Here is a 110,889-nt window from a genome sequence, read left to right on the forward strand (position 1 = left end):
TCAGTACGGCATCGGCGCGGTCGCCGCGCGGTTGACGGAGGCCGTCCTGCGGGACGAGCGCGCGGTCCTGCCGGTCGCGGCTCGCCACCCCGACCACGGCGTCACCCTCTCGCTGATCAGCATCCTCGGCGCCTCCGGGGTGGTGAGCATGCGCGCACCGACGATGTCCCCTGACGAGGAGCAGGGGTTGCACCGCAGCATCGAGGCCCTCCGCAACGCCGGGCGCCGGTGCCGCCGCGCCGGTTGACGGCGCGGTACCGGGCACCGGGGTACGGCATGGGCGACGCGACCCGTGGGTGGTGCCACGCTCCTGACGCGGGGGCCGAGAGCTCGACCCCGATGTGAGAGGAGCGGTTGCAGGGGGAGGGCTGGCTGATCATCGGGCACGATCGCTGGGCACCGTCCTGGAGGCCCGCACCGGCAGCGGGTTCGCTCTCGACAAACGGCCACCCCGTGGCCGCGGCGAGCGCCCGGGCGACCGTCGACTTCGCTACGCCGGAGACCCTCATGACGATCAGGCTGACGGTGTCCCCGCCCGCCCGGCCCGCCCCCGGCTTCAGGACGCGATGCCGGCACTCCGTTGGGCGCCCGCGCTGGCCCTCGGTGGGCTGGCCGTCGCCCTGGTGGCCGGCTTCTTCCCGCTCGTCCTCGGCCAGCCGCCCTTCAGCCACCGACCGAGCGCCACGACGAGGGCGGCCCCGGCGACGGCGCCCGGGCGAGCCCGTCGCGACGATCGGCGCGGTCGAGCTGTTCACCTCCGGTCGCGGCCCCCGAGACGATCCCGGCCAGGACGTTCCGCCGACGTCGCCGCGGCGCTGGTCGATCCGACGGCCCCCTCAGCAGGCCGCCCCGCGTCGTCCGCGACCTCTGTAGTGCGGTTAGTGGCCGATCTCCAGCTGCGGCAGGGGCACGCTCAGCGCGGTCCCGACGCCACCCCACCGGCCGACCTCAGCGGTCAAGTCGAGTTTGTCTACCGGGGCGGCGTTCTCGCCCCACGCCTCACGCGGAACCATCCACATGACCTCGAACTCGTTGCCGTCCGGGTCGACGCCGTAGACGCTCTTCGTCGCGCCGTGGCTGGACTGACCGGTGTACGCGTCCAGCCGGACCAGGGTGTCGCGTGCCTGTTCCAGTTCGTCGACGGTGTCGACCTGCCACGCCAGGTGGTACAGACCGACGGTGCCCCGCGCCCGCGGGGGAGCGCCGGCGCCGATCCCGAACAGACCGAGGTCGTGGTGGTTGCCCGAGCGGGACAGCCGCAGGAAGGCGGCGTTCGCCCGTGGCTCTCGGGTCACCACTTCCATCCCGAAGGCGTCGGTCCAGAAGCGCAGTGCGCGCTCCAGGTCGGACACGAACAGGACGGCGTGGTTGAGCCGTACCGCGGCGATGCTCATGGCGTGCTTCTCTCGTGCTGTGACGTGGCGTGCGGTCAGGCGGTGGGGCCGACGAGCTGCCAGGCGCTCTGCCAGGCCCAGCCGTTGGTGGCGTTGAGGGTGATGTTGAGGAAGGCCATCTCCTCCAGCGCGCGAGCCAGCCGTAGGCCGCCGGCGTCTACGGGTGCGAAGCCCAGCGAGGTCGCGACGTCTGCGACCCGTGCCTTGGCGTCGGCGTCGTCGCCAGCCATCAGCACCTGCAGGGGCTCTCCGTTCTCGGTGGAGGCCGCGTAGCGGCTCGCGAAGACGGTGTTGAACGCCTTGACCACGGGGACGCTTCCCGCGGCCTGCTGGACGTCCTCCGCGCCGGAGATGCCGGTGACGTCCAGACCGCTGAACGACGCGTTCAGCGGGTTGGTGGCGTCGACCACGACGGCGTCCTGGAGGGCCGGAGCCAGTTCGGCCACGACGGCGGGCGCCACGGTGCCGGGGACGGCGAGGACCACGACCTGGGCCCCCTCGACGGCGGACAGGTTGGACGCGGCGGCACGGGCGCCGCTCTCCGCGGCGACGCCTTCGGCCTTGTCGGCGTGGGCCGCGGTGACCACGACTTCGTGGCCGGCGGCAACAGCGGCCCGGGCGAAGCCGCCGCCCACGTTGCCGGCCCCGATGACGGCGATGCGCATGATGTCCTCCAGGCAGTTGCTGAATCAGAATTTGACTGTGCAACTAACTCTAACAGTTCTACTTGCATAGTCAACTGTTGAGCGGGTAACCTTCAGTGTGGCTACGATCTCCGCCCGCGACGACGCGCTCGTCACGACCTTCGGTCGGCTCCTGGAGGCCCAGAGCACCCTGGAGCGCCGTCTGGGCGCCGAGCTCGAGGCCCGCTGCGGGCTGCCACTCGCGTGGTTCGAGGTCCTCGTGCGGCTGGCGCGCTCCGAGCACGAGCAGCTGACCATGAGCAGCGTCGCCGAGCAGGTCAGCTTGACGACCAGCGGCATCACTCGCCTGGTCGACCGCATGGCCGCCGCGGATCTCGTCGAGCGGGTGCCGTCTCCGACCGATCGGCGCGTCTCCTACGTCCGGCTGACCGCGTCGGGCCGAACCGGGCTCGACAAGGCCCTCCCGGTCCACGCCGCCGGACTCCGCGAGATCTTCACCTCCTTCAGTGAGGCCGATCGCTACACGTTCGACGCCCTGCTCGACCGCCTCCGCCTCGGGTCTACCGGGGGCACGTGAGCAGGCGTGCATGGGCCCGCCCGGCCTCGACCTGTGTTTTCGGTGCCTCACCAGGGCCGGGATCGGCCCCGCCACCAACGCGGCAGCAGGGTGGCCGGCGGATCGGCGACGGGCAACGACGCGGTGTCGCCGCTCGCCGCTCGCGTCGCGTGGTCGGGCTCGACCCCCGCGAAGATCATGATGTCGACGGCGACGATGCGGGTGATCTCCAGCGTCGTGGGGGGCAACGCCTGACCTAGACCGTATGGAGACCGGCGCCTCCGCTCGTAAGTTGGCGCGGGTCACCGTCGCTGGTGGCGGTGCCGCATTTACGGGGAGGCGCCGGTGCCTGGTGAGGGTAGTTGGATCGGGTTGGACGTTCACGCCCGTTCGGTCGTGGGCTGCGTGATCGACGAGACCACAGCTGAGATCCGCAGCCAGCGGATCGGGGCGCGGACTGAACAGATCGTCGAGTGGGTCAGGGCTCAGCCGGGTCCGGTGGTGGCCTGTTATGAGGCCGGACCGACCGGGTTCGGGCTGGCCAGAGCGCTGAGCGCCGTCGGGGTCCACTGCGAGGTGGTGGCGCCTTCGAAGCTGGAGCGACCGGCCGGGGACAAGGTCAAGACCGATCGTCGCGACGCCGAACGCCTCGCGCGGCTGCTGCGCATCGGGGAACTGCCCGGGGTGCGGGTGCCCACCGAAGCCGAGGAAGCCGCCCGAGACCTCGTGCGAGCGCGGGAGGACTGCCGCGGAGATCTGATGCGTGCGCGGCATCGGCTCTCCAAGCTGCTGCTGCGCCAGGGCCTGGTCTGGGAGCACAGCGCGTGGACCGGGGCGCACGAGGACTGGCTGCGCGGGCAGCGCTTCGACCGGCGCGGGGTGCAGCTGGCCTTCGACGAGGCTCTGGACACGGTGTTCACGGTCCACGCGCGCCGGGACCGTCTCGACGCCGCGATCACCGAGATGGCCGCGACCGACCCGGCGTTGGTCGGGCCGGTGGGGCGGCTGCGCTGCCTGCGGGGGGTCTCGACGTTGACCGCGACCGGGTTGTGTGTCGAGGTCGTCGACTGGCATCGGTTCACCGGCTCCACGATCGGGTCGTATCTGGGTCTGGTGCCCTCGGAGTTCTCCTCCGGGGCCCGGCGGGTCCAGGGCGGAATCACCAAGACCGGCAACAGTCATGCCCGCCGGCTGCTCGTCGAGGCCGCCTGGCATCACCGCCGCCCGCTGCGCGCCAGCCGGGACCGCGCCCGGCGCGCCGACGGGCAGCCCGCCGCGGTTCGCGACCGCGCCGAGGCCGGCAACCGGCGCCTGCACCAGCGCTGGTGCCGGCTCGAGCAGCGCAAGAAGCGGCCAACGGTGTCGGTGGTCGCGGTCGCCCGCGAGCTCGCCGGCTGGTGCTGGAGCCTCGCGGTGCTCGAGGACAACCAGCCCGCAGCGGCGTGACCGGCTGACCGCGGCGGCCGCCCACAGACCCCGGCGGGCGCCGGGTGGGAGACAGGCAGCGCGAGGAGCGACCCGCGATACAGCTATGAGCAGCTCGCTGCGGCCACCGCCGCGGCTGGGTGACGCTCGCCCCTAGATTCGCGGAACGCTCCCGACGAACATCCGGTCATGCGGTCACCAACCCGCGCATATCAGTCTGACCGCGCGTCGAGCCGACACGCCTCCAGCCCACCCGGCCTCGCCGGACCCATAGCCCTGACCAGCCACGATGCGCCACATCGAGGGCCCAACACCCCTGCCCACTTGACAGAAGTGCCCTCCATATCAGCTGTACTGACCGGACACGTTGGTTGAGTGCGTGTGACGACACGGTCTGAATGATCTTGGGGGGAGGACCTCTCGGGAGTGGTGTGGAGCTGTCTGACGGCATCCACTCACCACCGGGAGGTCCTCCGTGGCCCACGCTAACGCTGCGCTGACTCCGCGAGCCCGATTGAAGCTGGCGCGTCTGATCGTCGAGGGCGGCTGGCCGATCGCCCGAGCTGCCGAGCGGTTCCAGGTGTCCTGGCCGACCGCGAAGCGCTGGCGGGATCGCTACCTCGAGCTCGGCGAGGCCGGAATGGTCGACCGCTCCAGCCGCCCCCACCGCATGCCGCGGCTGACTCCCCGGCCGGTGGTGCGCAAGATCGTGCACCTGCGGTGGAAGCAGCGCCTCGGGCAGCTCGAGATCGCCGCGAGGCTCGGGCTCGCGGCCTCGACGGTGCACCTGGTGCTGCGCCGCTGCGGGATCAGCCGGCTCTCGCACGTGGACCGTGCGACCGGGGAACCGGTGCGCCGCTACGAGCATCCCCACCCCGGCTCGTTGATCCACGTGGACGTCAAGAAGCTGGGCAACATCCCCGACGACGGCGGCTGGCGCTACGTCGGGCGCGTCCAGGGCAAGAAGAACCGGGCCGCCACGCCCGACAAGCCCCGCAACCGCCACCACAACCCGAACATGGGCACCGCGTTCGTGCATACCGTGCTCGATGACCACTCCCGGGTCGCCTACGCCGAGATCCACGACGACGAGACCGCCGCCACCGCCATCACCGTGCTGCGCCGCGCAGTGGCCTGGTACGCCGCCCGCGGCGTCGTCGTCGAGCGCGTCCTGTCCGACAACGGTTCGGCCTACCGCTCCCATGCCTGGCGCGACACCTGCGCCGAACTCGGCATCACCCCGAAGCGAACCCGGCCCTACCGGCCACAGACGAACGGGAAGATCGAACTGAGGTTCCCCCGGTAGCCCGGAGACCGACGATCATGGCCGTAGGCCGTGAAGGGAGTCTCCGATGGCAGCACCGAAGAAGTACCCCGATGAGCTGCGCGAGCGGGCGGTGCGGCTCTACCGGTCGTCCACCCCGCGACCGACCTTCCGCCAGCTCGGTGAGCAGCTGGGGGTGCATCATGAGGCGCTGCGCAACTGGGTGCGCCAGGCCGAGGCCGACCACGGCGAGCGCGACGACCGTCCCACGACCGCCGAGGCCGAGGAGCTGCGCCGGCTGCGCAAGGAAGTCGCCGAGCTGCGCCGAGCGAACGAAATCCTGAAGGCGGCGAGCGCTTTTTTCGCCCAGGAGATCGACCCGACAAGGAAACGGTCATAGCGTTCGTCGCCGCCCGGAAAGATGACTTCGGCGTCGAGCCGATTCTGTCTCAGCTCGGGGTGGCGCCCTCGACCTTCTATGGCTGGCTCGAGCAGGACCGTGACCCTTCACCGCGCCGTCGCGAAGATGTCGAGGTCCTCGCCGAGATCCGCGAGGTGCACGACCGGTCGGGCCAGACCTACGGCGCCCCACGCGTGCACGCCACCCTGCGCCGCCGCGGCCGACACGTCTCCCGCAAGCGCGTCGAGCGGCTCATGCGCGCCGCCGGTCTGCAGGGCGCCTACCTGCGCAAGCGCTGGCGCACACCCTCAACCCGCCAGGACCCGCGCGCCTCATCGGCCCCGGACCTGGTCGAACGCGACTTCACCGCCCAGGCCCCGGACCGGCTCTGGGTCGCCGACGCCACCCGCATCCCCTGCGCCCAGGGCGCCTTGTGGCTCGCTGCGGTCCGCGACGTGTTCTCCAACCGCATCGTCGGGTGGAAGACCTCCGACCGGTGCGACACCGAACTCGTCCTCGGCGCCCTCGAATACGCGGTCTGGTCCCGCGACGTGCGCAACGGCCAGCTTCGGCACCATTCCGACCGCGGCTCGAACTACACGTCGTTCCGTTTCGGCGCCCGACTCGAGGACCACGGCATTCTCGCCTCGATGGGGTCGGTCGGCGATTCCTACGACAACGCGCTGATGGAGAACTTCTTCTCCACCCTCAAGACCGAGCTCGTCTACCGCCGAACCTGGAGGACCCGGGAAGAGGCCGAGAACGCCCTGTTCGCCTACATCGACGGCTGGTACAACCGCGAACGCATCCAGGCCCGCCTGGGCTGGCTGTCCCCCGACGAGTACGAGCACACCTGGCACACCAGCCGAGCTCACCCCGAGCCCGTCCCGGCCAGGTAGGAAGCACTCCGGGCTACCGGGGGAACCTCACTATGGGTCCGGCGAGGCCGGGTGGGCTGGAGGCGTGTCGGCTCGACGCGCGGTCAGACTGATATGCGCGGGTTGGTGACCGCATGACCGGATGTTCGTCGGGAGCGTTCCGCGAATCTAGGGGCGAGCGTCACCCAGCCGCGGCGGTGGCCGCAGCGAGCTGCTCATAGCTGTATCGCGGGTCGCTCCTCGCGCTGCCTGTCTCCCACCCGGCGCCCGCCGGGGTCTGTGGGCGGCCGCCGCGGTCAGCCGGTCACGCCGCTGCGGGCTGGTTGTCCTCGAGCACCGCGAGGCTCCAGCACCAGCCGGCGAGCTCGCGGGCGACCGCGACCACCGACACCGTTGGCCGCTTCTTGCGCTGCTCGAGCCGGCACCAGCGCTGGTGCAGGCGCCGGTTGCCGGCCTCGGCGCGGTCGCGAACCGCGGCGGGCTGCCCGTCGGCGCGCCGGGCGCGGTCCCGGCTGGCGCGCAGCGGGCGGCGGTGATGCCAGGCGGCCTCGACGAGCAGCCGGCGGGCATGACTGTTGCCGGTCTTGGTGATTCCGCCCTGGACCCGCCGGGCCCCGGAGGAGAACTCCGAGGGCACCAGACCCAGATACGACCCGATCGTGGAGCCGGTGAACCGATGCCAGTCGACGACCTCGACACACAACCCGGTCGCGGTCAACGTCGAGACCCCCCGCAGGCAGCGCAGCCGCCCCACCGGCCCGACCAACGCCGGGTCGGTCGCGGCCATCTCGGTGATCGCGGCGTCGAGACGGTCCCGGCGCGCGTGGACCGTGAACACCGTGTCCAGAGCCTCGTCGAAGGCCAGCTGCACCCCGCGCCGGTCGAAGCGCTGCCCGCGCAGCCAGTCCTCGTGCGCCCCGGTCCACGCGCTGTGCTCCCAGACCAGGCCCTGGCGCAGCAGCAGCTTGGAGAGCCGATGCCGCGCACGCATCAGATCTCCGCGGCAGTCCTCCCGCGCTCGCACGAGGTCTCGGGCGGCTTCCTCGGCTTCGGTGGGCACCCGCACCCCGGGCAGTTCCCCGATGCGCAGCAGCCGCGCGAGGCGTTCGGCGTCGCGACGATCGGTCTTGACCTTGTCCCCGGCCGGTCGCTCCAGCTTCGAAGGCGCCACCACCTCGCAGTGGACCCCGACGGCGCTCAGCGCTCTGGCCAGCCCGAACCCGGTCGGTCCGGCCTCATAACAGGCCACCACCGGACCCGGCTGAGCCCTGACCCACTCGACGATCTGTTCAGTCCGCGCCCCGATCCGCTGGCTGCGGATCTCAGCTGTGGTCTCGTCGATCACGCAGCCCACGACCGAACGGGCGTGAACGTCCAACCCGATCCAACTACCCTCACCAGGCACCGGCGCCTCCCCGTAAATGCGGCACCGCCACCAGCGACGGTGACCCGCGCCAACTTACGAGCGGAGGCGCCGGTCTCCATACGGTCTAGCTCCCCGGCGAGACTCCGGAGGTGGTCCTGATCTTCGCTCTCGGACGTCTGGAGTTCGTCCCGGTCCGGCGCGGCGAGAGAGCCCTCGATCAGCCTGGCGTGGAGGTGGAAGCGCACGGCCCTAGGATGCACTATCGATAGTGCATAGGCGATCCGGCGTCATGCATTATGTAGTGTGCACGTCACGTTCCTGTGGTGGGCCAGCGGGACGCACGGGCGCGGCTTGACGCTGCCCTCCGGGAGCGGGAGGCGGTACGCCGAGCGGTCGCAGCCGTCGACGCCCAGCTACGGGACGCCATGCGCGACGCCCTCGAGGCCGGGGTGACGGTCGCCGAGGTCGCGGAGCTGACCGGCTACCACCGCAACAGCGTGCGCCGGATCGTGGACGCTGACGGCTCCGAGTGACGGACACCGTCCCGGCCCAGCCCGGCCGGTCTCGCTCCCGTCCAGCGTCGTGACGGCTCGACAGGGCCCTGCGGTCCAACGGTCCGGCATGCCCGCTGCCGCCATTGCGGATCACTGAGTCGGCATCCCGGAATTGAGTTCTCGCCTTTGACATAGAGTAAGAGCGATGCGGTAGAGCATTTCGTAATACTCTACGTTAAATGGTCGTCCCGACGATTCCCGTAGACGCCAGGAGACGGCGTCGGTGCAGGTCAGAGGCTTGGTTAGCGTATCCCGCGGAATTGCTGTAGACCTGGAGGGGCGAACTCCGCCTGCCCCCGGAAGGAATGGACATGCAGACCCCCCTTGCCCTACTCAGCCTCGCTCTCCTCGCTCTCCTCGCTCTCCTCGCTCTCCTCGCTCTCCTCGCTCTCCTCGCGCTCCTCGCCGGAGTGTGCACGCCGATGGCTGCCCCGCTGGCGCTCGTCGGAGCCACCCTGATCGCCGCCCTGGCCCTATGGGCGGGCGTGTGTCTCCTCGGCGGGAGCCCGGACGAGGGCCGGAGGGCTGCCCTGCGCTGGCTGGGTGGGGGCTAGGAGCCGGGCGCGCTCCCCTAGGGTGTACTGAAACTCCTTCGCGTCCGCGACGCAGACGATCCGCTCGGTGGGCCCACCTCGCCCGGCAGCGCCGTCATCTGTGTTCGACCCGCGCCGGCTCAGACGACGGTGGTTCGACGACCTGGCGCTGTCCTGACAAGTCCTTCGCTGCCAAGCGTTGCAACGGCTCGTTGAGCAGTTCCGACGGATACGGCGGAGGCCTGGGCGAGATCTGCCACGGGCGGCAACTCGCTTCCGCTGGAGAGTTCGCCAGTGCGTATCCGATCCCGTAGTGCTGCCGCCACCTCTTCGTAGGGCGCTCGACGTCCTCGATCTGAGGCCCGCGGCTGCGGGACGATCGACCCCATGGTGGCGGCGGCTCGCTTGTCCGCTTCAGCCACCCACGCCGCGTACACCTTCAGCGTCGTCGCGCCGCCGTCCCCGTGTCCGAGGCGGCCAGCGACGGTACGGATGTCGACGCCGGCGGCGAGTAGCTCGGTGGCGGAGTAGTGGCGCAGGGAGTGCAGGCGCGTGCTGCGGAGGCGGAGCCGCTCGGCAAGACGCCGGTAGCGCTGGGTCGTTGTTGCCGGCCGCAGCGGTCGCGAGCCGTCTGGTGTCAGCGAGAAGACGAAGCCGTCGTCGAGGAGTTCCACGCCGAGCTTCGCGCAGAGCTCGACCCGCTGCTTCCGGTGTGCGCGAAGCATCTCGACGGCCTTCTCGTCGATTGCGAGCCGCCGGCCCTGGTGTGTCTTGGTGTCCTTCTCCTGTCGACCGTTGGTAGCCCTTGTGATGGAGAGGACCATTCGCGCCAGATCGAGGTCGGACCACCGCAGCGCGCACATCTCGCCGCGGCGCGTGCCGGTAACCATCGTCAACCAGAGGAACAGGCACCACTCGGGATCGGGCGCCGCCTCGTTCAGCAGCGCAGCAGCTTCCTCGGCCGACGGGGGATCCGGCTCGTGTCGCTCGAAGGCTGGGGGACGGGCGATCTCGGCCTCGTTGACGCCGAGGTGCCGCCAGCGGACTCCGAGACCGAGTGCGGCGCGCACGACGAAGTGGAGCTTGCGGACGGTGTTCGCCGCGAGCGGTCGGCAGACGTGGCCGGCTCTCGCCCTGCCCGAGCATAGCTCGCGGCAGCGGCGGAGCCTGGCATAGAAGAGCTCGAGGACCTCGGCATCGATCTTGCCCGCTGGCGTCCCGCCGAAGGTCGGCCGGAGGTAGATGCGGATCAGGTCCGCGTACCGGTGCGCGGTGCTCTCGTCGTGATCGGAGACCTCCATCCACTGGTCGAGGAGCGCGCCCATGGTGGTGCTCGTGCGGGGGTGGCGCTTCTCGTCGACCTTGGTCTGGAGCCGGGCGAGAGCGGCTTGCGCCTCCTTGCGGGTGGGAGCGGACTCCCGCAGGTAGCGCTCCTTGCCTGTCAGCGGGTCGATGCCGGCGTAGATCACCGCGCGGTACGAGCCGCTCGACCGCTGCTCGACGTACCCACGGCTTCGGCTCTTGGTCGCGCCCACGGGGAGGAGGTTAGGCCGATTTCATCCCCCGAGTCCCTCCCATTACGAGGTGAGCGCGTGGGGTCGAACGGTGAACGTGCTGGTCAGGCCCGGCGCCCCCGGCAGGATTCGAACCTGCGACACCCGCTTTAGGAGAGCGGTGCTCTATCCCCTGAGCTACGGGGGCCCGGGTGCACTGTAGCGCCCACCATCGTCGTCACCCGTCGTCGTCCTCACCCGCCGGGAGATCGCGAGCAAGCGCTTGCTGCCTCAGACGGGCCGCGACACTCCCCGGTAGTGAGGTGGATCCCGGGGCGGGACACGTGCACCCTGGTCTCTCGTGGCCGACTCACCGAACGGCGCCCAGCCTCCGGGCGAGCAGGACGACAGCGGCGCCCGCACCCAGGTGCACCTCGACGACACCTACGACAGCGTCGCGCTGGCGGTCTTCCGGACCGCCGAGTGGATCCCGCCGGCGTACCGGCAGGCCTACCTCGACGGCGCCGCGAGCGTGCTCGGCTACGACGCACTCGTGGAGAACTGACCGCGCCGCGCCCCCGCCCGTTCCGCACCGATCCCCGCGAGGACGACGGCCGCGACGCCGGCCGCCGCGGCCGGTGAGGGTGTCTGGCTCAGGAACAGCACGCCGACCCCGAGGGCGATGGCGGGCTCGAGGCACATCAGCGTGCCGAAGGCGGCGGTGGTCAGCCTGCGCAGCGCCAGGAGCTCGAGGCTGAAGGGCACGACGGGGAGCAGCAGGGCGATCCCGAGGCCCGCGAGCAGGACGGACACGTCCAGCGCCCCGGTCTCGAGCGAACCGAGCAGGCTCGGCCCGGCGACGACGGTGGCGACGAGCCCGGCCACCGGCATCGACACCCCGAGCCCCGTCAGGCCGGTGACCTGGTCGCCCACGCGTTGGGTCAGCAGGATGTAGCCGGCCCAGCAGGCCGCGGCGGCGAGGGCGAAGGCGACACCGGCCGGGTCGAGGTCGCTCTGCCAGGGGTTGGTCAGCAGGACGACGCCGACCGCGGCGAGCAGGGCCCAGCCGCGCGCCCGCCCCCGGCCGCGCAGCAGGGCGACCCCGAGCGGGCCGAGGAACTCCAGTGCCGCCGCCGTCCCCAGCGGGATGCGGGCGAGCGCCTCGGTGAACAGGATCGTCAGCCCGGCGGTCACGGTGCCGAGCGCGACGGCGGCCGCGAACGCCGACCGGGTGAACGCCGACGGCCGCGGACGCGCGATGACGACGAGCAGGAGCCCGGCCCAGAGCAGCCGCAGCGCGGCGGTGCCCGTCGACCCGATGTGCTCGAAGAGGCCGACGGAGACGGCGAGCCCGATCTGGACGCACAGCATCGAGCCCGTCGCCATGAGGGCGCCGGTACGGGGCGAGGACGGGAGGACGAGCGGGGAGGTCGGAGCGGCCACGGCTCCAGTGAAGGCGAGACGATCGTTCGCGTCCACGTGAGAATCGTGGACAGAACGTCCGCTTATCACGGACGATAGCGAGTGTGGACACCCGCCGCCTGCCCTATCTCGTGGAGTTCGCGCGCCACGGCTCGATGCGGGTGGTGGCGGAGGTGCTGGGCACCAGCACGTCCGTGGTCTCGCAGCAGATCGCCGCGCTGGCGCGGGAGGTCGGCGCGGCCCTGGTGGAGCCGGCCGGACGCCGGTCCCGGCTCACCCCGGAAGGCCGCCGCCTGGCCGAGCACGCCCGTACGATCCTCGCCGCGGTCGAGACCGCCGAGCTCGACCTCGACCCGGACGCCGAGCCCCACGGGGTCGTCCGGCTGGCCGGGTTCGCGACGGCCGTCCGGCGAGCGGTGGTCCCGACCGTCACCGAGCTCGCCGCCACCCACCCGCAGGTGGCGCTGACGATCCGCGAGTACGAGCCCGCCGAGGCGCACGCGATGCTCGCCGCCGACGAGATCGACCTCGCCCTGACCTACGACTACGACCTGGCTCCTGCCGCGCTCGACCCCGACCTCACCGGGATCCCGCTGTGGTCGGCGGACTGGGGGCTCGCGGTCCCGACCGCCGAGGTTCCGCCCGCCGCGGACACCCTCGACGCCCTCGGGGTCGTCGCGGCGTTCGCCCACCGCGACTGGATCGGCAACTCCCGCAACCGTGCCGACGAACAGGTGCTGCGCACCCTCGCCTCGATGGCCGGCGTGACGCCGCGCCTGACCCACGAGGCGGACAGCCTCGAGCTCGTCGAGGACCTCATCCTCGCCGGGCTCGGCGTCGGTCTCCTGCCGCGCGACCGCCGTCCCCGTCCCGGTGTCGAGGTCCTCGCGCTCACCGCGCCCGGCGTCCGGCTCCGCGCCTACGCGGTGACCCGGCGCGGCCGTGCGGGCTGGCCCGCGCTGGCCCTCGTCCTCGACCGGATCGTGCGCCGGGCCGAACACCGGTGAGGCGCGTTCACATCGGCGGCCGTTCGTCCTATCGTGGAGGAGTCCTGCGGTCACGGCGAGTGGTCGCAGGATGGACGCCGCCGTCCCGGACCCCGACGACGTGTCAGACCGTCTGCGACACGCTCGGGGGAGTCATGAGTCGCGCTGCGCGCATCGTCACCATGTGGGTCGACGAGTCCAAGGTCCACGTCAGTCTCCGCGGCGACGCCGAGGGCGACGACGACCTGCTCGTCCGTCTCGACGTCGTCCTGGCCCGGGTCCTGCACGCGGGCGCCACCCATCTCGTCGTCCACCTCGATCGGCTGACGGGCGACCCGACCGCCGTCGTCGATCATCTCGCCGATGCCTGCCAGCAGTTGTGGGCTCGCCACGGGGTGATGGAGACCGTCGGCCTCCGCGGGCGGCTCGCCGCGGTGCCCGCCCCGCGCGAGGCCCCCGACACCGTTCCGGAGAACCCGCACGATCACGTGGGGCGGCACCGGGCGACCACGAGCCCTGGCTCGGGGCCCCGATGACGCGCCGCTGGTCCGCACGGTCCCCGGCGATCGTCCGGTCCACACTCGCGGACGCTGGACCAAACGACGGCGCTGCGCGAGGCTGGAGGCGCACGTCCTCGGCTCAGACCCCGCCGAACGCACGGCACGCGCGCCCGGAGCGCGGTGCGCGCTCGTCGAGGGGGTCCGGGTCGTCCGTGTACGCACACACTCCGCGCACGCTCGTCCTCGCCGGACCGCTCGACGCGTCCGAGACGAAGAGCCTCCTGGACTACTGCCGGCTGTTGTACGGGAGCGGGCAGACCAGGCTCCACATCGACATGACCGGTGTGACCGAGTGCCACCGGGCCGCCCTCGACGGCCTCCAGGCCCTGACCACGGGGGCCACCGGCCTCGCGGTCTCGCTGGGCGGGGCGCACCGCGGGCAGTTCACGGCCCTGCTGAGCGCCGCCGAGCCGTCCGACGCCGAGGGCCTCGGTGACTCCGTGCACGCACTCTGCTGTGCACCGGCCGACCCGGAGCCCGTGGCCGGCACCTCCCCCGGAAGTGAGCGATGAGCACCTCCCACGACTCCGAGCCCGCCGTCCACGCCGAGATCGACCCGGTGGACATCGACCGCCTCCGGGTCGCGGCCCACCACGTCCTGCGCTGGACCGACGAGGGGGGCGCGGACGACCCGGACATCGCGCGCGTGGACCTGATCAGGCAGCACGCCGGGACCCTGGTGGACCTGGGCACCGGGGCGGCCGACCCGTTCGCGGCGGCGCGCTCCCACGCGCTGACCGTGCGGAACGAGCTCGTCGAGATCGGCACCGAGCGGTCGCTGACCCTCGCCGTCTGGTTCGACGACGCCCTCGGGCTCGGCAGGCGCGGGGGAGAGGCGATCACGAGCGATCCCGCCGAGCGCGGCACCGACTGAGGGGCGCCCGATCCCGTTTCGACACCGGGACGGATCGGGCAATGCCCGGCCATCGCCGGCCGACGGCCGGCGGTCGGGGCGGCCCCGCCGAGGGTTGAGCAGACAGCACCGGCGGGGTCGTCACCGCTCACGCGACGTGGCGCCCCGGTGTCGTCACGACGGGGTACAACGGATCAGAACAGCTCGCGCGAGTAGGAGCCGACGGACTCCGCGTCCGAGGGCACGCGCGACGACGGGACGGCCGACGGGGCCACGTCGGCGACGCGGCGCGAGCGCTCGGCGGCCTCGAGGACGGCGCCGTGGAAGCGGGCCACCTCCGGGCCCCCGTCCGACGGCACGTGTCGGGAGCTGCGCTCCGTCGAGCCGACGGGCGTGCTGAGCAGGCTCAGGCCCGGCTCCGGGACGTCGACGGCGGTGACCTCGAGCTGGTGCACCCGGTGGAAGGCCACCTGCGCGTCGGGGTCCGGGCCCTCCCGGTCGGGGTCGCGGTCGGTCACCACGAGGACGTCCGGGGTGAGCAGCAGCTCGACGGTGCGCCGACGCGTCCGGCTGCGGCCGAACCAGCGGCCGGACTCGACGACCTCGTCGGTGCGCACCGCGTGCGTGACCTCCGGCAGCGGGTCGCGGACGAGCCCGCGGACCTCGGCCTGCTCCTGGACCAGCGAGATGACGGCCGTCGGGAGGCTGTGCACACCGATGACTCGAGACGACGTGTTGCGGTGGGTCCCCACGACACCCCTCCACTCCGCGGCGGGAGCCGGGGGTTCCATCACCCGGAGGTGCTCGCGACGCCGCATGGGTGAGGTCGGGGTGAATCATGCGCGCGTTACACACGCCACCCGATCCAGTGAACATGCGACCGTGTGCGCATGCCTGACGACGCTCCGGACCGGGAGGTGGGGCACGCGGCGGAGCTCGTCGCCCGTGCCCGGCGGCTGACCGTGCTCAGCGGCGCGGGGGTGTCCACGGACTCCGGCATCCCCGACTTCCGCGGGCCGCAGGGCGTGTGGACGCGCAACCCCGCGGCCGAGCGCCTCTCGTCGCTCCAGGCCTACGTCTCCGACCCCGAGGTGCGGCGCGAGGCGTGGCGGCAGCGCGCCACCCATCCGGTCTGGACCGCGCGGCCCGGCCCCGCGCACGCGGCGCTGGTCGACCTCGAGCGCTCGGGGCGGCTGCTCGCGCTGCTGACCCAGAACATCGACGAGCTGCACCAGGCGGCCGGGTCGTCGCCCGAGCTCGTCGTCGAGCTGCACGGGACGATGCACCACACCGAGTGCCTCTCCTGCGGGGCCCGCGCGCCGATGGCCGAGACGCTGGCGCGCGTCGCCGCGGGCGAGGAGGACCCGCCGTGCCCGCACTGCGGCGGCATCCTCAAATCGGCCACCATCTCGTTCGGCCAGGAGCTCGACGCCGGGGTGCTGATGCGGGCCCGGTGGGCCGCGGTCGACACCGACGTCCTGCTCGCGGTCGGGACCTCGCTGGGCGTGCACCCGGCGGCCGGGGTCGTCGACCTCGCCGCGGCCGCGGGCGCGGCGGTGGTCATCGTCAACGCCGAGCCGACCCCCTACGACGACGTCGCCACGGTGGTGCTGCGCGGCGGGGTCGGCGAGATCCTCCCGCGGCTGGTGCCCGGCCCGTCCGACTGACCGACGCTCAGCGCGAGAAGTCGGACAGCACGCGTTCCAGGGGCGCGGGTCGGACTGCCACGTCGCCGAGGAACGGCTGGTCGATCGCGATCGCCACGAAGAGCAGCACGCCAATCGTCGCCGCGAGGCTGCCCGTCATGAACAGGTGCAGCGACGTGCTGCGGAGCCCGAAGATCATCCCGAAGCCGATCGTGACCACGCCGCCGAGGACCAGCGCGACCCACAGGACGCCGGGGAGCCCCTGGCCGACGAAGTCGAGGCGCTGCGAGCGGAACGAGAGGACGTCGGCGAACCGGTCGGCCTCGACGGTGACGTACGCCTGCTGGATGGCCGTGTCGGCCGGCAGGGTCGCGAGGTGCTCCGCGGTGCGGTCGAGCACCGCCGCGACCGCCGGCGAGCCGGGCTCGCCGCGGCCCATCGCCGGCCACTCGTCGGTGACCACGGCCGCGGCGTAGTCGCGCACGTCGCTCTGGACGCGCTCGCGGACCTCCGGGGGGAACGCGACGGTCTCGCGGTAGAGCCCGCGCAGGGCGCTCGCCTCCTGCCCGACGACGTTCGACGCCTGGCTGAACTGCTGCCACGTGACGACGACGACGAACGCCAGGAGCACGGCGTAGATGACGCCGACGATCGCGATGAGGTAGCCCGCGACGTCGTTGTGCCCGCCCTCGGCGAGGTGGGGCCACTGCCGGCGCACGAGCACCTGGAGCCCGGTGACCAGCAGCGGGACCACGACCACGAACAGGACGAACAGCAACCAGATGGGGAGCATGGTCATCGGGAGCCCGGGTCCGCGGCGGACACGTGCAGGAGCCTAGTGGGAGCGACCCCCATGGTGGCGCGCGAGGAGCCACGGGCGGACGATCGCACCATGACCTCTGTCGACCTCGCCCAGGTGCCGCAGCGTCTCGCCACCGGTGCCTTCATCCTCAACTCCGGCCTCCAGAAGTGGTCCGGCGACGAGGAGACCGCGGCCGGGCTGCACGGCTTCGCGTCCGGCACCTACCCGTTCCTCAAGGACATGGACCCGCCCACGTTCCTCAAGGCCCTCGCCGTGGGCGAGATGGCCGTCGGCGCCACGCTGCTCGCGCCGTTCGTCCCCGGCCGCCTCGCCGGCGCCGCGCTGACCGGCTTCTCCGCAGGGATGCTCGGGCTCTACCTGCGGACGCCGGGGATGCACGACGGGAACTTCCGCCCGACCCAGCAGGGCACGCCCATCGCCAAGGACATCTGGATGATGGGCATCGGCGCCGCACTCCTGCTGGGCAACGGGCAGCGGCGCGCGGAGAAGAAGGCGACCAAGAACGCCGAGAAGGCGGTGCGCAAGGCCGAGAAGCGCGCGGCGCAGGCGGAGGCGAAGGTGGAGAAGAAGGCGGCGCAGCTCGCGCGGGACTGATCCGCAGGACGCGGCGTCGAACGCGCCACGAACGGGGTTGGACCCACCCGGATCGGTGACCCCACCGACATGGCGGTGGATGTCGGGAGCACGGGGACGGGCGAGATCGACCACGGGCTGTTCGGACCGTCGTCGGTGACGTGGCGGGTCCAGCTGGAGCCCGTGCTGTGGGTCGCGGGGATGCGGGCGCTGCTGCTGCAGTCGCTGCACCCCCGGGTGATGCGCGGGACGTTCCAGAACTCCGCGCTGTTCGACCCGAAGAAGGCCTGGCCGCGTTTCCAGCGCACGGTCGGTTTCGTCGGCACCCGCACCTTCGGCACCCATGACGACGTCGAGGCCGCCGGGGCGCGGGTCCGGCGGATGCACGCGACCCTGAAGGGCCGGGCGCCGGACGGCACGTCGTTCGCCCTCGACGACCCCGAGAACCTGCTCTGGGTGCACAACGCCGAGATCGACTCCTATGTCGACGTGGCCCGCCGGGCCGGGGTGGTCGACGACGCCGAGGCCGACACCTACGTCGCGGAGAGCGTGCGCGCGGCCGAGGTGGTGGGCCTCGACCCCGCGATCGTGCCGGCGTCGCGGGCCGAGCTCGCCGCCTACTTCGACCGCGTGCGCCCCGAGCTGGCGCTCACCGACGAGGCTCGGCGCGGTGTGGGCGGCCTGCTCACCCCGCAGCCGAGCGCGCCGACGGGGGTCGCGCTCGCGCTCTCGTCCATCGCCGCGATCTCGTTCACGACCCTGCCCCGGTGGGCCCGCCGGATGTACGGGCTGCCGGGCCTGCCGACGACCGACCTCGGCGTCACCCTCGCCCTCAAGGCGCTGCGGACCGCGTCGGACCTGCTCCCCGACATCCCCGCCCCGCCCGAGATCGCCCGGGCGCGACGCCTCGTGCGCGAGGCCCGCGCGACGGGGTGACGTGCGACCTCTGGTGTCAGCCTGGGGGCCACGCTGACACTGGGCGTCAGGAAATCCCCCACGATCACCGGAGGCACCGTGGCCGCGACCGAGGCCTACATCGTCGACGCCGTCCGCACGCCGGTCGGGACGCGCAAGGGCGCGCTCGCCGACGTGCACCCCGCCGACCTCGGCGCGCACGCGCTGACGGCCCTCGTGGAACGCACGGGCATCGACCCCGGCGCCGTCGACGACGTCCTCATGGGCTGCGTGAGCCAGCTGGGCCCGCAGGCGGGGGTCATCGGGCGCACCGCGTGGCTCTCGGCGGGCTTCCCCGAGCACGTGCCCGGGACGACGATCAACCGCGCCTGTGGGTCGTCCCAGCAGGCGCTGCACTTCGCCGCACAGGCCGTGCTCTCGGGCACGCAGGACATGGTGATCGCGGCCGGCGTCGAGAACATGGCGATCGTCCCGATCGACGCCAACGCCTCCGTGCTCGAGCGCATGGGCACGCGGCGCGAGGGCACGGGCTGGATCGAGCGCTACGGCGAGCAGGAGATCAGCCAGTTCCGCGGCGCGCAGCTGATCGCCGAGAAGTGGGACATCAGCCGGGAGCGCATGGAGGAGTTCGCGGTCGAGAGCCACCGCCGCGCCGCCCGCGCCACCGACGAGGGCCGCTTCACCTCGCAGATCGCGCCGCTCGAGGGGCTCGACCGCGACGAGGGCATCCGCCCCGACGCGAACGTCGAGAAGATGTCGACGCTGCCGCCGCTGCGCGAGGGCTACGCCCTGACCGCCGCCGTCTCGAGCCAGGTCTCGGTCGGCGCGGCGGCGCTGCTGGTCGCGTCCGAGGACGCCGTGCGCGCCCACGGGCTGACGCCGGTGGCGAAGGTGACGACGCTGTCGGTGGTGGGCGAGGACCCGGTGCTCATGCTGACCGGCCCCATCCCGGCGACGCGGGACGCGCTGCGTCGTGCCGGGCTGACGATCGACGACATCGACCTGTTCGAGTGCAACGAGGCGTTCGCTCCCGTCGTGCTCGCCTGGGCGCGCGAGACCGGCGCGGACCTCGACCGCACCAACGTCAACGGCGGCGCCATCGCCATGGGCCACCCGCTCGGCGCGACGGGCGCGATCCTCGCGACCAAGCTGATCCACGAGTTGCGGCGTACCGGCGGCACGCGTGGGCTGCAGACGATGTGCGAGGGCGGCGGCCAGTCCAACGCGACGATCATCGAGACGGTCTAGTGGAGCTGCGTGATCGCACGGCCGTCGTCACCGGGGCCGGCGGGGGGATCGGGCGGGCGCTCGTCGGCGCGCTCGCCGAGGCCGGCGCCCGTGTGGTGGCCACCGACCGCGACGCCCCGGAGGTCGACGGTGCCGCGGTGGCGCGCGCTCTCGACGTCACCGACGCCGACGCGACCGCCGCGTTGCTGGACGAGGTGGGCCCGGTCGACGTCTACCTCGCCAACGCGGGCGTCGGTGCCGGCACGGACCCCGTCGAGACCCCCGACGCCGTGTGGGACACGGTGCTCGACGTGAACCTGCGCGCCCACATCACCGCCGCGAAGCTGCTGCTGCCGGGGTGGCTGGAGCGCGGCGAGGGCTACTTCGTCTCGACGGCGTCGGCGGCGGGGCTGCTCACCCAGATCGGCTCGGCGCCCTACGCGGTGAGCAAGCACGCGGCGGTGGCCTTCGCCGAGTGGCTGTCGGTCACCTACGGCGCGCGTGGTGTCCGCGTCAGCACCGTCTGCCCGATGGGCGTGGCGACGCCGATGCTCGAGAGCGACCCGGACGGCATGGGCGCGCTCGCGACGGGGACGGTGAAGGCGGCGGGGGAGGTGCTCACGCCCGAAGCCGTCGCCGCCGCCGTCGTCGAGGGGATCGGGCGCGAGGAGTTCCTCGTCCTGCCCCACCCCGAGGTGCTCACCTACTTCCGGCGCAAGGGCGAGGACTACGAGCGCTGGCTCGCCGGGATGCGCCGGCTGCAGTCGGCGGTCGAGCGGGGCGGTTAGCCGGGGAGCCCCTCGACGATCCGGATCTCCCGCTCCGCGCCGTCGCCCAGGGCGCGCAGGGCCTCCTGATAGGCGGGGGAGTGGTACGCGGCCACCGCGGCGTCGGCGTCCGGGAACGCGATGAGCGTGGTGCGCTGCACCGTCCCGGCGCCCTCGAAGACGGCGGCCGCGGGCCCGCGCGCCAGGAAGCGCCCGCCGGCCTGCGTGATCGCGGGCCCGGCGAGGGCGGCGTAGGCCGCGACCTTCTCCTGGTCGTGCACGGCGGTGAAGTAGTTGATCCAGTAGGCGACGGCCATCCGGGGGCTCCTCTTCTGGGTGACAGGAGGGGACGATCCCAGGGCATGACCGACACCCGCGCCCTGGCCCGCGAGGAGAGGGCGGAGTTCGCCGCGTTCCTCGCGACCCTCACGCCCGAGCAGTGGGACGCCCCGACGCTGTGCACCGCGTGGCGGGTCCGCGACGTCGTCGCCCACGTCATCGGCTACGACGTCGCGGGCATGACCGGGTTCGCGCGGACCCTCGTGCGCTCCGGCTTCTCCCCGGACGGCGCGAACCAGCGCGTGGTCGAGGACCTGCGCGACCTCGATCCCCGGGGGCTGCTCGACCTCGTGCGCCGGTACGAGACACCGGCGGGGCTGCCTGCGCGGTTCGGGAGCCGGATCGCCCTCACCGACGGGGCGATCCACCACCAGGACATCCGCCGCCCGCTCGGCATGCCGAGGGAGATCCCGCCGGAGCGGCTGCGGGCGGTCCTCGACTTCGCGATGGTCGCCGTGCCGATCCGCGCGTTCGTGCGGACCCGCGGCCTGCGTCTCGTCGCCACCGACCTGGACTGGTCCTCCGGGCGCGGCGCCGAGGTGCACGGGCCCGCCGAGGCGCTGCTCATGGCGGCCTCGGGGCGTCCCGATGCGCTCGACGAGCTGGAGGGGCCGGGTCTGGGCGTCCTCGCGGGTCGGTGTCGTCCCGGGCGAGGCTGACCGACCCCTCGTGCGAGGCTCGCACCATGGACGTCCGCCTCTGGTTCGACCCGGTCTGCCCGTTCTGCTGGATGACCAGCAAGTGGTTGCGTCTGGCCGCCACCCAGCGCGACCTGGCGATCGAGTGGCGCTTCATCTCGCTGCGGCTGCTCAACGCCGGCGTCGACTACGACGCGCAGTTCCCGCCCGAGTACGAGGCCGGGCACACCGCGGGTCTGCGGATGCTCCGTGTCGCGGCGCGGGTGCGCAAGGAGTACGGCGCGGAGGCTCTCGATCGGCTGCAGGAGGCGTTCGGGCAGCACATCTTCGAGCAGGAGCCGGTGCCCGACACCGCGGACGCCCGCGAACGTCAGGGCTCCGAGGCGTTCGTGGCGGCGGTGCTGGCGACCGCCGGCCTGCCGGCCACGCTCACCGAGGCCCTCGAGGACACCGCGTGGGACGAGATCGTGCAGGCCGAGACCGACGAGGCCCTTGCGCTGACCGGGCGCGACGTCGGCACGCCCATCATTCAGGTCGACCCGCCCGACGGGCTCGCGTTCTTCGGGCCCGTGATCAGCCGGATGCCCACCGAGGAGCAGGCCGGCGAGCTGTGGGACCACGCCGTCGGGCTGGCCCGGTTCCCCGGGTTCGCCGAGCTCAAGCGCAGTCTGCGCGAGCAGCCGCAGCTGCCGTCGTTCGGCGTCTCGACCGACCAGGTCGGCGTCACCGAGGACTGGCACGGCGGGAGCCGACGCCAGCACCGGTGAGGGCCGGAGGCCATCGCCTCAGTACACCGACAGCTCGTAGTCGCCGCGCCCCTCGTCCCACTCCATCGTCACCAGGTCGCGGGCGCGGGCGGCGCGGGCGAAGGACAGGAAGCCGTTGAACCCGTAGCGCTTCTCGGAGAAGCCGGGGTCGCGCTTGCGCATCTGGTCCTTGAGACCGGAGAGCTGGGGCGGCGCGCCGGCGGAGGCCTCCAGGTCGCGCACCGTCGTGGCGAACAGCGCGAACGCCTCGTCCTCGGCCGAGGTGTCCTCGGGGAACGAGACCTCGGGGTCGCCGGCGGCGGTGCCCGGCGCGAGCGCCAGCACGCCGCGGCCCTCGAGGTGGCGCAGGAGCTCGCCGAAGCCCCGGAAGCCCTGGTCGCCCTCGTCGAACGTGGGGTCCTTGCGGAGGATCGCGCGCTTGAGGGTCGACGCGCGGACGGGCCCGTCGGTGGCCCGCGCGAGGCCGGCCAGCGTGCTGGTCACCACCGCGGTGACGTCGGTGTCGGACCCGCCGGCCGTGGTCTCCTCGGCTGCCGGGGTCGCGACGGGCTCCGGCTCGGCGACCGGGGCGACCGTCGCCGCGGCCGGCCGTCGCCGCGAGATCTTCGGAGGGACCGGACGGCCCTCGACCCCGGGCAGGCGGTCGTAGAACAGGAACTCGTCGCACGCGGCGGGGAGCAGCTTCGAGGTCGACGACTGCACCCCGATGCCGATGACGCGCTTGTCCATCTCGCGCAGCTTGTGCATCAGCGGCGTGAAGTCGGAGTCGCCGGTGCCGATGGCGAACGTCGTGACGAACTCGCGCTCGTAGGCGAGCTCGATGGCGTCGACGGCCATCTTGATGTCGGCGGCGTTCTTGCGGGAGCCGCCGATGCGCTGCGGGATCTCGATGAGCTCGACCTGCGCGCGGGCCAGCAGCCGGCGGTCCTCGTCGAACGACGACCAGTCCGCGTACGCCCGCCGCGTCACCACGCGACCGCGCTCGGCCAGCGCGTCGGCGACCGGCCCGAAGTCGAACGGGCTCACCCCGAGCCCGTCGCGGGCGCCGATGGCCAGGTTCTCGTAGTCGAGGAACAGGGCGATGCGTTCGTCCTCCGGGGCCATCGGGGCAGCCTAGGCGGCGGTCCCGGGACGGACGCGTGGGCTCCGCCGTGCGGCCCCACCTCGATGACGATCCCGTTGCAAACCTTGCGTGCTCGGATAGTACGTGCTCGGATTGAGGTGGAGGTGGTCGACCGATGGACCAGAACCTGTTCAACGACATCTGCCTGCAGCAGCTCAAGCTCTCCGGGGTGCACGAGGGCGAGACCGTCGCCGTGCTGACCCGGGGCGCGGAGCGCGGGGAGTACGCCGATGCGTTCCTGTGGGCGGCGCAGCAGCTCGGGGCGGCGACCTTCCATCTGCGGCTGCCCCCGCCGGCGAGCGCGTCGGGCGCGTGGGCGGTCGGCGACTCCGGGCTGGGGGACATCCCGCTGGCGGTGGAGGCGCTGAAGTCGGTCGACATGCTCGTCGACTGCACCTTCCTGCTCTTCAGCCCCGAGCAGTTCGCGATCCAGGACGCGGGCACCCGCATCCTGACCGCGGTCGAGCCGCCCGAGCTGCTGGCCCGGCTCATGCCGACCACCGAGCTGCGCGAGCGCGTCGAGTACGGCGCGGACCTGCTGGCCAAGGCCTCGACGATGCGGATCACGAGCCCGGCCGGCACCGACGTCACCTACCGGCTCGGCGTGTACCCGACGATGAGCGAGTACGGCTACACCGACACCCCCGGCCGGTGGGACCACTGGCCGGCGGCGTTCGTGTTCACCGGCGGCGCCGACGACGGTGTCGACGGGCAGATCGTGCTCTCGCCCGGCGACGTGCTGCTGCCGTTCAACACCTACGTGCAGACGCCGGTGACGCTGACGATCGAGCAGGGTTTCATCCGGGACATCCGTGGCGGCCTGGACGCGGACCTGTTGAGCTCCTACATCCAGAGCTTCGAGGATCCGCGGGGCTACGGCATGTCGCACGTCGGCTGGGGTCTCGACGAGCGCGCCCACTGGCACGGGCTCACCCAGTTCGGCGGCGGCATGGGCATGGAGCTGCGCAGCTTCTACGGCAATGTCATGTTCTCGATCGGCCCGAACAACGAGCTCGGCGGCCCGAACGACACCCCGTGCCACTTCGACATCCCCATGCGCGGCAACAGCCTCTACCTGGACGACGAGCTGATCGTGGACAAGGGTGGGCTGACGATTCCGGAGATGCGTCCCGCGGGGGTCCGATGACCGACCACCACATCGGCATGATCGTCCCGAGCTCCAACCTGACGATGGAGACCGAGCTGCCGCGGATGCTGGCGGCGCGGGAGCAGGCGATCCCGGAGGACCGGTTCGTCTTCCACGCCGCGCGGGCGCGCATGCAGCACGTGACCCCGGAGCAGCTCCAGGCCATGAACGCCCAGGCGGTCCGCGCGGCCACCGAGCTCGCGGACGCCCGCCCCGACGTCGTCGCCACCGCCTGCCTCGTGGCGATCATGGCCCAGGGGCCGGGGTTCCACTGCACCGCCGAGGACGACATCACCGGCGCCCTGCGCACCGAGGGATCCGACGCCCCGGTGATCTCGTCGGCGGGCGCCCTGCTCTCCGGGCTCGCGGCGCTCGACGCGCGGCGGGTGGCGATCGTGACGCCGTACATGAAGCCGCTGACCGCCGCCGTGGTGGCCTACCTGGAGGACGCCGGCATCGAGGTCGTCGACTCCCTGTCGCTCGAGGTGCCCGACAACCTCGCCGTCGCCCGCCTCGACCCGGCCGACCTGCGGGAGCACTACAAGGAGCTCGACCTGACGGGCGCCGACGCGCTCGTGCTCTCGTGCTGCGTGCAGATGCCGTCGCTGCCCGTGGTCCAGGCCGTGCAGGACGAGGTGGGCATCCCCGTGCTCTCCGCGGCCACCGCGACGACGTTCCGGATCCTCTCCGAGCTCGGCCTCTCGACCCACGTCCCCGACGCGGGCGCGCTGCTCTCCGGGAGCGTCCACGACCCGGGGGCCGTGACGCGCGTCTGAGCGCGAGGGGCACGTTCCGCAGGACCGACCGGTGTCGGAGCCTGCGGAACGTGCCCGTCGTGTCAGAGCAGCGAGTGCAGCGCGCCGCGGACGGTGGTGCGGGCGGCGGCGGGCTCGTCCCAGAAGACCATGTGGCCGGTGCCCGGAACCTCGACGACCGACGCCTCGGGGTTCGCCTTCGCGGCCTCCTGGGCGCCTGCGGCCGTCACGACGGGGCTGTCGCCGCCGTGGATCAGCACGGTCGGCGCGGGCACCGCGGGCCAGACGTCGAAGAAGTCGTCGGACTCGAAGCCGGCGTGCGTGGCGACGATCGCGTCGCGCGAGATCGACCCCATCCAGCGCGCGCGCAGCTCCTGCTCGCGGCGGGGCCAGCGGGGCCAGGACGCGGCGACCTCGTCGGCGTCCGTGCCGCGGCGGGCCGCGTCGAGCTGTCCGAGGAAGGCCTCGAGCGTGGTGGGGTACGGCCCGCGACCCGGGCCGCTCATCGGCGGGTCGACGAGCACCGTGGCGCGCAGGTCGAGGCGGGTGGCGGCGAGGGCGGTGATCCGCGCGCCCATGGAGTGCCCGAGCACGAGTGGGCGGCCCAGCTCGAGGGCCTCGACGACCGCGGCGACGTCGCCGGCGTAGGTGTCGAGGTCCCAGGCGTCCCCGCTGTCGGAGAGGCCGCGACCGCGGACGTCGAGGACGAGCGGCCGCACCAGGTCGGTGAGCTCGCGGGCGACGAAGTCCATGGCGATCGCGGGGCTCGTGATGCCGGGGACGATCACCAGGGGGACGCCGTCGGCGGGTCCGTAGTCGAGGACGTGCAGGCGCACGTCGCCCGACCGCACCCAGCGGCTCACCGCCGGGATGTCGGCGAGGTCGGCCAGGGCCGGCTGGGTGAGGACGCGGGCGTCGGGGGACTCGGGGGTCAACGGTCGGCCTTCCGGAAGGGGTCGTCGAGGTAGGACACGGCGTCGTCGAGGGTGACGACGTCGGCGTACTTGGCCTGGAGGTCGAACAGGGCGGCCTCGTGCGGGCCGCGGGCGCGGTCGCCGCACGCGTCGGCGACCACGAGCGTGTCGAACCCGCTCTGCACGGCGTCGACGGCCGTCGCGCGCACGCAGCCGGAGGTGGTGGCGCCGCAGACGACGGCGGTGTCGATGCGCAGGCCGGCGAGCAGAGCCGCGAGGGACGAGCCGTGGAACGCCGAGGCGCCCTTCTTGAGGATCCGGTGGTCGTCGGGGGCGAGGCCCAGTCGCTCGTCGAGCGCGACGGCGTCGCTGCCCTCCCGGAGTGCGCGCACGCCGGGGGCCTTGCGCAGCCAGGCGACGGCGTCGCCGTCGGCCTCGGCGGGGGTGAACGAGACGGCGGTGGCGATCACGGGGACGTCGCGCCGGTGGGCGACGTCGATGAGCTGCGCGGCCGCGGCGACCTCGGCGGTCAGGTCGGCGCCCAGCGGGAAGCCGGGCTCGGTGAAGCCGCGGGTGAGGTCGACGACGACCAGTGCGGGACGGGGTCCACGGGGGACCGTGGCCCCGAACCCGGCGCGGTCGTAGACGTCGTCGGTGCCGCGGCCGTGCAGGCCTTCAGCGTCGGGCATGGCGTCGCAGCTCCTCGATCAGCATCTTCTGTCCGCGCAGGCGGCCGAGCAGGTAGCCCTGGAACAGGCCCACGCCGAGGGCGCCCGCCAGCGCGGCCCAGCGCCCGGTGCCCGGGGGCAGGAGCATCGCGAGGCCGTCGAGGGCCTCGTCGCGAGCGGGACCGGGTGCTGACGAAGCGGATTCACGCGCACCCAGTGCAAGCGAGGACGCAGGGCTTGCACCGGAGGTGCCCGATCCCTCCTGCAGCTCGCCGGCGAGGTTCCGGGCGAACTGGTCGAGCAGGCGGCTGGAGACGGTGGTGATCGCGCCCTTGCCGAACTGGGCGATCTTGCCCCGCACCAGGAGATCGGTGTGCAGGTCGAGGGTCGAGCCGCCGGGGGCCTCGAGCACCGACAGGACGACGTCGGCCTCCGCGTCGCCCGCGCCGTGGGCGTCGGACGCCCGGGCCGAGAGGCGCAGGGTCCGCTGGTCGGGGGAGACGTCGGTGAAGCGCAGGGTGCCGGCGTAGGCGGCGCTGATCGGGCCGACCTTGACCTTCACACGACCCGTGTACGCCTCGCCGTCACGGCCCTCCAGCGTCGCGCCCGGCAGGCACCCGGCGACCCGCTCGACGTCGCCCAGCAGCGCGAACACCGCGTCCGGGTCGGCGGCCACGTCCAGCTTGTTCTCGAGGATCACGAAGCAGCCTCCCGGCGGGCGCACGCCGTCGCGTGCACCGCATCGACGATGGTCTGGTAGCCGGTGCAGCGGCACAGGTTCGCCGACAGCCCCTCGCGGATCTCCTCGCGGGAGGCGTCCGGCTGTTCGGCCAGCACCCCCTCGGCCAGCATGAGGAAGCCCGGCGTGCAGAAGCCGCACTGCAGCCCGTGGTGGTCCGAGAACGCCTGCTGGAGGTCGGAGAGCTCGCCGTGGTCCGCGAGCGACTCCACGGTGCGCACCGACGACCCCTCGGCCTGCACGGCGAACACGAGGCACGCGCGTACCGGGGCGTCGTCGAGCAGCACGGTGCACGCCCCGCACACCCCGTGCTCGCAGCCGACGTGGGTGCCGGTGAGGAGCAGGTCGTGGCGCAGGACGTCGGCGAGCGTGCGGCGGGGTTCGACGACGACCTCGTGCTCCTCGTCGTTGACCGTCAGCGCCAGCAGGTGCGGGTCCCTCACAGCTCGCCCTCCAATGCGGCCAGCACGGTGCTGGGGTGGATCGGTGTGGTGTCGAGCTCGACGCCGGTGTGGCGCAGCGCGTCGTTGACGGCGTTGAGGACCGCGGCGGGCGCGCCGATCGTGCCGCCCTCGCCGGCGCCCTTCGCGCCGTTGGCGGTGAACGCGCACGGCGTCTCGAGGTGCTGGATCGAGACGTCGGGGATCTCCGTCGCCGTCGGCACCAGGTAGTCGATGAACGAGGCCGCCGACGGCTCGCCGTGGCCGTCGTAGGTGACCTCCTCGAACAGCGCGCCGGCGATGCCCTGCGCGATCCCGCCGCGGCACTGTCCGTCGACGACCTTCGGGTTGATCACGACCCCGCAGTCCTCCACGCAGACGTAGCGCAGGATGCGGATCTCCCCGGTGCCCGGGTCGGCCTCGACGACGACGGCGTGGGTGGCGTTGGAGAAGGTCCCGTCGCCGGGGACGTCGAAGCTCGCCGTCGCGGTGAGCGCGGGCTCGACGTCCTTGGGCAGCAGGTGCGAGCGCAGGTGGGCGACGTCGGCGATGTCCTCGAACGGCAGCCGGCGCGACGGGTCGTCGAGCTGGACCACGCCGCCGTCCCCGTCCAGCGCGACGTTGTCCGGGCGGGTCTCCAGCAGGTGCGCGGCGATCCGGCAGAGCAGCTCGCCGAGCCGCTCCGAGGCCAGCGCCACCGCGGAGCCGCCGATCGTCACCGAGCGCGAGGCGAACGTGCCCCAGCCGTAGGCGATGCGCTCGGTGTCGCCCTGACGCAGCTTCACGCGCGAGACGTCGAGCCCGAGCCGGTCGGCGACGATCTGCGCGAACGTCGTCTCGTGCGACTGCCCGTGGTTCATCGTGCCGCTGGTGACGACCACCGAGCCGGTGGTGTCCATGCGGATCTCGGAGAGGTCGAACCCGGGGACGACGGTCATCTTCCGTTTCGCAAAGGCCTCGGACCCGTAGCCGGTGCGCTCGGAGAAGCAGCAGAAGCCGATCCCGAGGTGCCGGTCCCCCTGTCGATCAGCCTCCTCCCGCGCCTCGTACCAGCCCTCGTCGCGGATCGTCGCCTCGGCGAGGTCGAGCGCCTCGAGGTAGGTGCCGGGGTCGTAGGTGACGCCGTTGACGCCCGTGTACGGGAACTCCGTGATGACGTTGCGACGGCGGACCTCGACCGGGTCCAGGCCCAGCTCGCGCGCGGCACGCTCCATCACGCGCTCGATCGCCATGACGTACTGCGGGCGGCTCACCCCGCGGTAGGGCGCGGTCGGGGCCTTGTTGCTGGTGATCGCGCGGCCCCGGACCCGGTACGCCGGCACCCGGTACACGCTGGGCATCTCCGCCGAGGCCATCAGCGGCTCGATGCCCGCGGTGAAGGGGTAGCAGGAGTACGCGCCCATGTCGCAGACGACGTCGACATCGAGCGCGGTGATCCGCCCGTCGGCGTCGAACGCCGCGCGCGTCCGGTAGCGCTGCTCGCGCGCCAGGAACCCGGCGGTGAGCGCCTCGCGCCGGTCCTCGATCCACTTCACGGGACGGTCGAGACGCTGCGCGGCGGCCGCGACGGCGATCTCCTCGCGCCCGACGACGCACTTCTGCCCGAACCCGCCGCCCATGTCCGGCACGGTCACCCGCACCGTCCGTTCGGCGATCCCCAGCGAGCGCGCGAGCATCGTGCGGACCTGGTGGGGCACCTGCGAGCAGGTCTGCACGAGCAGCTGGTCGTCCCGGGCGTCCCACGACGCGACGACACCGCGCGTCTCCAGCGGCAGCGCGTTCTGCCGGCCGCTGCGGGTGGTGACGTCGACCGTGAGGGCGGCATCCGCGAACGCCTCGTCCACCCCTGGCGTGTCGAACATCGAGACGTCGAGCAGGACGTTGTCGGGGGCCTCCTCGTGCACGGCGGGCGCACCGGGGGCGAGCGCCGTCTCCTCGGAGACGACGGCGTCGACCGCGTCGTAGGAGACGCGGGCGGCCTCGATGCCGTCCTCCACGGCGTAGGGGTCGCGGGCGACGACGAGCGCCAGCGGCTCGCCGACGAAGCGCACCTTGCCGCGGGCGAGGATCGGCATCGCGGTGGGCGTGAACTCCTCGGCGGGCCGGTCGAGGACGGCGACGATGTCGCCGAGCGCCAGGTCCGCGGCGTCGTAGGCCGCGACGACGCCGTGGACCTCGCGGGTCGCGGTGAGGTCCAGCTCCGTGATCGCGGCGTGCGCGACCGTGGCGCGCACGAAACCCGCGTGCAGCATCCCGGAGAGCGCGATGTCGTCGATGAAGCGGCCGCGCCCGGTGAGCAGGCGCGGGTCCTCGTGCCGGGGGATCGAGGCGCCGACCCAGCGGCCCCGGCGGCCGTCGAAGCGGGGCTCGGTGGCCGGCCGGTCGCCGTGCTCGGGCTGGTCGGGGTCGACCTCGGGCGGGATGCCGGGCAGGTCGGTGGTGGTCATCGAGGGCCTCCCGCGGCCTGGGCGCAGGCGTCGGCGACGAGTGTGCGGGTGAGCCGGCGGCGGTACGCGGCGGTGACCGGCGGGTCGTCCGGCGGGTCGATCGCGGCGGCCGCGGCGTCGGCGACGGCGGCGAACAGCTCCGGCCCCGGCGCGCCTCCGGCGGCGAGGACCGCCTCGGCCTCGGGCACCCGCACCGGGGCGGGCGCCACCCCGCCGAGGACGACGCGCCCACCGGTCACCTGCTCGGCTGTCATGTCTCCTGCGGCGAGGTCCAGCGCGACCGCCGCGTCGACGATCGCGAAGTCCCCGTGGCGTCGGGCGAACTCGCTGAGCGCGGCGTGGGGGGCGGGCCGGGTGAACCGCACCTCGACGACGACCTCGTCGGGCTCGACCGCCGTCGCGTAGAAGCCGTGGAAGAGCTCGTCGGCGGGGATCTCGCGTCGCCCGGCCGGGCCCTCGGTGACGACCACCGCGTCGAGCAGCAGCGCGAGCAGGCACCACTCGGCGGTGGCGTCGCCGTGCACGAGGCTGCCGGCGACGGTGCCCCGGCTGCGGATCGGCAGGTGCCCGACCCAGCGCATGGCCCGCGCGAGCACGGCGAAGCCGTCCGGCAGCGTCGCGGTCTCCACGGCGTGGTGGGTGACGAGCGCGCCGAGGGTCAGGGTCCCCGCCTCCGCGTCGAGGGCGGTCATCGACGGCAGCCGGCGCAGCGGGCCGAGGTCGACCAGCGCCGACGGCCGGGCGAGGCGGAAGTTCATCATCGGCATGAGGCTCTGCCCGCCGGCGATCAGTTTCGGGTCCTCGCCCGCCGCGGCGAGGTCGGAGAGCAGCCCGACGGCGTCGGTGACGTCGTGCGCGCGGTGGTAGGTGAACGCGGCGGGCTTCACGTCGCGGGCCTCCTGTGCGGGTACGGGCTGGTCCGGGTGCGGGCTGGTCCGGGTGCGGGCTGGTCTGGTGCGGGGCGGGCGTCCCGGCGAAGGGCACCATCGGCCGCTCTACGCGGCTGATGGTGCCCTTCGCGCGGAACGGGCGCGCTCAGGCGCGGGTGCGCTCCGCGTCCGTCGTGGTCGAGGCGGGCTCGTCCGGCACATCGGTCGTGATCCGGTCCAGCTCGCGGCCCGCGGTCTCGGGCGCCGCCACCCACATGAAGATGACGGCGGCGACGACGAGCAGGCCGAGCAGCGTGAACGTCAGCGGCAGGCCGAGCACCGGCCAGAGCACACTGCCGAACAGCAGCGGGGCGAATCCGGTGATCGCCCGGCTCGAGGACGACGCCCAGCCGAAGCCCGAGGCGCGCAGCTCGGTCGGGTAGAGCTCGGAGACGTAGGCGTACATGACCGGGATGACGATCAGCGCGAACATCCCGAACGCGCCGATCGCGACGACGGCGAGCGTCGGCGTGCCGAGCAGCAGGGAGAACAGGACCAGGGTCGCCGAGGCCACAGGGCCGGCGATCGCGATGACGCGCTTGCGTCCGTAGCGGTCGACGACGAGCACCGAGATCGCGACACCGACGATGCCGAGCGCGTTCATCAGCGTCGTCGAGGCGAACGCGGCGATCTCGCCGAAGCCCTGGGCCCGCAGGATCGAGGGCATCCAGCTCAGCGCGGCGTAGTAGACGAGCATGACCGCGATGAACAGCGACCACGCGACCGCGGTGATCTTGGGGTTGAACGCCCAGACGCGGCGCAGCTGGTCGACCGCGGCGGCCCAGGCGCCGCCCCGCTTGTCCTCGGCGACGGCGGCCGGGATGACGTAGGGCTCGGGGGTGGTGCCGGTGCGGGCGACGAGGTCGTCGATGACGACACGCGCCTCCTCCTCACGGCCCATCCGCGAGAGGTAGAGCGGCGACTCCGGCACCCCGCGGCGGATCCAGAACAGCAGCAGCGCCGGCAGGATCATCAGCACGAGCATCCAGCGCCAGTTGCCGTCGACGGGGACGAGCAGCGTCGCCGAGACGCCGGCCAGGGTGGCGCCGATCGGCCACCAGCCGTCCATCGCCGAGAGCACGCGCCCGCGGCTCTTGCGCGGCGAGAACTCGCTGACGATCGCGTAGTCGACCGGGATACAGCCGCCGAGCCCGACCCCGGCGAGGAAGCGCAGCGCCAGGAACAGCTCGATGTTCGGCGAGAGGGCCCCGAGCACCGAGAACAGCGCGAAGATCAGCAGCGTGATGCTGAAGGCCTTCTTGCGCCCGATGCGGTCGGCCACGGTGCCCCAGGCGACGGCGCCGACGGCCATGCCGATGAGGTTCGCCGTCGCGACGAGGCCCTTCTGGCCCGCCGTCAGCCCGAACTCGGTGCCGACCAGCGGGGTGAGGAACCCGTTGAGGGCGACGTCCCAGGCGTCGAACATGTAGCCGAGGCCGCCGATGAGGAAGATCTTCCCCTGGACTCCCCAGCGCCAGGGCAGGTCCTGGACGATCTGGTCTCCGGTGCGCATTGCGTTCGCTCCCGTCGCGGGTGGGTGGGTGATCGGTCCGCGCGTCAGCGGGCGAACTGGTAGTGGATGGACTCGGTGTCGGGGTCGTGCAGCGGGCTGCCGTTCCACAGCCAGTCGTACGACAGGTCGGACTCGCCGTCGAAGCGGCGCAGCTTCTCGTCGCGCTCGCGCTGCTCCGGGCCGTCGGGCAGGTGGTAGAAGGCCATGTTCTGCAGCGAGGCGTCCTGCACCATCCCGGCGTGCTTGGCGCGCCGGTCGACGTAGCGCACGAGCGCGCCGTCGATGCCGTCGCGGGTCACCCGGCCCAGCTCCTCGGCCAGCACGGCGGCGTCCTCCATCGACTGGGACGCCCCCTGGGCCTGGTAGGGGAGCATGGCGTGGCAGGCGTCGCCGAGCAGCGCCACCCGGCCGTCGACCCACACCGGGTCGCGGCGCCGCCGGTACATCGCCCACACCGAGACGTCCTCGGGCTTGGCCTTCGAGAGCATCGCCGGGACGCGGTCGTCCCAGTCGCCGAAGTCGGCGGCGAGCTGCTCGGGCGTCGCCGGGCCGCTCCAGTCGCGCTCGATGGTGTCGGTGCACGGCACGATCGCGACGACGTTGAGGTACTGCCCGCCGCGGATGATGTAGTGCACGAGGTGCTTGTCGGGCCCGTACCAGATCGTCGAGTGGTAGCGGTCGACGAGGAAGCGGGTCGCGGGGTCCGCGGCGATCAGGTCGCCGGGGATCAGGGCGCGGTAGGCCATCTCGCCGGAGAAGACGAGCGAGTCCTCGAACCCGGCGAGGTCGCGCACCGCCGAGCGGATGCCGTCGGCGCCCACGAGCACGTCGCCGGCGAACCGTCGGCCGTCCTCGGCGACCGCGACCGGCCGCGCCGGGTCGGTGCGGTCCAGCTCGACGACCTTCGCGCCGGTCGCGAGGACGACCGTCGGGCCCGGGAGCTCGGGGTCGGCGCAGGCGTCGAGCAGCACGCGGTGCAGGTCGGCGCGGTGGTAGTGCCAGTACGGGGCGCCGTACTGGTCGATGACCCGCTGGCCCAGGGGCAGCTGGGCGATGATGCTGCCGTCCGCCCAGCGCCGGCGGACCTGGTCCTCGGGCTGGGTCCGGATCGCCTCGAGCTGGGCGCGCAGCCCCAGCCCGATCAGGATGCGGCTCGCGTTGGGCGCGGTCTGGATGCCGGCGCCGATCTCGCCCAGCTCCGGCGCGGCCTCCACGACCGTGACCCGCAGGCCGCGCTGGCGCAGGGACAGCGCCGCGCAGAGCCCGCCCAGACCTCCGCCGACGATGGTGACCTCGAACGACTGGCTCGCCATCTGGCCGCCTCCCGGTGTCGCACTTCACGTTCGCTCGAGTTCAATCCGAGCACGTACTATCCGAGGACGCAATACCTGGAGGCATCTCGAAACGAACCCGTCACGGATTCAGGGGCCGGCGGGAGGAGCCGGTTCCGCCCTGGGAACCCGGGGTGTTGCTCTGCGCGGACCCTCAGAGGGCGTCGCGCTCGGCGACGCGCTCCCACTGCTGCCCGAGGTCGTTGAGCAGCGACGCGATCTGCGGGCGCTGCTCGGGAGGGCAGCCGTCCAGCAGCGCCTCGTCGAGGGCGCGGGCGCGACGGTTGGTCTCGGCGAGGGCCGCGGCGCCCTCCTCGGTGAGCGTGAGGACCTTCGCCCGCGCGTCGTGCGGCGCGGCCGTGCGCGTGATGAGCCCGCGGCGTTCCATGCGGCGGCAGACGTCGGCCATCGTCGACGTGTCCAGGGCGACCGCGCCGGCCAGGGCGGTCTGGTCGGCGTCGGGGTGGGCCCGGATCGCCGAGAGCACGGCGAACTGCGGGCCGGTGAGCACGGCGTCGACGTGACGGTTCCAGGCCGCGAGATAGGCCTGGTAGAGGCGCCGCGCGCCGTATCCGGGGGCCGCCACGAGGTCCGGGGGCGGGCTCATCCGGACCCGGCCCCGGGGTCCGCCCTGGCCGCCGTTCGCGCTCGTCGACCTGGTCACGGCCCACCTCGTCATCCGGTCGGAGGGCGCATCCGGTTCCGGGACGGTCCCCCTGGCCCCGTCCGCCGCACCCGTCCCAGATAGTACGTGCCCGGAACGGATGGAGCCCGTCAGGCGTCCACCTCCTCCAGCATCAGCCCGGTGCTGCGGGGGCCCAGGAACCCGACGTCGAGGCAGAGCAGCAGGATGAGGAACGCCGCCCCGCCGAAGACCGCGACCGGGCCTGCCGTGGCGAGCAGCGGGACCGCGATGAACGGGAGCACCACCGAGGTCGCGCGGGACAGCGAGTACGCGACGCCGCTGGCAGTGGAGCGGATCGAGGTCGGGAAGATCTCGGCCTGGTAGATGTGGAAGGCGTTCGAGAAGACGTTGCTCGCCGAGGTCAGCAGGAAGCCGGCGAGCACGATGAGCCACGGGGTCGCTGCGGCCGCGAAGACGATGCCGAGCACGCCGATCGCGATCGCCGACCCGACGATCAACCACTTGCGCTCGAAGCGCTCGACCAGGGGCACCGAGAGCAGCGAGCCGATCGGGTAGCCGAAGAAGGACAGCGCCGCGTAGCCCAGCGACTCGGTGATGTCGAAGCCCTTGGCGACGAGCACGAGCGGCGCGAGGGTGCCGAAGCCGTAGTAGGCCACGGTCTGGAGCACCTGGAAGATCATCAACATGATCGTGCGGGTGCGGTAGCGCCCGGTCAGCGCGGTGCGCAGGACGTCACGGGTGGAGCGGGTGTCGGGTTCGACGGTCCTCGGCGCCGGGACGTCCGCGTCGGCGACGGGACGCCCGACCCGGGCCGCGACGTCCCGTGCGGTCGCCATCGCCTCGTCGGCCCGGCCCTGCGACTCGAGCCACCGCGGCGACTCGGGCAGCAGCCGCCGCAGCACGAGCACGAACACCGCGCCCAGCCCGCCCGCGATGAGCAGCCAGCGCCAGCCGTCGATCCCGGCGATCTCCTGAGCCGCGACCAGCTTCCCGCCGAGCAGTGCCGCGACGGGCACCCCGAGGAAGCCCACGGTGTAGGCCCAGGCCGTGTAGCGACCGCGGGCGTGGCCGGGCAGGAACTCGGCGAGGTAGGTGTCGACGAGCACCAGCTCGGCGCCGAGCCCGATGCCCGCGAGGAACCGCAGCACGAGGAACCACCCGATGTCCGGGGAGAACGCCGCGGCCAGCGAGAACAGCGAGTACGTCAGCAGGTTGAGCAGGAACACCCGCCGGCGCCCGAGACGGTCGGCGAGGATCGAGAGCACGTTCGCGCCGACGAACATCCCGAGGAACCCGCTCGCGACGACCGCCGCCTTGCCGACCGACCCGAGCGAGAACTCCTTCGCCAGGATCGGGGCGAGCACCCCGCCCAGGAACACCTCGTAGAGGTCGAAGAAGGCGCCGATCCCGACCAGCACGACCAGGCGGCGGTGCCAGCCCGACAGGGGCAGCCGCTCGAGGATCGCGCCGGCCGGGCTCGTGGTCTCCGTCCCGCTGCTGGTCGTCATCCCGGGATGGTCACTCCGACCGGGGGCTACCGCCCGGCGATCATCCCGTTCGTCGCGAATGCCGGATCGCGACCCAGCCACGCGATCAACCGGACGGTCGGGGCGGCGTCGTCGGCGACCGCGACGGGCGGCCCGAACGGGATCGGCCCGCCGCGGGGCTCGGCCGGCAGCACCCGGCGGGAGGTGTCCTCGATCGCGGCGGCGAGGCCGTCGTCGAGCCCTCCGGTGCGACCGGTGGCCGCCGCGAGGTCCCACGCGTGGACGGTGAGCTCCTGGACGTAGCCGAAGCCGACGAACCGGCCCGGCATCGTTCCCCACGGGACGGTGAGGACGCGGTCGAGCACCGCGGCGTCGGAGCCGTCGAGGCCCCACGACGCGTCGACGTCGGCACGCGCGGCGGTCAGCTCGGCCAGGTGGCGGCCCACGGCGACCTCCGGCATGGAGTCGACCTCGGAGAACAGGCCCCCGGCGCCGACGTGGGCGATCCGGCGGTGCACGCCGACGAGGTGGTCGAGCACGGTGCGGACGTCCCAGTCGTCGCACGGGGTGGGGCGGTCGAGGCCGTCGGGCGCGGTGCCGGCGACGAGCTCGCCGACCTGGTCGAGGGCGCGGGTGAGCAGAGGGCGGGGGTCGGGAGCAGACATGTCGATCTCCTTCTGGTGAGGGGTCTCAGGCGTCGTCGTCGTGGCGTGCCACGCGCAGCAGCAGCGCGGTCCAGGTGCGGTAGGGGCGCAGGCGCTCGATCAGGTCGTCGAGCGGGTCGTCGGGGTGGCGGTCGTGGATCCGGGCGAGCACGGCGCGGCAGCGGGGCTCGTCGGGGAACTCGTCGACGACGCCGCAGGCGCGCAGCCAGATCCCCGACGCCCAGAACTCGCCGATCCCGCGCAGCCGGCGCAGCGCCGCGCGGGCGCCCTCCGGGCCCAGGGCGCGCAGCCGCGCGACCTCGAGGTCGCCGGCCAGCGCGGCCTCGGCGATCCCGTGCAGGCGGTGCACCTTCTCCTGCGAGAGCCCCGGGAACTCCCGCAGCGCGCGCAGGGCCTCGGGCCGGGGGAACGCGTCGACCTCGGCGCCGGCGACGGTGAGCACCTCGCCGTGCGCGACCGCGAGCCGGCGGAAGACCCTGCCGGCCTGGCGCTCGCTGATCCGTGCCGAGATCACTCCCCATGCCGCGGCCTCGTAGGGCGCGCCGAAGAGCGTCGGCCGCAGGCCGCGGTGCCGGTCCATCAGCGCGCCGACGGCCGGGACGCGCCGGCCGACCTCGGGGTAGTCGCGGGCGTCGTGGTCCAGCGAGAGCAGGCGCGCGATCTGGGCGAGCGCGACCTCCTCCGCGCCGTCCGCGCCGGCGATCTCGACGTGCACCTCGGCGTCGGGCCCGTCCTGCGTCAGGGCGAAGGCCACGGGCCGCTGGTCGCCGTCGAGCGGGGCGGTGAGCCGCAGGGGCTCGTCGGCTCCGGGCGTGTGCCGCGTGATCGGGCCCCAGCGTCCGACGAAGTCGCGGGTGCGCTCGAGGTCGAAGGGGCCGAGCGGCCGGAGGGTGTGCGTGGCGGCGGTGACGGCGGCGGTCATGAGGAGCATGCTGCTCGCCGATACACGCCACCTACTGTCCTGTTTCTCGGGCATTCTCGACGACGTGCGCTCGGACCGTCTGCTCGCGACGCTGCTGCTCCTGCAGAGCCACGGACGCCTGCCCGCGCCCGAGATCGCCCGGCGCCTGGAGGTCTCGAGGCGCACGGTGTCCCGCGACGTCGAGGCGCTCTCGGCGGCAGGGGTGCCCGTGTACTGCGAGCGCGGACGGAACGGGGGCGTCGCCCTGCTGGAGGGCTACCGCACCGACGTCACCGGCATGACCGACGAGGAGCTGCGCGCCCTGGTGGCGCTCGGGTCGTCGGCCGACGGGGGTGCGCTGGGGTCGTCCCTGGCCTCGGCGTCGCGCAAGCTGCTGGCCGCGCTGCCCGACGCCCGGCGCGAGGGCGTCGACCGCGCCCGGCGGCGCCTGCTCGTCGAGCATCAGGGGCGGCGGCGCGCGCCCGAGGACCTGCCCGCCCTGCCGGCGCTGGACGCCGCGCTCGTGGCCGACGAGCGGGTGCGGCTGCAGTACGCGACGGGCGACGCCGCGCACGCCACCTGGCGCACGGTCGACCCGTACGGCCTGGTCAGCAAGGCCGGCACCTGGTACCTCGTCGCGGCCCACCGTGGCCGGCCGAAGATGTACCGCGTCAGCCGGGTGCGGGCCGTGGCCGCCACGGGGACGCCCGCGCGGCGCCCCGACGAGCGCGACCTCGCCGAGGTGTGGACCGAGCTGCGCGAGCGCCTCGAGACGCCGACGGCCGAGGTCGAGGTCCGGCTCCTCGTCGACCCGGCGTGGGCGCCGACCCTGCGCCGCGTCCACCTCGCCGTGCTCGCGGGTCCGTGGCGCACCGAGGGCGTCGCCCCCGACGGGCGGGAGATCCTCGTGGCCCCGTTCCGGTCGCTCGTCGGCGCCCGGGCCGGCCTCCTGGGCTACGGCGAGGCGGTCGAGATCCTGGAGCCGGCGGCGCTGCGCGAGGAGATGGCCGACGCCGCGGCGCGGGTGGTGGCGATGTACATGCGATCAACTCTGCCGGAGTCGTTCGTGCCCGATTAAGGTCACGCGCCATGACGACGGTGTTGGTGACCGGTGGCGGCGAGCGACTGGCAGAGGTGGCGAAGGCCATCGAGGAGGCCGGGGCGGAGACCACGGTGGTCGACACCCTGGACCGCCTGGGCGAGGCGGTCAGGGGGAAGACGTTCGACGGGTACGTGCAGCTGCCGGTGGCGATGACCCCGCGGACCGGCGGCAGCCTCGTCTCGCGCGTCGAGCAGTTCCTCTCCGAGGGCCTGCTCAGCCGCTTCCGGGCCGCCGAGACGGTGCTGCCGGCGCTGGCGGAGTCGGCGAACGTGCTCCTCGTGGGTGGTCAGACCAACGTCGACTCCGACGCGCCCGACGACCAGGAGGCGCGGACCGCGCTGATGCGGGTGCTCGCCCACGCCCTGCGCGCCGAGCGCGCCCCGAGCCACCTGCGGGTGCGCACGGCCGGGCCCGAGTGGTCGGCGACGGACATCGCCACCAAGATCCTCAGCGAGGGCGGGAGCGAGTCGGACGCCGAGCAGACCGGCGAGCGCCAGGCCATCGGCAAGGCCTACGCCGACTGGCGCGCCGAGGTCCTCGGGCTCGTGCGGGTCGAGTTCTGACCTCGGGGCTCTGACGTCGAGGCTGGGCCGTCGGTGACCCGGAACCCGGGCGCCTACGGCAGCGCCGAGCCCTGGCGGTACTCCTCCCAGGGGATCGTCCAGTCGGCGATGTCCCCGTCGCGGGTGGTGAGCGGGCGGCTGGAGCCGACGATCTCCACCGGGTCGCCCATCTGCACCCAGTGGTAGAAGAACTCGCCGTTGGCCGGGGACAGGTTGACGCAGCCGTGGGAGACGTTGCGCCGACCCTGGGCGCTGACCGAGTCCGGGTTGACGTGCACGAACTCGCCGTTGTTCGAGATGCGGACGGCCAGCGGCAGGTTCTGGTCGTAGAACCCGGGCTGGCCCTCGCCCGGGCCGCCCCACGTGTCCGAGCGCATCCGCTTGATCTCGTGCTTCTCGAACGCCACGTGCACGCCGTACTGCGTCGGGTAGATGTCGCGGCCGTAGGACGCCGGCAGGCTGCGCAGCTGCTGCCCGTCCTGGTAGAGCACGAGGGTGTGGGCGTTGACGTCGCCGCGGGCCCGCTGGTCGCGGCCGACGGTGAAGGAGAACGAGCGGTCCTCGGCGCCGTAGAGGCCCTCGCCGCTGTCGACGCCGAACAGGCGCGCCTCGACGGTGACCTGCGTGCCGGGGCGCCAGTACTCCTTCGGGCGCCAGTTGAGCTGTTCGTCGGACATCCACCGGAACGAGCCCTCGGTGGGCACCGAGGTGGTGACCGAGACGCGCCGCTCGACCGCGGCGCGGTCGGTGACCGGCGCGTCGAAGGTGATCGAGATCGGCATGGCGACGCCGACGGTCTGCCCGTCGGTCGGTCGGATGCTGGCGATCTCGAGGGTCTGTTCGGGGTCGACGGTGCGGAAGGTCTGGTCGAGCGGGGCGCCGGGGCCGCCGCGCTCGTCGACACCGACGGCCTGGACCCGGTACTCGGTGCCGTAGGCCAGCGTGGCGCTGGTCCAGCGGGTGCCGGTGGGGTCGAGGGTGCCGGTGAGGGCGGGCGCGCCCGCCGGACTGACGGTGACCGAGGTCAGCCGCCCGCCCGCCGCGGACACGACGAGGGGCTCGGCGGGTGCGACGTCCACCGCGCCCGGCGCCACCGAGGCGGCGAGCGCGACCGGGGGCACGGGCGGTGGTGGCGGGGCCGACGTCACCCCGGCGCAGCCACCCAGGAGGGCGACCAGCGCCAGCAGGACCACGATCGGCCCCGTCGACGCCCGATCGAGCCCACGTCCCCGCGCTCCACGAGCGCGCTCTGTCCTCGCCACACCGCCCCCAAATCCCGTTCCGGGGAGATTCTCTCCGGACATCCTCGTCCGAGCGAGACGTCGCGGACGCTCTGCGGGTTGCGTGTCGCGGGTGTCGAATCGGTCTCGGTCGGTCTGCGCGGCGTGGCGTCACCGTGTGTCGGACCGGACAGACCGGACACTGCGCCGAACGGGTGAGCCTGATGCTCTCGTCTCAGGGCTGTCTCAGGCCGTGCGGTCACACTGTCCGGCATGCGCATCCTCGTCGCGGACGACGACCGGGCCGTGCGGGACTCCCTGCGCCGCTCGCTCGCCTTCAACGGCTACCAGGTCGAGCTCGCGTCGGACGGGCAGCAGGCGCTGGACGCCATGTCCGGCGAGACCGGACAGCGCCCCGACGCCCTCGTGCTCGACGTGATGATGCCGCGGGTCGACGGCCTCGAGGTGTGCCGGCGGCTGCGCAACGCCGGCGACGACATCCCCGTGCTGGTGCTCACCGCGCGCGAGGCGGTCTCCGACCGCGTGGCCGGCCTCGACGCCGGCGCCGACGACTACCTCGCCAAGCCCTTCGCGCTCGAGGAGCTCCTCGCCCGGCTGCGGGCGCTGCTGCGCCGCCGGGTGCCCGACGAGCCGGGCACCCCCGATCCCGAGCCCCTGCGTTTCGCCGACCTCTCGCTCGACCCCGTGACCCGCGAGGTCCGCCGCGGCGAGCGCCCGATCAGCCTCACGCGCACCGAGTTCTCGCTGCTCGAGCTGTTCATGGCCAACCCGCGCCGCGTGCTGACGCGCAGCCGCATCCTCGAGGACGTCTGGGGCTACGACTTCCCGACCACCGGCAACGCCCTCGAGGTCTACGTCGGCTACCTGCGGCGCAAGACCGAGGCGGAGGCCGAGCCCCGCCTCATCCACACCGTCCGCGGCGTCGGCTACGTCCTGCGGGAGACGCCGCCCTGACCCGTGAGCGAAGTTCACGGCTATAGCCGTGAACTTCGCTCACGTCAGCTGCGCGGGATCCAGAAGCGCAGGAGCGCGCCGCCCTCGGGGGCGCGGCCGGCGGAGACGCCGCCGTGGTGGCGCTCGGCGACCTGGGCGACGATCGAGAGCCCGAGCCCCGAGCCGCTCATCGTGCGGGCGTCCAGCGAGCGGTAGAAGCGCTCGAAGACCAGGTCGAGCTCCTCGTCGGCGATCCCGGGGCCCGCGTCGGCCACCTCGAGCACCGCGGTCCCGGGCCGTTCCGGCGCGACGCCGGCGCGCAGCGTCACCCGCACCCGCCCGCCCGGCGGGCTCCACTTGGCGGCGTTGTCGAGGAGGTTCAGGGCCGCGCGCTCGAGGGCGTTGGCGTCTCCGGTGACCTCGCACGACGCGAGGTCGACGTCGAAGGTCACGTTCTCGGCCACCCCGCGGCGCCGCGCCCGGTCGAGCGCGCGTTCCACGACGTCGGCGAGGTCGAGGGGCTCGGCGGCCACCTCGGGCGGGTCGTCGCGGGCGAGCTCGACGACGTCGCCGATGAGGTTCGCGAGCTCGTCGACCTGCGCGCGCAGGTCGGCCTGCAGCTCGGCGCGGTCCTGCTCGGAGAGCCGGGGCGCGTCGGGACGCTGCGACGCCTGCTCAGACGCCATGAGCAGCTCGAGGTTGGTCCGCAGCGAGGTCAGCGGCGTGCGCAGCTCGTGCCCGGCGTCGGCCACGAGCCGGCGTTGTCGGTCGATGGAGGACGAGAGCGCCGCGAGCATCGCGTTGAAACTGCTGGTCAGGCGGGCGATCTCGTCGCCGCCGGAGACCGGGATCGGTCGCAGGTCGCCGGTGCGCGCGACGCGCTCGGTCGCCGAGATCAGCCGCTCGACGGGCCGGAGCCCGGCGCGGGCGATGGCCACGCCGGTCAGCGCCGCGAGCAGGACGCCCGAGGCGCCGGCGACGAGGAGCACCACGGCGAGCTTCGAGAGCGTCCGCCGCGTGGGGTCGAGCTCCTGGGCCAGCACGAGCGCCCGGTTCTCGCCCGCGTAGACGGCCACGACCCGGTAGACCTCGCCGTCGATCACCCCGGTGCGCACCGAGGTCGGCGGGTTCTGGCGGGCGGCGGACACCTCCGCGGCCCCGAGGGGCGGGCTGCTGCCCCGCAGCGTCACGAACTCGCCGTCCGCGGTCACGATCGCCACCCGCACCTCGCCGGCGGCGAGCGCGTCGGACGAGACCCGCAACAGCAGCGAGGGGTCGGCGAGGTCGCCGGACGCCGCGACCGTCGCGCGCTGCACCAGGCTCTCGTCGAGCTGGTCGTAGAGCGCGCGCTGCGCGGTGAAGAACACCGCGGCGGCGATCAGCGCCACGAGCAGCCCGCCGCCGACCGAGACGAGGATGCCCACCCGCCGCCGCAACGGGATGCCCTGCAGGACGTGGCGGATGAGCCCGGGCGGGGCCTCCTCCTCGTCGTCGCGGCGTTCGCCGGGCGGACCGGTGGGTGCCACGGCCCCGTCGGTCGACGTGTGGGCCGGGTCCTCGAGGGTCGTCCGGCCACCGCTCGTCGGGCCGGCTCCGAGACGCTCCACCCCACCAGCTTCCCCCATGCGGTCGACGGCGCCCGTGTGGGCGAAGCAGGGGGTCGGTGCGAGAGGCTGGGGGGATGAGCGAGAACGACGCCGCGTCCGCCGCCCCGGACGGGTCCGGCCCGTCGGGATCCGACGTGCCGCCCGGACCGACGTCCACCGCTCCCACGGGTCCCTCATCCACCTCGTCGTCCACCCCGTCGTCCACCCCGTCGTCCACGGCGACGGGTCCGACGGCCACGGGTCCGGACGGTGCCGACGGCCCGACCGGCCGCCCGGCCGGGCCCGGCGGTGTGCGCTGGGCCGAGGGCACGGGCCGCGAGTACGACACCCAGCCCGGGACGCAGGCCACCGGCGGCGCCTCGCCCTACAGCGCGCCCACGCAGGTCACCCAGCAGCCCCCGGGCCTCGGGAACCCGTCCAGCGCGACCACGGCCTTCGGCCCGATGCCGTCCTACCCCGCGACCGCGCCGCAGACCCGCGAGGCACCCGTCGGCACCTACGACGGTCCTGGTGGTCACGGCGGTCAGGGGGGCGGGCAGGGCGGCTACGGCGGCCCCGGGCAGGGCCCGCCGACCGATCACGGGGGCTACGGCTGGGGCGCCACGGGCGCCGGCCCCGCGACCCCGCCCGGTGGCCACCCCCGCGACCCGGGCGGCGGCTGGGGCGGCAGCGCGACCCTCGGGGGCGGCGGCGGACCGACCCCGCCGCGGCGGCCCGGCACGCTCGCACTGGTCGCCCTGGCGCTCGTCGCGGGCCTCATCGGCGGCGCCCTGTCGGCCGTGGCGATCGGCGGGATCGGCGGCTCGTCGAGCTCCTCGCAGGGCACCGCGCTCGACGAGCCCGTGCCGAACGAGGGACCCACCGACGCGGAGCCCGGGTCGATCGAGGCGGTGGCGGCGAACGTGCTGCCCAGCGCCGTGCAGATCCGCGGCGCGGCCGGCGAGGGCTCGGGGGTCGTGCTCTCGGCCGACGGCCTGATCATGACCAACAACCACGTCCTGCAGGCCGGCCAGGGCGGGGGGCTGGAGGCGATCTTCTCCGACGGCCGCGCCGCGCCCGTCCAGATCGTCGGCACCGCGCCCGCGGCGGACATCGCGGTGGTGCGGGCGAGCGGCGTCACCAACCTGCGGGCCGCGAGCCTCGGCAACTCCGACGAGCTCTCGCAGGGCCAGACCGTCATCGCGGTGGGCTCCCCGCTGGGCCTCTCCGGCACGGTGACCACCGGCATCGTCAGCGCGCTCCAGCGTCCCGTGCAGGCCGGCGGCTCCGGCTCGGGCCAGAGCAGCGTCCTCGACGCGATCCAGACCGACGCGGCGATCAACCCCGGCAACTCCGGCGGCCCGCTCGTGGACGACCAGGGCCGCGTGATCGGGGTCAACACCGCGATCGCCAGCGTCACGGGCGGCACGGGTCAGGAGGCCGGCTCGATCGGTCTGGGGTTCGCGATCCCGATCAACCAGGCGCGCCGCCTGGCCACCGAGCTCGTCGACACAGGCCAGGCCACCCAGGCCGTCATCGGCGTCGGGGTGGCCGACGCCCAGCCGCGCGGCGCCGCGATGGCCGACGTCCAGCCGGGATCGCCCGCCCAGACGGCGGGCATCGTCGCCGGCGACGTCGTCGTCGGCGTGGACAACCGGGTGATCGAGGACGCCAACGCCTTCGTCGCAGCCATCCAGTCCCGCCCGCCGGGGCAGACCGTCACCCTCGCCCTGCAGACGCCCGGCGGCGCGCCGCGGCAGGTCACGGTCACGCTCGGGAGCCGGGTGATCGGCGGGCGCTGAGGCCCGACCCGACCTCAGGCCGGGACGAGCTCCACGAAGCACCGCTCGCCCTCGGCGCGCGCCACGACGACGAGGCCGGCCTCGGCCGCCACGTCGTCCACAGCGTGCGGGCCGAGCACGGCCCAGGGGAACCAGGGGCCGCCGTCGACGAAGGGGTCGAGGACCGTCAGCGGGTCCGCCGAGGAGTCGGCGGTCTCGGTGGTCTCCAGGTAGGCCGTGCCGCACCAGAGGGCGGCACCGGCCTCGAGCTCGAGCAGCACGCTGCCGCCGTCGGCGAGCAGGGCGCGGCAGCGGCGCAGCAGCGTGACCGGGTCCCCGCCGATGCCGATGTTGCCGTCGGCGAGCACGACGTGCTGCCAGCGGCCCTCACCCGGCAGGCGCTCGAACGCGTCGCGGTGCAGCACCGCGGCGCCGCGCTCCAGGCAGCGCTGGATGGCCTGCACCGACACGTCGACGCCCAGGGCCGGGACGCCGCGGTCCGCGAGCGCCACGACCAGACGGCCGGGGCCGCACCCGAGGTCGAGCGTCGGACCGGTACACCGCCCGAGCAGCCAGGCGTCGTCGTCGTCGGCGTCGTCGTGCCAGCGCTGGACGGCGAGCGGCAGCACGACCCCGTCGCCACGCACCAGGCGCTGGCAGTGGCCCGCGAGGGCGGCGTCGAACACCGAGCCCACGTCGGCCGGGCGCTCCTGCAGGAACAGGGCGGCCTCGTCGGGGGCGGACGTCACGCGGGTCATCGTGGGAGGCCTCCGGAAAGGGGGAGCAGGTCCGAGACCGCACGGGCGAAGCGGCCGGAGGGGACGAGGTCGGCGACGGCGACGGCGTCGTCAGGGGTGTCGACGTCCGAGAGCGGCGGGAGCTCGAGCACCCGGGCGGGTGAGAGCCCCGGGTGGCCCGCGCGGAGCGCCGAGAGGGTGGCCACGCCGGTGTCGTCCCGCGAGGTGGGGACGCCGGCGATGTACCGGGCCCGGCGCGGTTCGGCGAGGGCCAGGGCCCACCACCCGCCGTCGAGGGCGAGGCCCAGGGCGGCGTCCGCGTCGGCGGTGACGAGGTCCAGCGCGTCGGTGAGCAGCGCGGCGTCCACCTGGGGGGTGTCCATCCCGATCTGCACGCTCACCGCGGCGGGGAAGAGCTCGGCGACGTCGGCGTGCGCCGCGGTGATCCGCTCGCCCAGGGTGTCGCCGCGTTGGGGGACGACGACGGTGCCGGCCAGCGCGTCGACCAGTTCGGCGCGACGCTCCGCCCGGTCGACGTCGCCCTCGAGGGCCACGACGACGCGGGCGTCGGGCACCGAGCGGGCGGCGTCGAGCGTGTCGAGCAGGGCCGCCGCGGCGATACCGGCCGCGCCGGCCGGGGTCGCCGCGGGGATGAGCCGGGTCTTCGCCCGGCCGGCCACGGGGGCCTTCGCGAGGACGAGGACGACCCTCGTCACCAGCGCAGTGGTCCGCATGGTGGGCGCGTTCGTGTGCGGGCTCGTGATCGGTTCGACCGACCCGCTCATCGGGTGGTGCTCCGGCCGTCGATGCGCCCGGCGGTCGCCGGACGGGTGCGAGCGACCGCCCGGGCCATGTCCCGCACCGCCCGCGCAGTGCCGCGCACGGAGCCCGAGACCTTCGACCGCCCGCCGGCGCGCGGCCGGTAGGCGACGTCGACCTCGCGGATCCGCCAGCGGGCGGCGCCGGCGCGGATGAGCAGCTCGAGGGGGTAGCCGAAGGCGCGGTCGGTGATCCCGAGGTCGAGCAGGGCCTGCCGGCGGGCGACGCGGATCGGGGCGATGTCGCGCACGCCCACCCCGCGGGCCCGCAGGAGGCCCGAGAGCACGAGGTTCCCGGCCCGCGCGTGCCAGGGCCAGACCCCGCGCGACGAGGGGACACGGCGGCCGACGACGAGGTCGGCATCGGTGTCGAGGAGCAGGCGCACCATGGCCGGGAGCTCGGCCGGGTCGAGGGAACCGTCGGCGTCGATCACGGCGACCACGTCGGTGCGCGTCGCCTCCAGGCCGGTGTGCACCGCCGCGCCGTAGCCCTTGCGGGCCTCCCGGACGACGAGGGCACCGAGGCGCGCGGCGAGCTCGGGGGTGCCGTCGGTGGAGCCGTTGTCGCAGACCACCGCGTCGAACCCCTCGGGCAGGGCGGCGAGGACCCCCGGCAGCGCTTCGACCTCGTCGAGACAGGGCAGCACCACGTCCACGCGACCATCCACCCGGTCACGCTATGAGGTCACGGGTGAGCCCGCCGTTCGGGGTCCGGTCGCCCACGACCGATCGGAACCACACCGTCCGCTTCCGGACGGGTGACCGGGGACGTCCGTGCGGCCCTCCTCACCGGGGGGTCACCGCGCGTCCGTACTGTCCGCCGGTGATGACGACCGTGTTGCGGGACCGCCCCGGCGCCGCCGACGAGCCCTCGCCCACGCCCCGCCGGCCCTTCCGCCTGCGCGGGGACCTCCTGGCGGTTGCCTTTGCATCACTGCTGGTCACAGCGTCGGCGCTCGTGGGCTGGGCCCTGGTCGACGCCGGCGTGCCCGTGCTCGTCGGCTGGCCCCCGCTGCTGGCGCAGTGGCTGCCGCACGTCGGTCCGGGCACCGTCCCGGCGGTCCTGGTGGCCCTCGTCGTCGCGGTCGGTGGTCCCGCCGTCGCCCGGTCGTGCCGCTGGGGCCCGCTCCTCGCCGTGGCCTACGTCGCGTCACTGGCGTGGACCTTCGCCCTCGCGACGATCGACGGGTGGTTCGTCGGGGTCGCCGAACGGCTGGCGACGCCCACCGAGTACCTCGCCGAGATCCCCCGCACCCCGGACATCGCGGTCTTCCTGCAGACGTTCGCGGAGCGGATCGCAGGGCAGACCCCGGACACCCTGGTGACGCACGCGTCCGGTCACCCGCCCGCCGCGACGATCTTCTACGTCCTGCTCGACCGCGCGGGCTTCCCCGGCGGCGAGTACGCCGGCGCCGTCACGGCGGCGATCGGGGCGTCCGCGGTGGTCGCCGTGGCGATCACGCTCGCGGCGCTCGGCGACCGCGACCTCGCCCGCACCTACCTGCCCTTCGGCGTCCTCTTCCCGGGCGCGGTCTGGGTGGGCGTCTCGGCGGACGGCATGTTCGCGGCGATCCTGGCCTGGGGCGTGGCGCTGCTCGCGCTCGGCGCGGTGCGCCGCGGCCTCGGGGGGCACGCGCTGTGCCTGCTCGCCGGCGTCGTCCTCGGGCTCTCGCTCTTCTTCTCCTACGGGCTCGTGCTCGCCGGGCTCCTGCCCGTCGCCGTCGCCCTGCTGAGCCGCCGGATCCTCCCGCTGGTCACCGGCGGGATCGGCGCCGCGGCCGTGGTCGCCGCCTTCGCCGCCGCCGGTTTCTGGTGGTACGAGGGCTACGAGCAGGTGACGGTCCGGTACTACCAGGAGGGCGAGTACGGCCTCCTGCGCCCGTACGAGTACTGGGCGTGGGGCAACATCGCCGCGCTGCTGCTGGTGCTCGGCCCGGCCGTGGTCGCGGGGCTGCGGCGCGCGGCGTGGCGCCCGCGCGCCGTCCCGCACGCCCTGCTGGCCCTCGCCGCGGCGGGACTGATCGCCATCGCCGTCGCCGACCTCTCGGGGCTCTCGAAGTCCGAGGTCGAGCGGATCTGGCTGCCCTTCGCGGTCTGGATCGTGCCCCTCGCCGCCCTGCTGCCGCGCCCGTCGGCGCGCTGGTGGCTGCTCGCCCAGGCCACCCTGGCGCTCGTGATCAACCACCTGCTGCTGACGGTCTGGTAGCTCGCCTCGCCTCGCCTGTCTGCAGCGAACGCGCTGTTCGCTGCTTCTATGCGCGCGAAGTCCCCGTTCGCGCGCCGGCGTTCAGCCGACGGCGTCGCGCAGCGGGTCCGTCGCGAAGGCGGCGATCCCGTCGGCGAAGCGGGTGCGCGCGCGGTAGCCGAGCAGCTCCGCGGCGCGGGCCGGGTCGGCGGTGACGTGGCGGACGTCGCCGGGCCGCGCGCCACCGACCACCTGCGGCGCCGGCCCGTCCATGGCGGCGGCGAGCGTCGTCGCCAGGTCGCCGATGGTGCGCACCTCGCCCGAGCACACGTTGAGCGGGACGCAGCGTCCCTCCTCGGCGGGGGTCTCCAACGCGGCGAGGTTGGCCGCGGCGACGTCGCCGACGTGCACGAAGTCCCGGCGCTGGCGGCCGTCCTCCATCACACGAGGGGCCTCGCCGCGCTCGAGGGACGACCGGAAGATCGACGCGACGCCCGCGTAGGGCGTGTTCTGCGGCATCCGCGGGCCGTAGACGTTGTGGTAGCGCATCGCCCACACCCGCCCGCCGGTGGCGCGCGCCCACGCGACGGCGAGGTGCTCCTGGGCGAGCTTCGTGGCGGCGTAGGTGCTGCGGGGCTCGAGCGGGGCGTCCTCGGGGATCAGCTCGCCTCCGAGGTCGCGGCCGCAGTGCGGGCACGCGAGGTCGTAGCGGCCCGCGTCGACGTCCGCCTGGGTGCGCGCGGGAGCCGGGACGACGCCGTGCTCGGGGCAGGAGTAGCGGCCCTCGCCGTAGACGACCATCGAGCTCGCCAGCACGAGGTCGCGGTGCCCGGACCGGAACATGGCCGCGAGCAGGACCGACGTGGCGACGTCGTTGTTCTCGGTGAAGTCCGGGCCGTCGTTGGGGTCGACGCCGTGGCCGACCATCGCCGCCTGGTGGCAGACGGTGTCGACCTGGGGGAGCAGGCGGTCGAGCAGTTCCGCGTCGCGGACGTCGCCGTGCACGACCTCGTGGCGGTCGAGCCAGGCGGGCGCCTTGCCCTCCCCGTGCGCCTGGGGGAGCAGGGCGTCGAGCAGCACCGGGGTGTGACCCCGCTCGACCAGCAGATCGGCGATGTGCGAGCCGATGAACCCGGCACCGCCCGTCAGGAGTACGCGCACCCCGGAAACGCTAACCACCACCCGGCGGCACCGGATCCACCCCTACTACGTTGGGCGCCATGGAGAACCAGCCGCTGCACGGCGGCACGGAGGAGTTGCTGGGGCGGGCCCTCGTGGTCGTCGTCGACGACCGGGTCAGCCGGGGGGAGAGCTCGGACTCGATCGGGCCGCTCGTCACCGAGCTCCTCGGTGAGGCCGGGCTCGTCGTGGACGGGACGATCGTGGTGCCCGGGGAGTCGGTCGCCATCCGCAACGCGCTCAACACCGCGGTGATCGGCGGGGTCGACCTCGTCGTCACCGTCGGCGGCACCGGGGTGTCGCCGCGCGCGGTGACCTCCGACGCGACCGCCGGCGTGCTCGACCGCCCCATCCCCGGCATCGCCGAGGCCATCCGCGCGTCCGGCCTCGCCGCCGGCGCCGTCGACGCCGGGCTCTCGCGCGGGCTGGTCGGCGTCTCGGGCAGCACCCTCGTGGTGAACCTCGCGTCGTCGCGCGCGGCGGTGCGCGACGGCATGGCCACGCTCACGCCGCTGATCTCGCACGTGATCGCCGAGCTCTCGGGGATGGAAGAGCACTGAGCTCCGGCGGGCACGAGGACGCGGAGGAGGCCCGGCGGCGCGCCGCCCGCCGGGCGGCGATCTTCGGCGACGACCCGGTGTCGTCGACCGACGAGCGCGACCCCTCGGACGTCCCCGCGGGCGACGACGACCGCCGCCGCTACGACGCCGAGCGCCCGCCGCACCACGACCGGCCCTGATCCTCCTCTGCCCCGGATCCTCATCTCAGGGTCACGGTGACCTCCTCCCGTAGCGACACCGTCGCCACCCGCGCGGCGAGCGCCGACGGGAGCGCGACCACCACCACGGGCGCCGAGCCCGCGGTGCGCTCCGGCGCGGGGAGCACGGCGAGCACCACCGCCCCGGGGGCGAGCAGAGCGGGGTCGGCAGCCACGGCCCCGGCGTCGTCCGCACCCGCTGCCACGAGGTCCACGCGCGTCCCCGGCGCCAGGAGCGCGGCCACGCCCGCATCCGCGAGGCGCACCGGCACGCCGGCGGCGTCGGGCACCCCGGCCGCGGCGACGGCGGCGACCGGGCCGAGGAGCCGGACGTCGGTCAGCGGCTCGCCGGCCCGGACCCCGCCGACCACCTGACGCCCGGCGACCGCGCCCGGCTCGGCGAACGCCCCGGCCGGCACCAGCTCGCCCGGGAGCAGCCGCACCGCCACGTCCGCGGGGCCGAGCGCGACCCCCGGCGCGAGGTCGCGGGCGGCGACGAGCACCGGCGTGCCTGCCGGCGCGACCGACGGCGCCGCGAGGAGCCCGAGCGCGACCACCACGAGCAGCCCGGCGGCGGCGCGCCGCAGCGCCACCGTCCGTCGCCACCCCGGCGGCGGCAGCCGCCACCGTCGAGGGCCCCGCCTGGTCTCGTCCGCCACGCTCCCGACGCTAGGACGGGCGCGCGGTGGACACCCAGTCCTGTCTTCGGGCCTGTGGACGCATCCGGACGATGGGGACGGCGACCGGACCAACCGCCCACGGCCGTCGACGGTGCGGTGATCATCCCGTCCACCGGCCCGGCGCGGCGGGCGCACCGGACCGGGCGGTAGTTTGCGGCCGAGGGCGACCCGTCCACCGGGGGCCGGGAGCGGGAAGAGGCGGGCGCTGGCATGGCCGTGGTGCTCGTGCTGCTGGCCACGATCGCCAACGCGATGGCCCTCGTCCTGCAGCGCAAGGCGGCGCAGGACAGCGCCCGTTCCCGCGGGATCAGCGCCGGCACCCTGCGTGACATGGTCCAGCGGCCGGCGTGGCTGGTCGGGACCTCGATCTTCTGCGTCGCCGTCGGTCTGCAGGCCGTCGCGCTGAGCCTCGGGTCGATCGCCCTCGTGCAGCCCGTGCTGGTCATGGAGCTGCCGTTCACGCTGCTGCTCGGCTGGTTCGTGCTCGGCGGTGCGCTGCGGCGGCGGGAGTGGATCGCCGTCGCGATCATGTCCGTCGGTCTCGTCGTCCTGCTCGTCAGCCTGCAGCCCAGTGGCGGCGACGCCCTCGGCGCCGGAGCCGTGACGTGGATCCTCGGCACGATCGTGACCCTGGGCCTGCTCGGCGGGGCCAGCGCGATCGCCGAGCGGTCGCGTCCCGTGGCCCGCGCCGCCTGGTACGGCATCGCCGCCGGCATCGGCTCGGGCTTCGTGGCGGTGATCGTCAAGGCGATGTCCGAGGCGCTGGCGCTCGGCGGGATCGGCGGGGTGCTGACGACCTGGCAGAGCTACCTGCTCCTGCCCGTCGCGCCGGCGGCGTTCCTCACGCTCCAGTACGCGCTGCGGGCGGGGCGTCTGCTCGCGTCCCAGCCGGGCCTGATCCTCGGCAACCCGCTGCTCTCGTCGACGTGGGGCATCTGGCTGCTGGGCGAGGAGGTCAACGGCGGCGCGGCCCTGCTCGGCGGGTTCGTCGGCGCCGGCCTGATGACGGTGGGCGTCTTCCTGCTGTCGCGCTCGCCGCTGCTGGCGGCCCAGGAGGGCGGCCCGCGGGACACGTCCGGGACGAGCCCCGGGTCCCGTCGCCGACCCCTCTGATCCTTCCGAGCCAGTCCTGAAACCTCGCGACTGTCACCCGAAAGGGTGGTCCTGCTCGATCAGGCGAACCATCGTGGCCTGTGGACCGTCATACAGGGTGCGAGGACCTCGATGCCGGCCGCTGGGGAGCGGGTGGGCGTCGGGCAGGTCCGGGACGTCGGCTCGGGGCCGATGTCCCGGACCACCCCTCGACTCTCCGTCGGCGGGGTGTCAGGCCGACTTCGCGGACGATCCCGACGAGCTCGAGGACCCCGACGACCCGGACGAGCTCGAGCCGGCGGTCGACGAGCGCGAGCCGGAGCTGCTGCCGGAGTCCGACGAGCTCTTCGTCTCGGTCTTGGTGGTCGTCGACTCGCCCGAGCCCTTCGACTCGCCCGAGCCGGACTCCGCCGACGCCGAGGCCTTCTCCGAGTTCGCGCCGGAGCCGGCACGGGCGTCGTTGCGGTAGAAGCCGCTGCCCTTGAAGACGATCCCGACCGACGAGAACACCTTGCGCAGACGTCCGCCGCACTCGGGGCACTCGGTCAGCGAGGGGTCGGAGAACGCCTGGACCTGCTCGAAGCGGTGATCGCAAGCGGTGCAGGCGTAGGGGTAGGTCGGCACGTGCACTCCCGTTCTCGTCCGCCCCCGCGGACGGGCGGGGGTGGTGATGTCCGCGCGCAGTGTAGATGGCACTCGCGCCACCCGAGTGCCAACGCTGCGAGAGTCACGGCTGTTCCGTGGGAGGTGGGCGCGGCCTCGTCGCCGCGAGCGGGGGGATTTCCTGACGATGGACGTCAGCATGGGCCCCATGCTGACAACCGAGCGGCTAGAGGGGGAGCGGGGTCACGCCCGCGCGGGGGCGCCAGACGGCGTGGACGGCGACGTCGTGGGGCTCGGCGGGCAGGGGGCCCTCGACCAGCTCGTCGTCGCCCACGAGGGCCACCAGGCGGGTCGCCGCGCCCGCGAGGGGCAGCGTCCGGTCGTAGTGCCCGCCGCCGCGGCCGAGGCGCACGCCGCGGTGGTCGACGGCCAGTGCCGGGACCACGATCAGGCCGGCGTCGGCCACCGCGGAGGGCCCCAGGCGCGGTCCCGTGGGTTCGAGGAGGCCGTGCGGGCCGGGACCGAGGGAACCGGGACCCTCGTACGCAGCCCAGTCCAGCGGCGCCCCGCCCACCGTCACGGGCAGGAGCACCCGACGTCCGAGCGCGCGGGCGGCGTCGAGCACGGGCAGCGCGCCGTCGGGGGTCGCGCCGGGCTCGCCGCGCACGGCGACGAACAGGCAGACCGGGTCGCCGGTCCCGTCGAGCACCCCGGGAGCCCCGCAGCCAGCGCCGCCGCGTCGGCCCGGCGCGCCTCGTCGGAGCGGCCGCGCCGCGCCGCCAGCAGCGGTCGGCGCCACTCGGCCTTCGAGCGGGTCACCCCCGCAGCGTCTCGCCGTCATCGACGTGGCGCGGCCCCTCGACCGTCACGTCGCCCTCGACGGCGACCCCGGCCCCGAAGGTGACGTCCCCCGAGACGGTCAGCGACGACGCGCGCGCCAGCGACGGCGCCCCGCCCGCGAACCGGCGCTCGAAGTCGTCGAGCATCCCGAAGCGGGCCTTCTCCAGGCCCACGACCGGGAAGTCCGCGCGCGTGGGCACCATCCGGCCGTCGTCGGTGAGGTCGTAGAGGTCCGAGCGCGCGACGAGCAGGTCGTCGGTGGTCTTGACGGGCGCGAACCGGCTGCGCGGCACCTCGATCGCTCGCGCGTCCTCGATCGACCCGATCGCCGCGCCCATCGCGGTCTCGAGCTGCAGCACAGCCGTCGACGCCTTGTCCGTCGGGTCGACGGTCTTCTTGTTGACGATCAATGGCAGGTACGGCGCCGCCGGGTCGGCCTGCTGGAGCGTGCGCAGGTGCTCGAGGTCGAACCACAGGTTGTTGGTGTTGAAGAAGCAGAACCGCTCGATGTCGGTGAACGAGTCGTCGCCGTCGGGCACCTGGGCGGTCTCGCGCAGCACCAGGGCGCCGGCGCGCCGGGCCAGGTGCCCGCCCTTGCGGTCCATCGGGGTACGCCGGGCGACCTCGAGCGCGAACGGCACGCCCTGCTCGGCCATCCACGCCGCGATCCGGACGTCGGGGATCGCGCCGAGGTTGTCGGAGTTCGACACGAAGCACCAGCGCACGCCGGCCGCGAGCAGCGCCTCGAGGGTCCCGGACGCGGCGAGCGCGGTGTAGAGGTCGCCGTGCCCCGGCGGGCACCACTCCAGGCGCGGGTCGGGCGGCCACGAGACGGGATGCCAGTCGTCGGCGCGCAGCTTGGGCTCGGAGCCCTGCAGGAAGTCCAGCGGCAGCTCGGGGTCCTCGAGGCCCTCGTGGCGACGCAGCGCGGCGAGCGAGGGCTCGCGGGTGCCCTCGGAGTTCATCACCAGCAGCGGCAGGCGCGCGCCGTGGCGCTCGCGCAGCGCGAGGGTCTGACGGGCGACCGCGTCGAGGAAGCTCGTGCCGGGCTTGATCTCCAGCAGCGACTTCGGGCCCGCGAGGCCCATGCTCGTGCCGAGGCCCCCGTTGAGCTTGATCACGGCGAGGCGGTCGAGCGCGTCGCGCGCCGCGGCGTCGTCGGGCTCACCGAGGTCGTCGAGGGCCGGCAGGTCGCCCACCTCGGAGAGCTCCTCCCCGGGCACGACGGCGCTCTCCGGCTTGGCCAGCTGCTCGAGGCGACGGCGGAAGGCCTCGACCTCCGCAGGGTGCGCGTCACGCTCGGTCAGGGTCGCCAGGGCGGCGTCGACGTAGGTCATGCGGCTCTCTCACCAACGGGGCGCGGGACCCGTCCCACGATATCGGGCGCGTCGGTCCCCTCCGCCCGACGCCCGGCGTAGGACGATGGTCCCCATGAGGAGTCGGCCAGAGGGAAGGCGCAGGCGGTGAGGACGGTCGAGGCCCAGCTGCGCCGTGTGCTCGACGCCGCGGTCCGCCCCGCGCCGATCCGGGTCGACATCTCGTCCGCGCAGGGCCTGCTGTGCGCCGAGGAGGTCGTCGCCGACCGGGCGCTGCCCGGGTTCGACCAGGCGGCTGTCGACGGCTTCGCCGTGCGCAGCGTCGACGTGCGCGCCGCGGCCGAGGAGCCCGTCGAGCTGCCCGTGGTGGGCGAGGTCGCGGTCGGGTCCCGGCAGGCGCACCGCCTGCAGCCCGGCCAGGCCGTGCGCGTCGCCACCGGCGCGCCGCTGCCGACGCTGGCCGACGCCGTCGCCCCCACGACCACACCGACGCGGCCGACGACCCGGGCAGCAAGGGCACCGGGCACCGCGCCCGGCTCACCGTCAAGACGCCCGTGCCGTCGGCGGCGTGGGTGCGCCGGGTCGGCGAGGACGTGGCCCCCGGGGACGTCGCCGTCCGTCGCGGCGCCACCGTCGGCCCCGCCCAGGTGGGACTGCTGGCCGCGGTCGGGCGCACCAAGGTGCTCGTGCACCCCGACCGCGCGTGTCGGTGCTCGCGGTCGGCGACGAGCTGGTCGACCTCGACCGCACGCCGGGCACCGGCCAGGTCGTCGACGTCAACTCCTACGCCCTGGCCGCCGCGGCCGCGGACGCCGGCGCCGAGGTGACGCGCCTGCCCATCGCCTCCGCCGACGCGACGGCGCTGCGCGAGGCGGTCGAGTCGGCCCTCGCGCGCTCCGAGATCGTCGTCCTCGCGGGCGGCGTCGGCGGGCGCCTGGGGGAGGACGTCCAGGACACGCTGTCGGCCCTGGGTCCCGTCGACATCTCGCGGGTGGCCATGCACCCCGGCTCCGTCCAGGGCTTCGGCCGGCTCGGCGCCGAGGAGATCCCGACGTTCCTGCTCCCCGCGAACCCGGTGTCGGCGCTCGTCGCGTTCGAGGTGCTGGTGCGCCCGCTGATCCGGCTGGCGCTGGGCCGCCAGGAGCTGCACCGCCGCGAGGTCACGGCCTCGCTGCTCTCGCCCGTGACGTCCCCGCCCGGGCGCCGCAGCTACGTGCGCGGGCGCCTGCTGCGCGACCGCGGGACCGCCGACTACCTCGCCCAGCCGCTGGGCGGCTCCGGCTCCCACCTGCTGTCCTCGCTGGCGGAGGCCAACGCGCTCATCGTGATCGACGAGGACACGACCGAGGTCGGCATGGACGCCCCGGTGCGGGTGTCGTTCCTCGCGCCGCGCACCTGACGCGCGTGTCCCGACCCCCGTGGGGCGGGCCCCGGCCCACCGGGCGCCACCCCGGCTGGCCCGCGCGCACGCGAACGCTGAGGGTGCCGGCGGGCGTCGTCGAGCTGCGCCCGGTGCGTCTGCGGGACGGACGGGCCTGGTCGCGCATCCGGCAGCGGGACGAGGAGCACCTCGCCCCGTGGGAGCCCACGCTGCCCGGCCCGTGGGCGGAGCGGAACGCGCTCTCGGAGTGGCCGACGCGGTGGAGCGCGCTGCGCTCGATGGGCCGCGCGGGCCAGGCGCTGCCGTTCACGCTGCTCGTCGACGGCGAGTTCGCCGGCCAGGTCGTGATCGGCAACGTGGTGCGCGAGCCGTTGCTCTCGGCGTACGTCGGCTACTGGGTGAGCGCGCAGGTCGCGGGCGGCGGTGTCGCGACGGCGGCCGTCGCCCTGGCCGTCGACCACTGCTTCGCCCGCGTGGGCCTGCACCGCATCGAGGCGACCGTGCGGCCGGAGAACGTGCGCAGCCGGCGGGTGCTCGCGAAGCTCGGCTTCCGCGAGGAGGGGCTGCTGCGCCGGTACCTGGAGGTCGACGGCGACTGGCGCGACCACCTCGTCCTCGCGGTCACCGAGGAGGACGTGCTGCCCGACGGCCTGGTCGCGCGGGTGCTCCGGGCCGGCCTCGCCGAGCGAGATCGAGAGTGACACCCACATGGCCGAGGGGTTGAGACTTCCGGACCATCCGGTCGAGTGCTAAGGGGCCCAAACCTGCTGGCGTCTGGTTCCCCTACTGGAGGGATCTCGTCACCGCTCGCACACGACACGCCGTGTCGGCTGCGAGGCCCACGGGGCTCATGTGACTAGCGTGGCGTCTGCGACGAACCGGATCCGGTCCGTCGCGGTCGTCCCAGGTGGGGGGTGTGCGGTGCCGAGCTCGGTCGTGTTCGCGGCCCTGGTCCTGGCGTGGCTGGTGGTCCTCGTCCCGGTCGTGGCCCGGCGTCGCCAGATGGTTCCCCGTCCCGCCGAGGCCGATCTGAGTGCCCGGGTGCTGCCGCGGACGGCGGGCGCACCCCTGATCGAGGAGGTCCCCGTGACCACTGCGCAGGCGGACGCACGCACCGGACGCACGGTGGCGGCCGGAGGTGGCACGGGCGGCACCGCGACCGGCACGGTGCTGGCCGAGCGCGCGGACGAGACCCCCGAGGCCCTCGACGCCGAGCTCGACCTCGACGCCCAGCACGACGAGGACCTCGACGAGCTCGAGGACCTCGACGACGAGCGGGCCGAGCTCGACGAGTACGACGACGACGTCCGCCCCGCCGGGCGCGAGCGGGTCCTGCGCCGGGCCCCGCACCCGGACGACGACGAGTACCTCGAGGACGAGTTCCTCGAGGACGAGTACCTCGACGAGGACCTCGAGGACGAGCCCGTCGCCGAGCGTGCCCTGCGCACCTACCGGCCCGGCCGGGGCGGCTTCGACCCCGACGCCGCGGCCGCCGCCGCGCGTGCCCGGTACACGTTCCGTCAGCGCGTCGCGCTCGGCCTGATCGCGGTCGCGGTGCTCTCGGCGCTGGCCGCGCTGGTGGTCTCGAGCGCCATGTGGTGGCTGCACGCGGCCGCCGACGTCATGCTGGTCGGTTACCTGGCCTTCCTGCGCCGCCAGACGCGCATCGAGGAGGAGGTGCGCGTCCGCCGGGCCGCCCGTCTGTCCGGGGAGCGGCGCGCGCTGGAGGCCCGCCGCGCCCGTCAGGCCGAGCACGAGGCGCGGATGGCCGCGATGCGCGAGCAGGACTGGATCGACGGGGAGTACGAGGCCGACGACCTCGACGACGAGCAGGTCCGGTTCGAGGACGAGGAGCTCCGTGCCGCGTCCTCGCCCCGCTGGGCCGCCCCGCGCACCCCGGCGCCGCCGGTGCCCGACGATCTCGAGCTGGTCGACGACACCGACGACGACCCGGCGTTCCACGACCTCGACGGCGAGCGCTCCTACGGCTACCGGCGGGCCGCCGGGGCCTGACCCGGCATCCGGTCGCGATCGACGGCGTTGCTAGAGTCGTCATCGCACCAGGGGCTGTGGCGCAGTTGGTAGCGCGACTCGTTCGCATCGAGTAGGTCAGGGGTTCGATTCCCCTCAGCTCCACCCCGTCCACCGAAACGCCCGGGCTCCTGCCCGGGCGTTTCGTGCGTCCGGGGCCTCCGGAGATCACCAGGTCGCCGGACACGCCCTCCGGGCGACCGGAGGTGCCTCTCGACCTGCTGATCAGTGCCGGCGGCTCCTCAGCCCGTCGGGTCCGACCTCAGCGCCAGGACGGCAACCACAGCTCCGCGTTCCAGCGGTCGGCGGTGACCCAGGCGCCGACGAGGATCGGCCACAGCCACGCGAAGTTCGCGACGACGAGGCCGGTGTAGATGCCGACCACGAGCGTCCCGACCCGCCGGCGTTCGAGTCCCTGCTCCCGCCGGCCCAGGAACTCCCCGAGGGCCAGCACCACCGCCAGGACCAGGAACGGCGCCACGGGCGTCATGTAGAAGAAGTACATCTGGCGGTCGAGGTTGGTGAACCACGGCAGGAAGCCCGCGCCGTAGCCCACGAGCACGGCGGCGTGGCGCCAGTCGAACGTCGTCACGACGCGCCAGATCGACCAGCCGAGCGCCGGCACCGACGCCCACCAGAGCGCGGGCGTCCCGATCAGCATCACCGCGGACACGCACGACGGGCCGCCGCAGCCGGCCTCGGCGGTGCCGGACTCGTAGGAGTAGAGCATCGGGCGCAGCCCCATCGGCCACGTCCACGGCTTGGACTCCCAGGGGTGCGGCGACCCGCGCGGGGTGTCGAGCGTGGCGTGGAACTCCAGCACCTTGGTGCTGTAGTACGCCAGCCCGCGCAGCCAGTCGGGCAGGAACGCCGTCGCTCCGCCGACGGGCAGCTGCTGGCCGACGGCGTGCCGGTCGGTGCCGGTCTCGCTGGCGATCCAGGGCAGCCAGCTCGCGAGGTAGAACAGCACCGGGACGGCGAGGAACGCCCACACCGCGGGCGCGACGTCGCGGACGAGGGTGCCGACGAACGGGCGCGCGACGCCCGCGGCCCGCCGGGCGGCCATGTCGAAGCCGATCAGCAGGGCGCCGAAGAAGACGATGTAGTAGAGGCCCGACCACTTCGCGGCGAGCGACAGCCCGAGGCACGCGCCGGCCGCCAGGCGCCACCACCGCACGCCGAGGCGCGGCCCGTACACGGTCTGCGCGATGCGGCCCTCCGCGACGACCACCGCGAGCCGGGCCCGCACGTCGTCGCGGTCGACCAGGATCGCCGCGAACGCGAGCAGCACGAACAGCGCCGGGAAGATGTCGATCATGCCGACGCGCGCGGACACGTGGCTGACACCGTCGGCGATCAGCAGGACGCCGGCCAGGGCGCCGAGCAGCGTGGAGCGGGTCAGTCGCCGGGCCACCCGGACGATCGCGAGGATCGCGATCGTGCCCGCGAGCGCCGACGCGGCGCGCCAGCCCACCGGGTCGTACCCGAACACCCACTGGCCGACGGCCATGAGCTGCTTCGACAGCGGCGGGTGGACCACCAGCTCGTAGCCCGGGTTGTCCTCGTACCCGCCGTTGCGCAGGACCTGCCAGGCCTGGGGGACGTAGTGCTTCTCGTCGAAGATCGGGGTGCCATGGTCGGTGGGCCACCCGACGTTCCAGAACCGCACGATCCCGCCCACGACGGTGAGGACGAGCGCCACGATCCAGCCGCGCAGGCGGTCGGTGGGCATCGGCCGCCCGAGCAGCTGGGCGACGGCCGGCGCGTCCTTCGGGGACGGGAGCACGCTCGCCGCGTCCGGCGTCGGGCGCGCGATGGTGGCCGTCACGGCTGCCGATCGTATGGTCTCGGGGATGCCTGGGACGCAAGATGGGGTGCTCCTCCTCGCGGGTGTCCCGTTGGGCGACCCCGCGGACGCCTCCGCGCGGCTGCGCGACGCACTGGCCACGGCCGACGTCGTCGCCGCCGAGGACACCCGCAGGCTCGCCCGGTTGGCGTCCGACCTCGGCGTCCGGGTGGGCGGGCGTGTCGTCACCTTCCGCGAGGACAACGAGGTCGCGCGCACGCCCGGCCTGGTCGAGGAGGTACGCGGCGGCGCGACGGTCCTGCTGGTCACCGACGGCGGGATGCCGAGCGTGTCCGACCCCGGCTACCGGGTCGTCACCGCGTGCCTCGACGCGGGGCTCGTCGTGCGCTGCCTGCCCGGGCCGTCGGCGGTCCTGATGGCCCTCGCGGTCTCCGGCCTGCCGACCGACCGCTTCTGCTTCGAGGGCTTCGCCCCGCGCACCGACGGGAAGCGACGGACCTGGTTCCGTGAGCTCGCCGGCGAACGGCGCACCGTCGTGTTCTTCGAGTCCCCGCGCCGGCTCGCGTCCCTGCTGGCCGTGGCCGTGGAGGTGCTGGGCGGCGACCGCGCCGGCGCGGTCTGCCGGGAGCTCACCAAGACCCACGAGGAGGTCGTGCGCGGTCCTCTCGCCGACCTCGCGGCGTGGGCGGGTGCCCGCGACGTGCTGGGGGAGGTGACCGTGGTGCTCGGCCCCGCGGTCGCGGTGACGCCGGAGCCCGAGGACCTCGCGGAGGAGGTCCTCGGGCTCGTCGCCGACGGCCGGCGTCTCAAGGACGCCGCGCGCGACGTCGCGACCGTCCACGGCGTCTCGACGAAGGCGCTCTACGACGCCACGGTGCAGTTACGGAAGTAGGACGAGCTTTCCGGCCACGCGCCGGGTCTGGTTGTCGTCCTGGGCCCTGCCCGCCTCGGCGAGCGGGTAGGTGACGACGGTCGGCGCGCGCAGCCGTCCCTCGGCGAGCAGGTCGAGGGCCTCGGTCAGGGCGCGGCTCTCGTCGTCCGGGTCGCCGCCGGAGGTGAACGTGACGCCGAGCTCCTGCGCGCCGGCGTAGTCGGCGATCGTGATGGCCTTCTCCGGGGAGCCCGTGAGCGCGACGAGATCGCGGAGCCCGCCGTAGCCCGACGTGTCGAAGCCCAGGTCGACGCCGTTCGGCGCGACGGCCCGGACGCGGTCGGCGAGGCCCTCGCCGTAGACCACCGGGGTGGCGCCGAGCGCGCGCAGCTCGTCCTGGTGGGCCTCGCCCGCGCTACCGATCACCGTCGCCCCGCGGGCCACCGCGAGCTGCACCGCGACGACGCCCACCGCTCCGGCCGCGCCGTCGATGACGATCGTGGTGCCGGTGTGGTCGCCCTCGCCCAGGCCCAGCAGGGCGAGCGCGCGGTACGCCGTCGTCGCCGCCACCGGCAGGGCCGCGGCGGTCTCCCACCCCACCTCGGCGGGCTTGCGCACGAGGGCCCGGACATTCGCCACGACCTCCTCGGCGTAGCCGCCGCCGGTGGCCTTGCCGACGACCTCGTCGCCCACGGCGAACGCCGTGACGCCCTCGCCGAGTGCGTCGACCACGCCGGCGACGTCGTACCCGGGCACCTGCGGCTCGTCCGGCGCGTCCCCGGACGCCATCCCGCCGCCGCGGAGCTTCCAGTCCAGCGGGTTCACCGCGGCGGCGCGCACGGCCACGCGGACCTGGCCCGGGCCGGGCGTCGGGTCCTCACGGTCGACGAGCTCGAGGACCTCGGGTCCGCCGTAGCGGCGGTACTGCACGACCTTCGATGTCATGCCCCGCGCAACACCCGCGACCGCCCACGCATGCCCGCCCGATACGCAACGAACGGGCGGTTCGCTGCTTCTATGCGCCCGAACTCCCCGTTCGCTCCGCCGCCCGGAGCGCCACCGTGGCGCCGAGCTCCCACGCCGCCTCGCGCTCGGCGCTGCCGATCTCGCCGGTGGACTCGCAGACCTCGGCGACCTGCTCCCACCCGAGCGCGCCGGTGATCCGCAGGACGTCGCGGACGGCGCCGGCGACGTCCGACCCGCCGTGCACGTACAGCCCGAACGGGCGCCCGGCGGTCGCGTCCAGGCACGGGTAGTAGATCTGGTCGAAGAAGTGCTTGAGCGCGCCCGACATCGTCCCGATGTTCGCCGGCGTGCCGAGCACGATGCCGTCGCAGGCCAGCGCGTCCGCCGCGCCGGCGGTGAGGGCGGGCCGGTGGACGACCTCCACCTCGGCCTCGATCTCGTCGGTGCCCGCGCCCTCGACGACGGCGGCCAGCAGCTCGTGCAGGCTCGGTGACGGGGTGTGGTGGACGATCAACACCGTCGTCATGGTGTCGGGGTCACGGGGTCGGGCTCTCCTGCAGCGCGGCCTCGACGAGCCGCACCAGCAGCGACCCGGTGCGCGCGGCGGAGGCGTGGACGGCGTCGATGACCGCGAGGTGGTCGACGGGCGCGTCGGTGGTGCCAGCCGCCGGGTTGCTCACCAGCGCGACCCCCGCCACCCGCACCCCGGCGGCGCGCACGGCGATCGTCTCGAGCACCGTCGACATCCCGACGAGGTCGGCGCCCAGGGTGGCCAGCATGCGGATCTCGGCCGGGGTCTCGAAGTGCGGACCGGGCAGCCCCGCGTAGACGCCCTCGGCGAGCTCCGGCTCGATCCCGCGGGCCAGGGCGCGCAGCCCCGGGTCGTAGGCGCCGGTGAGGTCGACGAACTCCGGCCCGACGAGCGGCGAGCGGCCCGTGAGGTTCAGGTGGTCGGCGATCAGCACCGGCTGGCCCACCGCGTACGACGGGTCGATCCCGCCGGCGGCGTTCGTCAGGACGACGCTGGTGGCGCCGGCCGCGCAGGCCGTCCGGACCGGGTGCACGACCTGCTCCGGGCCGTGGCCCTCGTAGAGGTGCGTGCGCCCCAGCAGCACCAGCACCCGCCTGCCGCCCAGCTCCACCGACCGCGCCACCCCGGCGTGGTCGGGCGCGCCGGGCGGGGTGAAGCCGGGCAGCTCGGAGAACGGGACCTCGGCGACGGGCGGGCCGAACGCGTCGGCCGCAGATCCCCAACCGGAGCCGAGCACCACGGCGACGTCGTGGGTCAGGGCGCCCGTGCGCCGGGCCAGCTCGGACGCGGCCTCCTCGGCGGAGGGACGGGGCGGCGCGAGCGGCTCGATCTCGGTCATCGGCGGCGAGCCTAGGGGGGCGGTGCGGCGAAGCTGTCGGCGACGGCCTGGAACTGGTCGGGCGCCCCGACGACGTCGGTGCTCGTCGCGGTCAGCCGGATCACCCACAGGCTGGTGCCCGACGGCACGAGACGCGTCCACGTCGTCCGGTCGTCGGTCGGGCCGGAGGTGGTGCGGTAGACCGTCTGCTGGGGCGACTCCCCGCCCGGGGTGCCCGCGCCGACCGTCTCCACCGGGCCGACGGACGAGCCGTCCACGCCCAGGCTGTCCGGCCGCGAGAGCAGCGCGACGTAGTCCGCGGCGCGCTGGGACGGGTAGAAGCCGGTGACGCGGTCGATCCGCAGCTCGCGGCCCGCGTCCGGCGACACGAAGCGCACCGTGACGTCGCCGCCGGGCTGCTCGAGCCGGAACTGCTGCCAGCCGGCGGGCACCAGCGCGCTGAAGTCCAGGCCGGTGCCCGCGTAGCGCTGGTCGGTGTCGGCGTGCGCCACGAGCACGGTGCCCGCGACCTCGGGACCCGCGGGCGTGAGATCCGTCGACAGCGCCCCCTGGCCGGCCAGCGAACGGGTCAGGGCGTACGCCCCGATCGCCCCGAGCGCGGCCATCAGCACGAGCAGCGCGACCACCCCGGCCACCGCCCACGGCGACCGGCGCGGTGCCGGTACGGGCCGCGCCGACGGCGTGAACGGCAGCGGACCCGGGTCGGAGGCCAGCCGCTGACCGGTGGCGCTCGGGCCGCCCGGAGCCGCCGCGGCGGGTCGCTGGGGCGGGGGCCGCCACCCCGGGGCCGGGGCCCCGCCGGGCGGCGTCCAGCGTCCGGGTGTCGGCGGGCCGACGGTGCGGGGCGGCGGAGCCGGCGGGCGGCGCACCGCCCGCGTGACGTCCTCGGAGCGCGGCACCCGCGGGCCGACCATCGTCGTCTCGGCGTCGCCCGGTGCCGACACCGCGGCCCGCGCCGCCGCCGGCCGGGCCTGGCCGTTGCCCGGGGTGGCGGGCGCGGGCGTCTCGGCGGGCTCGGGCTTGTCGGCGGGCTTGTCGGCGGGCTTGTCGGCGGGCTTGTCGGCGGGCTTGTCGGCGGCGAGCTCGGGCGCGTCCTTCTCGTCGGACCGGGCCTCGGACCGGGCCTCTGACCGGGCCTCGGACCGGGGCTCGGCGGGTGCCTTCGCCTCGGCGTCCTCGCTCTCCGCGGTGGGCGAGGCGTCGTCGTCGGCCTTGTCGGCCCCCGTCGACGTCTCGGTGGGCTCCGCCTCCGGGGTCTCGGCGTCCGTGCTCGCGGGGGCCGCGTCGTCGGCGGCCGCTCCCGCGGTCTCCGGAGCGTCGGGCTCCTCGCCCTTCTCGGCCGCTGCGCCGTCCGCCGCCTCGACCTCGGTCTTCTCCTCGGTCTTCTCCTCGGCCTTCTCCTCGGTGGACGCTGCCCCGGCCGGCTCGTCCTTCTCGTCCGCGCCGGCCTCGACAGGGGTGGCCTCGCCGGGGGAGGCCTCGGCGACCTCGTCCCCGGAGGCCTCTGCCGCGGCGTCCTCGGAGGCCCCGACCTCGGACGCCTCGGACGCCACGGGCTCCTCGGCCGGCGTCGCGTCGTCCGCCGCGGGCTCGGACTCGGCCCCTCGGACCCGGCCCCTCGGCCTCGGCCGGCGCCTCGACCTTCTCGCTGCCGCTGTCCTCGCCGGCGGCACTCGCCGCCACCGCCGCGCCCGCCGCCACCGCCGCCCCGGCGGCCGCCTGCTCGCCCGAGACGGCCTCGTCCTTCTTCTCGGGGTCCTTCTTCTCGGGCGCCTCCGGGTCCGCGACGCCGGCCTCGGCGACCGCAGCCTCCTCGCCCACCGACGCGGCGGGCCCGCTCCCGGCCTCGGTCCGCGGGGTGGGCGAGGGCTTGGCGTCCGGCGTCGGACGCGGGCTCGCCGACACCTCGCCCGGGGCGTCCGGCGACCCCTCGACCAGCGTGCCGGCCGGCCCCCGCGACGAGGACGCCGGGACCGGCATGATCCCGGCCTGGTCGCTGACCTCGCCCGCTCTCGGCACCCGGAACGCCGCGGTGCGCGGCGCGGACGGGGCGGCGAGGACGGGACCCTCCGGGTCGGACAGCAGCGGGCGCAGGCGCCGGCGGACGGCGGCGAGCGGCATGCGCAGCGCGGGGTCCTTGACCATCAGGCCCCGGATGACGTCGACGACGGGCCCGCGCCCGGTGGGCACCGGGACGTCGCCGTGCACGACCTCGGTGACCGTGCCGACGGGATCGCCCGCGTCGTACGGCGGGCGTCCCTCGAGGCAGGCGAAGAGGGTGGCGCCGAGCCCCCAGAGGTCGGCGGCCGGCCCGACCGCGCGCCCCATCGCCACCTCGGGCGCGATGTAGGGCGGGGAACCGAGCACGGTGCCGGTCTGTGTCATCGACTGCTCGGCCGCGTTGCGGGCGATCCCGAAGTCGGTGAGCTTGATCTGCCCGTTCTCGCCGATGAGCACGTTGCCGGGCTTGACGTCGCGGTGCGTGATGCCCGCCCGGTGGGCCGTCGTGAGCGCCGACGCCACCGCGGAACCGATCTCGGCCGCCTCCGGCTGGGTGAGCGTGCCGCGCTCGCCGATGTAGCTCGCGAGGCTGCGCGAGGGCAGCAGCTCCATGACGACGTAGGGCTCGGAGTTGACCTCGACGACGTCGTAGAGGGTGACGACGTTGGGGTGGCTGAGCATCGCCGTGGCCCGGGCCTCGCGCAGCGTCCGCTCCCGGACGATGCCGCGCTCGTTGACCGGCACGGACGACAGCCGCACCTCCTTGACCGCGACGGCGCGGTGCAGGACCTCGTCGTACGCCGACCACACGGTGCCCATGGCGCCGCGGCCGAGCTCGTGCTCGAGGCGGTAGCGCCCGACGAGCCGGCGGGGACCGGGGGCGTCGGCGGGTCCGGGGGTCACGTCCCCATCATGGCAACGCCGACCGTTGGGCGGACCGCCCCCGGGGTACCCCGTGACGAACGACGTGCGACGGACGGGCGGCGATCGCCGGGCAGCGGCCCGGGACACCGGTGACCAGCACCGACCGCCCGCTCGTCGGACCGTCCCGGGGGGTGGCCCGCCGCACACAGAGCGGTCGCGACCCCTCGGCGCGAGGGCGGTCTCGTTGCCCACAACCGCCGTCCGGCGCAGGCATGCTGGGCCGGACAGTCGGACTCGCGACGGGTTCGGCACAGGAGGTGTGTTCGATGACTCTGGCACAGCCACGCCCGGTGACGGCCCCCGTGGCCGACCTCGGTGCGGGCCACGGCCCGGAGTGGATCGATCGCTGGCTCACCGCGCACGCCGAGGACGTCGTCTCCTGGCGCCGGGCGATCCACGCCCGCCCCGAGCTGGCCCGCCGTGAGCACGAGACCACCCGCCTCGTCGCCGAGACCCTGGTCGGCGCGGGCCTGCGCCCCCGGCTCCTGCCCGGCACGGGCCTGGTCTGCGACATCGGCGAGGGCCCGCGCACGGTGGCCCTGCGCGCCGACATCGACGCCCTGCCGCTCACCGAGCAGGTCGAGGTGCCCTGGGCCTCCCAGGTGCCGGGCGTCGCGCACATGTGCGGCCACGACGCCCACACCGCCATGGTGCTCGGCGCCGGGCTCGCGCTGGCCGCGTCCCCGGAGGCGCTGCCGGGCCGGGTGCGGCTGATCTTCCAGCCCGCCGAGGAGGTGCAGCCCGGTGGCGCGCTCGACGTCATCGCCGCCGACGGGCTCGACGGGGTCGACCGCATCTTCGCGCTGCACTGCGACCCGCGGCTCGAGGTCGGCAAGGTCGGCACGCGCACCGGGGCGATCACCTCGGCGTGCGACATGCTCGAGCTGCGCCTCACCTCGCCGGGCGGGCACACCTCGCGCCCGCACCTCACCGCGGACCTCGTGCACGCGCTCGGCACGGTGATCACCGGCCTGCCCGACCTGCTCTCCCGCCGGGTCGACCCGCGCTCGGGCACCGTCCTGGTCTGGGGCACCGTCCAGGCCGGCAACGCCACGAACGCCGTCCCCCAGCAGGGCGTGCTCGGCGGCACGCTGCGCACCGCCCAGCACGCGACGTGGAACGAGCTCGAGCCGCTGGTCCGCTCGCTGGTCACCGCGCTGCTCGCGCCCACCGGCGTCGGCTACGTGCTCGAGCACCGGCGCGGCGTCCCGCCGGTGGTCAACGACGCCGTGTCGGCCGACCTGCTGGCCCGCGCGGCCGAGCGGGCCGTCGGGCTCGACGCCGCGGTCGGCACCGAGCAGTCCAGCGGCGGCGAGGACTTCGGCTGGTACCTCGAGCACGTCCCGGGCGCGATGGGCCGTCTCGGCGTCTGGTCGGGCTCGGGCGACATGTCCGACCTGCACCAGCCCACGTTCGACCTCGACGAGCGTGCCCTGCCGGTCGGTGTGCGGACGCTGGCGCACGCCGCGCTGGCCACCCTCGCGGGCTGACCCGGACGCATCTGCTTGGCGCGCCCGGCGAACGGTCGGGCACGATGGCGGCCGTGAGCGATGCAACGGTGACCGCCACGGACGTCCCGACCGCCGAAGAGGGTGGTCCGGGCGTGTCCGTCGCCCCTGTCCTGCCCCCGGTCACCCGCCGCATCGCCGACGAGCTCGGCGTCGCCGAGGGCCGGGTGCGCGCGGCGGTCGAGCTCCTCGACGGCGGCGCGACGGTGCCCTTCGTCGCCCGCTACCGCAAGGAGGCGACGGACGGCCTCGACGACGCGCAGCTGCGCACGCTCGAGGAGCGCCTGACCTACCTGCGCGAGCTCGAGGAGCGCCGCGCCGCGGTGCTCGAGTCGGTCCGTGGCCAGGGCAAGTTGGACGACGAGCTCGCCGCCCGCATCCTCGGCGCGGAGACGAAGAGCCGCCTGGAGGACGTCTACCTCCCGTTCAAGCCGAAGCGGCGCACCAAGGCCGCGATCGCCCGGGAGGCCGGCCTCGAGCCGCTGGCCGACGCGCTGCTCACCGACCCCACCCACATCCCGCGCACCGCGGCCGGCGCCTACGTCGACCCGGACCACGGCGTCCCCGACCGCGACGCCGCCCTCGACGGCGCGCGCGCGATCCTCGTCGAGCGCTGGGCGGAGGACGCCGACCTCGTGGGCGAGCTCCGCGAGCAGATGTGGCGCCGCGGGCGGCTCACGGCCACCTACCGCGAGGGCCGCGGCGGCGAGGGCGACACCGCGGCCGCGAAGTTCTCCGACTACGGCGCCTTCGACGAGAAGTTCACCCGCCTGCCGTCGCACCGGATCCTCGCGGTGCTGCGCGGCGAGACCGAGGAGGTCCTGGCGCTCTCGCTCGACCCGCTCGCCGCGGACGACGACGAGACCGCGATCTCCGACGTCTACCTCTCGCGCATCGCCGCAGCCGTCGGCGTCGCCGACCGCGGCCGACCCGCCGACCGCTGGCTCACCGACGCCGTGCGCTGGGCGTGGCGCACGCGCATCCTGTCCCGCCTGATCGTCGACCTGCGGGTGCGGCTCCGCGAGGTGGCCGAGGAGGGCGCGGTGCTGGTGTTCGCCGGCAACCTGCGCGACCTGCTGCTCGCCGCCCCCGCGGGCGCCCGGCCCACCCTCGGCCTCGACCCGGGCCTGCGCACCGGCGTGAAGGTCGCGGTCATCGACGGCACGGGCAAGGTCGTCGCCACCGACACCATCCACCCGCACGTCCCGCGCAGGCAGTGGGAGGCCTCGCGCACCCGCCTGGGCGAGCTGGCCCGCGAGCACGGCGTCGAGCTGGTCGCCATCGGCAACGGCACCGCCTCGCGCGAGACCCACGCCCTGGTCCGCGACCTCATCGCCCGCGAGCCCGACCTCGGGCTCACCGCCGCGGTGGTCTCCGAGGCCGGCGCGTCGGTGTACTCGGCCTCGGAGCAGGCGTCGGCGGAGCTGCCCGACCTCGACGTGTCGCTGCGGGGCGCGGTCTCGATCGCGCGGCGCCTGCAGGACCCGCTGGCCGAGCTCGTGAAGATCGACCCGAAGTCGATCGGCGTCGGCCAGTACCAGCACGACATCGCCGGCACGGCCCTGTCGCGCTCGCTGGACGCCGTCGTCGAGGACGCGGTGAACGCCGTCGGCGTCGACGTCAACACGGCCTCGGCGCCACTGCTGCGCCGCGTGTCGGGCATCAGCACCGGGCTCGCCACCACGATCGTCGGCTATCGCGACGAGCACGGGCCCTTCGCGTCGCGCACCGCGCTGCGCGAGGTGCCGCGCCTGGGCGCCAAGGCGTTCGAGCAGAGCGCGGGCTTCCTGCGCATCTCCGGCGGCCCCGACCCGCTCGACCGCTCGGCGGTGCACCCGGAGTCGTACCCGGTGGTCCACCGCATCGCGGAGTCCACCGGCCACGACGTCGAGGGCCTCGTCGGCAACACGGCCCTGCTCACGAGCCTCGACCCCGACACCTTCACCGACGAGCGCGTCGGGCGCCCGACGGTCGTCGACATCCTCGCCGAGCTGGACAAGCCCGGGCGTGACCCGCGCCCCGAGTTCACCACCGCGGAGTTCGCCGAGGGCGTCGAGGCGATCACCGACCTGACGCCGGGCATGGTGCTCGAGGGCCAGGTCACCAACGTCGCCGCGTTCGGCGCGTTCGTCGACGTGGGCGTGCACCAGGACGGCCTGGTGCACATCTCGGCGATGTCGAAGGACTTCGTGTCCGACCCCCGCTCGGTGGTCGGCCCGGGCGACGTCGTCCGCGTGCGGGTGCTCGACGTCGACGTCGAGCGCAAGCGCATCTCGCTGACCCTGCGCCTCGACGAGGAGCAGCCCGCCGAGACCGGCGGCGCTCGGCCCGCTGGTGGCGGTGGTGCCGGAGGCGGCGGCCGGGGCGGCCGCGGCCGCGGCGGGCGTGGACGCCCGGGTGCCGCGCCGGCGACCGGGACGACGCCCCCGACGCCGCCACCACACCCACCGAGGGCGGCGGCGAGCGCCGGCGCCGGGGTGGTCGTGGCGGCCGGGGCGGCGGACGGGGCCAGGGCGAGCCGAAGCCCGCCGAGCAGGCGCCGGCCGCTCAGGCAGCGGCCACCGAGGCGCCCGCCGAGCAGAAGCCCACCGACCAGAAGGCTGCCAACCAGAAGGCTGGTGACCAGAAGCCTGGTGACCAGAAGCCTGGTGACCAGAAGCCCGGCGAGCGCGGCGGCCGGGGCCGGCGTGACGGAGGTCAGGGCCGGGACGACCGGGGCAAGGGCGGCGACCGGGGCCGGGGCGGCGACCGGGGCAAGCCCGGCCAGGGCGGTCAGGGTGGCCGCGACCAGCGCGGCTCGCGCGACCGTCGGCCCGCGCCCACCAACGGCGCCATGGCCGAGGCCCTGCGCCGCGCCGGCTACAACAGCTGAGCGACCTCGGTGGCGGGACCCGCGCTGAGCGCGGGTCTCGTCACCGGAGTCCCCGGCGAGAGTGTCACTGCCTAGAGGTCCGAGCCGGGCCCGGGGCCGACGGAGCGGCAGGGGCGCTCGCGCAGAGCGCGCACGTAGTCGTCGGGGGCCCCGGCGCCCTCGGCGGCGTCGGAGAGCACCCCGATGTAGCGCGCCGACGGCAGGCCGCCCTCATAGGCGTCGAGGACGTAGACCCAGGCGAGCTGCGGCCCGTCCATCGTCTGGATGCGCAGCCGGAGCTTCTTGTGCATCCCCAGCTCGCCCCCCTCCCAGCGGTCCAGCTGGTCGACGTCGAGCGGGCTGACGTCGTAGAGCACGACGAACACCCGCGAGTCGGGGTCCTCGACGACGGTGGAGAGGGCGCCCTCCCAACCGAGGTCCTCCCCGCCGAAGGTCAGGCGCCACCCCTCGAGCCACCCCGTCCCCGACATCGGGGAGTGGGGCGCCCGTTGCATCATCTGCTCGGGGTCCATGTTGGATCCGTACGCGGCGTAGAGCGGCACGGCGGACAGGGTAGTCAGCCGGGGTGGGCTCCGGCCGCGACCCGGTCGGTCGAGTTCCGGAACACCGTCGGTGCGTACCGGTCCTCGGGGCGGGGGACACTGGGGGTCACCACAGGTTGCAGGAGGAGATTCGCCGCATGACCCGCATCGTCATCCTGGGTGGAGGGCCGGCCGGGTACGAGGCGGCCCTCGTCGCCGCCCAGCACGAGGCCGACGTCACCGTCGTCGAGGAGGACAGCCTCGGCGGCAACTGCGTGGCCTACGACTGCGTGCCCTCCAAGACCTTCATCGCCTCGGCGGGGGTCCGCGCCGGGTTCCGCGCGACGGCCGAGATGGGTGTCGACGTCGACGACCCGCGCGTCGACCTGCCGCGCGTCAACGCCCGCGTGCACGGGCTCGCCCTCGCCCAGTCCGCCGACGTGCGCACGAAGCTGCAGGCCGAGGGCGTGCGCGTCGTGCAGGGCCGCGCGTGGTTCGAGGAGAGCGACCGCAGCAGCGCCACCCACGACGTGTGCATCGCGTTCCCCGACGGCTCCACCGAGACGGTCACCGCCGACGTCGCCCTCGTCGCCACCGGGGCGTCCCCGCGCGTGCTGCCCGACGCGCAGCCGGACGGGAAGCGGATCCTGACCTGGCGCCAGATCTACGACCTCGAGGCGCTGCCCGAGCACCTCATCGTGGTGGGCTCCGGGGTCACCGGCGCCGAGTTCGTCTCCGCGTACGCCGAGCTGGGCGTGCCCGTCACGCTGATCTCCAGCCGCGACCGCGTCCTGCCGCACGAGGACCCCGACGCCGCGACGACGCTGGAGGAGGTGTTCACCGAGCGCGGCGTGACCATCGAGCCGCGCTCGCGGGCCGACAAGGTCGTCGCCACCGCCGACGGCGTCCGGGTGACGCTGTCCGACGGGCGGGAGGTCGAGGGGTCGCACGCGCTGATGACCGTCGGCTCGGTGCCGAACACCGGCGACCTCGGCCTGGCCAACATCGGCCTGGAGCTGCGCGAGAGCGGTCACATCGACGTCGACCGCGTCTCCCGCACCGCGATCCCCGGCGTCTACGCCGCGGGCGACTGCACCGGCCTGCTGCCGCTGGCGTCGGTGGCGGCCATGCAGGGCCGGATCGCCATGTGGCACGCGCTGGGCGAGGGCGTGGCCCCGCTGCGTCTCAAGACCGTCGCCTCGGCGGTGTTCACCCGCCCCGAGGTCGCCACCGTCGGCATCAGTCACGCCCAGGTGGAGAGCGGGGAGTTCCACGCCCGCGAGGTCATCATGCCGCTGGGCACGAACCCGCGGGCCAAGATGTCCGGCCTGCGCGAGGGCTTCGTCAAGGTCTTCTGCCGGCCGGCGACGGGCGTCGTCATCGGCGGGGTCATCGTCGCGCCGGTGGCCAGCGAGCTGATCCTCCCGCTGGCCATGGCCGTGCAGAACAACCTGACGGTGAACGACCTCGCCCACACGTTCTCGATCTACCCGTCGCTCTCGGGTTCGGTCACCGAGGCGGGCCGTCGCCTGATGCAGCACGACGACCTGGACTAGACGACCCTGGGACTAGCGGCTCTGCACCCGGTCGCGCAGCGCGCGCCGGCCGCGGAGGCCGAGCTTCCCGTAGACGTTACGCAGGTGGTACTCGACGGTCTTGGTCGAGACGAACAGCTCGGCGGCGATCTCGGGGTTCGTCCACCCGCGCCCGACGAGCGTGGTGACCTCCCGCTCGCGGTCGGTGAGGTCGTCGGCCCAGCGGCCGCGGGCCGGGCCGGGCCCGACGGCACTGACGGCACTGACGGCACTGACGGCACTGACGGTCAGGTCGGCGGGTTCGGCCGCGTCCGCGAGGTCCGCCAGGCAGCGTTCCAGGAACGGGCGCGCGCCGAGGCGGCTGTAGGCGTCGGCCGCGGCGTCGAGGGCGGTCCGGCCCGCCGACCGGTGGCCGTCGAGCACCAACGTCGCCCCGTACGCGTGGCGCAGCCGCGTCCGGTACCAGCCGGGTTCGCCGCCGTCGGCGGGCAGCACGAGGCCGGCCTCGAAGGCCCGGCGCGCGCCGGGCAGGTCGCCGAGGGCCGCCGCGAGCCGGCCGGCGAGCCAGGCCCGCGCGACCAGTAGGCAGCTGCCCGCCGACGGCATCCGGTCGAGCGCCGCGAGGGCCCGCGCGGCGCTGTCCAGCCGCCCGGTGTCGAGGTGGCTGTCGACCAGCGCCGGGAGCCACCACCCCGAGTACAGCTGGACGCGATCGGGCTCGAGCTCGTCCGGCGTCAGGGCGCTCAGCGTGCTCGCGACGTCCCCGGCGCGGCCCTCGGCCTGCGCGATGGCGGCGTCGGCCAGCGTGAGGTGGATCCGGGGCCCGAGGAAGTCGGCGGTCTCGGCCAGCATCCGGGCGCGCGCCAGGTCGGCGCGCGCGGCGTCGTGCTCCCCGCGCCCGGCGTGCAGGATCGAGGAGAGCGACCAGAGCGTGGCGTGGTCGAAGCTGCGCCCGTGGCGCGTGACGGCCTCGACGGCGACCTCGAGCTCGCGGCGGGCGGCGTCCCACTCGCCGAGCAGGTAGTCGCACCAGATGAGGTGGACCTGGGCGGACACCCCGAGCAGGTGGGCGAGCGGGGTGCCGCGACGCCGGGCGACGACGGTCAGGTCCGCGCACGCCGGGGCGAGCCGGCCGAGGAGCCCGTTCAGGGTGCCGCGCTGGGTGAGGGCGGCGAGCTCGTACGGGGTGGCGCGCGCCGGCGATGTCGGCAGGAAGGCGAGGTGCTCGAGGCCGCGCGCCGGGCCCTCGGTGAGGGCGGTGCCGGCGGCGAGGAAGGCGCGGGCGAGGGGCACCAGCCGGTGCTGCTCGGGGATCCGGCGGCAGGCGTCGTCGGCCGCGCGGACGGCCGCCTCCCCGTCGCCGAGCTGGCAGTGGACGTAGGCCAGCTCGAGGTCGAGCCGTGCGACGGACTCGCCCGGCACCGCCCCGTCGACCATCCCCGCCCGGGCCGCGACCAGCAGGTCGCGCGACGCGGTGACCTCGTCGCGGGCGAAGGCCAGCAGCCCGAGCAGCTCCGAGCGCGCCGGACCGTCGGGGAGCGCCTCGATCTCGGCGGTGTGCGTCAGGGCGTGGCCCTCGCGTGCCGCGTGCACCAGCAGGCGGACGCCCTCGGTGAGGCGAGCGGCCCGGGCGCGCTCGTCGGGGCTGCGGGCGGCGGCCCACAGGAGGTACTCCGCCGCCGCGACCAGGGCGCCCTGCTCGAACTCGGCGGTGGCGGCCTTCTCCAGGGCGTCGGCGAGACCGGCGTCGGGCCCGTCGGTGCTCCCCACGAGGTGGCGCCAGTGCGCCGTGCCGCCGGTGAGGTCGGCAGCCTGCCGGTGGAGGGCACGGCGCCGGGCGGCCGGGAGGCTCCCGTACACGGCGTCGCGGACGAGGGCGGACCGGAAGGAGAGGATCTCGTCGGTCTCGTCGACCTGCGCCTCGAGGAGCCCCTCCCGCACCGCCGGGGTGCAGTCCTCCGACACCGTGTCGTGACCCGTCAGGGTGCGCAGGACGTGCACCGACGCCGGCTCGCCCAGGACGGCCAGGGCCTCGAGTGCCTCCCGGGCCCGCGGCGGGGCGCCGGCCAGCCGCCGCCGCAGACCCGCGGCGAGCGATCCGGGCGGGCGCGGGCGCCCGAGCCGGTAGCGGCCCGCGAGGTCCGTGGTCTCCCGGTCGGCGAGCACCGCCCGCAGGTACATCGGGTTGCCGTCGGTCTCCTCGCGCAGGCGCGCGACCGTCCACGGGGTCACGTCGGGGTCGATCTCCCGGGCGAGCTCGGCGACCTCGGCGTCCGAGAGGCCGCGGAGGGTCAGCCGCACGGTGTCCTCGGGCCACGCGTCGCCGGGCACGGGCTCGAGCCAGTCGTCGGGCCGGTCGTGACCGGCGAGCACGGTCATCACGCGCAGCGGGGGCAGACGGCGCAGCAGGCGCCGCAGCGTCGCCAGCGACTCGGGGTCCGCGCGGTGCAGGTCGTCCGCGACGAGCAGCACGGGCCGTCGGTCGGCCAGCTCCTCGAGGGCGGCGAGCAGCGCCGCCGCCCCGGGCCGCGACGGGCCGGTCGGGACGTCGGCGGGCCGGGCGCCGGCGGCGCGGGCGGCCGCGAGGCAGCGTTCGAGCAGCGCGCCGGGACGGCTCACCTCGACGTCGGGGGCCACCGCGCGGACCACGGTCATCCCGTCGGGACCGGCCGGACCGTCGGGAGCCCCGACGTGCCGGCGCAGGCGGTCGACGAGCTCCGACTTGCCGATCCCCGCCGGTCCGGTGATCAGGACCGGGGGCGGGGTGGCGGTCCGCGCCCTCCGCGCCACGTCGAGCAGACGGCCGAGCTCGGCGGCACGACCGACACCCTCCACGCGTCCTCCCCCCGGAGTCACGGACGACTAGGGATTCTGCCTGGGGCGAGGGCCTGCGTGGCCGACGACAGTGGACGGTGTTGCCCGAGCGGCCGTCGACGACAGCACGTCCCGCCCGTCCCCCCCATGGGCGGGGCGCGGAGGTCGGACCGGCACCGACCCGGGCGCCGGCGCGGCGTGCCCGTGTCAGCGCCTGTGTGCCGGGACCGGCCGCTCGGGCGACCTGCCGGTCAGACCCAGTCGAAGGTGCGGGTGACCGCCTTCTTCCACTGCGCGTAGGTCTCGTCGCGCAGCGTCGGGTCCATCTGCGGGTTCCAGACCTTGTCCTGGGCCCAGTTGTCGCGGATGTCCTGCTCGGAGTCCCAGAAGCCGACGGCGAGCCCGGCCGCGTACGCAGCGCCCAGGGCCGTGGTCTCGGCGACCTGGGGCCGGATGACCTCGACGCCGAGGAGGTCGGCCTGGAACTGCATGAGGATCTCGTTGCCGACCATGCCGCCGTCGACCTTGAGCGTCGTCAGGGGCACGCCCGAGTCGGCGTTCATGGCGTCGATGACCTCACGGGTCTGGAACGCCGTCGCCTCGAGAACCGCGCGGGCGAGGTGGCCCTTGTTGACGTAGCGGGTGAGCCCCACGATCGCGCCGCGGGCGTCGGCGCGCCAGTACGGCGCGAACAGGCCCGAGAACGCCGGCACGAAGTAGGCGCCGCCGTTGTCGTCGACGGTCTTGGCGAGCTCCTCGATCTCCGGCGCCGAGCTGATGATCCCGAGGTTGTCGCGCATCCACTGCACCAGCGAGCCGGTGACGGCGATCGAGCCCTCGAGCGCGTAGATCTGCGGGGCGTCGCCGATCTTGTAGCAGACGGTGGTCAGCAGGCCGTTCTTCGACTCGACCTTCTCGGTGCCGGTGTTGAGCAGCACGAAGTTGCCGGTGCCGTAGGTGTTCTTGGCCTCGCCGACGGCCAGGCAGGCCTGCCCGAACGTGGCCGCCTGCTGGTCGCCGAGGATGCCGGCGACCGGGACGTCGCGGAAGGTGCCGCGGGCCCGGATCGGGGCGTAGTTCTCCGAGGAGGACCGGATCTCGGGGAGCATCGCCATCGGCACCCCGATCTCCTCGCAGAGCTGCGGGTCCCACTCCAGGGTGTCGATGTTCATCAGCAGCGTGCGCGACGCGTTGGTCGGGTCGGTGACGTGCAGCCCGCCCTCGGTGCCGCCGGTGGCGTTCCACAGCACCCAGGTGTCCATCGTCCCGAACGCGAGCTCGCCGCGCTCGGCCCGCTCGCGAGCACCGTCGACGTTGTCGAGGATCCACCGCGCCTTCGGCCCGGCGAAGTAGGTGGCCAGGGGCAGACCCGTCTTCGCGCGGTAGCGCTCGGCCCCGCCGCCGAGGGCGCCGAGCTCCTCGCAGATGGCCTGGGTGCGCGTGTCCTGCCAGACGATGGCGTTGTGGATGGGCTCGCCGGTCGACTTGTCCCAGATGACCGTGGTCTCGCGCTGGTTGGTGATGCCGACCGCGGCGATCGAGGACGCGTCGAGGTCGGCGCGGGCGAGGGCCCCGCCGCAGACCTGGCGGGTGTTGACCCAGATCTCCGAGGCGTCGTGCTCCACCCACCCCGCCTTGGGGAAGATCTGCTGGTGCTCGAGCTGATCGACCGCGACGACCTGACCCGAGTGATCGAAGATCATGCATCGGGTCGACGTCGTGCCCTGGTCGATCGCGGCGACGTACTGGGTCATGCGAGAGCTCCCTGGCGAGTCGGGACGGACGGAAGGCAGGGGCCGCCGCGGGTCCGGGGGCGGCCGGGGATCAGGTCGCGGCGACCGGGGCGACGAGGGCGACGAGAGCGGCCAGCGCGGCGCCGATCAGCGGGCCGACCACCGGGACCCACGAGTAGCCCCAGTCGGGGCGGCCCTTGCCGCGGATCGGCAGCACCGCGTAGGCGATGCGCGGCCCGAGGTCACGGGCCGGGTTGATGGCGTAGCCGGTCGGCCCACCGAGCGCCTGGCCGATACCCACGACGACCGCGGCGGCGGCGGCGTAGATCGCCGGGCTGGAGCCGTAGGGGGCGACGAGCAGGAAGAGGACCAGCGCGAACGTCCCGATGATCTCGGTGACCATGTTCCACACCGGCTTCTTGATCGGCGGGTTGGTCGAGAAGATGTTCAGCGTGCCCGAGTTGTCCTCGTTCGCGTCGAACTGCAGCTTGTAGACGAGCCAGGCGAGCGTCGCGCCGACGAAGGCGCCCAGGAACTGGCCGATCAGGTAGTAGGGCACCTGCGACCACGGCGTGCCGCCGTTGATGGCGCTCGCGAGGGTGACGGCGGGGTTGATCGCGCCGCCGGACGCGTCGGCGATGCTGGCGCCGGCGAAGACGCCGAAGCCCCAGCCGAAGGTGATGAGCACCCACGACGCCGTGTCCCCGTCGGCATTCGTGCGGGTGAGGAGGACATTCGCCACCACGCCGCAGCCGAAGAGGAGCAGCACCATGGTGCCGAGGAACTCCGAGAGAATGATGCTTCCAGCGCCCACGACGGCTCCTGTCGGACGGCGACCCGTTACCCCTGATGCCGCGTCCGATCACCGACCCAGTGGGAGTCGAGGTCGGACGTGATCGTCAGGACGCTAGTGGCGTGTTCCACACGTGTAAACGCTTGCGGCCGATCTCAGGGTGGCGTGCTCCGACTCGGGGCACTCCATGTGGGGGAAGGAGCAGGGTGCTGATCCGGCTGCACGGTGCTGCAGTGGCGACGGCGCGTTAGCGTGGAACACGAGAGCGTCCTCGGGGGCGCCGGCGCCCGCGGTTCGTCGCGGCGCGCGGTCGGGCCCTGTGCCACCTCGGAGACAGCATCGCGAGAGAGGGGTCGGACGTGGACGCTGGACGAGGCACGCAGGACGGCAGCGCGGCGGGCCCGGACGCCGGGACGTCCGCGCCGGCCGAGGATCTGGACGCGGCGGCGGAGCCCGCACGCCTGGGGCCGGGGGACCGGGCGCGGTCGTGGGACCGCCTCGCCTCCGAGCAGTTCGACGTCGTCGTGGTCGGCGGCGGCGTGGTCGGCACCGGGGCGGCGCTCGACGCCGCGACCCGCGGGCTGAAGGTGGCCCTGGTCGAGGCCCGTGACCTCGCCTCGGGCACGTCGAGCCGGTCGTCGAAGCTCTTCCACGGCGGGCTGCGCTACCTCGAGCAGCTGGACTTCGGGCTGGTGCGCGAGGCGCTGCGGGAGCGCGAGCTGAGCCTGACCCGCCTCGCCCCGCACCTGATCAAGCCGGTCAGCTTCCTGTACCCGCTGACCAAGCACTGGGAGCGCCCGTACGTCACGGCCGGCGTCACGCTCTACGACACGATCGGCGGCAAGAGCTCGCTGCCGCACCAGAAGCAGCTGACCCGGTCCGGGGCCCTGCGGATGGCGCCGGCGCTCAAGCGCAGCGCCCTGGTCGGCGCGATCCGGTACTTCGACGCCCAGGCCGACGACGCCCGGCACACGATGATGGTCGGCCGTACCGCTGCCCAGTACGGCGCCGTCGTCCGCACCTCCACGCAGGTCGTCGAGTTCCTCCACGAGGTCGACAGGGTCGCCGGCGTCCGCGTGCGCGACGTCGAGACCGGCCGCGAGACCGATGTCCGCGCCTCGGTGGTGGTCAACTGCACCGGCGTGTGGACCGACCAGATGCAGCACGCCGCGGGCACCCGCGGCCGTTTCCGGGTCAAGGCCTCGAAGGGCGTGCACTTCCTCGTCGCCCGCGACAAGATCCCGTCGGACACCGGGATGATCCTGCGCACCGAGAAGTCGGTGCTGTTCGTCATCCCGTGGCGCAACCACTGGATCGTCGGCACCACCGACACCGACTGGAACCTCGACCTGGCCCATCCCGCGGCCACGCGCAAGGACCTCGACTACCTGCTCGAGCACGTCAACTCCGTGCTCGTGACGCCCCTGTCGCACGACGACATCGAGGGTGTCTACGCGGGCCTGCGGCCGCTGCTGGCCGGGGAGAGCGAGGAGACCTCGAAGCTCTCCCGCGAGCACGCCGTCTCCCGGGTCATGCCCGGTCTCGTGGCGATCGCGGGCGGCAAGTACACGACCTACCGCGTGATGGCCGCCGACGCGATCGACGCCGCGGCCGAGGACATCCCCACCCGGGTCGCGCCCTCGGTCACCGACCGCGTGCCGCTCATCGGCGCGGACGGCTACTTCGCGCTGGTCAACCAGGCCGAACAGCTCGGGAAGGAACACGGGCTGCACCCGCACCGCGTGCGCCACCTGCTCGACCGCTACGGCTCGCTGCTGCACGGCCTGCTGGCCATGGGCGACGAGGACCCGTCGCTGCTCGAGCCGGTGCCGGCCTCGCCGGACTACCTGCGCGTGGAGATCGCCTACGCCGTGGCCTACGAGGGGGCCATCCACCTCGACGACGTCCTCACCCGCCGCACCCGGATCTCGATCGAGTACGCCCACCGCGGGGTCGACTCGGCCGAGGCCGTCGGGGCCCAGATGGCGACCCTGCTGGGCTGGTCCGACGAGCAGCGCGACCTCGAGGTGCGCTCGTACATCGAGCGCGTGGAGGCCGAGCGGGAGTCGCAGTCGGTCGACACCGACGTCGAGGCCGACAAGCTGCGCGTCGCCGCGCCGGACCCGCGGGCCCCGAGGCTCGCGGCGCTCGGCACCGGCTGAGCCTGCCGCGAGGGGAGCCTCGCTGCGTGCGGCGCGGTCGAGGACAGCCCTCGTCCCGGACGGGCGGGCACGGACGCCGGACGCCCGGCACTGGCTGCGGCCGGTGCCGGGCGCTGTGCTGTCGGTATGACGAACGTGGTCCCGGCCGTGACCCTGCTCGCGGGCGTGCTGTCCGCCCTGCTCGCGGGGTTCTACCTCGCGTTCAGCGTGGTGATCATGCCGTCGCTGGCCCGCCTGCCCGACCGGGTGCTCGTGTCGGTGATGCAGACGGTCAACCGCGTGATCGTCCGGCCGGCGTTCGTGGTGCTGTTCCTCGGCGCGCCCGGTGTCGCCGTCGTGGCGCTGGTGCTGGCCCTGGTGGCGGGCGCGCCGGTGATCGCGATCCTCGTGGGCGCCGTGCTGCAGATCGCGTCGATCGTGACGACGATGGCGGTGAACATCCCGCTCAACACCGCACTCGACCGCGCGGACCCGGACGATGCCGGTGACATCGTCCGGGCCCGCGAGGCCTTCGAGCGTCCGTGGGTGCGCGCACACCTCGTGCGCACGGCGTTCACCACCGTCGGTGCGGTGGCGCTCCTGCTCTGACCGATAGGGGCTCTGGCGGACCCGGGGCTCAGTGCCCCGCGACCGGCGTCGGCGTGCTCTCGTCGGTGCTCTCGTCGGTGCCGACGGTCTCGAGGTCGGCCTCGGTGCGCTCCGACTTCGGCCGCACCATGAACGAGACGCCGACCGCGATCAGGCCGATGACCCCGGCCGCCATGAACGCGAGCCGGAGGCCGGCCGCGTCCGGCGATCCGGTGGCCGCCGTCGACCCGATGGCCGCGATGGTGACGAAGCCGGCCGTGCCCGCCGCGCCCGCGACCTGCTGGAGCGTCGTGAGGATCGCGCTGCCGTGCGAGTAGAGGTTCTCGGGCAGCACCGAGAGCCCCTCGGTGAGCAGCGGCGTCATCATCAGGCCGAGCGACGCCATGAGAACCAGGTGACCCCCGATGACCATCCACAGGGACGCCGAGGCACCCAGCGCGGCGAAGAGCCACATCGAGACCGCGAGCCCGATGGCGCCCGGGATGACGAGCGGCCGGGCCCCGACGCGGTCGAAGAGCCGGCCGACCGGACGGCCCATGAAGCCGAGCAGCAGACCACCGGGCAGGACGGCGAGGCCCGTGACGGCCGCGCTCGCCCCGAGCACGTTCTGGAGGTAGATCGGCAGCAGGATCGCGCCCGCGCCCAGCAGCGTCATGAACAGCAGGGCCGACAGGATGATCGCGACGACGAAGGGCTTGTGGCCGAACGGCCGCAGGTCGAGCAGCGCCGACTCCGTCCGCTGCAGCCTCATCTGACGCAGGACGAAGACGACCAGTGCGATGGCGCCGATGACCAGGGCCGCCCACGGCGGGAGCGCGGCGTCGCCGCCGTGCCCGAGCGTGGAGAACCCGTAGACGATGCCGCCGAAGCCCACCGCCGACAGGCCCACCGAGAGCAGGTCGAGCGGCGTCGACCGGGTCTCGCTGGACAGCCTGAAGATCACGAAGCCGACGACGAGCGCGGCCACCGAGAGGGGCAGGACGCTCCAGAACATCCAGCGCCAGTCGAGCGAGGTGAGGATCAGCCCGCCGATGGTCGGCCCGATCGCGGGGGCGACGGCGATGACGATCGAGATCGTGCCCATGGTCGCGCCGCGGCGGTCGGCCGGGATCAGCTTCATGACCGAGGTCATGAGCAGCGGGATCATCACCGCCGTGCCGGTGGCCTGCACGATGCGGCCGGCGAGCAGGAGCGGGAAGCCGGGCGACAGCGCACAGATCAACGTGCCGAGGCTGAACAGGGTCATCGCGGCCAGGAAGACCTGGCGCGGCGTGAACCGCTGCAGGATGTAGCCGGTGGTCGGGATGACCACGCCCATCGTGAGCAGGAACCCGCTGGTCAACCACTGCACCGTCGTGGCCGAGACGCCGAGGTCACCTGTGAGGTGCGGCAGCGCCACGCTGAGGATGGTCTCGTTGAGGATCATCACGAACGCCGAGACGACGAGCGTCATGATGATCACCATCGGCCGCGCGGACCCACTGGTGGTGGTGGGTCCGGCGGTGTCGGACCCACCTGGGGTCTGACCGGTCATCGTTCCCCCTCAGGGCGACGGCCGTGGCGGTCACGGCCGGTCTGGAAGAGCATCACACGGACCCCCGACAGGCGAGCGGTTTACGGACAGGGGGTGGCCGGGCGTGCGCCGACGCCGCACCCGGCGAACGAGCACGTCAACGCCTGGTCGGGCGTCCGTGTTCCGGGTCCGGGGGAGTTTGCGCCGAGCGCGAACGCCTCACTGCTGGTGGCGGTGGGAGACGAACGCCACGGCCGCGATGACGATCGGGACGAGGAGGAAGACCCACGGGAACCGCCCGCCGCTCGCCGCGAAGAGGAGGGCGGCGGCGACCGGTGTCAGCATCGAGATCATGCCTGCGTGCCGGGCGACGGCGGCACCGGTCGGCGCCACCAGCTCCGGCAGGTCCGGGGCCGCGGGCGGGCCCGTCGGGGCGGGGGCGGCGCGGCGGGGGCGCCGGACGGGTAGGCCGGGTGCGGCTCGGGCAGGTCCCGGAACAGGGCGTCGAGCTGGGAGCGCGACCCGGCCCGCGAGGCCGCGGCGCAGCGGCTGGCGTGCTCCTCGCGAGCGAGGCGCCCGGCGCGCCGGTGCGCGTCCAGGGCCTCCATGGCGAGCTCGCGCTCGTGCGCCCCGACATCGGCCATGGGTCAAGTATGCGCCGGACGCGGCACCGTGCCGTGTCGCCGGACCATCACGAGAGGGTCATCGGGAAAGACGTGCCGAGCACCGTCCTCACCGGGCACGGCGGCGACGGGTGTGGCGGGGGACGGCGCGCACGGCGTCGACCCACGAATGCCAGAGCTGCACGGGGGCATGCCCCAGGAGATCCCTGCGGAGGTCGGCCTGCGTGGCCGGCTCGCCGTCGGCCCTCGTCACCCGGTGGTTCTCCATGTCCACGGCCTCCGCCCACATCGCGCGGCGGTAGTCGTCGGCGGCGCCGCGCGGGAGGAGAGCAGCTACCGCGTCGATGACCCCGGACGTCCGGTCGTGGAGATCGTCGCCATAGAGCATCGCGCCGAGCGCACATGCCACGACGACCATCCCGGCCAGCACGGTGAATACCAGGATCGGAACGGGGCCGGCGAGCACTCCGACGTCGAGGGCCGGCGAGGAGAGGCCCAGGGCGTGCAGCACCAGGTCGCCGGCGCTTACGAGTGCAGAGACCACGACCGTCGCGGCCCGGCCTCGTCGGGCCGCAGCGCCGCGCCCGACCGGAGAGCGATGCCTGCCGCGTTCCCCGTGACCCATCGAAAATGACTACCCGACGGTAGGAACGTGCGGCAACAGCCCTGAGGGACTTGCTCGGTCAAGCGGTGCGTGGGGCCCTGACAGATCTACGGGCCGCCCGCTGTCTCGCGTCCGAGGCCGCGAGTGCCTCGCGCGATGCCACGAGACCATCCGGGGTGAAGCGGTAGAAGCGGCGGCGCGCCCGCTTGGCGGCGTGCGTGTCGATGTCTTCCCACCGGTCGTCGAGCCAGCCGAGGGACACGAGCCGTTGGAGGACCGGGTAGGTGCTCGAGGGGAGGAGCCCGTCCCCGAGCTCGGCGATTTGTAGCCCGTAGATCCATTCCTGCGGACGCTCGTCGTGGAGTCGGACGAGGATTCGGAGGATCTCCTTCGCCGTCGTGGTCATCCGGGGCAGCTTTCCCACGCCCTCTGATGACGTCATCCCCGCGCCTCCCTCGCGTCCCTCGTCCGAGCTCGCCCGCCGGTCGTTGACGAGTTTCCTGCGTCATGCCTACAGTCCGACCTATGGCTTATAAGCGCAAGGTCACTGTTCGGGACACAACTTCGAGGGACCATACGCCCGGTGGCTCGTCGCGCCAGGGGCTGACGCACGCCGCGCCGCACCACCGGCTGGGGCTGCTGACGATGGCGGCGGTCGGTGCCGTCGCCGCCACGCTCGCGCAGTTCGCCGAGGACTGGATCGCCGGCCGGGCCGCGGTCTCCGACGTCGCCGTGCACGTGATGGTCACAGTGGTGCTCCTCGTCGTGGTGCTCGAGGTGGCGCTCCTTCGCCGAGCGGTCGTCGACGTCGGCGCGGCGCCGCACCCGTCGATCCGCTACTACCCTGCGGGTACGCCCCGCGAGCTCGACACGCTCTACCGGGCGGCGGCCGGGGTCGTCCGTGGTGCGGCCGTGGGGGCCGAGGTCGTGGCGGTCAACTCCTGGCTCGAGGTCTACGCCTCGCCCGATCGCTGCCCGTCGGCGGCCGCCTCGTGCCGTCGCTACCTGCAGGCGTTCGAGGACCGGTTCGGCGAGGTGTCGTATCGGCGCCTCGTGCAGGTGGACCGGGAACCGGCCGGGACCCTTGGCGTCAGCCTGCGGGACTGGATGGACGCGTCCTACCTCGAGCACTACGTCGCGATGACCTGCCGCCGCCAGGGCGGCGAGGATCCGCTCGTCCAGCTCACGGAGGTCGGACACGCGATCCCGATCTCGTTCGTCGTCGTCTCGGAGGGCCGGGGCGGTCGGATCATCTGGCAGCTTCACCGCAACTCCCCGCAGCCCCACCAGCCCGACGCGGTCGAGATGCTGGGCGTCCTCATCATCGACGACCCGGCCGGTCAGCTCGTCCCGACCTTCATGAGCTGGTTCCGTGCGATCGACCGGGGCGACCGCCGTGATCTCACCCCCGCCGACCTGGGCTGCCCGCCGGTCTCGCCGAACGGTGCGCGGTGATGACGGCCCGGCAGATCGAGGATGACGGTCCGGCCGACGCCCGCACCCTCGTCGCGGCGATGTTCGCGGTGATCGACGGCCGGCGCTGGGACGAGCTCCCGTCATTCTTCGCGGAGGGCATCGTCTACGACCGACCCGGCTACGCCACCTTTACCGGGCTGGGCGAGCTGTCGACGTTCTACCGCGAGCAGCGCAACGTCCGCAGCGGACGGCACCACCTCGTGACCCTGCTCGCCGACGGCGCCGAAGCCCTCTGCTGGGGGTGGTTCACCGGGGTCGATCTCGGGGGACGACCCCTGCACGAGGCGTTCGCCGACCACTACGCGTTCGACGACCAGGGCCTGGCCGTCGCGCGGCGGACCTTCTTCTACCGGCCCGCGCTGTGAGGACGGGGTCGTCAGCCGGCGTCGGGGATCTCGCAGATCACGGCACCCTGGTTGACGCTGGCGCCGGCCTCGAGGGTGAGGCCGGTGACGACGCCGTCCTTGTGGGCGGTGACCGGGTTCTCCATCTTCATGGCCTCGACGACCACGACGAGGTCGCCCGCCGCGACCGTGTCTCCCTCGGAGACCGCGACCTTGACCACGGTGCCCTGCATCGGCGCGGTGATCGCGTCGCCGGAGACCTTGGCGCCGCCGCCGGAGCGCTTGCGCGACTTCTTCTTCGGCGCCGCGCCACGGCCGCCGCCCCCGCCGCCGATCGCGAGGTCGCCGGGGAGCGAGACCTCGAGCCGCTTGCCCCCGACCTCGACGACCACCGTCTGCCGCGGCGCGCTCTCGTCGTCGTCCTCGGCCGGCTCGGCGGCCTGGAACGGCTCGATCTGGTTGTCGAACTCGGTCTCGATCCAGCGGGTGTGCACAACGAACGACTCGGCGCCCTCCGGGGCCGTGAACGCCGGGTCCTCCAGGACCACGCGGTGGAACGGGATGACCGTCGGCAGGCCCTCAACGACGAGCTCGGCGAGGGCCCGGCGCGAGCGGGCGATGGCCTGCTCGCGGTCCTCGCCGGTGACGATGAGCTTGCCGACCATCGAGTCGAACTGCCCGCCGATCACGGTGCCGGTCTCGACGCCCGAGTCGACCCGGACGCCGGGGCCGTCGGGGGCGACGAAGCGGGTGACGGTGCCAGGAGCGGGCAGGAAGCCGCGCCCCGCGTCCTCGCCGTTGATCCGGAACTCGATGGAGTGCCCGCGCGGCGTCGGGTCCTCGGAGAACCGCAGCTCCTGGCCCGCCGCGATCCGGAACTGCTCGAGCACCAGGTCGATCCCGCTGGTCTCCTCGGAGACGGGGTGCTCGACCTGCAGGCGGGTGTTGACCTCGAGGAACGAGATCGTGCCGTCCTCGCCCACGAGGAACTCGACGGTGCCCGCGCCCGAGTAGCCGGCCTCGACGCAGATGTCGCGGGCCGAGGTGTGGATGCGCTTGCGCTGCTCGTCGGACAGGAACGGCGCCGGCGCCTCCTCGACGAGCTTCTGGTGACGACGCTGCAGCGAGCAGTCGCGGGTGCCGACGACGATGCAGTGCCCGTGCTGGTCGGCGAGGACCTGCGCCTCGACGTGGCGCGGGCGGTCGAGGTAACGCTCGACGAACGACTCGCCGCGCCCGAAGGCCGACACCGCCTCGCGCACCGCGGCGTCGAACATCTCGGCGATCTCGTCGCGCTCGCGCGCCACGCGCATGCCGCGCCCGCCGCCGCCGAACGCGGCCTTGATGGCCACCGGCAGCCCGTGCTCGTCGGCGAACGCGATCACCTCGTCGGCGTCGGCCACCGGGTCCTTCGTGCCCGGCACGAGCGGTGCGCCCGAGCGCTCGGCGATCTTGCGGGCGGTGACCTTGTCGCCCAGGTCGCGGATGGCCTGCGGCGACGGCCCGACCCAGATCAGCCCGGCGTCGATCACGGCCTGGGCGAAGTCGGCGTTCTCGGAGAGGAAGCCGTAGCCGGGGTGCACCGCGTTCGCGCCCGAGTCGCGGGCGGCCTTCAGCAGCTTCTCGACGTCCAGGTAGGAGTCCGCCGCGGTCTCGCCGCCGAGCGCGAACGCCTGGTCGGCCATGCGCACGTGCGGAGCGTCACGGTCCGGGTCGGCGTAGACGGCCACGCTGGCCAGCCCCGCGTCGGCGCACGCACGCACCACCCGCACCGCGATCTCGCCACGGTTGGCGACGAGGACGGTGTGCAGCGGGTCGAACCCCGAGGGGGCGGACGCGGCCATCGAGAGACCTCCTGGGGATCGTCGCTGAGCCGGGGATCGGTCGGGGCAGTGTAGGGGCGGCCGGACGGGCGCTCGCCGGGGTCACTCTCTCGTACTCCACTCGCCTCCGTGGCGCCCCCGGGCGTGGTCATGACCACATGCGTGACCGCGGGGTGACCGTCTGTTCCCGACGCCCGGGTGCGGATCACAGCGGTCACGCGGATACCGTCGGCGATCGATGAGGCCTTGGTGGTGGCGGTCCGTGGCCGCGTGCGTGTCCGTGCTGGTCCTCGCGGGCCTCGTCGCGGTGATCGCGGGCGCCGTCGCTGCCGACCGCTCGACCGCCTCGCGCCTCGCCGCGGAGGACGGGGCGGGGACGTCGGAGAGCGATGCGCCTCCCGCTGCGTCCCCGGCCGCGGCGACCGGTGCCGAGGAGCCTGCCGGGGCCTCTCCTGCCGAGCCGTCGGAGCCCCCTGCCGAACCGACCGCGGGTCCGGGACCCGGACGCGTCTCCGACACGGGCACCGCCACGAGCCTGGCCGTCCTTCGCGGCTGGCGGGTGGCGCCGACCCAGGACGTCGTCGAGGTGCCGCCCGGGCGCTTCGAGGGCGCCACGATCCTGCGGCGCGGCGCGGGCACCGTTGTGCTCGTCGGCCTCGCCGACCCCGAGCGGGTACCGCCGCGCGCCGACCCGGCACGGCCGGACCCCGCCCAGGAGCAGGCCCTCGCCGCGGAAGCGCGCCGGCTGGCCGACGCCTACGCCGACCTGCTCGCGCCGGGTGCCGAGACCGGCGCCCTCACCGACAACGACACGACGATCGCGGACCTGCCCACCCGCACCTCGGTGCGCCGCGTCGAGGGCGGCGCGCTCGACGGCGCGCTCGTGCGCGTCAGCGCCCTCGCCGCGCCGGGCCGCACCGTGACGGTGCTGGCGGTCGCGCGGCCCGCGCCGGACATCGACGCCGAGGGCGACGCCGCCGACGAGGTGGTGCGCTCCCTGCGCCTGGACGAGCCGGCGCCCGCGCCGTGACGATCCGGTCGGGCCCTAACCGGTCCGGGCCCAGAGGGCGTCGACGCCGATGCCGATCTCGGCGAGCAGGCGCCGGGTCAGCGGCAGGCTCAGGCCGACCACGTTCGACGGGTCGCCCTCGACGCCCTCGACGAACCAGCCGCCGCGCCCGTCGAGCGTGAACGCGCCCGCCACGGCCAGCGGCTCGCCGGTGGCGAGGTAGGCCTCGAGCTCGCCGGTGGTCGGCACCCCGAAGGCGACGGCCGTGCGGGCGTGGCCGATGACCTCGCGCCCGAGCTCGCCGCCGCCGACCGCGACCAGCGCGTGCCCGGTGAACAGCTCGGCGCTGCGGCCGGCCATCTGGTCCCAGCGCCCGCGGGCGGCGTCGACGTCGCGCGGCTTGCCGACGAGCTCGCCCTCGAGGAACAGCATCGAGTCGGCGCCGATGACGACGCACTCCCGCTCGGTCGCGGCGACCCGCGCAGCCACGCTGCGGGCCTTCGCGAGCGCCAGCGCGGTGACGGTGTCGACCGGCTCGGCGTCCGCGCCCAGCTCGGCGAGGAGCGCGTCCTCGTCGACGTCGGACACCTCGACCAGGGGTTCCACACCCGCCGCCCGCAGGATCGCCAGACGGGCCGGGGACGCGGAAGCCAGGACCAGACGCACGTCGCGGAACCCTACGTCGCGCCCGTGGTGCCGGCTGCGGTGCGGTCTCGGGTGCCGTCCGCCGACGCCGGGAGTCGGCCCACCCCGGCGAGGATCGAGAGGTGCGTCGGGCGCTCGAAGCCCCGCCAGCGGCAGACGTCCACGACGCCCGGCTCGAGGATCTCGAAGCCGTCGAACAGCGCCGTGATCTCCTCGCGCGTCCGCAGGTGGCCGCCGCGCGGGGTGCGGGCGTAGGCCGCGTGGACCTCGCTGAGCTCGGCGTCCGTCAGGCCCTCCGAGCTGCCGGCGGACAGGACGAGGTGCGAGCCCGGCACCATCCGGGAGCGGAAGTGCCCGAGGATGCGCTGCGGCTCGCCGTCGGGGGAGAAGTGCAGGACCGCCACGAACAGGACCCCGACCGGCTGCTCGAAGTCGATCAGGCGGGCGACCTCGGGGTGCCCGGTGATCGTCTCGGGGGCGTGCATGTCGGCCTCGACCACCGCGACCGCGCGGTCCTCGGCGAGCAGCGCCCGGGCGTGGGCGAGCACGACGGGGTCGTCGTCGACGTAGACGACCCGGGCGCCGGGGTGCGTGCGCCGGGCGACCTCGTGCACCGTCGGGGCGGTCGGGATGCCGGTGCCGACGTCCACGAACTGCGTGATCCCGGCCGCGGCGAGGTGCTCGATCGCGCGCACCAGGAACGCCCGGTTGTTGCGGGCGAGCTGCCGCTGGTCGGGATGGCTGGCGATCACCGCCTCGGCGGCCTCGCGGTCGGCGGCGAAGTTGTCCCGGCCGCCGAGGTAGTAGTCGTACATCCGCGCGGGGGAGGGCACGTCGCTGTCGAACCCGCTGTCGAACCCGCCGTCGAACCCGCTGCCGGGTCCGCCCTCGGATCCCTCGGTCACCGCTGCCCCCCGTGCACGGCGCCACGGTAACCGGGCCCGTGCACGGGCGGCCCGCATCGACGCCCCGCCTGATCAGGTTGGCGGGTCGGCTCAGAACGGCGGCTCGTCGGGCAGGCGACCGGGCGGTGGTCGGCCGGTGTGGGCGTCGTCCGGGTAGGGGTCGTCGGTCCAGATCGGCTCGTCTGACGCCAGCCCCTCCGGAGCGGTGCTCGAGCGGTACCGGCCCGGCGCGGGGTCGGGGACGTCGGGGATGACGGGGCGGGGCGGACGCTCGTAGGAGTGGCCGGTGGGGCTGGTCCAGACGAACGTGCCCGCCTCGGGCTGGGCGAGGTGCCAGCCGGCCTCGTGCTTGACGCGGTGGTCGTGCCGGCACGCCGCGCCGAGGTTCGCGCCCACCGTCGACCCGTCGTGGACGACGGCGACCGTGTGGTCGATGTCCGAGGTGAGCGCCGACGCCCGGCAGGGCGGGAACACGCACGTGCGGTCCCGCATCTGGATCCACCGCGCCAGCGCGGCGGGAGGGACGCGTCGTCGGGCGTCGTCGGGGGTCCGGGGCTCGGGTGGCCGCCACGCCCGGAGTTGCTCCTGGAGATCGGTCAGCATCGGGACCCAGGCCGGATGATCGCGGAGCCGCAGCGCGGCGAGCTCGGACTCGCGGACGTGCAGCTCGACGACCGGGCGCGGCACGGCCGGCGGGACGTCGGTGGGCGTCGTCGCGTACCCCGGGGGCCGGCGCCGGGTGAGGAGCGCGGCGATCAGCCGGCCCTCCTCGTCGGTGACCGCCACCCGCCACTCCGCCGCGCACAGCTGGCGGGCGAAGTTCCGCGCGAACGGCGCGTGGACCACCCCGTAGCCGGGCAGGAACCCGGGCTTCTCGTCGGCGCCGAGCATGGTCAGCAGGCCGACCCGGAGCTCGATGCGCGACCGTCGGGTGCCGCCACCTCGGAGGCGAGAGGGGGCCTCGCGCTCGTCGTCGGTGCTGTCTGTCGCGGTGCTGTCTGTCGCGGTGCTGTCTGTCGCGGTGCTGTCTGTCGCGGTGCTGTCTGTCGCGGTGCTGTCTGTCGCGGTCCCTTCCGGCTCGGCGTCGTCCGACGCGGCATCCCCGGGCTCGGCCTCGGCGTGGTCGTCGGCGGGCTCCCCGGCCGGCGGGGGCCCGCCGACGTGCACCGGGGCCCGGCGACCGCGGGGATCGCCGGGGCAGGCGTTCGCCGCCACATGGGCCACGAGGGCGTCGTCGTCCCATCCCTCGGGCCGGGGACCCAGCAGCGCGAGGTAGATGTCGGCGCGGATCGTGTCGATCAGCCCCGGGTGCCCCAGGGCCTTGGCGCGCAGGGCGAGCGCCTCGACGTGCGCGGTGGAGAGCGCCCCGGCGTCGAGCGGCAGGTCGAGCCCCGAGAGGTTGACCGTGCCCGACTCGGTGCGTCGCGCCCGCACCCGGCGCTGGCGGCGGGAGTTCTCGTAGAGCCGCTCCGCCCACAGGGGGTCGAGCGCGGTGGCCAGCTGCTGAAGGCGCTCGATCAAGCCCGCGAGCGTCAACGCAGGCGCCTCGGGCAGCACCCGGCGCACCACGCGCGCGGCGTGCTCCGCCGAGAGCGAGGACGTCCAGGTGACGCAGAGGCGCACCCGGTCGGTGTCGATCAGCCCCGCGTCCCAGGCGGCCCAGAGCTCGGGGATCGCCTCGATCGCGGTCTCTGCCTGGCCCAGGAGCTTCGACACCCGAGTGCGCGACTCGACGAGCGCGACCCGCAGCTCGTCGCCGCCGAACTCGCCGTAGCCGTCGCGGCGGCCCCCCGGCAGATCGGGATCGGCGAGCGCCGCCTCGCGGGCGGCGCGGGCGTACCGGGCCTCGTGGTGCGAGAGCTGCCGGCGCCACGCGAGCGCGAGCGTCACGCTGTCGTGCGGCGACACGGCCCGCGGATCGACCTGCTCCAACAACGCGCCCAGCGTCGCGCCGGGTGGGGTCGTGGCGATCCCCTCCGGCAGCGATGCGAACACCTGTTCGAACATGGCTTGAGGCTAGCGCGCACCCCCGACAACCACGGGCCGTTCGGGAACGCCCGTCAGCTCCGGAACCCCGGGTCCGCCTCGTGCACGCCCGGCGCCCGTCCCTTGGGCTCCTCCCAGTCCTCCTGCCGGCCCAGCGCCGTGAGGTCGAGCAGGTGGTAGGCGTGCATCATCGCCTCGACCCCGCGGCCGTAGGTGGCGTAGGTGTGGAACACGTCGTCGCCGTCGCGCAGGAACGCGCTGATGCCGGGCTGCTCGCCCACGTAGTCGAGCATCCAGTCGAAGCCGGACGCAGCCAGCTCGTCGGCGTCGCGGAAGTTGTAGCTCACGGGCGTGACGGAGGCATCGAGGGTCACGTGGAAGTCGTGGTTGAAGCTGCTGCCCTCCGACGAAAACCAGGGGAACGTCCAGCCCCGGGTGGAGGCCACGGCCTCCAACCGCGGGAACGGCGCCCGCGACACGGCGGCGAAGGCGGTGTCGCGCCGGGCGAGGTGCTCCCGCACGCCCTCGCCGGTGTCGGCGGCCATGGCGCTGCAGCTGTGGCAGGGCACGTCCCACGCCGGGTCGAACATGAAGTGCTGCAGCACGAGCTGCCGGTGACCGCCGAACAGGTCGAGCAGCCCGACCTCGCCGTCCGGGCCCGTGAAGCGGTAGTCCTCCTCGACGCGGACCATCGGCAGTCGTCGCCGGTCAGCGTTGAGCACGTCCCGTGCCCGTGCCATCTCCTTCTCCCGCTCCAGCAGCGACCGGCGCGCGGCCAGCCACTCGTCGCGTGAGACCACGTCCGGTAACGCCATCGTCCTCACCTCGTCCATCGACTTGCGTGAAGCAAGCACGGTAGGACGGGTGGCTTGCGTCACGCAAGCGTTGATGGTCGACTCAGACGGGCAGCGGTGCACCGTCCCCCGGCGGGCGGTCGCCGTGGCGGTGCACGATGCGCCACGCGCCGTCCTCCCGTCGGTACACGTGGGTGACCCGGAGGGTGTATGAGACGGGCTCGCCGTCGACGACGAACGTCTTGTGCTCGAACGCCACGGTGTAGGCCAGGTCTCCGCACGCCCCGGACGCGACGAGCTCGAGCTCGTAGTCGCGGAGGTGTTTCCCCGCGAAACGACGGGCCAGCCAGTGGAAGATCTCGTCCACCTCGTCCCAGCCGCGCCGAAGGTTCCCGGTGGCACCGAAGAGGGTGACCGGGTCACTCCGCGACCACGTGCCGGCCCGCGCGTCGCCGTCACCGCGGCACAGCGCCTGCTCGGCGTCCCGCTGCCGCGGCAGCATCTCGCCCAGGAAAGTCTCGACCTCGCCCGTCCGCGCCATCGCACACTTCCGATACAGTTCATACTTATCGAATACAAGGAGAGTGCATCCGATGCCCGACGGCGTCAAGAGGCGCTACGACTCGACCCGTCGCCGGGAGCAGGCGCAGGAGAACCGCCGTCGCGTCCTCGACGCCGCCCACGAGCTGTTCGTGGACCAGGGCTACGGCGCCACGACGATCGTCGAGATCGCCTCGGCGGCCGGGGTCGCGGCGGAGACCGTCTACGCGGCGTTCCGCACCAAGCTCACGGTGCTGCGCCGGGCGTGGGACGTCGCCGTGGGCGGCGACGAGGATGACGTCCGCCTCCTGGACCGGCCGGAGCTGCGCGCCGTCTTCGCCGAGCCCGACCTCGCTGCGCGGCTGACGCGGTTCGCCACGGTCAACACGGCGATCATGCGGCGGACCGCCCGGCTGCGCCTCGCCATCCAGAGCGCGGCCGGCGGCGATCCCGCCGCCGCCGACTTCCTCGGCGAGCTCGACCGGGAGCGCCTCGCGGTCATGGACGAGCACGCCGGGGCGGCGGAGGCCACCGGGCAGCTGGCGGTGCCCGAGGACACCTGTCGCGACGTCCTCTTCGCCACCACCGACGGGTCGCTGTGGCTCACCCTCGTCGGCCGGCGTGGCTGGTCCGACGAGGCCTACGCCGCCTGGCTCGCGCGGGTGTGGACGGCGACGCTGGTGGCGCCGTGACGTGCCCGTCGCTCAGAGCTGCAGGACCGCCTGCACGTCCAGATGGATCTGGATCGTCGAGCCGACGACGGGCACGCCGCGGGCGACCATCTGCTGCCAGTTCAGCGTGAAGTGCTCGCGGTGCAGCGAGGTGCTGGCCGTGGCGCCGATCCGCGTGCCGTTCCAGGTCTGGGTGCCAAGGTAGGTCGTCTCGAGGCGCACGTCGTTGGTGCGCCCGCGGATGGTCAGGTCGCCGTCGATCGTCCAGGAGTTGCCCGCCCGCACGACGAAGCGGGTGCTGGAGAACTGCAGCTGCGGGTGCTCGTCGACGGCGAGGAAGTCCTGCGAGCGCAGGTGGGCGTCACGCTGAGGGTTGTGGGTCTCGATGCTCGCCGCGTCGATGACGACGTCGATGCTCGAGTCCTCGATGTCCTCGGCGATCTGGATCGACCCGCGGAACCGCGTGAACTGCCCGTAGACGCGGGAGAGTGCGATGTGGCGCGCCACGAACCCGAGCCGGCTGTGGGCGTCGTCGATCACCCACTCGCCGGGCGACGGGCGCGTGCTGCCCTGGTCGGCGTTGAGGATCAGGGCGCCGAGCGCGGCGTGCTCACCGCGGCCCACGACGATGTCGCGGGTCAGGGCGCTGTAGCCGCCCAGGCTCGCTCGCAGCGTGTACGAGCCGCTGGGGACGGCGGCGGTGTAGAAGCCGAACGGGTCGGTGGGCGACTCGGTGACCACCCGCCGCAGGCCCTCGCTCTCGACGATCGCCACCGTCACGCCCGGGAGGGGACGACCCTCGAGGTTGCGCAGCTGGAGGCTGACGAGCCCGCCGGTGGGCGGGATCGGCATGAGGGCGTGGTCGGAGTCGCGGTACGACTCGCCCCCGATCGGTGTGCGACGTCGTCGGCGCAGCAGGGCCATCAGGTCACCGGCCCCCTCTCACCGGGGCCGGGCCGAGGCTCGCCAGCCGCCGGGGCCGGGGTGGACGGGGCCGCGGACGAGGTCGACGTGCCGCGCCCAGCCCGACGTCGGCGTCGGGTCCGGGGCCTCGTCGCCGCCGCCGCCGCCCGCCGCGGCCAGCACGGCCGTCAGCGCCGCCAGCTCCGCCGCGTCGGGCTCGCCGCGCACGATCCGCAGGACCGGACGCCGGGGAGCCTCCTCCTCGCTCACAGGGGCACGTTCCCGTGCTTGCGCGGCGGCAGCGTCTCGCGCTTGGTCTCGAGCATCCGCAGCGAGCGGGCGACGTACCCGCGGGTGTGCGACGGGGGCACGACGGCGTCGACGTACCCGCGCTCGGCCGCGACGTACGGGTTGGCCAGCCTGTCCTCGTACTCCTGCTGGAGCTCGGCGCGGCGGGCCTCGACGTCGCCACCGGAGTCGGCCACCTTCGCCAGCTCCTTGCGGTACAGGATGCTGACCGCGCCGGACGCCCCGGTGACCGCGATCTGCGCGGTGGGCCAGGCGATGTTGACGTCGGCGCCGAGGTGCTTGGAGCCCATGACGTCGTAGGCGCCGCCGTAGGCCTTGCGGCAGATGACCGTCACCAGCGGGACCGTCGCCTCGGCGTACGCGTAGATCAGCTTCGCGCCGCGCCGGATGATGCCGTTGTACTCCTGGTCGGTGCCGGGCAGGAATCCCGGGACGTCGACGAAGGTCAGCACCGGGATGTTGAACGTGTCGCACGTGCGCACGAACCGCGCGGCCTTCTCGCTGGCCCCGATGTCGAGGCAACCGGCGAGCTGCGTCGGCTGATTGGCGACGATGCCGACCGGGCGGCCCTCGATGCGCCCGTAGCCGGTGACCATGTTGGCGGCGTAGAGCGCCTGGACCTCGAGGAAGTCGCCGTCGTCGACGACGCGGGTGATGGCCTCGCGGATGTCGTAGGGCTGGTTCGGCGAGTCGGGCACGAGGGTGTCGAGCTCGAGGTCGGTCTCGGTGATGCCGTCCGGGACCGAGCCCGTCTCCTCCTCGCCGGTGATGCGCGGCGGGTCGGTGAGGTTGTTCGACGGCAGGTAGCTCAGCAGCTCCTGCACGTAGGAGATCGCGTCGTCCTCGTCGGAGGCCAGGTAGTGGGCGTTGCCCGAGGTGGCGTTGTGCGTGCGGGCGCCGCCGAGCTCCTCGAACCCCACGTCCTCGCCGGTGACGGTCTTGATCACGTCCGGGCCGGTGATGAACATGAAGGACGTCTCGTCGACCATGATCGTGAAGTCGGTGAGCGCCGGGGAGTACACCGCGCCGCCGGCCGCCGGGCCCATGACCAGCGAGATCTGGGGGATGACGCCCGAGGCGTGCACGTTGCGCCGGAAGATCTCGCCGTAGAGCCCGAGGGCGACGACGCCCTCCTGGATGCGCGCGCCGCCGCCGTCGTTGATGCCGACGACGGGGCAGCCGATCTTCATGGCCACGTCCATGACCTTGACGATCTTCTCGCCGTAGACCTCGCCGAGCGCGCCGCCGAAGACCGTGGCGTCCTGGGAGAACACGCAGACCGGACGGCCGTCGATCGTGCCCTGGCCGGTGACGACGCCGTCGCCGTAGGGGCGGTTCTGCTCGAGGCCGAAGTTGGTGGACCGGTGCCGGGCCATCGCGTCGAACTCGAGGAACGAGCCCTCGTCGAGCAGCAGGTCGAGGCGCTCGCGGGCCGTCTTGCGGCCCTTCGCGTGCTGACGCTCGACGGCGCGCTCGCTGCCGGCGTGGATGACGTCGTCCTGCCGCCGGTGCCAGTCGGCGAGCTTGCCCGCCGAGGTGTGGACGTCCGGCTCGCCCGAGGCGTCGTCCGGCTCCGGCAGCGGCTCCGTCGCGGCGGTCATGGCCCGGCACTGTAGCGACCGGCACCGACACGGCCGGGCTTCGTGCCGATGAGGTGATCAGCGGCACTACGGTGCCCCGCGTGGCACCCGGACCGCTGGACCAGGACGCGCTGCGTCACGCCGTGGGCCCGCCCACCGGGCCCTGGGCGTCGCTCGACGTCGTCGCGCGCACCGGCTCGACCAACGCCGACCTGCTCGCGCGCACCTCCGGCCCGGACGCGGCGCCCGACCGCACCGTGCTGGTCGCCGAGCACCAGGACGCGGGTCGCGGCCGGCGCGACCGCGTGTGGGAGGACCGCGCGGGCGAGGGCCTGACCTTCTCGATCCTGCTGCGCCCGCGCGAGGTGGCCGTCGAGCGGTGGGGCTGGGCGCCGCTGCTCGCCGGGCTCGCGCTCGTCGAGGCGATCGACCAGGTCACCGGCGGAGAGGTGCCCGCGGCCCTGAAGTGGCCCAACGACCTGCTCCTCGGTGGCAGCGACGACCGGCAGCCGGCGAAGGGCGCCGGCATCCTCGCCGAGGTCGGCGGGGGACGGGACGACGACCGGACGCTGGTCGTGGGGATCGGGCTCAACGTCGGCACCGCGGCCTCGGACCTGCCCGCGGGGGCGACGTCGTTGGCCGCGGAGGGCTTCGGGCACCTCGACCGGGAGGCCGTGCTCGTCGTGGTCCTGCGCGCGCTGGCCGACCTCGACGCCCGCTGGCGCGACGCCCACGGTGACGTCGTCGCGGCCGGCATCGTCGAGGACTACCGGGCGCGGTGCGCGACGCTCGGCCGCGAGGTCGCCGTGACGCTGCCCGGCGGGCGTGTCCTCGAGGGCCGGGCCGTCGACGTCGACCGCGACGGGCGCCTGGCCGTGCGCGAGCCCGGGGGCGACACGACCGTGGTGTCGGCGGGCGACGTGGTCCACGTGCGGCCCGCGGCTCGCTAGCCTCTCCGCATCCCCGGCGACGGCCGGGCGGGTCGAGGGGTGCGCGTGGCCTACCCCGACGCGGTGCTGCGGCGCGGCGAGCACGTGCTCGCCCACCGTCGGCCGCACTGGCGCATGCTGCTCGTGCCCGCGGTGGTGCCGCCCGTCGCGGTGTTCCTCGCCGCGTTCCTCGCCGGGCTCGCGGCGTCGATCCCCACCGGGTCCACCCGCACCGCCGTGCGCCTCGCGCTCGTGCTGCTCGCCGTGATCGCCATCGTCTGGCTCGCGGTGCTCCCGCTCGTGCGCTGGCGGTGCACGCACCTCGTGGTCACCGACCGGCGGCTGCTCGTGCGGGAGGGCGTGCTCGCCCGGGAGAGCGTCGTCGTGCCCGGCGCGACGATCACCGACGTGCGCACCCGCCGGACCTCGGTCCTGGGCGCGGGCACGCTGATCGTGTCGACGGCGGGGACCCGGGAGCCCTGGGAGTTCGTCGGTCTCGGCGACGTCGAGCGTCTGGCCTCGCTCGTCGAGGGCGTCGCCGACGAGCGGGGCGGCCTGGCCCTGGCCGAGGCGGACGACGACTGGGGGGCCTGGCCGTCGGACGCGGAGGACGCCGACGGTCCGGAGGCCCTCGAGGGCGGGAGCGACGGCGACTTGGTCGACGACGATGATCTCGAGGACGAGGACGACGAGGAGCCGTCCGGGGAGGCCGCGCCGGTCAGGCGGGGCCGGTGGCGCCGTCGCGCCGCCCGAACATCCCGGTGAAGCGGGACCGGAAGACGACCGCCTCGGGATCGGCCCTGGTCAGGGTGCCTGCGAGGGTGATGAGCCCGAGCTGCGGGCGGCTCGCCGACACGCGGGCGGCGACGATCTCCATCGTGGCGTCCAGCCGGTCGCCCGGGAACACCGGCGCCGGCCACGCGATCTCGTCGCCCCCCGGGGAGCCCAACGACGCCGACCGCGACAGCAGGGCGTCCACGTAGCACCGCATCCACAGCGAGGCGGTGAACCAGCCCGACGCGCACAGCCCGCCGAACAACGAGGCCTTCGCGGCGTCCTCGTCGACGTGGAAGGGCTGCGGGTCGAAGCGGCGGTTGAACGCGAGCATCTCGTCGCGGTCGACGACCACCGAGCCCAGCGCGATGCGCCGACCGGCGGGCAGGTCCTCGAAGTACACCTCGGGGTCGGGCACGGGGGGATGGTGCCATCGGACGTCCGTGACGACCCGACGGAACCGTTCGGGCCCCGGCTGCGTCGGAACCCGTGTGCGAGCCGGTGAGCTGGCGGGCTGGCTGGCCGCGGCCGGGGTGGCCGACGCGGCGGTCAGCGTGGGCGCGGAGGCCGATCGGGCGTGGTGCGTGCGCGCCGTGGCCGACGGGGACGGGACGTGGGAGGTGTTCTGGTGCGAGCGGGGTGGACGCTTCGAGTGGACGCGGTTCGACGACGAGTCGGCCGCCTGTTTCTCGCTGTTCGGGCGGCTGGTGTGGGCGCGGCTCGCGGCGGGCGGGCGAGGGTGGGCCTAGCGGTCCGGCGTCAGGATCGCGAGGGCCGCGTCGTGCAGGTGCCCGTTGGTCACCAGGGCGTCGCCGCCGTCGCAGCGGACGACGCCGGAGAGGTCGGTGAGGCGCCCGCCGGCCTCCTCGACGATCACCTGGGCGGCGGCGAGGTCCCAGGTGTTGGCCGCGGGGTCCACGGCGACGTCGATCAGACCCTCGGCGACCAGGCAGTGGTGCCAGAAGTCGCCGAAACCGCGGCTCTCCCAGCACGCCTGCGTCAGGGCGAGCCAGCGGTCCTGGAGCCCGATGGTGCGCCAGTAATCGAGGTCGGTGGTGGACGCGTAGGCGTCGGCGAGGTCGCCGACGCCGGACACCCCGATGCGCTCGTCCTCCACCCCGCGCGCGGGGTCGCTGGTGTGGGCGCCGCTGCCGGCGGCGGCCCACCACCGCCGACCGAGGGCCGGCGCCGACACCACGCCCACGGTGGGACGGCCGTCCTCGACGAGTCCGATCAGCGTCGCCCACACCGGCACGCCGCGGGAGAAGTTCTTGGTGCCGTCGATCGGGTCGAGCACCCACACGCGCCCGGCCCCGAGCTCGCCGCCTCGCTCCTCGCCCAGCACGGTGTCGTCGGGCCGGTGGTCGGCGATCACCGAGCGCAGGCGGTCCTCGCACGCGGTGTCGGCGTCGGTGACGGGGGTGCGGTCGGGCTTGCGCTCGACGCGCAGGTCGGCCGCCCGGAAGCGCGGCAGCGTCACCGCGTCGGCGGTGTCGGCGAGGGCCAGGGCGAGGGCGAGGTCGTCGGAATGTCCGGCTCGTCCGCCTCGTCCGTCCGTGGGGCTCATGGCGGGCGATCGTGCCAGCAGACGCCGACCACCGGTCTACTGTGGCGACGTGACCACGGTGCTGCTCGTCGAGGACGACGCGGCGATCGCCGGACCCCTGTCCCGGGCGCTGCAGCGCGAGGGCTACGAGGTCGACGTCGTCGGCGACGGTCAGGCCGCGCTCCACCGCGCGGGTGCGGCGGGGCCGGACCTGATGGTGCTCGACCTCGGCCTGCCCGGCATGGACGGCCTCGAGGTCTGCCGACGCGTGCGCGTCGACCAGCCGGATCTCCCGGTCCTCATGCTCACGGCGCGCACCGACGAGGTCGACTTCGTCGTCGGGCTCGACGCGGGCGCGGACGACTACGTGGGCAAGCCCTTCCGGCTCGCCGAGCTGCTGGCCCGGGTGCGGGCGCTGCTGCGCCGCCGCGCCCCCGAGGTGCTGGAGGCGGGCGGGGTGCGGCTCGAGCCGTCGGCGCGCCGGGTCACCGTCGACGGGGTCGAGGTGGGGCTGGCCAACAAGGAGTTCGAGCTCCTGCGGGTGCTCATGGCCCACGCCGGGCAGGTGGTCTCCCGCGAGGAGATCCTGCGCGAGGTGTGGAACGACCCGGAGATGAAGACGTCGAAGACCCTCGACATGCACATGTCGTGGCTGCGGCGCAAGCTCGCCGACGAGGGCGGCACCGGGGCGGCCGTCGGCCGCCGGATCAGCACGGTGCGCGGCGTCGGGTTCCGCTTCAACACCTAGGTCGTCCCGCGTGCGCCGTCGGATCCTGATCTCCACGCTCCTCGTCGTCACCATCACGGTGGCGGTGCTGGGCGGGCCGCTGGCGCTCACCACCTGGCGGCTGGTCGAGGACTTCACCCGCGCGGACATCAACTCCCGGCTGCGCCAGGTCGTCGCGACGCTGGACACGCAGGTCTCGGCCGACCGGCCGGTGGACCTCAGCGCGGTCGGCATCGCGGTGCCGCCCGGCGGGTCGCTGGTGGTGCGCACGCCGCGCGGGGTCAGCACGCTGGGGATCCTCGAGCCCGGCGCCACCGTCAGCGAGACGCTGCCGTTCGGGCTGTCCGGGTCGGCGGTGCTCTCGGAGCCGATCACCGAGATGCGCAACCGCCAGCTGCAGGCGACGGCGCTGGTGCTGGCCGCGGTGCTGCTGTCGGTGGGCGTGGGTGCGGTGGTCGCGACGCTGACCGCCCGGCGTCTCGCGGATCCGCTGCAGCAGGTGGCGGGACGCGCGGCCCGGCTCGGCGCGGGCGACTTCCGGCCCGCTCCGCACCGCCACGGCATCCCCGAGCTGGACCGGGTCTCCGACGTCCTGGACTCCTCGGCCACGGCGCTCGCCGAGCTCCTCCAGCGCGAGCGCGAGCTCGTGGGCGACGTGTCCCACCAGCTCCGTAGCCGGCTGACCGCGCTGCAGCTGCGCCTCGACGAGCTCGCCGCCCATCCCGACGACTACGTCGCCGGCGAGGGCGCGGCGGCCCTCGAGCAGGCCGAGCGTCTCGCCGAGGTGCTCGACGAGCTGCTCGCGTCCGCCCGGGAGGCGCGCGCCGCGGGGGCGGCGCCGGTCGAGGTGTCGGGCGAGCTGGAGGCCGTGGCCGCCGAGTGGCGCGACCCGCTGCGCGCCGAGAGCCGCACGGTGCGGGTGCGGGCGCCGGAGGGGCTGGTCGCGCGCGCCACGTCCGGGCGCCTGCGCGAGGCACTCGGGGTGCTCGTCGACAACGCCCTGCGTCACGGGCGGGGGACGGTCACGCTCGCGGCGCGGCTCTCGGACAACGACATGATCGTCGTCGAGGTCGGCGACCACGGGGACGGCGTCCCGCCGGAGCTCGCCCCGCACGTCTTCGACCGCGGGGTCTCGGGGGCGGCGTCGACCGGCGTCGGGCTGGCGCTGGCCCGGGCCCTCGTCGAGGCCGACGGCGGGCGCCTCGAGCTCGCGCGGACCAAGCCGGCGACCTTCGCGGTCTTCCTGCCGGTGCCGCGCACCGACAGGACCGTCGCGGCCCCGCGACCGCTGCCGACGACCGGGCCGCGGTAGAGGGCCCGCCCGGGAGATCAACAGGTCGAAAGGCACGTCCGGAGGCCGATCTCGGGTGCCTTTCGGTCCGGTGATCTCCAGCTGGGGCCGAGCGCCGGCCGGGACGGCGTCAGGCCCGCGCCGCGAGCACCTCCCGGCACGCGTCGACGTAGGCGCGCACAGCGGGCCGGCGGTCATCGGCGCGCCAGGCGAGGACGAGGGTGGCCGCCACCGCGTCTGGCTCGTCACCGGGGCCTCGAGCGGCTTCGGCCGCGCGATCACCGAGGCCGCCGTCGCCGCGGGCGACACGGTCGTCGCCGCGGCCCGGCGCACCGACGCCCTCGCCGAGCTCGCCGGCGCGCACCCCGGCCAGGTCGAACCGCTGGCCCTCGACGTCACCGCCTCCGGCGCCGACCTCACCGCGGCCGTCGACGACGTCGTCGCCCGGCACGGGCGCCTCGACGTGCTGGTCAACAACGCCGGGCGCACGCAGGTCGGCGCGCTCGAGGAGACGACCGAGGACGAGCTGCGCGCGCTGTTCGACCTCCACGTCATTGGGGCCGGCCCTGCTCACCCGGGCGGCGTTGCCGCACTTCCGCGCGCAGGGCTCGGGCGCGGTCGTGCAGATGTCGTCGGTGGGCGGGCAGGTCACCGTGCCCGGCTTCGGCGTCTACTGCGCGACGAAGTTCGCGCTCGAGGGCCTCACCGAGACGGTGGCGCAGGAGTGCCGGCACGTCCGGTTCCTCGTCGTCGAGCCGGGCGCGTCCCGCACCGAGCTCTTCCGTCCCGGCGCGGCGGTGATGTCGACACCGATGCCGGAGTACGAGGACACGGTGGGGCCGACGCGCGCGTTCGTGACCGGCGGCGACGGCACCCAGCCGGGCGACCCGGACAAGGCCGCCGCGGCGATCCTCAGCGCGCTCGACGCCGTCGACGCGCCGCTGCGTCTGCCGTTGGGCCGCGACGCGGTGACCGGGATCCGGACGCGCCTGGCGGGCCTCGCCGAGGACCTCGACCGGTGGGAGCCGCTGTCGACGTCGACCGACCGGGACGACGTCTGAGGCCGGACCGGCGCGAGGGTCCTAGCGGGGGCGGTGGTGGCGCACGAGCGCGACGGTGACCTCGGTGAGGTCCTCCGCGTCGAGCTCCTGGCGTCGACCGTCGGCCTCGGCGCGCGCCCGTCCGGCGGGGTAGGGGCCGTAGGTGTCGGCGGCGCCGGTGACGGGATCGAGGACGAGGACCATGAGCCCGTCGCAGTGTTCGAGCTCGTCGGGTTCGAGCAGAGGATCCGTGGTCACGGGCCGGCCGGCGGGCCGACGGGGGCACGGTAGTCTGGGCACAGCAGGTCCTCCTCCGCGTCCTGGTGTCCCGAACCACCCGACCGTCCGGTCGGGAGCGCGGTACCGAAGGTATCAAGAACCTTGCGTTCCCTTCCGCGATCGGGCGGTGACCGGCCCCTGGTCGGAGACCGACGGTCGTCCCGTCGCGACCGTGCGATGACCGGCGCCCCCGTCGGGTCCAGTCCGGTCCCCCGATCGGGCCCCTGGGCAATCACGACGGGCGAGCGACCGGGGTCGCGCCGACCTCAGCGCAGCGGGCCGACCTCGTCGGGGAACACCCAGCGCCGGAACGCCCACCAGCGGAAGATCATGGCGAGGAGGGTGCCGATGATCTGGGCACTGACCAGGTCGGCGACGTGCTCGGTGAGCGCCGACACCGCGGGCTGCGCGAGGTCGAGCACGTAGCGGGAGATCCCGAGCGGCGCGGCGTTGATGCCGAGCGCCACGCCGGACACCGCGAAGTAGAGGAGGGCCTCGTGCGGGCGCCCCCGGCCCCCGCGCAGACGGAACGACCACTCGCGGTTGAGGACGTAGCCGACGATCGTCGCGACGAGCACCGCGAGGACCTTGGCGGTGACGGGCTTGGGCTCGAGCACCGTCGACTTGGCGGTGACGAACACCGCGGTGTCCACGACGAACGTGATCGCACCGACGGCGGCGAACTTGAAGAGCTCGCCGTGACGCTCCGCGAGCCGGGCGAGCCACCCCTGCCGTGGCCACCCCCGCAGCGGCGGCACGCCGCGCGTCCGGTGCTCGGTCATCGGCGCGAGTCTAGTGACGCCTCCCGCTCCGGACGGCCGGTCGGGCAGACCAGGCCCGCGGATCCGAGCGCCGGCAGGCGCGTCGTCACGGCGCAGTCGGTGCCCGCCCGGCGAGTGCGGTCCGGGGCGAGGACCACCAGCGCCGCGGTGGCGGGGCGCGCCGCGGAGTCCCCGTCCCGTCCTCCCGACGACGCCGGCGCGGACCGGGCGGCGGAGCGCGCCGGGGTCCGGTCCGCGGATCGCGGGCTCGGGTCCGACGACGACCTCGTGGCGGTGCGCCCCGTGCCGTCCGACACCCTTCCCGCGGACACCGTCGGCGCGGACCGGTCACTGGCGCTCCCGGTACCTCCCGCCTCCCCGACGCCGGGGCCCGCGAGGTCGGGCACGGCCAGGGCCGGGTCGCGGGGGACCGAGGTCGGGGCCGGCGGGGACAGCGGGGACGGCGGGGACAGCGGCGGCGCGACCGGCGCCCCCGGCAGCCGCGGCGGCAGCAGCGCCATCGGCGGCAGGGCGAGCCCCGGCGCGGCCCGGGGCGGCAGGGCGAGCCCCGGCGCGGCCTGCGGCGGCGAGGCGGGTGGCTCGACGACGTCGCCGACGACGAACGCGGCGACGCCCACCACGCCCGCGAGACCGAGGGCGCCGGCGACACCGATCCGGGCCGGCGCGGCCGGGCGCGGCGCGCCGGTGATCCCGGTCAGCGCCCCGAGCACGCCCAGCGCGCCGCCCCCGGCGACGGCGAGCTCGCCCGTGCTCGCGTCGAAGGCGAGCGGGCCGGTGGAGCCGCGGGACGCCAGATAGCCGACGAGCCCGGCGCCGAGCACGAGCGGCGCCACGACCGACCGGATCATGCCGGCGTTGACGTCGCGCAGCTCGTCGGCGAGCGCGCGGCACTCGCCGCACTCGGCGAGGTGCGCCTCGACCCGCTGCGCCTCCCGCCGGGCGAGCCCGCCGCGGGTGTAGGCGCCGAGCTTCTCGCCGGTCTCGCGGTGGCGCCGGTCCCACCGTCCGGACCCGGAGGCGAGGTGTTCCTGCAGGTAGGCCTGCCGCAGCCCCTCCCGCGCGCGGTAGCCGAGCGCGGAGACGGCGTTGGCGGTCAGGCCGAACAACGGTGCGATGTCGGTCGGGCTGTCGCCCTCGACCTCGAGGTGCCAGAGCACCGCCTGCCATCGCTCGGGCAGCGTCGCGAACGCCCGCGCGGCGAGGGTGCGCTCGAGCCCCGCGAGCGCGGGGTCGGTGAACGGGACGATCGTGCCGTCGGGGTCGATGCCGTGGACGTCGGCGATGTCGTCGGTGAGGTCGAGGCGGCGCTCGGCGCGGCTGCGGTCGTAGGCGAGGTGTCGCACCGAGGTCAGCAGGTACGCCCGGAACGCCTCGGTGGGCCCGCGGCCGGCGCGCAGGATCTCGAGCATGCGCGTGAACGCGCCCGCCACGAGGTCGTCGGCGTCCGCGGGGGAGCGGGCCAGCTGGCGGGCCAGGGCGCGCGCGGCCTGCTGGTGGCGCCCGTAGAGCGTCGCGAAGGCGTCGGTCGAGTCCCGGTCCGCGCCGCGCCCGCGCAGGCGGGCGATGAGGTCGGCGTCGCTGCGCAGGTCCTCCCCGGGACCGCCGGCGGTGTCGTCGGGGTCGGAGTCGGGGTCGGAGGCGTCACCGACCTGCCCGTCCTCGTCCTGCGGCATCGCCTCTGACCACCCCCTCACCCATCCGGCCCCTCACCCGTCCGGCGCAGTGTGTCCTGCAGCAATCGGTCGAACCGGTGACCGTCACCGTCATGGGCGACGTCCCCGCGCGTCTCCTCCACACGGACCTCACACGGGTCCTGGGATGGCAGGCAGCAGAACGACGAACGCCGGAGGTCGGCGCGGGGATGGACGTCAGGACGACATCGGGTGGCCCGGCCGGCACCGGACCCGGTCGCGCCGTGGTCGACGGGGCCACCCCGCGACCCGGGCGTGCCGCCGCGTTGCGCGAGCGGTGGTTCGCGTGCAGCAGTGCGCTGGGCTGGGGCGCGGCCGTCGAGTGGCCCGACCCGGCGGTCGACGCGGTGTGCGCCGTGGTGACCGCCCGCCACCCCGGCACGGCCGCCCGTGAGCGCGCGGTGGAGCGGGCCCTCGCCCGCTGGGCGGGCGCCCGGGCCGGCGCAGGCGTCGGGCTGGCCGAGACCCTCACCGACCTCGCCGCCCTCAACACCGCGGTCTCCGGCGGGGAGGTCCCGACGCCCCGGGCCGGGACGACCCGAGGCCGTCGGCCCTCGACGTGTCCCCGTCCCCCGGCCGCGGAGCCCACGGCGTGCGGCTGCTGCGCGCGGTCTCGCTCGCCTGGACCGACGTGGCCTGCGGCGACCTCGCCGAGACGGCCGCCGTCGACCCGCTCTCGGGGCTCGCGAGCGTCCGCTACCTGCGGACGCGCCTGGCCGAGGTGTACCGCGCCGCCCGGGCCCACGGCCGCGCGGCGGGCGAGGAGCACGCGCTGGTGGTCCTCGCGCTCGACGTCCGCGACTGGCGCCGCGTCGCGCCGCTGACGATCGCCGGGGAGGCGGCCGGGGTCGTGTTCGACGCCGGCGAGTCGATCGCGGTCGTCGGGCGCGGCACGGTCGTCGTCCTCGCCCCACGCGGCGGCCTCGCCGAGCGGGCGGCCGTGCTGCGCCGCCTGCTGGCACGCCGGCTCGCCGCCGCCGAGGGCCTGGTCGGCACGCCCTCGGTACGGATCGCGCGGCTGCCCGCCACCCACGACGGCGCCTGCGCGCTGCTGGAGCGGCTGCGTGACGAGGGCCCCGACGAGGCGACCCCTGCCGAGCCGGACCCCGCAGAGTTCTGATCAGCGCGTACTGTCTCCCGACCGTGGACGAGCGCACCGGCCTGCCCGTGGTGACGATGATCGGCGCCGGTCAGCTGGCGCGGATGACGCACCAGGCGGCGGTGGCCCTCGGGCAGTCGCTGCGGGTGCTCGCGGCGGGGCCCGACGAGCCCGCGGCGCTGGTGGCGCCGGACGTCGTGCTCGGCGAGCACACCGATCTCGACGCCCTCCGCAAGGCCGGCGCCGGGGCCGAGGCGATCACCTTCGACCACGAGCACGTGCCCGGCGAGCACCTGCGCGCCCTGGTCGAGGAGGGCTTCACCGTCCACCCGGGCCCCGACGCACTGCTCCACGCCCAGGACAAGCTCGTCATGCGCACCCGGCTCGCCGACCTCGGGGAGCCGGTGCCCCCGTTCGCCGCGGTGTCCGGTCCCGAGGACGTCCTCGCCTTCGCCGCCGACCACGGGTGGCCGGTGGTGCTCAAGGCCGTGCGCGGCGGCTACGACGGGCGCGGGGTGTGGGTCCTCGACGACGCCGAGCAGGCGCGGAGCACCGTCGACGAGCTGCTGGCCGCCGGCACCCCGCTCATGGTCGAGCAGCGGGTGGCCCTGCGCCGCGAGCTCGCCGTCCTGCTGGCGCGCTCGCCGTTCGGGCAGGCGGCCGTGTGGCCGGTGGTCGAGACGGTCCAGGAGCAGGGCATCTGCACCGAGGTGCTCGCTCCCGCGCCGGGTCTCGACCCGGAGCGCGCCGAGGAGGCCGAGGAGCTCGCCCTGCGCATCGCCGCCGCCGTCGGGGTCGTCGGGCTGCTCGCGGTGGAGCTCTTCGAGACCGAGGACGGCCTCCTCGTCAACGAGCTCGCCATGCGCCCGCACAACTCCGGGCACTGGACGATCGAGGGCTCGGTGACCTCGCAGTTCGAGCAGCACCTGCGGGCGGTGCTCGACTACCCGCTCGGCGCGACGACGACCACCGCGCCGGTCACCGTCATGGCCAACGTCCTCGGCGGCGACCCGACGCCCGCGATGCGCATCGACGAGCGCCTGCACCACACCTACGCGCGCTTCCCCGACGCGCGCGTGCACCTCTACGGCAAGGCCGAGCGTCCCGGCCGCAAGATCGGCCACGTGACCGTGCGCGGGGACGACCTCGACGAGGTGCGCACCCGCGCCCGCCTCGCCGCCGACCACCTCTCCACCGGCGCGTGGAGCGACGGATGGGACCCGCACGCATGAGCACTCCACCGGTCGCCGTCGTCATGGGCAGCGACTCCGACTGGCCGACGATGCGCGCCGCCGCGACCGCGCTCGACGAGTTCGGCGTGGGCTGGGAGGCGCGGGTGCTCTCGGCGCACCGCACCCCGCGCACGATGCTCGACTGGGCCGGCGCCGCCGCGGGCCGCGGGGTGCGGGTGGTCATCGCCGGGGCAGGCGGGGCGGCGCACCTGCCCGGCATGGTCGCCTCGGCCACCGTGCTGCCGGTGATCGGCGTGCCGGTGCCGCTGGCGCACCTCGACGGCATGGACTCGCTGCTCTCGATCGTGCAGATGCCCGCGGGCGTGCCCGTCGCGACCGTGTCGATCGGCGGGGCGCGCAACGCGGGCCTGCTCGCGGTGCGCATCCTCGGGGCGTCGGACCCGGAGCTCGCCCGGGCGATGGAGCGCTTCCAGGCCGGGCTCGCCGACTCCGTCGCCACCAAGGACGCCGCGCTCGCCGCCCGCGCCCACGGTGAGGCTCAGGGAGAATCCAGCGGCTCCGTGAGGTAGCGCTGGATCGTCCGGCCGTAGACCCCGACGAGGGTCTCGCGGTCGGCGGCGGCGAGCTCGGGCAGCGCGAGGATCTGGCGGGCCATCAGGATCCCGACGATCTGCGAGGCGCACAGGTCGGCGCGCAGGCGCGGCCGGTCGGCCTCGATGGCGGCCGCCACCCGGTCGAGGATCGCCTCGCCGAGGAACTCCCGCATCATCCGGGCCGCGTCGGGGTGACCGACGGCCGAGCGCACGAGCCCGAGCATCGGGTTGGCCTCACCGAGCTCGTCGACCAGGCCGAGCAGGAAGCGGACCAGCCGCTCGCCGAGCCCGTCGACCCCGGGCCCGACGATGTGGGGCACGACCTCCGCCGGGTTGATCGGGAACTCCATGGCGGCCACGAACAGCGCCTGCTTCGTGCCGAAGAAGTGCATCACCAGCGACGGGTCGACGCCCGCGTCGCCGGCGATGGCGCGCACGGTGGCCGAGCGGAACCCCTCCGAGCTGAACCGGCCGCGCGCCGCGTCGAGGATCGCCTCCCGCGTGCCGGAGTCGCCCGGGCGTCGCCCCCGCCGGGCGGAGCCCCTCGTGTCGGTCACGGGGCCGACCCTACCGTTTTTCCACAGCCGTTGATTTCCGTCGCCGGCGCGCGCACACTCGGATTCAACAGACGTTGAGATCAGGAGATGGGGTGGGGACCGTGGAGCGCACGACGTGCTGTGTGGTCGGGGGCGGCCCGGCGGGGATGGTGCTCGGGCTGCTGCTGGCCCGGGCCGGGGTCGAGGTCACCGTGCTCGAGAAGCACGCGGACTTCCTGCGGGACTTCCGCGGCGACACCGTCCACCCGACGACGCTCGACCTGCTCGACGAGCTCGGCCTGGGCGAGCGCTTCGACGCCCTGCCGCAGAGCCGCATGGAGGAGGTCGCGTTCCCGGTCGGAGACGGGGAGAGCCTGGTGGTCGGCGACTTCCGCCGCCTCGCCGGTCGTGTCGCCCACCCCTACGTCGCGATGGTCCCGCAGTGGGACCTCCTCGATCTGCTCGCCGACGCGGCCGAGGCCGAGCCGACGTTCACGCTGCGCCGCAGCACCGAGGTCACCGACCTGCGTCGCGATGCCGCGGGACGCGTCACCGGGGTGGCGTACCGGACCGCCGACGGCGCCACCGGCGAGCTCGCCGCGGACCTGACGGTGGCCTGCGACGGCCGCGGGTCGAAGGCCCGCGCCCAGGCCGGGCTGCAGGTCGTCGACTTCCCGTGCCCCATGGACGCCTGGTGGTTCCGGCTGCCCCGCCACGCCGGCGAGGACCGGCCCGCGCTCACCCCGCGCATCGGCCCCGGGCGGATGGCGGTGGTGATCCCTCGCGAGGGCTACCTGCAGGTCGCCTCCATGTCGGCGAAGGGCCGCGACGCCGAGATCCGCGCCCGCGGGATCGAGGCCTTCCGCGCCGACGTCGCGGACCTCGCGCCCGATCTCGCCGACCGCGTCGACGCGCTCGAGAGCATGGACGACGTCAAGTTCCTCGACGTGCGCCTGGACCGGCTGCGCCGCTGGCACGTCGACGGGCTGCTCTGCATCGGCGACGCCGCGCACGCGATGTCGCCGATCGGCGGGGTGGGGATCAACCTCGCGGTGCAGGACGCCGTCGCCACCGCGACCCTGCTCGCGGGGCCCCTGCTCGCGGGAGAGGTCAGCGGCGCCGACCTCGACCGCGTGCGCCGCCGCCGCCTGCTGCCGACGATCGCGGTGCAGACGCTGCAGCGCCTCATGCACCGGGCGATCGTCACGCCGGCCCTCGAGGGACGGATGGCGGGTCCGCCGAGGATCGTGCGCCGCCTCGCCGCGGCGTTCCCGCGCGTGACGGCCGTGCCGGCCTACCTCATCGGGGTCGGGCTGCGCCCCGAGCGCGCCCCCGACTTCGCTCGCCGGGCGCCGGTCACGGCCGCCTGAGGCCGGCCGTCTCCTCGAGCACCCCCACGCCACGCCGACCCCGTCCTCGGCCGCCATCCGGGCGGCGGGGCCGGCGAGGTCGGCGCGGGGCGGCAGGGCGTCGAGGGCACGGTCCAGCCGCGCGGCGGTGAGACGCCCGCCAGGCACCGGTGGCCCCGCCAGCCCGGCCGTGTGCAGCCGCCGCGCCCAGAACGGCTGGTCGGCGAACATCGGCACGGGCACCGACGGCACGCCCGCGGCCACCACGGCGTGGGCGGTCCCCGCCCCGGCGTGGTGGAGCGCGGCGGCGCAGCGCG

110 protein-coding genes, 2 tRNA genes and 6 pseudogenes (2 of these 118 running past the window's edge) are annotated in these 110,889 nt (G+C 74.4%); 54 read left to right on the forward strand and 64 right to left on the reverse strand.

Annotation, left to right across the window (positions count from 1 at the left end):
- A protein-coding gene (locus ACQPYN_RS08045) for a lactate/malate family dehydrogenase (protein WP_433035591.1) crosses the window boundary here: on the forward strand, window positions 1–247 show its final stretch. It extends 740 nt beyond the left edge of the window; 247 of the gene's 987 nt are visible here — the last part of the coding sequence; its start codon lies off the left edge, out of view; the stop codon is at window positions 245–247.
- Window positions 248–878: 631 nt separating this feature from the next.
- Here ACQPYN_RS08045 and ACQPYN_RS08050 read toward each other — a convergent pair.
- Window positions 879–1,394, reverse strand: a complete 516-nt coding sequence (locus ACQPYN_RS08050) for a VOC family protein (protein WP_433035594.1) — start codon at window positions 1,392–1,394, stop codon at window positions 879–881.
- 35 nt (window positions 1,395–1,429) lie between these two features.
- Window positions 1,430–2,059 carry an NADPH-dependent F420 reductase gene (locus ACQPYN_RS08055; protein WP_433035597.1) on the reverse strand — a complete coding sequence of 210 codons (630 nt, stop codon included), beginning with the start codon at window positions 2,057–2,059 and terminating at the stop codon, window positions 1,430–1,432.
- 97 nt (window positions 2,060–2,156) lie between these two features.
- Between ACQPYN_RS08055 and ACQPYN_RS08060 the strand changes: the two genes are divergently transcribed.
- A complete protein-coding gene (locus tag ACQPYN_RS08060) occupies window positions 2,157–2,615 on the forward strand; it encodes a MarR family winged helix-turn-helix transcriptional regulator (protein WP_433035600.1) in 459 nt (152 codons plus the stop codon).
- A 47-nt stretch (window positions 2,616–2,662) separates the two neighbouring features.
- Here ACQPYN_RS08060 and ACQPYN_RS08065 read toward each other — a convergent pair whose 3' ends face one another.
- Window positions 2,663–2,842, reverse strand: a complete 180-nt coding sequence (locus tag ACQPYN_RS08065) for a hypothetical protein (protein ID WP_433035603.1) — start codon at window positions 2,840–2,842, stop codon at window positions 2,663–2,665.
- 97 nt (window positions 2,843–2,939) lie between these two features.
- Here ACQPYN_RS08065 and ACQPYN_RS08070 point away from each other — a divergent pair, with 97 nt between their 5' ends.
- The 4 genes and pseudogenes from ACQPYN_RS08070 to ACQPYN_RS08085 all read left to right on the forward strand — a co-directional run bounded on the left by ACQPYN_RS08070 (window position 2,940) and on the right by ACQPYN_RS08085 (window position 6,582).
- On the forward strand, window positions 2,940–4,040 hold the full coding sequence (locus tag ACQPYN_RS08070; protein ID WP_433035606.1) for an IS110 family transposase: 1,101 nt from the start codon (window positions 2,940–2,942) through the stop codon (window positions 4,038–4,040).
- A 454-nt stretch (window positions 4,041–4,494) separates the two neighbouring features.
- Window positions 4,495–5,322: pseudogene (locus ACQPYN_RS08075) on the forward strand (IS481 family transposase); the annotation flags it as partial.
- Between the two features lie 49 nt (window positions 5,323–5,371).
- The gene (locus tag ACQPYN_RS08080) at window positions 5,372–5,683 is read left to right on the forward strand and encodes a transposase (RefSeq protein ID WP_433035370.1); all 312 of its coding nucleotides are present in this window, start codon (window positions 5,372–5,374) and stop codon (window positions 5,681–5,683) included.
- Window positions 5,684–5,724: 41 nt separating this feature from the next.
- Window positions 5,725–6,582: an IS3 family transposase gene (locus ACQPYN_RS08085; protein ID WP_433038782.1), complete on the forward strand. Its 858-nt coding sequence runs from the start codon at window positions 5,725–5,727 to the stop codon at window positions 6,580–6,582.
- Window positions 6,583–6,865: 283 nt separating this feature from the next.
- Here ACQPYN_RS08085 and ACQPYN_RS08090 read toward each other — a convergent pair whose 3' ends face one another.
- Window positions 6,866–7,966: an IS110 family transposase gene (locus ACQPYN_RS08090; RefSeq protein WP_433035606.1), complete on the reverse strand. Its 1,101-nt coding sequence runs from the start codon at window positions 7,964–7,966 to the stop codon at window positions 6,866–6,868.
- A 937-nt stretch (window positions 7,967–8,903) separates the two neighbouring features.
- Between ACQPYN_RS08090 and ACQPYN_RS08095 the strand changes: the two genes are divergently transcribed.
- Window positions 8,904–9,035, forward strand: a complete 132-nt coding sequence (locus ACQPYN_RS08095; protein WP_433035609.1) for a hypothetical protein — start codon at window positions 8,904–8,906, stop codon at window positions 9,033–9,035.
- Between the two features lie 119 nt (window positions 9,036–9,154).
- Here the strand turns inward: ACQPYN_RS08095 and ACQPYN_RS08100 are convergent, their stop codons facing one another.
- Both ACQPYN_RS08100 and ACQPYN_RS08105 read right to left on the reverse strand, forming a co-directional pair.
- Window positions 9,155–10,549: a tyrosine-type recombinase/integrase gene (locus ACQPYN_RS08100; protein ID WP_433035612.1), complete on the reverse strand. Its 1,395-nt coding sequence runs from the start codon at window positions 10,547–10,549 to the stop codon at window positions 9,155–9,157.
- Between the two features lie 93 nt (window positions 10,550–10,642).
- Window positions 10,643–10,715, reverse strand: a tRNA-Arg gene (locus tag ACQPYN_RS08105).
- Window positions 10,716–10,868: 153 nt separating this feature from the next.
- Here ACQPYN_RS08105 and ACQPYN_RS08110 point away from each other — a divergent pair.
- Entirely contained in the window at window positions 10,869–11,072 is a 204-nt protein-coding gene (locus tag ACQPYN_RS08110; protein WP_433035615.1) for a hypothetical protein, read from the forward strand.
- Here the strand turns inward: ACQPYN_RS08110 and ACQPYN_RS08115 are convergent.
- Window positions 11,048–11,950 carry an EamA family transporter gene (locus ACQPYN_RS08115; protein WP_433035618.1) on the reverse strand — a complete coding sequence of 301 codons (903 nt, stop codon included), beginning with the start codon at window positions 11,948–11,950 and terminating at the stop codon, window positions 11,048–11,050. The two genes, ACQPYN_RS08110 and ACQPYN_RS08115, sit on opposite strands and share 25 nt — an antisense overlap.
- An 83-nt stretch (window positions 11,951–12,033) precedes the next feature.
- Between ACQPYN_RS08115 and ACQPYN_RS08120 the strand changes: the two genes are divergently transcribed.
- From ACQPYN_RS08120 to ACQPYN_RS08135, 4 genes are all read left to right on the forward strand, one after another.
- Entirely contained in the window at window positions 12,034–12,936 is a 903-nt protein-coding gene (locus ACQPYN_RS08120; RefSeq protein WP_433035621.1) for a LysR family transcriptional regulator, read from the forward strand.
- 134 nt (window positions 12,937–13,070) lie between these two features.
- A complete protein-coding gene (locus tag ACQPYN_RS08125) occupies window positions 13,071–13,451 on the forward strand; it encodes a hypothetical protein (protein ID WP_433035623.1) in 381 nt (126 codons plus the stop codon).
- Between the two features lie 176 nt (window positions 13,452–13,627).
- A complete protein-coding gene (locus tag ACQPYN_RS08130) occupies window positions 13,628–13,987 on the forward strand; it encodes a hypothetical protein (protein ID WP_433035626.1) in 360 nt (119 codons plus the stop codon).
- Entirely contained in the window at window positions 13,984–14,349 is a 366-nt protein-coding gene (locus ACQPYN_RS08135) for a hypothetical protein (RefSeq protein WP_433035629.1), read from the forward strand. Before ACQPYN_RS08130 ends, ACQPYN_RS08135 begins: the two co-directional genes overlap by 4 nt.
- Window positions 14,350–14,522: 173 nt before the next feature.
- Here the strand turns inward: ACQPYN_RS08135 and ACQPYN_RS08140 are convergent, their stop codons facing one another.
- Window positions 14,523–15,041, reverse strand: a complete 519-nt coding sequence (locus tag ACQPYN_RS08140) for a hypothetical protein (RefSeq protein ID WP_433035632.1) — start codon at window positions 15,039–15,041, stop codon at window positions 14,523–14,525.
- Between the two features lie 177 nt (window positions 15,042–15,218).
- On the opposite strand from ACQPYN_RS08140, the gene ACQPYN_RS08145 reads away from it, so the two are divergent.
- Complete coding sequence (locus ACQPYN_RS08145; protein ID WP_433035635.1) at window positions 15,219–15,995, forward strand: SIR2 family NAD-dependent protein deacylase; 777 nt, start codon at window positions 15,219–15,221, stop codon at window positions 15,993–15,995.
- A gap of 7 nt (window positions 15,996–16,002) precedes the next feature.
- On the opposite strand, the gene ACQPYN_RS08150 is transcribed toward ACQPYN_RS08145, so the two are convergent.
- Window positions 16,003–16,773: a DUF4239 domain-containing protein gene (locus ACQPYN_RS08150; RefSeq protein ID WP_433035638.1), complete on the reverse strand. Its 771-nt coding sequence runs from the start codon at window positions 16,771–16,773 to the stop codon at window positions 16,003–16,005.
- A 93-nt stretch (window positions 16,774–16,866) separates the two neighbouring features.
- Between ACQPYN_RS08150 and ACQPYN_RS08155 the strand changes: the two genes are divergently transcribed.
- The 4 genes from ACQPYN_RS08155 (at window position 16,867) to ACQPYN_RS08170 (ending at window position 20,300) form a co-directional block, all read left to right on the forward strand.
- The gene (locus ACQPYN_RS08155; RefSeq protein ID WP_433035641.1) at window positions 16,867–17,391 is read left to right on the forward strand and encodes a hypothetical protein; all 525 of its coding nucleotides are present in this window, start codon (window positions 16,867–16,869) and stop codon (window positions 17,389–17,391) included.
- A gap of 69 nt (window positions 17,392–17,460) precedes the next feature.
- Window positions 17,461–18,306, forward strand: a complete 846-nt coding sequence (locus tag ACQPYN_RS08160; protein WP_433035644.1) for an oxygenase MpaB family protein — start codon at window positions 17,461–17,463, stop codon at window positions 18,304–18,306.
- A gap of 78 nt (window positions 18,307–18,384) precedes the next feature.
- The gene (locus ACQPYN_RS08165; RefSeq protein WP_433035647.1) at window positions 18,385–19,533 is read left to right on the forward strand and encodes an acetyl-CoA C-acetyltransferase; all 1,149 of its coding nucleotides are present in this window, start codon (window positions 18,385–18,387) and stop codon (window positions 19,531–19,533) included.
- Entirely contained in the window at window positions 19,533–20,300 is a 768-nt protein-coding gene (locus ACQPYN_RS08170; protein ID WP_433035650.1) for an SDR family oxidoreductase, read from the forward strand. Before ACQPYN_RS08165 ends, ACQPYN_RS08170 begins: the two co-directional genes overlap by 1 nt.
- On the opposite strand, the gene ACQPYN_RS08175 is transcribed toward ACQPYN_RS08170, so the two are convergent.
- Window positions 20,297–20,596, reverse strand: coding sequence for a DUF1330 domain-containing protein (locus ACQPYN_RS08175; RefSeq protein ID WP_433035653.1), 300 nt, complete (start codon window positions 20,594–20,596; stop codon window positions 20,297–20,299). The two genes, ACQPYN_RS08170 and ACQPYN_RS08175, sit on opposite strands and share 4 nt — an antisense overlap.
- A 45-nt stretch (window positions 20,597–20,641) precedes the next feature.
- Between ACQPYN_RS08175 and ACQPYN_RS08180 the strand changes: the two genes are divergently transcribed.
- Together ACQPYN_RS08180 and ACQPYN_RS08185 are read left to right on the forward strand one after the other, a co-directional pair.
- A complete protein-coding gene (locus tag ACQPYN_RS08180; RefSeq protein ID WP_433035656.1) occupies window positions 20,642–21,277 on the forward strand; it encodes a maleylpyruvate isomerase family mycothiol-dependent enzyme in 636 nt (211 codons plus the stop codon).
- Between the two features lie 26 nt (window positions 21,278–21,303).
- Window positions 21,304–22,023 carry a mycothiol-dependent nitroreductase Rv2466c family protein gene (locus ACQPYN_RS08185; protein WP_433035659.1) on the forward strand — a complete coding sequence of 240 codons (720 nt, stop codon included), beginning with the start codon at window positions 21,304–21,306 and terminating at the stop codon, window positions 22,021–22,023.
- Between the two features lie 18 nt (window positions 22,024–22,041).
- Here ACQPYN_RS08185 and ACQPYN_RS08190 read toward each other — a convergent pair whose 3' ends face one another.
- Window positions 22,042–23,127, reverse strand: a complete 1,086-nt coding sequence (locus ACQPYN_RS08190; RefSeq protein WP_433035662.1) for an NYN domain-containing protein — start codon at window positions 23,125–23,127, stop codon at window positions 22,042–22,044.
- 134 nt (window positions 23,128–23,261) lie between these two features.
- On the opposite strand from ACQPYN_RS08190, the gene ACQPYN_RS08195 reads away from it, so the two are divergent.
- Both ACQPYN_RS08195 and ACQPYN_RS08200 read left to right on the forward strand, forming a co-directional pair.
- The gene (locus ACQPYN_RS08195; RefSeq protein ID WP_433035665.1) at window positions 23,262–24,293 is read left to right on the forward strand and encodes a leucyl aminopeptidase; all 1,032 of its coding nucleotides are present in this window, start codon (window positions 23,262–23,264) and stop codon (window positions 24,291–24,293) included.
- On the forward strand, window positions 24,290–25,069 hold the full coding sequence (locus ACQPYN_RS08200) for a maleate cis-trans isomerase family protein (protein WP_433035668.1): 780 nt from the start codon (window positions 24,290–24,292) through the stop codon (window positions 25,067–25,069). Before ACQPYN_RS08195 ends, ACQPYN_RS08200 begins: the two co-directional genes overlap by 4 nt.
- A 62-nt stretch (window positions 25,070–25,131) precedes the next feature.
- On the opposite strand, the gene ACQPYN_RS08205 is transcribed toward ACQPYN_RS08200, so the two are convergent.
- From ACQPYN_RS08205 to ACQPYN_RS08260, 12 genes are all read right to left on the reverse strand, one after another.
- Window positions 25,132–25,983: an alpha/beta fold hydrolase gene (locus ACQPYN_RS08205; RefSeq protein ID WP_433035671.1), complete on the reverse strand. Its 852-nt coding sequence runs from the start codon at window positions 25,981–25,983 to the stop codon at window positions 25,132–25,134.
- Window positions 25,980–26,651, reverse strand: coding sequence for an isochorismatase family protein (locus ACQPYN_RS08210; protein ID WP_433035674.1), 672 nt, complete (start codon window positions 26,649–26,651; stop codon window positions 25,980–25,982). The genes ACQPYN_RS08205 and ACQPYN_RS08210 overlap by 4 nt, the downstream gene beginning before the upstream one ends.
- Window positions 26,638–27,330, reverse strand: coding sequence for an SRPBCC family protein (locus ACQPYN_RS08215; protein ID WP_433035677.1), 693 nt, complete (start codon window positions 27,328–27,330; stop codon window positions 26,638–26,640). The genes ACQPYN_RS08210 and ACQPYN_RS08215 overlap by 14 nt, the downstream gene beginning before the upstream one ends.
- Complete coding sequence (locus ACQPYN_RS08220) at window positions 27,327–27,812, reverse strand: (2Fe-2S)-binding protein (RefSeq protein WP_433035680.1); 486 nt, start codon at window positions 27,810–27,812, stop codon at window positions 27,327–27,329. The genes ACQPYN_RS08215 and ACQPYN_RS08220 overlap by 4 nt, the downstream gene beginning before the upstream one ends.
- Window positions 27,809–30,256, reverse strand: a complete 2,448-nt coding sequence (locus ACQPYN_RS08225; RefSeq protein ID WP_433035683.1) for a xanthine dehydrogenase family protein molybdopterin-binding subunit — start codon at window positions 30,254–30,256, stop codon at window positions 27,809–27,811. The genes ACQPYN_RS08220 and ACQPYN_RS08225 overlap by 4 nt, the downstream gene beginning before the upstream one ends.
- Window positions 30,253–31,143, reverse strand: coding sequence for an FAD binding domain-containing protein (locus ACQPYN_RS08230; protein WP_433035686.1), 891 nt, complete (start codon window positions 31,141–31,143; stop codon window positions 30,253–30,255). Before ACQPYN_RS08230 ends, ACQPYN_RS08225 begins: the two co-directional genes overlap by 4 nt.
- Window positions 31,144–31,291: 148 nt before the next feature.
- Window positions 31,292–32,698 carry an MFS transporter gene (locus ACQPYN_RS08235; protein WP_433035689.1) on the reverse strand — a complete coding sequence of 469 codons (1,407 nt, stop codon included), beginning with the start codon at window positions 32,696–32,698 and terminating at the stop codon, window positions 31,292–31,294.
- 44 nt (window positions 32,699–32,742) lie between these two features.
- Entirely contained in the window at window positions 32,743–34,011 is a 1,269-nt protein-coding gene (locus ACQPYN_RS08240; protein WP_433035692.1) for an FAD-dependent monooxygenase, read from the reverse strand.
- Window positions 34,012–34,183: 172 nt separating this feature from the next.
- A complete protein-coding gene (locus ACQPYN_RS08245; protein ID WP_433035695.1) occupies window positions 34,184–34,693 on the reverse strand; it encodes a MarR family winged helix-turn-helix transcriptional regulator in 510 nt (169 codons plus the stop codon).
- A gap of 110 nt (window positions 34,694–34,803) precedes the next feature.
- Complete coding sequence (locus ACQPYN_RS08250; protein WP_433035698.1) at window positions 34,804–36,183, reverse strand: MFS transporter; 1,380 nt, start codon at window positions 36,181–36,183, stop codon at window positions 34,804–34,806.
- A 26-nt stretch (window positions 36,184–36,209) separates the two neighbouring features.
- Complete coding sequence (locus ACQPYN_RS08255; RefSeq protein ID WP_433035701.1) at window positions 36,210–36,827, reverse strand: TIGR03086 family metal-binding protein; 618 nt, start codon at window positions 36,825–36,827, stop codon at window positions 36,210–36,212.
- A gap of 25 nt (window positions 36,828–36,852) precedes the next feature.
- Window positions 36,853–37,749, reverse strand: coding sequence for a DNA-3-methyladenine glycosylase family protein (locus tag ACQPYN_RS08260; RefSeq protein WP_433035704.1), 897 nt, complete (start codon window positions 37,747–37,749; stop codon window positions 36,853–36,855).
- A 64-nt stretch (window positions 37,750–37,813) separates the two neighbouring features.
- Between ACQPYN_RS08260 and ACQPYN_RS08265 the strand changes: the two genes are divergently transcribed.
- Both ACQPYN_RS08265 and ACQPYN_RS08270 read left to right on the forward strand, forming a co-directional pair.
- Window positions 37,814–38,806 (forward strand): helix-turn-helix transcriptional regulator, encoded by a 993-nt coding sequence (locus ACQPYN_RS08265; RefSeq protein WP_433035707.1) that lies wholly within the window; start codon window positions 37,814–37,816, stop codon window positions 38,804–38,806.
- 11 nt (window positions 38,807–38,817) lie between these two features.
- Window positions 38,818–39,393: a hypothetical protein gene (locus ACQPYN_RS08270; RefSeq protein ID WP_433035710.1), complete on the forward strand. Its 576-nt coding sequence runs from the start codon at window positions 38,818–38,820 to the stop codon at window positions 39,391–39,393.
- 53 nt (window positions 39,394–39,446) lie between these two features.
- Here the strand turns inward: ACQPYN_RS08270 and ACQPYN_RS08275 are convergent, their stop codons facing one another.
- Entirely contained in the window at window positions 39,447–40,586 is a 1,140-nt protein-coding gene (locus ACQPYN_RS08275) for a L,D-transpeptidase (protein ID WP_433035713.1), read from the reverse strand.
- A gap of 300 nt (window positions 40,587–40,886) precedes the next feature.
- Here ACQPYN_RS08275 and ACQPYN_RS08280 point away from each other — a divergent pair, with 300 nt between their 5' ends.
- Window positions 40,887–41,588, forward strand: a complete 702-nt coding sequence (locus ACQPYN_RS08280; RefSeq protein ID WP_274189693.1) for a response regulator transcription factor — start codon at window positions 40,887–40,889, stop codon at window positions 41,586–41,588.
- A gap of 44 nt (window positions 41,589–41,632) precedes the next feature.
- On the opposite strand, the gene ACQPYN_RS08285 is transcribed toward ACQPYN_RS08280, so the two are convergent.
- Window positions 41,633–43,174, reverse strand: a complete 1,542-nt coding sequence (locus ACQPYN_RS08285; RefSeq protein WP_433035717.1) for an ATP-binding protein — start codon at window positions 43,172–43,174, stop codon at window positions 41,633–41,635.
- A 74-nt stretch (window positions 43,175–43,248) separates the two neighbouring features.
- Here ACQPYN_RS08285 and ACQPYN_RS08290 point away from each other — a divergent pair, with 74 nt between their 5' ends.
- Window positions 43,249–44,955 (forward strand): trypsin-like peptidase domain-containing protein, encoded by a 1,707-nt coding sequence (locus tag ACQPYN_RS08290; protein ID WP_433035720.1) that lies wholly within the window; start codon window positions 43,249–43,251, stop codon window positions 44,953–44,955.
- 14 nt (window positions 44,956–44,969) lie between these two features.
- Here ACQPYN_RS08290 and ACQPYN_RS08295 read toward each other — a convergent pair whose 3' ends face one another.
- The 3 genes from ACQPYN_RS08295 to ACQPYN_RS08305 all read right to left on the reverse strand — a co-directional run bounded on the left by ACQPYN_RS08295 (window position 44,970) and on the right by ACQPYN_RS08305 (window position 47,145).
- Complete coding sequence (locus ACQPYN_RS08295; RefSeq protein WP_433035723.1) at window positions 44,970–45,692, reverse strand: class I SAM-dependent methyltransferase; 723 nt, start codon at window positions 45,690–45,692, stop codon at window positions 44,970–44,972.
- A complete protein-coding gene (locus ACQPYN_RS08300; RefSeq protein WP_433038784.1) occupies window positions 45,689–46,387 on the reverse strand; it encodes a TIGR04282 family arsenosugar biosynthesis glycosyltransferase in 699 nt (232 codons plus the stop codon). Before ACQPYN_RS08300 ends, ACQPYN_RS08295 begins: the two co-directional genes overlap by 4 nt.
- Before the next feature lie 65 nt (window positions 46,388–46,452).
- Window positions 46,453–47,145 carry a glycosyltransferase family 2 protein gene (locus ACQPYN_RS08305; RefSeq protein WP_433038786.1) on the reverse strand — a complete coding sequence of 231 codons (693 nt, stop codon included), beginning with the start codon at window positions 47,143–47,145 and terminating at the stop codon, window positions 46,453–46,455.
- A gap of 170 nt (window positions 47,146–47,315) precedes the next feature.
- Between ACQPYN_RS08305 and ACQPYN_RS08310 the strand changes: the two genes are divergently transcribed.
- The gene (locus tag ACQPYN_RS08310) at window positions 47,316–48,695 is read left to right on the forward strand and encodes a hypothetical protein (RefSeq protein ID WP_433035726.1); all 1,380 of its coding nucleotides are present in this window, start codon (window positions 47,316–47,318) and stop codon (window positions 48,693–48,695) included.
- Window positions 48,696–48,776: 81 nt separating this feature from the next.
- On the opposite strand, the gene ACQPYN_RS08315 is transcribed toward ACQPYN_RS08310, so the two are convergent.
- Complete coding sequence (locus ACQPYN_RS08315; RefSeq protein WP_433035729.1) at window positions 48,777–49,835, reverse strand: NAD-dependent epimerase/dehydratase family protein; 1,059 nt, start codon at window positions 49,833–49,835, stop codon at window positions 48,777–48,779.
- A gap of 59 nt (window positions 49,836–49,894) precedes the next feature.
- On the opposite strand from ACQPYN_RS08315, the gene ACQPYN_RS08320 reads away from it, so the two are divergent.
- Window positions 49,895–50,413: a MogA/MoaB family molybdenum cofactor biosynthesis protein gene (locus ACQPYN_RS08320; protein WP_274192983.1), complete on the forward strand. Its 519-nt coding sequence runs from the start codon at window positions 49,895–49,897 to the stop codon at window positions 50,411–50,413.
- Between the two features lie 199 nt (window positions 50,414–50,612).
- Here the strand turns inward: ACQPYN_RS08320 and ACQPYN_RS08325 are convergent, their stop codons facing one another.
- Window positions 50,613–51,269 carry an SAF domain-containing protein gene (locus ACQPYN_RS08325; RefSeq protein ID WP_433035733.1) on the reverse strand — a complete coding sequence of 219 codons (657 nt, stop codon included), beginning with the start codon at window positions 51,267–51,269 and terminating at the stop codon, window positions 50,613–50,615.
- Window positions 51,270–51,500: 231 nt separating this feature from the next.
- On the opposite strand from ACQPYN_RS08325, the gene ACQPYN_RS08330 reads away from it, so the two are divergent.
- Window positions 51,501–52,403, forward strand: a complete 903-nt coding sequence (locus ACQPYN_RS08330; RefSeq protein WP_433035736.1) for a DMT family transporter — start codon at window positions 51,501–51,503, stop codon at window positions 52,401–52,403.
- Window positions 52,404–52,613: 210 nt separating this feature from the next.
- On the opposite strand, the gene ACQPYN_RS08335 is transcribed toward ACQPYN_RS08330, so the two are convergent.
- The 3 genes from ACQPYN_RS08335 to ACQPYN_RS08345 all read right to left on the reverse strand — a co-directional run bounded on the left by ACQPYN_RS08335 (window position 52,614) and on the right by ACQPYN_RS08345 (window position 55,162).
- Window positions 52,614–53,006 carry an FmdB family zinc ribbon protein gene (locus ACQPYN_RS08335; RefSeq protein ID WP_433035739.1) on the reverse strand — a complete coding sequence of 131 codons (393 nt, stop codon included), beginning with the start codon at window positions 53,004–53,006 and terminating at the stop codon, window positions 52,614–52,616.
- 205 nt (window positions 53,007–53,211) lie between these two features.
- A complete protein-coding gene (locus ACQPYN_RS08340) occupies window positions 53,212–53,694 on the reverse strand; it encodes a 5-formyltetrahydrofolate cyclo-ligase (RefSeq protein WP_433035743.1) in 483 nt (160 codons plus the stop codon).
- A 106-nt stretch (window positions 53,695–53,800) separates the two neighbouring features.
- The gene (locus ACQPYN_RS08345; protein ID WP_433035746.1) at window positions 53,801–55,162 is read right to left on the reverse strand and encodes a UTP--glucose-1-phosphate uridylyltransferase; all 1,362 of its coding nucleotides are present in this window, start codon (window positions 55,160–55,162) and stop codon (window positions 53,801–53,803) included.
- Between the two features lie 126 nt (window positions 55,163–55,288).
- Here ACQPYN_RS08345 and glp point away from each other — a divergent pair.
- The 4 genes and pseudogenes from glp (at window position 55,289) to ACQPYN_RS08365 (ending at window position 58,658) form a co-directional block, all read left to right on the forward strand.
- Window positions 55,289–56,540: pseudogene (gene glp / locus ACQPYN_RS08350) on the forward strand (molybdotransferase-like divisome protein Glp).
- 5 nt (window positions 56,541–56,545) lie between these two features.
- On the forward strand, window positions 56,546–57,223 hold the full coding sequence (locus tag ACQPYN_RS08355; RefSeq protein WP_433035749.1) for a GNAT family N-acetyltransferase: 678 nt from the start codon (window positions 56,546–56,548) through the stop codon (window positions 57,221–57,223).
- Between the two features lie 220 nt (window positions 57,224–57,443).
- Window positions 57,444–58,535, forward strand: coding sequence for a divisome protein SepX/GlpR (sepX, locus tag ACQPYN_RS08360; RefSeq protein ID WP_433035752.1), 1,092 nt, complete (start codon window positions 57,444–57,446; stop codon window positions 58,533–58,535).
- A gap of 50 nt (window positions 58,536–58,585) precedes the next feature.
- A tRNA-Ala gene (locus ACQPYN_RS08365) sits at window positions 58,586–58,658 on the forward strand.
- Between the two features lie 157 nt (window positions 58,659–58,815).
- Here ACQPYN_RS08365 and ACQPYN_RS08370 read toward each other — a convergent pair.
- Window positions 58,816–60,381: a dolichyl-phosphate-mannose--protein mannosyltransferase gene (locus ACQPYN_RS08370; RefSeq protein WP_433035755.1), complete on the reverse strand. Its 1,566-nt coding sequence runs from the start codon at window positions 60,379–60,381 to the stop codon at window positions 58,816–58,818.
- 25 nt (window positions 60,382–60,406) lie between these two features.
- Here ACQPYN_RS08370 and rsmI point away from each other — a divergent pair, with 25 nt between their 5' ends.
- Window positions 60,407–61,252, forward strand: coding sequence for a 16S rRNA (cytidine(1402)-2'-O)-methyltransferase (rsmI, locus tag ACQPYN_RS08375; protein ID WP_433035758.1), 846 nt, complete (start codon window positions 60,407–60,409; stop codon window positions 61,250–61,252).
- On the opposite strand, the gene ACQPYN_RS08380 is transcribed toward rsmI, so the two are convergent.
- The 4 genes from ACQPYN_RS08380 to ACQPYN_RS08395 form a co-directional block, all read right to left on the reverse strand.
- On the reverse strand, window positions 61,241–62,176 hold the full coding sequence (locus ACQPYN_RS08380; protein WP_433035761.1) for an NADP-dependent oxidoreductase: 936 nt from the start codon (window positions 62,174–62,176) through the stop codon (window positions 61,241–61,243). The two genes, rsmI and ACQPYN_RS08380, sit on opposite strands and share 12 nt — an antisense overlap.
- A gap of 70 nt (window positions 62,177–62,246) precedes the next feature.
- Entirely contained in the window at window positions 62,247–62,723 is a 477-nt protein-coding gene (locus ACQPYN_RS08385; protein ID WP_433035764.1) for a flavodoxin family protein, read from the reverse strand.
- Window positions 62,724–62,733: 10 nt separating this feature from the next.
- Window positions 62,734–63,567: a purine-nucleoside phosphorylase gene (locus ACQPYN_RS08390; RefSeq protein ID WP_433038788.1), complete on the reverse strand. Its 834-nt coding sequence runs from the start codon at window positions 63,565–63,567 to the stop codon at window positions 62,734–62,736.
- A gap of 11 nt (window positions 63,568–63,578) precedes the next feature.
- Window positions 63,579–65,120 carry a hypothetical protein gene (locus ACQPYN_RS08395; protein WP_433035767.1) on the reverse strand — a complete coding sequence of 514 codons (1,542 nt, stop codon included), beginning with the start codon at window positions 65,118–65,120 and terminating at the stop codon, window positions 63,579–63,581.
- 305 nt (window positions 65,121–65,425) lie between these two features.
- Here ACQPYN_RS08395 and ACQPYN_RS08400 point away from each other — a divergent pair, with 305 nt between their 5' ends.
- On the forward strand, window positions 65,426–65,917 hold the full coding sequence (locus ACQPYN_RS08400; protein WP_433035770.1) for a hypothetical protein: 492 nt from the start codon (window positions 65,426–65,428) through the stop codon (window positions 65,915–65,917).
- On the opposite strand, the pseudogene ACQPYN_RS08405 reads toward ACQPYN_RS08400, so the two are convergent.
- A pseudogene (locus ACQPYN_RS08405) lies at window positions 65,824–66,387 on the reverse strand (serine/threonine-protein kinase); the annotation flags it as partial. The gene ACQPYN_RS08400 and the pseudogene ACQPYN_RS08405 overlap by 94 nt on opposite strands.
- Window positions 66,388–66,758: 371 nt before the next feature.
- Here ACQPYN_RS08405 and ACQPYN_RS08410 point away from each other — a divergent pair.
- Entirely contained in the window at window positions 66,759–67,982 is a 1,224-nt protein-coding gene (locus tag ACQPYN_RS08410) for an amidohydrolase (protein WP_433035773.1), read from the forward strand.
- Between the two features lie 113 nt (window positions 67,983–68,095).
- Window positions 68,096–70,417, forward strand: a pseudogene (locus ACQPYN_RS08415) (Tex family protein); the annotation flags it as partial.
- Between the two features lie 526 nt (window positions 70,418–70,943).
- On the opposite strand, the gene ACQPYN_RS08420 reads toward ACQPYN_RS08415, so the two are convergent.
- Entirely contained in the window at window positions 70,944–71,414 is a 471-nt protein-coding gene (locus tag ACQPYN_RS08420) for a gamma-glutamylcyclotransferase (protein ID WP_433035776.1), read from the reverse strand.
- Window positions 71,415–71,551: 137 nt separating this feature from the next.
- Here ACQPYN_RS08420 and ACQPYN_RS08425 point away from each other — a divergent pair, with 137 nt between their 5' ends.
- Window positions 71,552–72,949, forward strand: a complete 1,398-nt coding sequence (locus tag ACQPYN_RS08425; protein ID WP_433035779.1) for an NAD(P)H-quinone dehydrogenase — start codon at window positions 71,552–71,554, stop codon at window positions 72,947–72,949.
- Between the two features lie 12 nt (window positions 72,950–72,961).
- Here the strand turns inward: ACQPYN_RS08425 and ACQPYN_RS08430 are convergent, their stop codons facing one another.
- The 3 genes from ACQPYN_RS08430 to ACQPYN_RS08440 form a co-directional block, all read right to left on the reverse strand.
- Window positions 72,962–75,763: an AAA family ATPase gene (locus tag ACQPYN_RS08430; RefSeq protein ID WP_433035782.1), complete on the reverse strand. Its 2,802-nt coding sequence runs from the start codon at window positions 75,761–75,763 to the stop codon at window positions 72,962–72,964.
- 230 nt (window positions 75,764–75,993) lie between these two features.
- Window positions 75,994–77,496, reverse strand: a complete 1,503-nt coding sequence (gene glpK, locus ACQPYN_RS08435; RefSeq protein WP_433035785.1) for a glycerol kinase GlpK — start codon at window positions 77,494–77,496, stop codon at window positions 75,994–75,996.
- A gap of 70 nt (window positions 77,497–77,566) precedes the next feature.
- Window positions 77,567–78,289 (reverse strand): MIP/aquaporin family protein, encoded by a 723-nt coding sequence (locus tag ACQPYN_RS08440; RefSeq protein ID WP_433035788.1) that lies wholly within the window; start codon window positions 78,287–78,289, stop codon window positions 77,567–77,569.
- 413 nt (window positions 78,290–78,702) lie between these two features.
- Between ACQPYN_RS08440 and ACQPYN_RS08445 the strand changes: the two genes are divergently transcribed.
- Together ACQPYN_RS08445 and ACQPYN_RS08450 are read left to right on the forward strand one after the other, a co-directional pair.
- A complete protein-coding gene (locus ACQPYN_RS08445; RefSeq protein ID WP_433038790.1) occupies window positions 78,703–80,430 on the forward strand; it encodes a glycerol-3-phosphate dehydrogenase/oxidase in 1,728 nt (575 codons plus the stop codon).
- 126 nt (window positions 80,431–80,556) lie between these two features.
- The gene (locus ACQPYN_RS08450) at window positions 80,557–81,018 is read left to right on the forward strand and encodes a DUF1772 domain-containing protein (protein ID WP_433035791.1); all 462 of its coding nucleotides are present in this window, start codon (window positions 80,557–80,559) and stop codon (window positions 81,016–81,018) included.
- 28 nt (window positions 81,019–81,046) lie between these two features.
- Here ACQPYN_RS08450 and ACQPYN_RS08455 read toward each other — a convergent pair whose 3' ends face one another.
- From ACQPYN_RS08455 to ACQPYN_RS08475, 5 genes are all read right to left on the reverse strand, one after another.
- The gene (locus ACQPYN_RS08455; protein WP_433035794.1) at window positions 81,047–82,471 is read right to left on the reverse strand and encodes an MDR family MFS transporter; all 1,425 of its coding nucleotides are present in this window, start codon (window positions 82,469–82,471) and stop codon (window positions 81,047–81,049) included.
- Window positions 82,472–82,750: 279 nt separating this feature from the next.
- The gene (locus ACQPYN_RS08460; RefSeq protein ID WP_433035797.1) at window positions 82,751–82,876 is read right to left on the reverse strand and encodes a hypothetical protein; all 126 of its coding nucleotides are present in this window, start codon (window positions 82,874–82,876) and stop codon (window positions 82,751–82,753) included.
- Between the two features lie 5 nt (window positions 82,877–82,881).
- On the reverse strand, window positions 82,882–83,175 hold the full coding sequence (locus ACQPYN_RS08465) for a DUF1707 domain-containing protein (RefSeq protein WP_433035800.1): 294 nt from the start codon (window positions 83,173–83,175) through the stop codon (window positions 82,882–82,884).
- Between the two features lie 88 nt (window positions 83,176–83,263).
- Complete coding sequence (locus tag ACQPYN_RS08470; protein ID WP_433035803.1) at window positions 83,264–83,698, reverse strand: hypothetical protein; 435 nt, start codon at window positions 83,696–83,698, stop codon at window positions 83,264–83,266.
- A gap of 139 nt (window positions 83,699–83,837) precedes the next feature.
- On the reverse strand, window positions 83,838–84,164 hold the full coding sequence (locus ACQPYN_RS08475; RefSeq protein ID WP_433035806.1) for a PadR family transcriptional regulator: 327 nt from the start codon (window positions 84,162–84,164) through the stop codon (window positions 83,838–83,840).
- Between the two features lie 119 nt (window positions 84,165–84,283).
- Between ACQPYN_RS08475 and ACQPYN_RS08480 the strand changes: the two genes are divergently transcribed.
- The gene (locus ACQPYN_RS08480) at window positions 84,284–85,213 is read left to right on the forward strand and encodes a hypothetical protein (protein WP_433035809.1); all 930 of its coding nucleotides are present in this window, start codon (window positions 84,284–84,286) and stop codon (window positions 85,211–85,213) included.
- Complete coding sequence (locus ACQPYN_RS08485; RefSeq protein WP_433035812.1) at window positions 85,213–85,599, forward strand: nuclear transport factor 2 family protein; 387 nt, start codon at window positions 85,213–85,215, stop codon at window positions 85,597–85,599. The genes ACQPYN_RS08480 and ACQPYN_RS08485 overlap by 1 nt, the downstream gene beginning before the upstream one ends.
- Window positions 85,600–85,610: 11 nt before the next feature.
- Here ACQPYN_RS08485 and ACQPYN_RS08490 read toward each other — a convergent pair whose 3' ends face one another.
- Window positions 85,611–87,422, reverse strand: coding sequence for an acetyl/propionyl/methylcrotonyl-CoA carboxylase subunit alpha (locus ACQPYN_RS08490; RefSeq protein ID WP_433035815.1), 1,812 nt, complete (start codon window positions 87,420–87,422; stop codon window positions 85,611–85,613).
- Between the two features lie 241 nt (window positions 87,423–87,663).
- On the opposite strand from ACQPYN_RS08490, the gene ACQPYN_RS08495 reads away from it, so the two are divergent.
- A complete protein-coding gene (locus ACQPYN_RS08495) occupies window positions 87,664–88,431 on the forward strand; it encodes a hypothetical protein (protein ID WP_433035818.1) in 768 nt (255 codons plus the stop codon).
- Between the two features lie 15 nt (window positions 88,432–88,446).
- On the opposite strand, the gene ACQPYN_RS08500 is transcribed toward ACQPYN_RS08495, so the two are convergent.
- The 5 genes from ACQPYN_RS08500 to ACQPYN_RS08520 all read right to left on the reverse strand — a co-directional run bounded on the left by ACQPYN_RS08500 (window position 88,447) and on the right by ACQPYN_RS08520 (window position 93,281).
- Complete coding sequence (locus ACQPYN_RS08500; RefSeq protein WP_433035821.1) at window positions 88,447–89,076, reverse strand: Maf family protein; 630 nt, start codon at window positions 89,074–89,076, stop codon at window positions 88,447–88,449.
- An 11-nt stretch (window positions 89,077–89,087) separates the two neighbouring features.
- Entirely contained in the window at window positions 89,088–89,960 is an 873-nt protein-coding gene (locus ACQPYN_RS08505) for an SAM-dependent methyltransferase (RefSeq protein WP_433035824.1), read from the reverse strand.
- A gap of 90 nt (window positions 89,961–90,050) precedes the next feature.
- Window positions 90,051–91,967: a hypothetical protein gene (locus ACQPYN_RS08510; RefSeq protein ID WP_433035827.1), complete on the reverse strand. Its 1,917-nt coding sequence runs from the start codon at window positions 91,965–91,967 to the stop codon at window positions 90,051–90,053.
- Window positions 91,968–92,020: 53 nt separating this feature from the next.
- Complete coding sequence (locus ACQPYN_RS08515) at window positions 92,021–92,761, reverse strand: DUF899 domain-containing protein (RefSeq protein ID WP_433035830.1); 741 nt, start codon at window positions 92,759–92,761, stop codon at window positions 92,021–92,023.
- An 82-nt stretch (window positions 92,762–92,843) separates the two neighbouring features.
- Complete coding sequence (locus tag ACQPYN_RS08520) at window positions 92,844–93,281, reverse strand: YybH family protein (protein WP_433035833.1); 438 nt, start codon at window positions 93,279–93,281, stop codon at window positions 92,844–92,846.
- Window positions 93,282–93,333: 52 nt separating this feature from the next.
- Between ACQPYN_RS08520 and ACQPYN_RS08525 the strand changes: the two genes are divergently transcribed.
- The gene (locus ACQPYN_RS08525) at window positions 93,334–93,972 is read left to right on the forward strand and encodes a TetR family transcriptional regulator (RefSeq protein WP_433035836.1); all 639 of its coding nucleotides are present in this window, start codon (window positions 93,334–93,336) and stop codon (window positions 93,970–93,972) included.
- Window positions 93,973–93,984: 12 nt separating this feature from the next.
- Here the strand turns inward: ACQPYN_RS08525 and ACQPYN_RS08530 are convergent, their stop codons facing one another.
- The 3 genes from ACQPYN_RS08530 to ACQPYN_RS08540 are packed head-to-tail and all read right to left on the reverse strand — an operon-like array spanning window position 93,985 to window position 96,764.
- Window positions 93,985–94,875: a YceI family protein gene (locus ACQPYN_RS08530; RefSeq protein ID WP_433035839.1), complete on the reverse strand. Its 891-nt coding sequence runs from the start codon at window positions 94,873–94,875 to the stop codon at window positions 93,985–93,987.
- Window positions 94,876–94,893: 18 nt separating this feature from the next.
- Window positions 94,894–95,124, reverse strand: coding sequence for an acyl-CoA carboxylase subunit epsilon (locus ACQPYN_RS08535; RefSeq protein WP_433035842.1), 231 nt, complete (start codon window positions 95,122–95,124; stop codon window positions 94,894–94,896).
- A complete protein-coding gene (locus tag ACQPYN_RS08540) occupies window positions 95,121–96,764 on the reverse strand; it encodes an acyl-CoA carboxylase subunit beta (protein ID WP_433035845.1) in 1,644 nt (547 codons plus the stop codon). The genes ACQPYN_RS08535 and ACQPYN_RS08540 overlap by 4 nt, the downstream gene beginning before the upstream one ends.
- A gap of 80 nt (window positions 96,765–96,844) precedes the next feature.
- On the opposite strand from ACQPYN_RS08540, the gene ACQPYN_RS08545 reads away from it, so the two are divergent.
- Both ACQPYN_RS08545 and ACQPYN_RS08550 read left to right on the forward strand, forming a co-directional pair.
- Window positions 96,845–97,693, forward strand: a complete 849-nt coding sequence (locus ACQPYN_RS08545) for a biotin--[acetyl-CoA-carboxylase] ligase (protein WP_433035848.1) — start codon at window positions 96,845–96,847, stop codon at window positions 97,691–97,693.
- Between the two features lie 45 nt (window positions 97,694–97,738).
- Window positions 97,739–98,437, forward strand: coding sequence for a PH domain-containing protein (locus ACQPYN_RS08550; protein ID WP_433035851.1), 699 nt, complete (start codon window positions 97,739–97,741; stop codon window positions 98,435–98,437).
- Here ACQPYN_RS08550 and ACQPYN_RS08555 read toward each other — a convergent pair.
- Complete coding sequence (locus tag ACQPYN_RS08555; protein ID WP_433035854.1) at window positions 98,391–98,864, reverse strand: MaoC family dehydratase; 474 nt, start codon at window positions 98,862–98,864, stop codon at window positions 98,391–98,393. The two genes, ACQPYN_RS08550 and ACQPYN_RS08555, sit on opposite strands and share 47 nt — an antisense overlap.
- Before the next feature lie 73 nt (window positions 98,865–98,937).
- On the opposite strand from ACQPYN_RS08555, the gene ACQPYN_RS08560 reads away from it, so the two are divergent.
- On the forward strand, window positions 98,938–99,195 hold the full coding sequence (locus tag ACQPYN_RS08560) for a hypothetical protein (protein ID WP_433035857.1): 258 nt from the start codon (window positions 98,938–98,940) through the stop codon (window positions 99,193–99,195).
- Here ACQPYN_RS08560 and hisN read toward each other — a convergent pair.
- Window positions 99,192–100,013 (reverse strand): histidinol-phosphatase, encoded by an 822-nt coding sequence (hisN, locus tag ACQPYN_RS08565; protein WP_433035860.1) that lies wholly within the window; start codon window positions 100,011–100,013, stop codon window positions 99,192–99,194. The genes ACQPYN_RS08560 and hisN overlap by 4 nt on opposite strands.
- A 49-nt stretch (window positions 100,014–100,062) precedes the next feature.
- On the opposite strand from hisN, the gene ACQPYN_RS08570 reads away from it, so the two are divergent.
- The 4 genes and pseudogenes from ACQPYN_RS08570 to ACQPYN_RS08585 all read left to right on the forward strand — a co-directional run bounded on the left by ACQPYN_RS08570 (window position 100,063) and on the right by ACQPYN_RS08585 (window position 103,071).
- Entirely contained in the window at window positions 100,063–100,740 is a 678-nt protein-coding gene (locus tag ACQPYN_RS08570; RefSeq protein ID WP_433035863.1) for a response regulator transcription factor, read from the forward strand.
- Between the two features lie 10 nt (window positions 100,741–100,750).
- Window positions 100,751–102,031, forward strand: coding sequence for an ATP-binding protein (locus tag ACQPYN_RS08575; RefSeq protein WP_433035866.1), 1,281 nt, complete (start codon window positions 100,751–100,753; stop codon window positions 102,029–102,031).
- A 70-nt stretch (window positions 102,032–102,101) separates the two neighbouring features.
- Window positions 102,102–102,509: pseudogene (locus tag ACQPYN_RS08580) on the forward strand (SDR family NAD(P)-dependent oxidoreductase); the annotation flags it as partial.
- A gap of 55 nt (window positions 102,510–102,564) precedes the next feature.
- A complete protein-coding gene (locus ACQPYN_RS08585; RefSeq protein WP_433035869.1) occupies window positions 102,565–103,071 on the forward strand; it encodes an SDR family NAD(P)-dependent oxidoreductase in 507 nt (168 codons plus the stop codon).
- Between the two features lie 21 nt (window positions 103,072–103,092).
- On the opposite strand, the gene ACQPYN_RS08590 is transcribed toward ACQPYN_RS08585, so the two are convergent.
- The 3 genes from ACQPYN_RS08590 to ACQPYN_RS08600 form a co-directional block, all read right to left on the reverse strand.
- Entirely contained in the window at window positions 103,093–103,308 is a 216-nt protein-coding gene (locus tag ACQPYN_RS08590; RefSeq protein ID WP_433035872.1) for a hypothetical protein, read from the reverse strand.
- Window positions 103,309–103,595: 287 nt separating this feature from the next.
- Window positions 103,596–104,111 carry a GtrA family protein gene (locus ACQPYN_RS08595; protein WP_433035875.1) on the reverse strand — a complete coding sequence of 172 codons (516 nt, stop codon included), beginning with the start codon at window positions 104,109–104,111 and terminating at the stop codon, window positions 103,596–103,598.
- Window positions 104,108–105,784 (reverse strand): sigma-70 family RNA polymerase sigma factor, encoded by a 1,677-nt coding sequence (locus ACQPYN_RS08600; RefSeq protein WP_433035878.1) that lies wholly within the window; start codon window positions 105,782–105,784, stop codon window positions 104,108–104,110. The genes ACQPYN_RS08595 and ACQPYN_RS08600 overlap by 4 nt, the downstream gene beginning before the upstream one ends.
- A 610-nt stretch (window positions 105,785–106,394) precedes the next feature.
- Here ACQPYN_RS08600 and ACQPYN_RS08605 point away from each other — a divergent pair.
- From ACQPYN_RS08605 to purE, 3 genes are read left to right on the forward strand one after another with little or no spacing between them, the layout of a single operon-like run.
- Entirely contained in the window at window positions 106,395–106,922 is a 528-nt protein-coding gene (locus tag ACQPYN_RS08605; protein WP_433035881.1) for a hypothetical protein, read from the forward strand.
- Between the two features lie 23 nt (window positions 106,923–106,945).
- On the forward strand, window positions 106,946–108,133 hold the full coding sequence (locus tag ACQPYN_RS08610) for a 5-(carboxyamino)imidazole ribonucleotide synthase (RefSeq protein WP_433035884.1): 1,188 nt from the start codon (window positions 106,946–106,948) through the stop codon (window positions 108,131–108,133).
- Complete coding sequence (gene purE, locus ACQPYN_RS08615; protein WP_433035887.1) at window positions 108,130–108,663, forward strand: 5-(carboxyamino)imidazole ribonucleotide mutase; 534 nt, start codon at window positions 108,130–108,132, stop codon at window positions 108,661–108,663. The genes ACQPYN_RS08610 and purE overlap by 4 nt, the downstream gene beginning before the upstream one ends.
- On the opposite strand, the gene ACQPYN_RS08620 is transcribed toward purE, so the two are convergent.
- A complete protein-coding gene (locus tag ACQPYN_RS08620) occupies window positions 108,633–109,244 on the reverse strand; it encodes a TetR family transcriptional regulator (protein WP_433035890.1) in 612 nt (203 codons plus the stop codon). The two genes, purE and ACQPYN_RS08620, sit on opposite strands and share 31 nt — an antisense overlap.
- 92 nt (window positions 109,245–109,336) lie before the next feature.
- Between ACQPYN_RS08620 and ACQPYN_RS08625 the strand changes: the two genes are divergently transcribed.
- On the forward strand, window positions 109,337–110,593 hold the full coding sequence (locus tag ACQPYN_RS08625; protein ID WP_433035893.1) for an FAD-dependent oxidoreductase: 1,257 nt from the start codon (window positions 109,337–109,339) through the stop codon (window positions 110,591–110,593).
- A gap of 105 nt (window positions 110,594–110,698) precedes the next feature.
- On the opposite strand, the pseudogene ACQPYN_RS08630 reads toward ACQPYN_RS08625, so the two are convergent.
- Window positions 110,699–110,889: pseudogene (locus tag ACQPYN_RS08630) on the reverse strand (glycosyltransferase) (its annotated part continues 700 nt past the right edge of the window); the annotation flags it as partial.

It is taken from the genome of Actinomycetospora sp. CA-053990 (assembly GCF_050948445.1).
Lineage (GTDB): Bacteria > Actinomycetota > Actinomycetes > Mycobacteriales > Pseudonocardiaceae > Actinomycetospora > Actinomycetospora callitridis.

Coding starts and splice junctions, on each gene's coding strand:
- ACQPYN_RS08050 (WP_433035594.1), bottom strand. CDS start 1,394: ATGAGCATCGCCGCGGTACGGCTCAACCACGCCGTCCTGTTCGTGTCC.
- ACQPYN_RS08055 (WP_433035597.1), bottom strand. CDS start 2,059: ATGCGCATCGCCGTCATCGGGGCCGGCAACGTGGGCGGCGGCTTCGCC.
- ACQPYN_RS08080 (WP_433035370.1), top strand. CDS start 5,372: ATGGCAGCACCGAAGAAGTACCCCGATGAGCTGCGCGAGCGGGCGGTG.
- ACQPYN_RS08095 (WP_433035609.1), top strand. CDS start 8,904: ATGGCTGCCCCGCTGGCGCTCGTCGGAGCCACCCTGATCGCCGCCCTG.
- ACQPYN_RS08125 (WP_433035623.1), top strand. CDS start 13,071: ATGAGTCGCGCTGCGCGCATCGTCACCATGTGGGTCGACGAGTCCAAG.
- ACQPYN_RS08135 (WP_433035629.1), top strand. CDS start 13,984: ATGAGCACCTCCCACGACTCCGAGCCCGCCGTCCACGCCGAGATCGAC.
- ACQPYN_RS08145 (WP_433035635.1), top strand. CDS start 15,219: ATGCCTGACGACGCTCCGGACCGGGAGGTGGGGCACGCGGCGGAGCTC.
- ACQPYN_RS08150 (WP_433035638.1), bottom strand. CDS start 16,773: ATGACCATGCTCCCCATCTGGTTGCTGTTCGTCCTGTTCGTGGTCGTG.
- ACQPYN_RS08155 (WP_433035641.1), top strand. CDS start 16,867: ATGACCTCTGTCGACCTCGCCCAGGTGCCGCAGCGTCTCGCCACCGGT.
- ACQPYN_RS08160 (WP_433035644.1), top strand. CDS start 17,461: ATGGCGGTGGATGTCGGGAGCACGGGGACGGGCGAGATCGACCACGGG.
- ACQPYN_RS08175 (WP_433035653.1), bottom strand. CDS start 20,596: ATGGCCGTCGCCTACTGGATCAACTACTTCACCGCCGTGCACGACCAG.
- ACQPYN_RS08180 (WP_433035656.1), top strand. CDS start 20,642: ATGACCGACACCCGCGCCCTGGCCCGCGAGGAGAGGGCGGAGTTCGCC.
- ACQPYN_RS08185 (WP_433035659.1), top strand. CDS start 21,304: ATGGACGTCCGCCTCTGGTTCGACCCGGTCTGCCCGTTCTGCTGGATG.
- ACQPYN_RS08190 (WP_433035662.1), bottom strand. CDS start 23,127: ATGGCCCCGGAGGACGAACGCATCGCCCTGTTCCTCGACTACGAGAAC.
- ACQPYN_RS08195 (WP_433035665.1), top strand. CDS start 23,262: ATGGACCAGAACCTGTTCAACGACATCTGCCTGCAGCAGCTCAAGCTC.
- ACQPYN_RS08200 (WP_433035668.1), top strand. CDS start 24,290: ATGACCGACCACCACATCGGCATGATCGTCCCGAGCTCCAACCTGACG.
- ACQPYN_RS08210 (WP_433035674.1), bottom strand. CDS start 26,651: ATGCCCGACGCTGAAGGCCTGCACGGCCGCGGCACCGACGACGTCTAC.
- ACQPYN_RS08225 (WP_433035683.1), bottom strand. CDS start 30,256: ATGACCACCACCGACCTGCCCGGCATCCCGCCCGAGGTCGACCCCGAC.
- ACQPYN_RS08235 (WP_433035689.1), bottom strand. CDS start 32,698: ATGCGCACCGGAGACCAGATCGTCCAGGACCTGCCCTGGCGCTGGGGA.
- ACQPYN_RS08240 (WP_433035692.1), bottom strand. CDS start 34,011: ATGGCGAGCCAGTCGTTCGAGGTCACCATCGTCGGCGGAGGTCTGGGC.
- ACQPYN_RS08250 (WP_433035698.1), bottom strand. CDS start 36,183: ATGACGACCAGCAGCGGGACGGAGACCACGAGCCCGGCCGGCGCGATC.
- ACQPYN_RS08255 (WP_433035701.1), bottom strand. CDS start 36,827: ATGTCTGCTCCCGACCCCCGCCCTCTGCTCACCCGCGCCCTCGACCAG.
- ACQPYN_RS08260 (WP_433035704.1), bottom strand. CDS start 37,749: ATGACCGCCGCCGTCACCGCCGCCACGCACACCCTCCGGCCGCTCGGC.
- ACQPYN_RS08270 (WP_433035710.1), top strand. CDS start 38,818: ATGACGACGGTGTTGGTGACCGGTGGCGGCGAGCGACTGGCAGAGGTG.
- ACQPYN_RS08280 (WP_274189693.1), top strand. CDS start 40,887: ATGCGCATCCTCGTCGCGGACGACGACCGGGCCGTGCGGGACTCCCTG.
- ACQPYN_RS08290 (WP_433035720.1), top strand. CDS start 43,249: ATGAGCGAGAACGACGCCGCGTCCGCCGCCCCGGACGGGTCCGGCCCG.
- ACQPYN_RS08295 (WP_433035723.1), bottom strand. CDS start 45,692: ATGACCCGCGTGACGTCCGCCCCCGACGAGGCCGCCCTGTTCCTGCAG.
- ACQPYN_RS08310 (WP_433035726.1), top strand. CDS start 47,316: ATGACGACCGTGTTGCGGGACCGCCCCGGCGCCGCCGACGAGCCCTCG.
- ACQPYN_RS08320 (WP_274192983.1), top strand. CDS start 49,895: ATGGAGAACCAGCCGCTGCACGGCGGCACGGAGGAGTTGCTGGGGCGG.
- ACQPYN_RS08330 (WP_433035736.1), top strand. CDS start 51,501: ATGGCCGTGGTGCTCGTGCTGCTGGCCACGATCGCCAACGCGATGGCC.
- ACQPYN_RS08345 (WP_433035746.1), bottom strand. CDS start 55,162: ATGACCTACGTCGACGCCGCCCTGGCGACCCTGACCGAGCGTGACGCG.
- rsmI (WP_433035758.1), top strand. CDS start 60,407: ATGCCTGGGACGCAAGATGGGGTGCTCCTCCTCGCGGGTGTCCCGTTG.
- ACQPYN_RS08380 (WP_433035761.1), bottom strand. CDS start 62,176: ATGACATCGAAGGTCGTGCAGTACCGCCGCTACGGCGGACCCGAGGTC.
- ACQPYN_RS08385 (WP_433035764.1), bottom strand. CDS start 62,723: ATGACGACGGTGTTGATCGTCCACCACACCCCGTCACCGAGCCTGCAC.
- ACQPYN_RS08390 (WP_433038788.1), bottom strand. CDS start 63,567: ATGACCGAGATCGAGCCGCTCGCGCCGCCCCGTCCCTCCGCCGAGGAG.
- ACQPYN_RS08410 (WP_433035773.1), top strand. CDS start 66,759: ATGACTCTGGCACAGCCACGCCCGGTGACGGCCCCCGTGGCCGACCTC.
- ACQPYN_RS08425 (WP_433035779.1), top strand. CDS start 71,552: ATGACCCGCATCGTCATCCTGGGTGGAGGGCCGGCCGGGTACGAGGCG.
- glpK (WP_433035785.1), bottom strand. CDS start 77,496: ATGACCCAGTACGTCGCCGCGATCGACCAGGGCACGACGTCGACCCGA.
- ACQPYN_RS08450 (WP_433035791.1), top strand. CDS start 80,557: ATGACGAACGTGGTCCCGGCCGTGACCCTGCTCGCGGGCGTGCTGTCC.
- ACQPYN_RS08455 (WP_433035794.1), bottom strand. CDS start 82,471: ATGACGCTCGTCGTCTCGGCGTTCGTGATGATCCTCAACGAGACCATC.
- ACQPYN_RS08460 (WP_433035797.1), bottom strand. CDS start 82,876: ATGCTGACACCGGTCGCCGCCGCCCTCCTCTTCGCGGCGAGCGGCGGG.
- ACQPYN_RS08465 (WP_433035800.1), bottom strand. CDS start 83,175: ATGGCCGATGTCGGGGCGCACGAGCGCGAGCTCGCCATGGAGGCCCTG.
- ACQPYN_RS08475 (WP_433035806.1), bottom strand. CDS start 84,164: ATGACCACGACGGCGAAGGAGATCCTCCGAATCCTCGTCCGACTCCAC.
- ACQPYN_RS08480 (WP_433035809.1), top strand. CDS start 84,284: ATGGCTTATAAGCGCAAGGTCACTGTTCGGGACACAACTTCGAGGGAC.
- ACQPYN_RS08485 (WP_433035812.1), top strand. CDS start 85,213: ATGACGGCCCGGCAGATCGAGGATGACGGTCCGGCCGACGCCCGCACC.
- ACQPYN_RS08490 (WP_433035815.1), bottom strand. CDS start 87,422: ATGGCCGCGTCCGCCCCCTCGGGGTTCGACCCGCTGCACACCGTCCTC.
- ACQPYN_RS08510 (WP_433035827.1), bottom strand. CDS start 91,967: ATGTTCGAACAGGTGTTCGCATCGCTGCCGGAGGGGATCGCCACGACC.
- ACQPYN_RS08515 (WP_433035830.1), bottom strand. CDS start 92,761: ATGGCGTTACCGGACGTGGTCTCACGCGACGAGTGGCTGGCCGCGCGC.
- ACQPYN_RS08520 (WP_433035833.1), bottom strand. CDS start 93,281: ATGGCGCGGACGGGCGAGGTCGAGACTTTCCTGGGCGAGATGCTGCCG.
- ACQPYN_RS08525 (WP_433035836.1), top strand. CDS start 93,334: ATGCCCGACGGCGTCAAGAGGCGCTACGACTCGACCCGTCGCCGGGAG.
- ACQPYN_RS08530 (WP_433035839.1), bottom strand. CDS start 94,875: ATGGCCCTGCTGCGCCGACGACGTCGCACACCGATCGGGGGCGAGTCG.
- ACQPYN_RS08540 (WP_433035845.1), bottom strand. CDS start 96,764: ATGACCGCCGCGACGGAGCCGCTGCCGGAGCCGGACGACGCCTCGGGC.
- hisN (WP_433035860.1), bottom strand. CDS start 100,013: ATGAGCCCCACGGACGGACGAGGCGGACGAGCCGGACATTCCGACGAC.
- ACQPYN_RS08595 (WP_433035875.1), bottom strand. CDS start 104,111: ATGACCGAGCACCGGACGCGCGGCGTGCCGCCGCTGCGGGGGTGGCCA.
- ACQPYN_RS08600 (WP_433035878.1), bottom strand. CDS start 105,784: ATGCCGCAGGACGAGGACGGGCAGGTCGGTGACGCCTCCGACCCCGAC.
- purE (WP_433035887.1), top strand. CDS start 108,130: ATGAGCACTCCACCGGTCGCCGTCGTCATGGGCAGCGACTCCGACTGG.